Below are 115,343 nucleotides of genomic sequence, written 5' to 3' on the forward strand. Positions count from 1 at the left end.
TCGGCCAATTGACCGCCCTCCGCCTCTCGCCATCGCTGCCGAGCCGGCCGATCCGCCGGCGCGGAGAATAGGCGATGCGCCTCTGGCCGATCCTCCAGGGCCTTTGCCTTGTCTTGACGGCCAACGGCGCCCCGGTTCTGGCAAAAGCTTTCTTGCAGGAGTGGGGCGCGCAGCCGCTCGATCTGGGTTGCGCCTTCTTGGATGGAAAACCGCTCTTTGGAAAATCGAAGACCATTCGCGGCGTCCTCGCCGCGCTGCTGGCGGCGACTCTGACCGCGCCTCTGCTCGGCCTCAACTGGGATGTGGGGCTCCTCGCCGGCGCCGCGGCCATGGCTGGCGATCTTTTCTCGAGCTTTGTGAAGCGGCGGTTCGGCCTCCCCCCGCAGGCCATGGCGCCAGGCCTTGACCAAGCGCCGGAATCCCTGTTGCCGCTCCTCGCCTGCAAGGGGGCGCTGGGGATAAGCACGGCCGAGGCGGCGATCGGGGCGAGCCTGTTCTGGATCGGCGAGCTCATTCTGTCCCGAGCCGCCTTCGCTATGGGGATTCGCGACCGCCCCTATTAGGCCGGAATGACGAAAAGTGCGCGACGGCTTTTGCGCCCGCGTCCCGCAATCGAATAAGTCGATCGACTTATTCGGAACATGCCTTAGGCCTCGCCACGCTCCAGCCGGTGCAGGGTGATCTCCGGCGGGCAGTTCAAGCGGACGGCGACGACGCTCGATCCAGCTCCGACCGAAGTGTAGCCGGCCATTTCCTTATATTGCCAGCTTCCCGCCCCGAACGCCCGCGGCAGGGTCGAATCGAGCGTGATCGGGATCGAACCCGGCAGGCAAATCTGCCCGCCATGCGTGTGCCCCGCGAGCAGCGCGTCAAATCCGGCATGGGCGGCCTGGCGATAGATTTCCGGCGTATGCGAAAGCAGGATCGCAAATTCGTCCGGGGGAATATCGGCGGCTGCCTTCTCAATATTGTCGACGCGGAAGAAATGCGCATCGTCTATGCCAGCGAGGTAAATCCGCTGATCGCCTCGAAAAAGCGACTCCGATTCGTTCAGCAACATCCGAATTCCCATGTCCTCGAGTTCGGGGAGCATGAGGATCGTGTCGTGATTTCCGAGGACGCCGTAAACAGGACCCTTCAGATGGGCGCGCACACGCGCCACGCCTTCCAACGAAGGCTCGAATGGGCCGTAGGTGAGGCCGCGGTAGTCGCCGGTCAGAACGCAAATGTCATAGTCGAGGTCCGCGAGAAGCTCGACGACGCGCGCCATCGCGCGCCCGCTCATATCCGCGTGTAGGTCGCTGAGATGAAGAATATTCAAGCCATGAAAGGCCGCAGGCAGGCGTCGCGAGACGATTCGATTATGCCTCAGCTCGACCTGATCCGCATTTCGGCTCGCCCGCTGATGGAGCCCGGCAAGCCATAAGGCGCCGCGAATGACCGAAGGGACCATGATCCAGTTTTCTATATGGAAGAAGTTCAAGCCCTGGCCGAAGGCCTGCGCCTCATGATCTTGCTCGATTCCGATTCGCTGGCGCGCATGAACTCGTCCCAAGCGACATTCGAGCCGGGCGACGATGTCCTGCTCCAGCCCGATCGCGTTCTTGCGCAATGCACGACCAACTCGCCCCCCGCTCTCCGAAGCCAGGTCGAGAGTGTTCGGAATCGGCTCGCCCCTCCGCTTCAGCATGTTCTTTCCTCGAACGGATGAGCTCCAAAGCGAAATCAACTTAAGGCGGATGCCGGCTTCTGCCCACTCTAAGCCAAAGGACATAATCGCCTAATGATTTTGGGCGCGATTCGATCCAAGACCGCCGTGATCTAGAGCATGTTTCGGCCGCCGCCGAAAGGCCGGCCGAAAGCCTTGCTTGTCCTTGCAGCGCGGGCGCGGCGTTGATCCGGATCATCGAACAAGGGTTGCGATTTCGTCCGCGACGACGCATTTTGGCGACGCTGAATTTCGCGCGCGTCGTGCGCTGCCGGGGAGAGCTGGAATATGGCGGGCACATTTGGCCTGGATGGCGGTCAAGCTAAACCGCAGGGCGCGGCAGAGGCGCAGACCACGCCGTTGATCAAAGATGCCACGACCGCGAGCTTCGGCGCCGATGTGATCGCCGAATCCGCGCGCCAGCCGGTTCTGGTGGATTTCTGGGCGCCTTGGTGCGAGCCCTGCAAGCAACTCGGGCCAATTCTCGAAAAAGTCGTGAAAGCCGCCGGCGGCAAGGTGAAGCTCGTCAAGATGAATATCGACGAGCATCCCCAAATCCCCGGCCGGCTCGGCGTCCGCTCTATCCCGGCCGTGATCGCCTTCCAGCGCGCGCAGCCCGTTGACGGGTTCATGGGCGCCCTGCCCGAGTCGCAGGTCCGGACCTTTATCGAACGGCTCGTCGGGCCCCTCGGCTCCGGCGAGGATCAGATCGCCGAAGCCGAAGCCTTGCTCGCCGAAGGCGACGCCGGCGCGGCCGCGGAAATCTATGCGGCGATTCTCGCGGAGGATCCGGCCGATCTCGCCGCAATCGCCGGTCTCGCCAAGCTCTTCATTGCGGCCGGCGAGCTCGAGAGCGCGCGGACGCTTCTCGCTTCGGCGCCTCCCGCCGGCGATCGCGATCCAGGCGTCATCGCGGCCAAAGCGGCGCTCGAGATCGCCGCGCAGGCCTCGTCTGTCGGCGACGCCTTCGATCTCACGCGTCGAATCGAAACCGACCCGGCCGACCATCAGGCGCGGTTCGATCTCGCGATCCTTTTTAACGCCCAAAACGAGCGCGAAGCCGCCGCCGGCGCCCTCCTCGAAATCATCCGTCGCGACCGGACCTGGAATGATGACGGAGCCCGTAAGCAATTGCTTCAATTTTTCGACGCCTGGGGACCGATCGATCCGGCGACCGTCGCCGCGCGGCGCAAACTCTCGGCGCTATTGTTCGCCTGACCGCCGCACGGCCAATCGAGTCAGGACCGCTCTCAGATCCAGCCCCAGTCTAACGCCGAAAGGCCGATCGCTTGGAAGCGATCGGCCTTTCTTTTATTCGGCGATTGAGGCTGTAGTTCCAAGATGCGGGCGGAAGCGGCCTTCGCTTATTCGGCTTGCGGCTCGGCCGGCGTCTCGATCGGATCGACCGGCTTCATCTTGATGTGATGCAGCTTCGTTTTGTGACGCACGCTCACGCTGCGTCCCATGACGATCGGAAAATCCCGCCGGACGCTTGCAACCGCGGAGGGAGCAGATGCGCCATCGTCCCGGGCGGCGGCAATGTCGTTCGAAATAAGGCTCGCCGAAGCGGCGTCGGCGGCGAAAAGGCTGAAGAAAACAATAGTAACAAGGACCTTACGAAGACTCATCGAACGACTCCAAGAACGCCGCGATCCGCACCCACGGGGCGACGAGACTGATGACCCCACAACGTGGCTAAACCCAAAACGTTGCTTCAAATCCTTCACTTGCGCCTCCTGATCCCGTATTTTTTTTCGGCGCGGCGAAGACGGCTAGATCACGATGGTTTTGAATAAGGACATCCAAAAGCACGAAGCGTGATCCAGCTCCGAAAGCGAGAGAAGGATTTGATGCGAAAAGCCGGTTTCCACTTTTTCGTATCCCGTTCTTGTCGGCATTCGGCCAGTGCGTTTACCCGCGAGACCGCAACTCCGTCGAAGACGCAGACAACATCGGATCGAGCCGAGAAAAAGTGCGTCGAATCACACGCGGCTAACTTTGCGCATCCGGCCGCGAGAAATGGTCCGCCTCCAAGGGCAATCGAACCTTTCTATCTCGCTGCGACGCCCACTCCGATCGGGCAAGACACGCCCGTGCCGCCGAGGCCGCAATAACCGTCGGGATTCTTGGCGAGATATTGCTGGTGATAGGTTTCCGCAAAGTAAAAATTCGGGCGATCGACAATTTCTGTCGTAATTGGATCAAAACCGCGTTCGGCGAGGGCCTCGCCAAAGGCCGCTTTGCTCGCTTCCGCAGCAGCACGTTGAGCGCCGTCTGCGACATAGACGCCCGATCGATATTGCGTCCCAACGTCATTGCCCTGGCGCATCCCCTGCGTCGGATCATGACTTTCCCAAAAGACCTTCAAAAGCGCCTCGAACGAAATTTTCGAGGGGTCAAAGGCGACCAAGACGACCTCGGCGTGGCCTGTCCGGCCGGAACACACTTCTTCATAAGTCGGATTCGGGGTGAAACCGCCGGCATAGCCGACCGCGGTGACGTAAATGGCGTCTCCAAGCTGCCAGAACTTACGCTCGGCGCCCCAGAAGCAGCCCATTCCGAAAACTGCTGTCTCGACTCCGGCCGGATAGGGAGGCTTCAGCCTATGTCCATTGACAAAATGGGTCTCAGCCGTGACGAGGGGCTCCGGGCGCCCGGCCAGGGCCTCGGTCGCGGTCGGCAGGGAAAGTTGTTTGCGGAGGGAAAACATGAGCCGCTCCAAGAGCGCGAGTTCGAAACGGCGTTCCGGCGACAGCCGGCGCGTCTTTGCGCATTTAGTGCGGCGCGAAGCAAAGTGAAAGCCATCTCGCCATTCACATAGCCCGGAAGCCCGCCCGGAGCGAAGCGAGCCCGCGACGCCAGGGCGAGAAAACTCAGCGGCTCGAATATCCGATCGTCGGTCGCGGCTCGCGGGCGAGACGGAAAAACAGGAGGCCGAGCGCCGCCAGCCCAAGAAAAGTCGGCAACCTGAGCAAATCGACCAGGACAGGATCATAGAGGTAGGGATGGGCGCGCGCCTGCACGACCTCCTTGAGCAAAGCGAGCTTCACGGGGGCCAAGGCGGCGGCGGTTTGCTCGAGATCCATCACGATCAGGCTCTTGCTGGCGATCGAGCGCGTGGCGTCGATCATTAATGCGGCGAAGGCCGTCGCGAGCAGCAAGAGGCCGAAAAAGCGCAATGTCGAGCGAACCATGAGATCTTGAGCGGCTTGCGGGAAGTGTGCGGCCCTCCACTCCCATATCGGCGCCGCGAACGCCAGCATATTCGCAAGCGCGTGAGGCCACCCGTTCGTTCGCGGGAGGCCGGAGCCGCCAATCGCCGAGCTTCGCAAGTCGCGAGATCCGCGGCTCAGGCGATCGGCTTGCCGCTCGCCGGCTCGCGGCGCAAACCGTCCGCAAGAAAATGGAGTTCAATGAATTCGTCCGCCTGGCGACGCAATTCGTCCGCGACCATGGGAGGTTGGGTCAGAGCCGTCGAGACGACAGAGACCCGCACCGACTTGCGCTGCAGCGCCGCGACGAGCGGAGAAAAGTCGCCGTCGCCAGAAAATAGCATGACGTGATCGACGTGAGCAGCAATTTCCAGCGCATCGACAGCCAGTTCCACAGCCATGCTTCGCTTGACCTTCCGCCGACCCGCCGTGTCGGTGAATTCCTTGGATGGTTTCGTCACCACCGCGAAGCCATTGTAATCGAGCCAATCGATGAGCGCGTGGATCGGCGCTGCCTCATCGGCCACAGCCGTATAGTAAAAGGCGCGAAGCAAGCGCCCCCGGCCTTGGCAATCGAGCAGCAAACGCCGGAAATCGATTTCGAACCCTAGGGATTTCGCCGCCGAATGCAGGTTAGCCCCATCGATGAAAGCCGCGAGCTGATTTCTATTTTTTGTCATGCCGGCTCACTTTGACCCTGTTTTGACGTTCTCGCTAGCCTGCCGCGACAGGCGTAGTCGAAATAAATTTGATTGATGACCGGGCCCGCCCGGGATGGAAGCTGCGTTGCGCCGGAAAGCAGAGCGAGCCGGCAGGCGCGTATTCTCACGCACGGCGCAGTCCCTCGGATTCACCCGCCCGAAATGCAGGAGCCGTATTCGACGCGTCGCAGGTAGGACGCCCCTCGACAATCTTCGCGTTGAGGTCCCGCGCGACGTCTTCCCACTTTCGCAATGGCGTCGCGCGAATTTTCGCCTGGAAGGATCGCCGGGTCTCCGCGTTGAGAAGAGCGCGAACAGCCGCTTTCATCTCCTCGGCGTCGTAGGGCGAAAAATATTGGCAGAGATCGCGCCCGACAAAGGGGATCGAGCCGGCGTTCGAAGCCGCGCAGGCCTTGCCGAACCAAAAGCTCTCGCCGACCGGCAAGCCCCAACCTTCGAAATAGCTTGGAAAAACCGTGAAGCGACAGGAGGCGTAAAGCCAACGCAGTTCGTCGTCGCTCGGCGCCTCGACGAATTGGACGAGGTCGCCGGCGGCGTCCAGCTCATCCAGCCTCGCCAGGGCCGCGTCGGCCTTCCATCCGCGCCGTCCGGCGACCACGAGCTTCGGCAATGACTCGCCGAATTCGACCGCAAGCTCTTCCCAAGCGAGGAGGAGCGCGAGGTGATTTTTCCGGATCTCGACAGTGCCGACGCAAAGCGCGAAATCTTCGCCGCGCAGGCGCGCGAGCCGGGACGAGGCCTCGCATAAGCACTCGTTTCGCTGCGCGCCCGGAAATTCATCCGCCAAATGAACGATAGAGATTCGCGCTACAGGCCCCGCATCGCCGCGCCCTTGCCAGACGCTCTCCAGATCGCGGCGGTTGCGCGGCGTCGTCACGATGAAATGTGCCGGAAGGCGTAGCATCGCCAGATATTCGTCTCGGAAGTCATGGCCGGTGAAATAGGGCGTGACGAGCGGAATCAGATCATGGAGCAGGACAATCAGATTGGCCCCGCGATCGGCCGCGCGGCGGCAAAATTCGATGATGTCGCGATCAATCCAAAAGGCGCCGCCGATAAAGACAGTGTCGCGAGCCCCAGGCTCGGGCGGCTCGGCCCGGCGCAACAGAGAGCGATATTTAAGGCGACTGACGACATAGGCGACGACGCCGGCCGGCGACCAATGAAAGTCGACGAAGACAGCCCGCATCAGCCGAAACATCGTGTCGACGTCGCCATCCGCAGCTTCGAGCAAAGGCCGCAGATCGCGCCATTTCCGATTCCTTAAAGCGATTACGCGGAGGCTTTGGCGCGTGCGCCCGAGACTCGCGGCGATCTCGAGCTGAACGCGCGGAATGCCGGCCCAGCTGTCATGCCAGATGGCGTGGCACAAGACATCGCTGAGATCGAGATAGACCAAGCCCTGCTCGGGTGGTTCGTCCTCTCGCGCGGCGTTCCGCGCCAAGGCGTTAGCAAGGCTCCGGGGCCGGCCACCGGCGTCGAAGCTTTCGCGCGGCCTGTCGAAAGGCGGCGCAGCGCCGACGCGCTTCGCCAGCGCATGAAAAACTCTCAGCGCCAACCGAAGTGCGCAGCCGGTGAAGGCGCTGGGCAGGCCCCCGAGCTTCGCGGTCGGCGACGCAGACGCGGCCATCGCCAGCCGCCAAAGGTCGTGGGACAAAAAATTGGCGGCGTCGTCGGGGCCGACGAGCCCGTGGAAAAAGAAAACCATTTGAGCGTCCTCGAAGCGCTGGCGTCGGGAAACGACGCGCGATCGCGTTTGGCGTCGAGCGCGGCGAAATCTCAGCGCACGGCGGCGATGGCGAATGACGGGCTGATCGCAAAGTCCGAAAGGCGCATCGCGGATCGCGCCAGGTCTCTGCTCGGCTCCGACGACGGTTGAGAGCATTTCCCCGCGACCGCCATTGGAACGGTCAGGGCGATAGCGACAGCCAGGAAGAGCCCGGCGCGGCGCAGGGCGGCGAGATGTTGCGAAGCCTGCGCCCGCGGTGACCCGCACGAACAACGGCATTGGCTGGACGGGCGAGCTTTCATCGTAGCCCTTGAGATCGTTTCGGGCATTGGCCCTCCGATGTGTGGGATAAGTTCACACACACCTTATATGTGGGTATTTCTCCCACGTCAAGCGGCTTGTGGGATTGTATCCCACTTCAATTTCCGGCATATGCTGAAGGCATGTCGCAAAATTCGGAATGCGCGCCGCCCGATCCAACGCAGCTTCAGGCGCCTGTCGCCCGACTGCTCCGGCCGCTCGTGCGGCTTTTGGTCCGGAGCGGGATCACATTTCCGGCCCTTTGCGATCTTCTCCGTGAGCTTTACGTGAATGTCGCCGAGCACGACTTCGCCCTGCCCGGAAAGGAGCAGACGGACAGCCGAGTGAGCCTGCTCACCGGCATTCATCGCAAGGAGGTGCGACGGCTCCGAGGGGCCGGCGCCCCAATCAGCGCGGCCCCGGCGAGCCTGTCGCGGACGAGCCGCATTATCGCCCGCTGGCTTGCCGCGCCCGAATATACGGATTCCGAGAACAGGCCCCTCCCGCTCCCCCGCATCGCCCTGCGGGACGGCCAGCCGTCTTTCGAATCGCTCGTCGCCTCGGTCACCCGGGACTTGCGCGCCCGCGCTGTGCTCGACGAGTGGCTAGACAGCAAGATCGCGACGATCGACGCCGAGGGCCGCGTGGTTCTCGCGGAGGCCGCCTTCGTTCCCCGCGGCGGAAGCAAGCAGCAGCTTTACTATTTCGGCCGCAATCTCCACGACCATGCTGCGGCGGCCGTCGCCAATGTGCTCGGCGAGGAGCCCCGCTTCATCGAGCGCGCCGTGCATTATGACGGCCTATCTAGCGCTCTCGCGCAGCGGCTCGAGCAACGCTCGCGCGAGCTCGCCGCCGAAGTCCTTCAACAGATCAATCGGGAGGCCCACGCCGCTTGCGAAACCGACGCCGGCGGCGAGTCCCGGTGGACTTTCGGCGTCTATGTCTATCGCGAAGAAGAACCTTCGCCACCGGCGCCCGTAGAAAAACCGCAGCAAGACGAGCGCGGCCCATGATTGATCCCTCGCGAAGAAAGATCCTGAAAGGGCTCTTCGCCGCCGTTTCGGCGGCGTTTGCGCATCCCGACCGCGCAGAGGCCGGAACCTATCTCGATCGCGGGATCGGCGGCACGGGTGCGACCGCCGAGCCGAAGGAATCGGAGCGCGATCGGGGAATCGGCGGAACCGGCGTCATTGGCACCATTCGGCGCTTCGGCAGCATCTTCGTGAATGGATTGCGGATCTCCTATCCCGAGGACGTGAGCGTGAGCCTCGACGGAACGCCCGGGCGACTCAGCGACCTCGAGCTCGGCCAAATGGTCAGGGTCGTCGCCCTGCCGCGCGACGGCGGCTTGTCCACCCGCAAGATCGAGGTCTCGAGCGAAGTCGTCGGACGCATCGAGAGCGTCTCCCTCGACGGCTTCGGCCTGCTCGGCCAGACGGTCTCCACCGTGGAACTGCCAAAGGCGGGATCGAAATGGCGAATCGGCGACCATGTCGCGGTGAGCGGCCTCCGGCGTCTCGACGGAACGATCGTGGCGACCCTAGTCGAAAAACGCCCCGGCGACGCCGAGCGCGTGGCGGGTCCGCTCGTCGCCGGGCCTGATGGTTCGGCCATGGTCGGCCGGTTGAAGCTCGCGGGATTGGACCCCGCCCTGATCGGCCAACGCGCCATCCTGACCGGGCGCATGTCCGGAAGCGTCTTCGCGGTGTCCAGCGCGCAGAGCGAACTCGCCTTCCTGACTCGCGGCGTGAAGGACCTTTCCGTCGAGGCCTATGTCGAGCGCGTCGGCTCGGGACTACGCCTGGGCTCCGGGCTCGTCGTTTCGGGTGAGGCCGGCGATCTGCCGCGCGGAAAAGCGGTCGTCGCCGTGATCAACGCGGGGCTCGAGCGCAATGGCCGGCTGAAAGCCCGATCGATCCGTATTGATCGAAGCGGCGGCGTTCCCCGGCCCGGGGCATCAGATCGCAGAGGCGACGTCAATCAGCAGGGCGGCTCGGGCGCGCCCGGCGCCGCTGGCGGAGCTGGAGACGGCGGCGAAGCCCCCGGCTTCACCCTGCCCGGCGGCTCCGGAACGCCAGGCGGTTTCGACGCATCGGGTGGAATAGGCTCTCCCACTGGCTTAGGCGCGCCCGGAGGCCTCCCCGGCGCAGGAGCGGGAGGGTTTGGAAATCCCGGTGGGCTGAGCGGAACGGGAGGCGGATTAGGACCCGGCGGCTTCGGCCCGCCGGGGGGTGCTGGCCGGCGTTAGAGCCGGGCGAGGAAACCTGGGAGCCGACGCGCTCATACGGCTCTCGCTCATGTTCGGCATGGGCGCCTTTACGTCAGGCGGGCTTACAAAGAAGCTTGGTGAAGCGCCCATCGGCGTGGATGAGAAAGAGATCGCCGCTGAAATAGAAATATTCGCCGGTGAGGCCCTGCGCGGCAAATTTCAGCTGAATGTCATTGTTCGAAACAGTCTTCGCTTTAGTCGGCTGCTGCGCGCCAGAAAAGCCGATCATAACCGGCTGCTTCTGCGCGATCTTGAGGGAGACCGTTTCTTCGGTCGGAAACGGACCGCCCTTCGCGTAGCTATTGCCCGCGCAAACGAGGTTGAGTTCGCCCTCCGCCGAGGCGCTCCCCGAAGCGCCTCCAATGCAGACGCACGCCGCGAACAGTCCGGCGAATATGCGCGCCGCTCTTTTATTGCGTTCGAGTTCCATTCCGACCACCCCTCGAAAAACCGCCGCCGCCCCGCGCGATTGCGCCCCAGCGAATTCGCAGCAGCGCGCTACTCCTGTCAATGGCCGGCCGCGGTCTCAAGGAAGGCTGAAGGAGAATCGCGGACTTCCTTAGGAGCCTGAACAATGAGAAACTCAAGGTCAAGCTCGACACCGGGCGCAGCCTATTGAACGGTCGATAACGGGGAAAGATTCAATGGCCGACGCGGCTATATCGGAGAAAGTCCAAGGACGAACTCGGCCGATGACAGGGGCCGAGCGGAAGGTCATCTTCGCCTCTTCGCTCGGAACGGTTTTCGAATGGTACGACTTCTATCTCTATGGATCTCTCGCGACCATCATCGGCGCGCAATTCTTCAGCCAGTTTCCCAAGCAGACCGCCGATATTTTCGCGCTTCTCGCGTTCGCCGCCGGCTTTCTCGTGCGGCCTTTCGGCGCGCTCGTCTTCGGCCGCCTCGGCGATCTCGTCGGGCGGAAATACACTTTCCTCATCACCATTCTGATCATGGGCTCGGCGACCTTCATCGTCGGCCTTTTGCCGAACTATGACCGGATCGGGATCGCCGCCCCCATCATTCTGATCGCCGCCCGTTTGCTGCAAGGACTGGCGCTCGGCGGCGAATATGGCGGCGCGGCGACCTATGTCGCCGAACATGCGCCGAACGGACGGCGCGGATTTTACACATCCTGGATCCAGACTACGGCCACGCTCGGACTATTCCTCTCGCTTCTCGTGATTCTTTTCACGCGCACGATCTATGGCGAGACGAATTTCGCCGCTTTCGGCTGGCGCGTTCCTTTCCTCGTTTCCGTCATCCTGCTCGCGATCTCCCTATGGATTCGCCTGCAGCTCAACGAATCGCCCGCCTTCGTCCGGATGAAGCAGGAAGGCTCCGGCTCGAGGCGGCCGCTGTCCGACGCATTCGGCAATTGGACGAACGCCAAACTCGTGCTGCTCGCGCTCTTCGGCCTGACCATGGGCCAAGGCGTCGTTTGGTATGCGGGACAGTTCTACGCCCTGTTCTTCATGCAATCGATCTTGAAGGTCGACGGCTATACGGCGAACCTGCTCATCGCCTGGGCCCTGCTTCTCGGGACGGGCTTCTTCATCGTCTTTGGCTGGCTGTCGGACAAGATCGGGCGCAAGCCTATCATCATGGCGGGCTGCCTGCTTGCGGCCGTCACCTATTTTCCGATCTTCAAGCAGATCACATTGAACGGCAACCCGGCCCTTTACAGCGCGCTGCAAAACGTCAAGGTCGCCGTCGTCGCCGATCCGGCCGGTTGCGGCAACCTGTTCAATCCCATCGGCACGCGGGTGTTCTCCACGCCATGCGACATCGCGCGGGACTTTCTCGCCAAGAACGCCGTCAAATACGCGAGGGTCAAGGCTCCCGCCGGCTCGATCGCGAAAATCAAGATCGGCGACAGTGAGATCGCGGCCTATGACGCCGCCAAGGTCGCCGACGCGAAGGCCGCCTCCGCCGAATTCGGCAAGGCGGTGTCCGCGGCTCTGCAAGCGGCAGGCTATCCGAAGGCCAATGATCCAGGCATTGTGAAAATGGCCAATCCGATCGACGTCTTCCAGCCGCAGGTCGCCAAGATCATCGGCCTGCTCTTCCTTCTCGTGATCTATGTCACCATGGTCTATGGGCCGATCGCGGCGGCGCTCGTCGAGTTCTTCCCCACGCGCATCCGCTACACCTCCATGTCGCTGCCCTATCACATCGGCAACGGCTGGTTCGGCGGCCTCCTGCCCGCGACGGCCTTCGCCCTCGTGGCGCAGACCGGCGATATTTATTATGGACTCTGGTATCCTATCATCTTCGCCTTCGCGACTTTCGTCATCGGCTCGTTTCTCGTACCCGAAACCAAAAATCGCGACATTTATGCGAACGACTGATGCTGCGCCGGTTCGGCGGAGCGATCGGCCTCAGGCGCCGTCCCTCAACTCCCAGGTCGGCGCCATTTCCTCCAAGACCCGGCGGATCGCCGGATGCCGGCTGCTGCCCGCGAGATAACGGGCGACCGGCGGATAGGCCGAAAGCAAGGCCGCCTTGCCATAGGCGGCCGCGGTCTTGCGAAGCATGAACAAAGCGGGCGCGAGCTCGCAATCGGCCAAAGTCAGTTGCGCGCCGAGCGCAAAGGGCTCCTCGCCAACATAGGTTTGCAGCGACGAGAGGCCGCGCACCAAGCGCGTCAACCAGACCCCCGGGTCCGGATCGGGCGCTGCGGGATCGGCGCGCCGGGCGAGCTCGACCAAGGGCGTCATGATGTGCAGCTCGCCGATTCGCTGCAGCAGGCGCCCGCGCGCCCGCGCCTCCGCCCCTTCTGGCCGCAAGGAGGGCGTCGGAAACTTATCCTCGAGATATTCCATGATCGCGGCGGATTCCGGCAGCGGCGTCCCGTCTTCGAGAATGAGGCAGGGAATCGTTCCGACCGCGTTGATGGCGTGGAACTCCGCCGAGAGCAGTCCGCCCGGCGGCGGCTCGATCTCGACGTCGAGCGCCTTCGCATAGACCGCAGCGCGCACCGGCGCGGAAAACGGCGAGCTATCTTCCGAATAGAGCTTCATCTTGCCATGCTCTTTTAAAATTGCGGCGCTCAAGCCCCGACTGACAGCAGCAGTCGCTCGACCATCGGCCTATAGCCCGCGCCGAAAAGCCGCAAGTGAACGAGCGCCGGCCAGAGGCGATAAATCGCCGCCGCTCGCCATGGCCATGGTCCAGAGGCCCGTAGGCCGCGAAGAAAGCCGGTGCCGGGGCGTCGAACAGGCCGAGCATGGCGAGATCGACCTCGGCATGGCCATAATAGCAGGCCGGATCGATCAAGCCTTCGACCCGGCCGCCCGCCGCCAGAATATTGCCGCTCCAGAGATCGCCATGAAGAAGGGCCGGCGCCGGCCGCGCCGGCAAGCGGTTTGCCAGATCCGCCGCCAGCGCCTCGACGCGCCGCCCCAGAAACGCGGCCAGTCCTCGCTCCAGCCGTTTTCGATCGCGACTTGCCCGAAGGCGTAATCGGCCGGCCAGCCATAGCGGGGCCCAAGGCTCGCATGAAGCGTCGCCAGAGCTTCGCCAAGGCTCGCCCAAGCGCCGTTCACGCCGCCGTCGGAGGGCAGAGGCGCCATGACCAATGCCTCGTCGCTCGCGGCCAGAACGGCGGGCGCCGGCGCTCCGGCGGCGGCGATCGCGCGGAGCATCTGGGCCTCCGTCCTCGGCGCAGGCCCGTTCTTGACGATGGCTTCGCGTCCGTCGTCGAGAATGATTCTGAGAACCTCTGAGAGGTCGCCGCCATGAATCGGCCAGGCGCGGCGCAAGACGCCGCCGAGCAGCGCGGCGCCGATCTCGGCGAGGCCGCTCACGCCGATGCGGCGAGCCGGCGCGCCAGCCCTCGCGCGCCCAGCGTCGCTTCGGCCCATGCGATCTCGAAGGCGGCCGCGTCGCCATAATAGGGATCAGCCACCGCCTGGCCCCCGCGCGGCCTTCGACATGGTCGAGCAGCAGGCTGAGCTCGGCGCCGGCGTCAGCGGGGCGGATCGCCTCCAGCGCGGTCAGGTTTTGGAAGTCCAGCGCGACAATATGGCTGAACCGGCGAAAATCATGGGCGCTCACCTGCCGCGCGCGATAGGCGCTGATGTCGACGCCATGACGAAACGCGACTGCCTGAGCCCGCCGATCCGGCGGCTCGCCGACATGCCAGTCTCCGGTTCCGGCGGAATCCGCTTCCGCCTCGAGCCCGATCCGGGCGATCTCGACCCGGAAGGCGGCTTCGGCCAGCGGCGAGCGGCAAATATTGCCGAGGCAGACGAACAGGACGGCGGGCTTGGCGGACACGGCTTGCGATCCTCCGTCTTCGGCGAAAGATGTGATAGATCCCGTGCCCGCGCTTGGACCATGCTGGTTTCGGACAATCAATCCAAAATCCGCGTGATCGGCGCCGGCTGCTTTAGGGTATGTTCCAAAAAAGTTGACTGACTTTTTCGATCGGAACGCGCTCTGGCCATGGGCGAAAGCGCGGCTTACAGGGACGAACCTGAGCGTCGCTGCGCCGAGGCCCGACATGAACCGCGTCGCAAAAGCGTGCAGACGAACCGCGGCCTTGCTTCGAGAGCGGAGGGCGCAATTGCGCCTTTCCTTGCGGGTGACCGTCTCGGTCGCGCTCGCCTTCATCATCGCCCAGGCGCTGAGGCTTCCGCTCGGCGGCCTCTGGGCCATCTTGACCGCCGTCGTCGTGACCCAGATGAGCGTCGGCGGCTCCCTGAAAGCGGCGCTCGAATATTCAATCGGCACGGTCGGCGGCGCGATTTACGCGGGCGCGATCGCCGCGCTCGTCCCCCATCAATCGGAGCTGGCGTTGCTCGGCGTGCTCGGTCTCGCCGTCGCGCCGCTCGCCTTGCTCGCCGCGCTCAATCCCAATTTTCGGATCGGGCCCTTCACGGCGGTTCTCGTCGTCCTGGGATCGGAGGCGACCCATGCAGGCCCGATCGCATCGGCGTCGACCCGGGTGCTCGAGGTCGCGCTCGGCGGCGGCGTCGGGCTTCTGGTCTCCTTGCTGATCCTGCCGGCCCGCGCCCATGTCATGGCGAATGAAGCCGCCGCCGACCTGATCGATCTGATGGCGAGCGCTTTGCCGAGCCTCTTTTCCGCCTTCACCCGCAAGACCGATCGCGCCGCGATCCTGAGAATTCAAAGAAGCCTGGGCGACGCCTTGGCGCGCTTCAACGCCGTCGAAAGCGAGGCGACGCATGAGCGGCGCGTCACGCGCTACTCGAATCCGGCCGAGCCGCGCTCGCTCCCGCGCTCGCTATTGCGGCTGCGCCATGATCTCATCATGATCGGCCGCGCCGGCGCGGCCCCGCTCGCGGAGCCCCTTCGAGACCGGCTCGGCCCTCTGCTCACGCGCGTCGGCGCGACGGCGGACGCCTGGCTCCGCGCGACCAGCGACGCTCTCCTCGCCGGCCGCAACCAGCCGCCTCTCACAGCCGTCAATGGCTCGATCGAGGATTTCATGGAGGAAATCAACGCGCTGCGCCGTGACGGCGCGACTCGAGCGCTCCCGAGCGACGCGCTCGAGCACTTGTTCGCGCTCGGCTTCGCCCTGGAGCAGCTGCGCGAAAATTTGAAGGATCTCGCCGCGAGCGTGACCGATTGCGCCTATTCCTCCATGTGAATGTCCCGACGCCACAACGAGAATTTAACTTTGTGAGACTCATCCTGGACGGATCGCTCGGGCTCGGCGCGGGTCGCGAACTCCGCCGTGTCCCGACCGTGGCGTTTGTTGACGAAAGCGACGAAGATGCGTGCAAAATTGCGGCATATTGCGCGACTGCTGCTGGACGCCTTGCGCGGTCCGCGCGTGGCCCGTCCCGAAACCAGCGATCCTTTTGAGCTCGACGCATTCTACAACCGGCGTTACGCGCCGCGCAGGATCGTCCGGGCGTCGAGCCCGCCGCCTTATCCGCGCGATCCGGCCTGACCGGGCTCCCGAGCATCGGACCCATTCATCGCCGAATGCGCGGATCTTTGCTAGGTTCGCTGCGAAGCCAATTTCGTAGCGGAGCCCCTTGCGTGCAGATCGCGACTTGGAACGTCAACTCGGTGCGCCAGAGGACCGAGCATCTCCTGCGCTATTTGCGCGACAAGGCTCCCGACGTCCTGTGCCTCCAGGAACTGAAATGCGTCGACGAAGCCTTCCCGCATGCGGAAGTCGAGGCGCTCGGCTATAATGTCGCCGTGCAAGGCCAGAAAGGCTTCAACGGCGTCGCCATTCTCGCCAAGGCCCCGATCGAAGTGACGCGCGGCCTGCCCGGCGATCCAAGCGACGAGCACGCGCGCTATATCGAGGCGCTCGTTCCCGACGGCGCCGGAATCGTCCGCGTCGCCTCGATCTATTTGCCCAACGGCAATCCGCCGCAGACTGACAAATACGCCTATAAGCTCGCCTGGATGGATCGGCTCATCGCCCATGCGAGATCGCTTCTGCCGCTCGAGGAGCCGCTTGTTCTCGCCGGCGACTATAATGTGATCGAGTCCGCGCGCGATTGCTATGATCCGGCGGATTGGATCGGCGACGCGCTCTATCTGCCCGACACCAAGGCGCGCTTCCACGCGCTCCTGAACCTCGGACTGACCGACGCCTTGCGCGCGACGACAGACGCCGCCGGCCTCTACACGTTTTGGGATTATCAGGCGGGCGCGTGGCAGAAGAATAAAGGCATTTGCATCGATCACGTCTTGCTGTCGCCCCAGGCGGCCGACCGGCTGGTCAAGGTCTCGATCGACAAGGAGCTGCGCGGCGAGGATAAGCCCTCCGACCATGTGCCGGTCAGGATCGAGCTCGCCAGCGCGGCGTAGCGCCTTACGATGAGGCGAGCGCTGGGATGACGCCGGCCAGCGCGCCGAGGACGACGACCAGAAGCGGCGGCGCCCGCCAGGCCGTCAAGAGAAGGAACCCGCTCAGCGCGAGCGCGAAATCGGCGCGCGTCGAGACCGCGCCGACCCAAAGCGGGTTGTAGAGCGCCGCGCCGAGCAGGCCGACGACGGCGGCGTTGACCCCACGCATCGCCGCATGCGCGCCGGGTCGACGCCGGAAAGCCTCCCAAAAAGGCAGCAGGCCGAGAAGCGCCAGCAGGCCGGGAATGAAGATCGCGAGGAGGCCGATCGCCGCGCCCTCGATCCCATTCGGCGGCGGGCCAGCCACGGCGCCGAGATAGGCGGCGAAGGTGAAAAGCGGTCCGGGCACGGCTTGAGCCGCCCCATAGCCCGCGAAAAAAGCCGTGTCGCTGATCCAGCCCGGCGCGACGACCGCCTCGCGCAGCAGCGGCAAGACGACATGGCCGCCGCCGAAGACCAAGGCGCCCGAGCGATAGAAGGCGTCGAAATAGGCGATCCCCTGGGATTGGGTGAGTCTTTCCAGGATAGGCAAGCCGGCGAGAAGCGCAAAGAAGACGCAGAGCGCCGCGACGCCCGCGCCGCGCGAGACTGGGGTCAATAGCCCGTAGATTGCGTCGGCGCGCATCGGCTCCGCCCGGCAAAGCCAGAGGCCGGCGACGCCGCCCATGACGATGGTCGCGATCTGCGCGGCGGAGGACGCGCTGATGGAGAGGATCGCGACCGCGGCGACGGCGATGGACGCCCGCTCGCGATCCGGGCAGAGGGTTCTGGCCATGCCCCAGACCGCCTGGGCGACGATCGCGACGGCCACGAGCTTCAGCCCATGCAAGAGCCCTTCTTCGGCGGCGCCATGAAACAGGCTCGCGCCATAGGCGAACATGACGAGGATAAGGGCCGACGGCAAAGTGAAGCCGGCCCAAGCCGCGAGCCCGCCGACATAGCCGCCACGCACGAGGCCGATGGAAAATCCGACCTGGCTGCTCGCCGGTCCCGGCAGGAACTGGCAAAGGGCGACAAGATCGGCATAAGCGGACTCGTCCAGCCATTTTCGGCGCGCCACGAATTCATCCCGGAAATAGCCGAGATGGGCGATGGGACCGCCGAAACAGGTGAGGCCGAGCCTGAGAAAAACAAGGAGAATTTCGAGCGGGGATCCGACAGCCTTTTGCATTGCCGTCATTGCGACGCTCGTCCAGCAGGAGGCTGGGGCCGCAACGCCCGCACCGCGTCCTCGACGCTGCGAAACAGCCGATGCGGTCCGAGCGCCTTGTCGATCCCGAAGCGCTTCAAGGCGTTTTGCGCGCGCACTGATTCGAGGCGCGCGATGGCGAAAATAATCTGCTCCTCCTTGCACTGACGAATGAGGCTGCGCAATGTTTGAGCGGCGGTGAAGTCGATTTCCACAATGGCGCTCGCTTCGAGAATGGCGAGCCGGGTCGGCTGCGGCGCGGCGCGCAAAGCGGCCAATACGTCGGCGCGAAAGCGAGAGGCGGTGAGGAACGATAAGGGCGCCTGGAACGCCAGCACGCGCACCTCCGGCAAAGTCTCGCCGTGATGATCGGGGACCGACGGCCACCAGACCGTCGTTCCCGGCACGCGCTCGAACGAGATGACATGGGCGCGCGTCACGCTCCAGACGCCATGCAGCAGCGAAAGCGCGACGCCGATCGCCACGCCCTGCTCGATGGGCATCGCCACGATGGCGGCGAAAGTTGCGACGACGAGCAGAAATTCGCCGAAGGACTGGCGAAAAATCGTTCCCATCTGTTCGACCCGGATGATTCGCAGGGCCACGAACAGCAGAACTCCCGCCAGGGCGGCGGCGGGAATCCTGGTCAGGAGCTGCGCCCCAAAAACCGCCACGGCGAGCAAAATCGCGCAGGCCGCGAGGCCGGCGAGTTGCGAGCGCCCGCCGGTCTCCGAGACGATTGCCGTCCGCGGCGGGCTCGCATCGACGGGAAAGGCCCCGACGATCGCGGCCATGACTCCGCCTACGCCGACGCCGAGAAAGTCGCGATCGACGTCGGGCGCAGCATCGAGATTGGAGGGAAAGGCGCGTGTCGTGGCCGCTGTCTGCACCATGACGACCAAAGCGATCAGCAGGCTCAACGGCAGAAGTTGCGCCAGCTCCGCGATCGAGGCTGTCGGCGCCTTCACGGAAGGCCAACCCGCAGGAACCGTCCCGATGACGGCGACGCCCTTGCCCTCCAGCCCAAAAGCGGCCAGCGCGACAGTGGCGAGAACAAGCCCGATCAGCGCTCCGGGAATGCGGGCGCTGACCAGTTCCGACAGGACGACGATCGCGAAGACCCCGAGGCCGATCGCCAGGGTGAAGCGGTTCGCCTCATGAAGATGCGCGGCCAAATAAGCGCCCCGCTGAAGAAGGGAACCGGCTTCATCCGCGATCCCGAGGACGCTCGGCAGCTGCGAGACAAGGATATGGATCGAAATGCCGGCCAGAAAGCCCGTCGTGACCGGAATCGACAGGAGATCGGCGATCCAGCCCAGCCGGAAGAGCCAGCCGGCGACAAGGGCTAGTCCGACCATCAACGCCAAGGCTGCGGCGAGCGCCCCATAATGCGGCGACCCAGCCGCCGCTAGAAGCGCGACCCCGCCGGCGAAAATCGGCGCTATGGTCGAATCGGCGCCGCATGACAAGGAGCGGCTCGCGCCAAAAAGGGCGAAGCCGAGCGAGCCGGCGATGAAGGCGAAAAAACCGATTTCCGGCGAGAAGCCGCCGAGACGCGCCGTGGCCATTTGCTCGGGAATGGCGATCGCCGCCAGAGTGAGCCCGGCGACGAGATCGCGCGGCAAGTCGCTAGGGCGGTAGCCGGCCAGCGAGCGAAAGACGGGCCATCGGCTGCCGGGCTGGGGCGCTGAATTGGTGGAGCCATGCGCCGCCGCCATGCAGTCTACACCCCGCCCTCGATGTGACGACTTGTCGTGAAGGGCTCGCTGACCCAGCTATAGACTGCGGCCGGGCCGACGCCAAGAGCCCCTCCCGCGCCGACTAGCTTGCGGTGGCGTTTCGATGAATGCTACATGGCGCAATCGAGGCGCAATTGCGGCGCGCCACCTCGATCCGAGAGCGATCCCGCGCGTCGGTCACTTTAAAACGGAACCCGCCGCCGGAAAACGAGGCTAAGATTATGGGGCTGAAACTCGCGATCGCTGCGTCTCTTGCATGCATCCTCGTGTCCGCGGCCGCCTCGGCGCGATCCACATCGCTGGAGCGGGAGACCGCCGCTTGCCAGGACGACGCGGTTCGCCTTTGCGGCCCCTTCATTCCCGACCACGGCAAGATCCACTCCTGCCTCGTCACTTACAAAGCCTATATCAGCCCGGCCTGCCGCGCGCTCGTGGCGCCGGCCCATCATGGCCATCACCACAAGAAGCATTAGATCTTGGAGCGCGCTCCAAGATCAATAGGCTGGGACGCGCCCTAGGTCGATGAGCCGGCGCGGCGAGACTCGCCGCCGGCAAAAAATTCAAAGCTCGACGCTGCGCTTCGCGCAGCGCGCTTACGTTTAGAATCCCCCTGGGCAGCGGATTAGAATTCCGCGCGGCGACGCTTTGCGGCCGGCGCAGATCGATTCCACACAGAAAATTAAGCGCGAAGCCTTGCTTTCGCCCGACCGCTCGCGCGCTAATCATCGCTACGAATCGGGCGAGACGCGCGTTGCGCCGCAAATCCATTAACTAAAGGTTAACGAGCCTCGCCCGGACTTGCAGTAAGGCCGGAGGCTTATCGCGGCATGAGGGCTGCGCCATGAAATTCACCAAGCTCCGCTTGTCGGGGTTCAAGACCTTTGTCGAGTCGACGGACTTTCTCATTGAGCCAGGTCTGACGGGCGTCGTCGGGCCCAACGGCTGCGGCAAGTCCAATCTCGTCGAGGCCATGCGCTGGGTGATGGGCGAGAGCTCATCGCGCAATATGCGCGCCTCCGGCATGGACGACGTCATCTTCTCCGGCGGCGGCAATAGGCCGGCGCGCAATATGGCGGAAGTCGGCCTCGTCATCGACAATGCGGACCGCGCCGCGCCCGCCGCCTTCAACGACAGCGACATCATCGAGGTCAGCCGCCGCATCGAGCGCGAATCCGGCTCGACCTATCGCATCAACGGGCGGGAAGCGCGGGCGCGCGACGTGCAACTCCTATTCGCCGACGCGTCGAGCGGCGCGCGCTCGCCGGCCATGGTGCGCCAAGGCCAGATCGGCGAGATGATCTCGGCGAAGCCGCAGGAGCGCCGCCGCATCCTCGAGGAGGCCGCGGGCGTCGCCGGCCTCCATTCCCGCCGGCACGAAGCGGAGCTGCGCCTCAAGGCGGCGGAGGACAATCTCTCGCGCCTCGACGACATCATGCAGCAAATCGACTCCCAGACGAAGGGGCTCGAGCGCCAGGCCCGTCAGGCGGCGCGCTACCGCAATCTCGCCGCCGAGATCAGGCGCGCCGAGGCCCTGCTCGCGTTGATCAATCACGCCGAAGCGACGAGCGAACTCGCATCGGCCGAACGCAAGCTCGATTCCGATGCGCGCGACGTCGCGGAGCGGACCCGACTTCAAGCCGAATCCGCGCGCCTGCAAGGAATCGCCGCGCATGAGCTTCCTGGCTTGCGTGAGGCCGAGGCGGAGTCCGCCGCCATACTGCAAAAGCTCGTCCTAGCGCGCGAGACCCTGGACGGCGAGGAGCGGCGCGCCAAGGCCCGCATCGCCGAGCTGGAGCGCAGAATCGCGCAAATGACCAGCGATCTTGCCCGCGAGACCGGTCTGATCGAGGACGCGACCGACGTGCTCGCGCGCCTTGACGCCGAGGCGCAGGAACTATCCGAGGCCGCTGAAGCCGAAGCCGAGCTCGAGACGGCGGCGCGAAACCGCTGCGCCGAAGCCGAGATCCGTCTCGCCGGCGCCGAAAAAGAACTCGCGGAGACACAAGAGGCCCGGGCCGCGATCGAGGCGCGCCGCGCCGCGTCGCAAGCAGCGCTCAGGGACGCCTCGGCGCAATTGGCGCGGCTCGAAGCCGAGCTCGCCGAAGTGACGCGGGAGCGCGCCGCGCGCGAAGCCGAGCTCGGCGACGGCGCCGATCGCCTCCTTCTGCAGGCGGCGCTCGAGCAGGCCGTCGAGACCGCCGCTGTCCTAGAAGATGAAGTCGCGGAGGCCGAAACCCGCCACGCCGAGGCGCGCGCGGCCGAGCTCGCCGCACGCGCGCCGCTCGCTGAGGCCGAGCGCAAAGCGCAAAATCTCGCGACACAGGTCCAGACCTTGTCGAAACTGCTGAACGCGGGAAGCGGCGGCTTTTGGCCCGCGGTCACCGAGGAGATCAGCGTCGCCAAAGGCTATGAGGCGGCGCTCGGCGCCGCGCTCGGCGACGATCTCGACGCCTCGACCAATCCGGCGTCCCCGGCGCATTGGGCGCATACGGACGCTGCCCACGATCCGGCGTTGCCGCCCGGCGTGCAGCCCTTGTCGGCTCTCGTCACCGCGCCGATCGCGCTCAACCGGCGGCTCGACCAGATCGGTGTGGTCTTGCGCGGCGAGGGACAGGCGCTGCGCAAGCTGTTGAAGCCGGGCCAAAGGCTGGTTTCCAAGGAAGGCGACCTGTGGCGGTGGGACGGCTTCACCCAGGCCGCCGAGGCGCCGACGCCGGCGGCGCGGCGGCTCGCCGAGAAAAACCGTCTCGGAGATTTGACCGCCGAAGCCGAAACGGCGCGCGTTTTCGCGGACGATTTAAAAGTCGCGGCCGACGCCGCCCAAGCCGATCTCGTCGCGGCGGCGGCGGCCGAGAGCGAGGCGCGGCGCCGGCACAAGGACGCCCTTCGCGAGGTTGAATCCGCGCGCGAGAAGGACGCTTCGGCGGAGCGGCGCGTTTCGGCGGCGGCGGCGCGGCTCTCGGCGCTCGACGAGGCCCTATCGCGTCTTTCCGCCAATCGCGACGAAGCGCTGGAAAAACGGGCGCGCGCCGAGGCCGCGGCCGATGGTTTGGACGCCTCGGCGGAGGCCTCGGCCCGTCTCGAGACGGCGAGGGAGCGGGCGGCGCAGGGCCGCGCCGCCGCCGCCGAAGCCCGCGCCGAATTACAGGCTCATTCGCGCGAGGCCCAGGCGCGGGCGAAGCGGCTGCAGGCGATCGCGGACGAGCGCAAATCCTGGCAGGTCCGCAGCGAAGGCGCGGGCGGCCAGCTCGACGCTTTCGAATCGCGGCTCGCCGAGGCCGCCGAAGAGCGCGAGCGCCTTCTCGAGACGCCCGACGCCTTTCTCTCGACGCGCCGAACTTTGCTGGATCAGATCGCCGCCGCCGAAGAAGCCCATCGGCTCGCGACGGACCAGCGCATCGCGGCCGAGGCGCGCCTCGCCGAAGCCGATCGCCAGGCGCGCGCCGCGCTCGACTCCATGAGCGCCGCGCGCGAGGAGAAAGCGCGCAGCGAGACGCGGGTCGACTCCGCGCGTCGGCGTTGCGACGAAGTCCTGCACGCCATTTCGACGGAGCTCGATTGCGCAGCCGCCGATCTCCCCGCGCTCGCCAATGTCGCCCCCAATGCGGATCTCCCGCAGGCGGGCGAGGTGGAAAAACGGCTTGACCTCCTGAAGCAGGATCGCGAGCGCCTCGGCGCGGTCAATTTGCGCGCCGAGGACGAATTGAACGAGGCCATGACGTCAAAGGCCAGTCTCGCAACCGAGCACGCGGACCTAACCGAGGCGATCCGGCGCCTGCGCCAAGCAATCCAAAGCCTGAATAAGGAAGGACGCGAGCGGCTGGTCGGCGCCTTCGAGACGGTCAATGCGCATTTCAAGGAGCTTTTCACCAGCCTGTTCGGCGGCGGATCGGCCGAGCTGCAGCTGATCGAATCGGATGATCCGCTCGAGGCGGGACTCGAAATTCTCGCCCGCCCGCCGGGAAAAAAGCCGCAGGTGATGACGCTCCTGTCCGGCGGCGAGCAGGCGCTGACGGCGATGTCGCTCATCTTCGCGATTTTTCTGACAAATCCGGCGCCGATCTGCGTGCTCGACGAGGTCGACGCGCCGCTCGACGACGCCAATGTGGAGCGCTTTTGCGATCTGCTCGACCAGATGCGCCAGAAGACGGAGACCCGTTTCATCACTATCACGCACAATCCGATCACCATGGCGCGGATGAACCGGCTCTTCGGCGTGACCATGGCCGAGCGGGGGGTGAGCCAACTCGTCAGCGTCGATCTCGAACAGGCCGAGCGCTTTCTCGAAGCGAGCTGACCAAGCCCCTCGGTCCCCGAGGCGATTTTCCTCAATAGCATTTATATTTATAAAACCAATGACTTAGACGCCCGCGCCTAAGTCTTGACAGGCTCGTGCGCCGACCCTATGGTGCGCCCGGCCGAGAGGAGCCCTACCTCGAAGCTTTTTCTTTTGCTGCAATCGCCCTAAAAGTCCCCCGCTTTCTCGCTTTTCGCCGCCGCGCGTCCTATAGAACCCCAGGATGTTCCAGGCGCAGCGGGAGAGACGCGTGGCTGAACGTGAAACACGGCGCGGCGCAAGCCTTAAGCCGGGCGAAGACCAAAAACGAGGCGAGCAAGAGCGCGAAGAGCAGGACCGTCGGGAAGAAGAAAGCCTAAAAGCCCGGCTCGACAAGCTCACGCACGCGCTCGATGCGCAAAAGGACGCGAGCGGGCATGCTCCCGCCGATCAAGACTTAGGCGCGCCAACAGCCGGGTCTCTCGGAAGCGCGATGAGTCTCGGCTTTCGCGTGCTCAGCGAATTCGTTGCGGCTGTCGTCGTCGGCTTTCTCATCGGTTGGCAAATCGATGTATGGATCGGCACGACGCCATGGTTCCTGCTGATTTTTCTGGCCCTCGGGACAGCGGCGGGATTTTGGAATGTATATCGCATCGCCGTTACTCCCCAGGGTTCGAGAGACGGCGACAAGTGAGTTAACGCGCGAGTTCGTCGCGCGAAGCAGGGCCGGACGGCGCGCCGGACGGATCGAGAGCGCCGGCGGGACTTAAGGCAAGGGATATCAAGCAGTGGCGGAAGAACACACCATGGATCCGATCCACCAGTTCAACATTGAACGGATCGTCAGCCTTCATCCTTTTGGCGTCGACGCCTCCTTCACCAACGCCGCTCTGTTCATGCTGATCGTCGTCCTGGCTTCCGCGGCGTTGATGATCGTCGGAACATGGCCGCGGGCGATCGTGCCGGGCCGGCTCCAATCGGCCGCGGAGATGACCTATGAATTCGTCGCCTCCACCGTGCGCCTTTCCGCCGGGCAGGAGGGAATGCGCTTCTTCCCCTTCGTCTTCACGCTTTTCCTGTTCGTGCTCTTCTCGAACCTGATCGGCCTTATTCCCTACACGTTCACGGTCACCAGCCAGATCATCGTGACCTTCGCGCTCGCCGCCCTCGTCATCGGCATGGTGATCGTTTACGGGCTCATCCGCCATGGGACGCATTTCCTGCATCTCTTCGTGCCGTCGGGCGTCTCGCCTTTCCTGCTTCCCTTCCTTGTGCTGATCGAGATCATCTCCTTCGCCTCGCGCCCGATCAGCCTTTCGGTTCGTCTTTTCGCGAATATGCTCGCCGGCCACATCACTTTGAAGGTGATGGGCGGCTTCGTCGCGACCCTGCTCGGCGCCGGCGCCTATGCGGTGATCGCCCCGCTGCCGCTCGCGGCGACCGTCGCTTTGACGGCCTTCGAGCTGCTCGTGGCGGTGCTGCAGGCCTATGTCTTCGCCATTCTCACTTGCGTCTATCTCAATGACGCAATTCATCCGGGCCACTGAATAAATATTTGAACAACAGATCGGTCGCCCAATCTTCGCAAAGCTCAGGAGTTAGTCATGGATCCCGTTGCAGCTAAATTCATCGGCGCCGGCCTCGCCGCCATCGGCATGGGCGCCGCCGCCATCGGCGTCGGCTTGATTTTCGGCAATTTCTTGTCGGGCGCCCTGCGCAACCCGACCGCCTCCGACGCGCAATTCGGACGCGCCTTCATCGGCGCGGCTTTGGCTGAAGGCCTTGGCATTTTCGCCTTTCTCGTGGCGATCCTCCTGCTCTTCGTCAAGTAACTCTTAAAATCTTGGCGCGCCCGGGATTCTCCCGGACGCGCCGGCTTCGTCCTGGAGAGCCTGTCCGTGAACGATGTGAAAGCCCGATTGGAAACCGTCGCGCAAGCGCTCGCCGAAGCCCTCTCGAAAGGCCTGCGCCTCTCCGGGGAGATTGCCGCGAAAGCCGCGACCGCCAGCGTCGCGGCGGCGTCCCAAGGGCGCCGCTTTATCGAGTCTGAATACGCCAAGATCCAATCAAAGAACCTTTCTCCCTTCGCCTGGTCGCTGATCGCAGCCGGCGGCGCGGGAGCAGCCGCTGCGCTCGTCATCAATTTGGGATCGGCGGTTTTCGACGGCTCGAGCGCCCGGATTTCCCAGCTCGACGGAAGCGTCGCCGCCTTGAGCAGACGGCTCGATTCGATCGAACAAGCGGACAAATCGGCCTTGGCCGCGTCTCGCGAAGCCTTGACTGCGCTCGGCGCTCGCGTCGCTGCGGCGGAGGGCGCAATAAGCAAGAGCACCGAAGTGACAAAATCCACACTCAGCGAGATCCAGAAGACGGTCAGTTCTCAGATCGTCGCCCGCGCCGCGACGTCAGGCGAGGCCGCCGTCCCATCCCCCGACCTCGGCGGCATCGAGCAGCGTCTCGCTGCGCTCGAAGCGAAGGTGACGACGCATGAAGCGCCCGTCGGGGAAGCGTCCCATGCGGTCGAAGGCGGCCATGAAGCCGGGGCCTTCCCGCCTTTCGAATCGGCCAATTTCGCGCCTGTGCTCATCTGGCTCGCGTTGAGCTTCGGCCTGCTCTATCTCCTGATGGCCAAGCTCGCTCTGCCGCGCGTCGAGAACATCCTGCATGCGCGCGCCGCAAAGCTCACCAAGGACATCAGCGAGGCAAACGCCTTTCGCAAGCGCTCGGAAGAAGCGGCTGCGGCGCATGAAAAGACGATCGCCGACGCGCGCGCCAAGGCGCAGGCGCTGGCGCAGGAAACCCATGTCAAGCTCAACGCCGAGGCCGACGCCAAGCGCCATGCGCTGGAGACAGATCTGAACGCCAAACTCGCCGCGGCGGAAGGCAAGATCGCAGAGACCAAATCCAAGGCGATGGCCAATGTCGAAGGCATAGCCGGCGAGGCCGCCTCGGCGATCGTCGAGCGCCTGACCGGACAGCCCGCCGATCGCAAAGCGATCGACGCTGCGCTCACCACATTGAAAGCCTGAGGCTGGAGAATTTCGATGTTCAACGAGGAATTTTTCGTCGCTCTCGGCTTCGCTATTTTTGTTGTTTTGCTCGGCTATCTCGGCGTCCATAAGAAGCTCGGCGCGGCGCTCGATCAGCGCGGCGACCGGATCAAGGGCGAGCTCGCGGAAGCCGAACGGCTGCGCGCCGAGGCCGAGGCGCTTCTCGCCTCTTACGAGAAGCGCCGGGCCGAAGCCGAAGTCGAGGCGCAAGCGGTGGTCGCGCAGGCGCGCGCCGAGGCCGAGCTTCTCGCCAAGGAAGCACATGAGCGCACCGCCGATTTCATCCAGCGACGCACCAAGCAGGCCGAGGAAAAGATCGCATCGGCTGAAGCCCAGGCCATGGCCGAAGTTCGGGCCGCGGCGGCGGACGCCGCGTCCAAGGTCGCCGAAACCGTGCTGAAGGCCGAAGCCAAGGGCGCTTTGGGCGAGGAGCTGATCTCCAAAGGCATCAGCGATTTGAAGACGCTTTTCCATTAGTTCACGATCTTTTTGGATCCTTTCGATCCAAAGTCCTGAACCTGATCGCGTCCTGACATTGAGAGCGGCATGCGGATTAAATCCCGCGCGCCGCTTTTTTTATTGGCGCTAAACGGCGTTTGAAATTGCGGATGCGCCGCAGAACAACACGCGGCGCCCTACTCCGCGACCGGCTTCGTCCATTTCAAGATCGGACGCCGCGCCGCGCCGGTCTCATCGAGGCGGCGCCGCGGAGCGTGGAAAGGCGCGGCGAGAAAGCGCTCGGTCTCACCGCGCAACGCCGCGAAAGCGAGATCGCGCATCGTCGCGATGAAGAGATCGAGCGACGCCTTGGACTCGGATTCGGTCGGCTCGATCAGCATCGCGCCATGGACGACCAGCGGAAAATAGATCGTCATCGGATGATAGCCTTCGTCGATGAGGGCTTTAGCGAAATCGAGGGTCGTCAAGCCGGTCGGCTTCAGCCAGGCGTCGTCGAAGAGCGCCTCGTGCATGCAGAGCTTGTCGCCGAAAGGCTGCGACAGGAGATCCGCGAGGCTCGCGCGAATGTAATTCGCGCTGAGCACGGCGTCTTCCGAAGCCTGGCGCAATCCATCGGCGCCATGCGACAGCATATAGGCGAGGGCGCGCACGAACATGCCCATCTGGCCGTGAAAGGCGCTCATTCTCCCAATCGACTGAGGCGCCTCGCTCGCCTGCTCGATCAGGCGCAGGCCGTTGTCGTCGCGGCGAAGGAAAGGCAAAGGCGCGAAGGGCGCGAGCTGCGCCGAGAGGGCGACAGGACCTGCGCCCGGACCGCCGCCGCCATGCGGGGTCGAGAACGTCTTGTGCAGATTGATGTGCATGGCGTCCACGCCGAGATCTCCCGGCCGCGCCTTGCCCATGATCGCGTTGAAATTCGCCCCGTCGCAATAGAAATAGGCACCGGCCTCATGCACGACTTCGGCGATCGCGACAATATCCTTCTCGAACAGGCCGCAAGTATTGGGATTGGTCAGCATGATCGCGGCGACGTCCGGCCCGAGCCGGCGGCGGACCTCGGCGGCGTCGACGGTCCCGTCGGCGCGGGCCGGGACGGAGCGAATCTCGAAGCCGATCCGCGTCGCACTCGCCGGATTGGTGCCATGAGCCGAATCCGGCACGAGAACGATTTTGCGCGTCGCCCCCTCGCCCTTGGCGGCGATCGCCGCCTTGATCGCCATCATGCCGCAAGCCTCGCCATGCGCGCCGGCTTTCGGCGACATGGCGATGGCCTCCATGCCGGTCAGCGCCAAGAGCCAGCGCGCGAGCTCTTCCATAAGCTCGAGCGCGCCTTGGACGGTCGATTGCGGCTGGAGCGGATGAATATCGGCGAAGCCCGGCAGCCGCGCCAGAGCTTCGTTGAGGCGGGGATTATGTTTCATCGTGCAGGAGCCGAGCGGGTAGAGGCCGGCGTCGATCGAATAATTCTTCTGCGACAGGCGCACATAATGGCGCATCGCCTCGGGCTCGCTTAGTCCCGGCAAGCCGAGCGCAGCCTTGCGCGCGAGCCCGCCGAGCCGATCCGTGAAAGGCGCGGGCTCGTCCAGATCGACGCCCGTAACCTCGGCGCGGCCGATCTCGAAGATCAATCCCTCTTCCAGCGCAAGCGCGCGATTGCCGGTAAACGTGTCGATTTCCGATCGCGCCGCCTCGCCGGTTTGCGTCGGGCGGCCTTGGGTTGGGCGACCTTCGGTCAGACGTTCGGGCCTGTTCATCATCAAAACGCTCCCTGCAGGGCGTCGGCAAGCGCGCCGCGATCTGCCTCCGTATTGATCTCTGTCGAGGCGACGAGGATCAGATCATCGAGCCCCTGCCCCGGTAAAAGCCGCGAGATCGGAACGCCGCCGAGCACGCCTCTTTGCGCCATGCGCTCCACGACCCCCGCGGCGTCGGCCGGGATGCGGATCGTGAATTCGTTGAAGAATGTCTTGGTCAGCACCTCGACGCCGTTCACCGCGGCGAGACGATCAGCGAGATCGACCGCGTTAGCGTGATTGATCCGCGCGAGCCGGCGCAGCCCGGTCTCGCCGAGCAGAGAGAGGTGAATCGTAAAGGCGAGCGCGCAGAGCCCCGAATTGGTGCAAATGTTGGAGGTCGCCCGGTCGCGCCTGATGTGCTGCTCGCGCGTCGACAGCGTCAGGACGAAGCTGCGGCGTCCCTCCGCGTCCACCGTTTGGCCGCAGAGTCTGCCGGGCATTTGGCGGAGATATTTCTCCTTGGCGGCGAAAAGCCCGACATAGGGCCCGCCGAAATTCAGCGCATTGCCGATCGACTGGCCCTCGCCGACGACAATGTCCGCGCCCATGGCGCCCGGCGGCTCGACAAGGCCGAGCGAAACCGCCTCGGTGAAAACCGCGACGAGCAGCGCGCCTTTTTCCTTGCAGATGGCGGCGAGCTGCGAGAGATCCCGCAGGTTGCCGAACACATCTGGATTTTGCACGAGGACGCAGGAGGTCTCGGAGTCGATCGTCGCGGCGAGATCCTCGCGCGCGAAAACATCGGGCGGAAGCGAGACGACGGCCTCGCCGCCAGCCAAGGAAGCGGCGCGGACGACCTCGGCGTAATGCGGGTGGAGGCCGCCAGACAGGACCGCCTTGCTCCGGCCCGTGACGCGATGGGCCATCAGCGCAGCCTCCGCCGCCGCGGTGGAGCCGTCATACATGGAGGCGTTGGCTGCATCCATCGCGGTCAGGGCGGCGACCTGGGTCTGGAACTCGAAAATATATTGCAGAGTGCCTTGCGCGATCTCGGCTTGATAGGGCGTGTAGCTCGTCAGGAATTCGGAGCGCTGGATCAAATGATCGACGCTCGCCGGAACATGATGCTTGTAGGCTCCCGCGCCCACGAAAAAAGGAACCGACCCGGCCGCGACATTTTTCGCCGCGAGATTGGAAAGCAAGCGCCCGACTTCCATCTCGCTCTTGCGCCGCGGCAGATCGAGATCGCCGGCGAGGCGCTTGTCTGCGGGAATGTCGGCAAAGAGCGCCTCGACGTCAGCGACGCCGACCCGCGCCAGCATGTCGACGCGATCCTCGCGGGTCAAAGGAAGATAGCGCATAGCGGCTCACTCCTATTCGAGAGATTTCACGTAGTCCTGGTAGGCATCTTCATCCATCAAGCTGTCGAGCTCGGTCGCATCGCGGAGCCTGATCTTGAAGAACCAGCCCTTGTCGAGAGGGTCTTCATTGACTATGGCCGGCGTCTCCTCGAGGGCGTTGTTGACTTCGATCACCTCGCCCGAAGCCGGGGCGTTGATCCCGCTCGCCGCCTTGACGCTTTCGACCACCGCCGCCTCGGCGCCTTGAGTCACGACTCTGCCGATGAGAGGCAGCTCAACGAAGACCACGTCGCCCAATTGGCCCTGGGCGTAGTCCGTGATCCCGACCATGCCGGACCCGTCCTCGACGCGGATAAATTCATGCTCTTTGGTGTAGAACGTGGTCGGCATCAATTCCCCCTGTAATAGGCGTGCGGCGTGAAAGGCATTGAGACGATCCGCGCCGCAAGCGGCTTGCCCCGCGTCATAAGACTGACCGGCGCGCCGATCGTCGCGTGGATCGCGTCGACGTAGCCCATGCCGATGGGACGCCCGAGGCTCGGCGCAAACCCGCCCGAGGTCAGGCGACCGATAGCCCGGCCGCTGGATTCAAGGACCTCGGAGCCCTCCCGCGCCGGCGCCTTGCCCTCGAGGAGAAAGCCGACGCGGCGGCGCGCGGGACCCTTCGCGAGGGCGCGCGCGATCGCCTCCGCGCCCGGAAATCCGCCTTGCTCGCGGCGGCGGCGTGGGATCGACCAGGAGAGCCCGGCCTCGACCGGATCGGTCGTCCGATCGATGTCATGGCCATAGAGGCAGAGCCCGGCTTCGAGACGCAGCGAATCCCTCGCGCCGAGGCCGATGGGAAGAACCTCCGGCTCGGCCAAAAGCTCTCGCGCGAAATCGGCCGCGGCGGCGGCCGGAAGCGAGATCTCAAAGCCATCCTCGCCGGTGTAGCCCGAACGCGAGATCCAAAGAGGAAGGCCGCGAAACGCGATCTCCTGGGCCGACATGAAGGGCGTCGCCATCACTGCGCGAACCAAAGGCTCGGGCACCGAGGCGTCCAGCAAGCGACGGCGTAAGATCTCGGCCGCCTTTGGACCCTGCAAGGCGAGCAAGGCCCGCTCGTCGAGAATGACGAGGTCGAGATCCGGCAGCGCGGCCGCGATATGAGCGAAATCGGCGGCCTTGGTCCCCGCATTGACGACGAGAAACAGGCGCTCCTGTCCCTTTTCGTCCGCAAGGCGCGTCGCCATCAGATCGTCGAGAATATGGCCGTCTGGATCGAGGAGTTGGGTATAGCGAATCTGGCCAGCAAGCAGGCCGGCGATGTCTCCGGGGACAAGGGTTTCGAGGCGCCGCGCTGCGTCAGGTCCGGAGAGAATGGCTTGCCCCATATGCGCGACGTCGAAAAGACCGGCCTTGGCGCGGGTATGAAGATGCTCCGCGATGATGCCCGCCCGATAGTGCACCGGCATGATATAGCCGGCGAAAGGGCGCATTTGCGCACCGAGCGCGCGATGCAGATCATATAGTGGGGTCTGCGCGAGGATAGGCTCGACGACTGAACTGTCAGACATGCGACCTCCTCGGCAGGACATAGAGCAAAGCCCACCCGTCCTCGCAAACAAGCGACGACCGGCGCTTTGCCCCCTCTGTCCTGTGACCTGAGAGATTTCCCTCACCCGAAGCCAATAGGCTCGGCGCGAAGTTACCTCCGTCGGTGGATTTTTCGCGACGATATGCGAAAAATCGCTTTCCAGAGCGTCATCCCTCGAGCGGTCCCTGAGCCTGAGCGTTTCCGGGGCGGTTGCGTCTTCGGCGCCGATTCCTAGCCTTTCAGCTCGAATCGGTCTCTTCCGCAGAGGGTTTTTAGTCTGACTTCTCGAATCTCGGCGCGCCTGCCCAAATTGTCAATGGCGGCGGCCATCGTTTCGACAATTCGACGGATGTTATCTTTTGTCGCGCTTGCCGGCCGGCTTTTCGCCGCCGCCGCCCTCATCGATGCCGACTTTGATGCTGTAGTCGTCTTCCGCATGGTCCTGAACGAAAGGCACGAACAGCGGCTCCGTGACGATGGTGAAAGCCGCGTAAGTCTCGCCGGCGGGCACGCTCGCTGAGGCGCGATAAAGCTTGCTCACGAGCGGTTGATTGTCCTTCTCGCGGACGACGGCCACGCGGACCGGCACATTGAAGGCGCCCGGCGCGCCGGCCGGGCCGAGCAGAACCTTGCCGGCCACGCCGATTTTGAGCGAAATCCGATCGCCATCGAGCGCGCATTCCCGCGCGACGTCATCGACCGAGGACTGATAGCGAAGATTGTCGTTGGAGGGCGGAGCGCCGGCGTAAACCCGCGACGCGGCTGTTCCTTCCAGGACGAAAATTTCGGGGCAAAAAATGCGTCTCGTTTCGGTTCCCGCCGCCGGGGCGTTGGAACTCGCTCCGCCTAAGCCGAGGAGATTGCTGAGCTTCGATCCCGCCGGCTCGGGCTGATCGAAATTGCCGAGCCGCCCGCCGCAGGCGCTCAGCCCCAAAGAGACCGCTGCGACAAGACCAAGTCGCCCGATGCGCGCCAAAATGCGCCGCTGCATTCTCAAAAACCTCTCCAGAGCAAACCGCCGAGCCTGTAGGATCGGTCGCGATCCCGATTGTGGATCGGCTCCGCTAAAATTCATCGCGATCGAGTGGGGATGCTCTACAATAAACGGGGCGAAATCTCCAGTTCGCGCTTGCGTTGAAAAACGCCTTCGGCGGCAAACTTCTCCCTCGGCGTTAGGAGCGGCCGATCTGATCCCTGGGAGCGACGGGAAGCGGGCGGGTCTTCGGGGTGCGCTTCCAGGTTTCGGTCGCGCCGAACACGGTCTTCAGGATCGAAGGCGCATTGGACAGGCTGACGAAAATCATCAAGGGCGTCAGAGACGCGAGCGTGGCGAGATAAGTCAGGACCGATCCGCGACGCAGGAGGACATAGGGAGCGAGCGTCATGCCGACGCCCACGATCGCGATCAAGGCGGCGATGACGCTGATGACCGGGCGATAGGCTGTCAGGTCGCCGCCGCGCAAAAGGGCGCAGCCGAGAAGGGCGGCGCTGGCGATCGCGACGCAAGGATAAAAGGTTTGAACCAGGATCAAAAGGGTCGCCGACAATTTCCGCTGGAGCGCCCAATCGGTCAGCCAGACCTGCTTCAAAAGCTTGCGAGCGACTTGGACGAAGCCGTTCGACCAGCGTCTCTGCTGGACCCGCCAATGCGCGACCTTGTCCGGGACAAGGCCCGGCACCGGCGGCTCCATCGCGAAAAGACCCCGCCATCCGGCGATTTCCGCACGCACTGTGAGATCGAGATCCTCGCAAAGCGAATCCGCCGACCAGCCTCCGGCCGCGTCGATCGCGGCGCGACGCCAAACAGCGCCCGTGCCATTGAACTGAAACAGCCAGCCGGCGCGGAACCGCGTCGCCTGCTCCATCACGAAATGCGCGTCGAGCATCAAGCCCTGCGCGCGGGTCAAAAGATTCGTCCGGTAATTTGAAAATTCGCAACGCGATTGCACGAAGCTCGCTTCTGGATCGGCGATCAGCGCCGGAACCACGCTGCGCAGCCAATTCGCCGGCGGCCGGAAATCGACGTCGAGAATGGCGATGTAAGGCGCATTGGAATGAAGCATGCCGGCGGCGAGCGCCCCCGCCTTATAGCCGGTGCGGTCGCCGCGACGCAGGTGTAGGACGTCATAGCCCTGCGCGCGCAGGCCCCCAATGATCCCCGATGCGATGGCGCTGGTCTCGTCGCAGCTGTCGTCGAGAAGCTGGATGTGCAGACGGTCGCGCGGCCAATCGAGCTCAGCTACTGAGCGCAGGGCGTCGGCCACCATTTCGGCTTCATTAAAGACGGGAATTTGAACGAGGACATGCGGTAAATCGGCCTCGGCGATCGCCAAGGCGCGCAACGGCCGCCCCAAGGTCTTGCCGGTGGCGCGCTCAAAGAGGTTGACGCCGAGAAGGCTCAGAAATCCGCCGCCGACGAAAAGAAGGCCGAGCACGGAAACTGTGAGGCTCGTCTCGCAAGCCAATTGGAGGAAATCAAAATAAAACAATTACGGAGTCCCCCGATTGCCGCCCTCTTCCACTGGCCCACCGATCGGCCTTCGCGCCGGCCCTCCGCCAAGGACAAATCGGCTCGTGACGCCGGCTTGCGCCAAACCGCGGCTATCGCTGCAGGCAGAATGGCTTAGGTTCTTGAAAGCATGAAAGGTGCGACATCCACAATAAACAAATTGCAACAGATTGTTTCAGCCATTGAGAAACTTTCGACCCCTTATCTCCTAGTTTGGCGAAAGTCTTAATGAAGTCTTACCGAGCTTGCCTGGACGCATTGCGCTTGTTGCAACTTGCGCCGCCGCCGCCTGTGGATAAATCGGGCTTGATCAAAAGAGATTACGGGACGCGCTCTTGCGTTTCAGGCACGTTTACTTCGATGCGCGCCATAATTTTGTCTATAAGTCGCGCTGGCAAAGCTCTGGCGAGTCGGGTCGCCAGATAGAGCTGCCACGGAAAGGCGACGACAGCCTGGCCGCGATCGAGGCCGCGGCGAATGATGCGAGCGGCCTCGGCGTCGCTCAATTCGAAGGGCTTCATCGCCTCTATGCGCGCGTTCAGCGGCGTCTTCACGAAGCCGGCTATGATCAGGCTCACCCGAACCCCACGGGGCTCGAGCCGTCCCCGCAAGGATTCGGCATAGGTGTGAACGGCGGCTTTCGCCGCGCTATAGGCTGGCGCATAAGGCAATCCGCGCAAGCCCGCCATCGAGCCGACGAAGGCGAGCTGACCCCGCCCACGCGCGCACATGGGGCCGATCAGAGGCTCGACCGTATTCAGGACGCCGATCAAATTGGCACCGAGCACGGCGCGCACCGCCTGCGGATCCTCGCGAATCTCGCTCGGCGCGAGCCCGGTCGTGATGCCGGCGTTGGCGACGGCGAGATCGAGTGGCCGGCGCTGGTCCAATTCGGCGATCCATTGCGCGACGGCCGCCTGATCCCTCACGTCCAAGACCCCGGTCTCGACTTCGGCGCCCTGGCCGCGCGCCGCCGCCGCGACCGCCGCCAGCCGATCGTCGTCGCGGCCAGTCAAGGCCAAGGCGACGCCCGGGCGAGCATAGGCGAGCGCGAGGGCGCGGCCGATTCCGCTCGAGGCGCCGGTGATGAGGATCGATCGCGCCGGTTTCACGTCAGGGCAAGGCCTCGGTCGCTATATGCAGGGCCGTCGCCTCGGCGATCACCGCAATGTCCTGGTTCGGACCGCGCGCAAGAAGCCGCAGGACGAGCTCGGGGCGTGGGACCCGCCGCGCGCGCACGACCCGGCCCGAAATAACGACTTCCTCGCCGACCAGGATGGGCGCAAGAAACTTCGCCGAAAGACCCATGAGGGCGATGTCGCGCCGCCAGGCCAAAAGCGCCGGCTCGAAACAGCCAAGAATGAGCATGCCATGGACCGGAGGGGCCGCAAGGCCCACGGCCTTTGCGACGCTCGCATCGAGATGGAGCGGATTATCGTCGCCGGAGACCGCCGCATAGTGCGCGAGGCGGCCGCTGTCGAACGGCCCGAATGCGCGCAGGCCGATGTCCGCGCCCACCTCGGGCCAGTCTTGTGGAGTCGAGGTTTCTGGCGGCGCATTCATGACGAGCTTCGCATCGCGATCGGCGCGAGGCGCAAGACGGCTTCGAGGCGCCCGCAGGCCTCGCCTTCCGGCGTCAAAACGACCGCATGCAGATGGACGCCGGGAGGATCGTCCTTGCGCAGAAGCTCGGCCTCGATCACATAATCGGCGTCGATCTCGAGGCGCCGCTCGAACGCGAAACTCTGAGCCTCGTGGACTGGCAAGACTCCTTCGCCAATCGCGCGGCTTAAAGCCAACCGAATTTCGGGCGACGCCAGCCAGCAGACGGGAAAGGCGAGCGGGACGAGTCCCTCGATCGCCGCAGCGTCCGTCTCCTGGCGGAACCGCGCGACGCGCTCGGCCTCCGTTCTGACCGCGATTGGCGGCAAGCGCAGGCGCAGATCCGGGCCGGCGGCGCGCTCCGATTGGGCTTGGTCCGCCGCGCGCGCCATCACGCCGACCCGGCGCGCCGGACGACGAGGCTGGCGTTGATGCCGCCGAAGGCGAAGGAATTGGTCAGCACGGTGCGGATCGGCATGGGCCGCGCGACATTCGGCACGGCGTCGAGGGGGCATTTCTCATCCGGCTCGCGCCAGTTGATGGTGGGCGGCGCGATATTCTCGCGAATCGCGCCGATTGTCACGACAAGCTCCAGTGCGCCTCCGGCGCCGAGGCCGTGGCCGTGAACGGGCTTAGTCGAGGAAATAGGAAGGTTCGCGAGCCGATCGCCGAAGACCATCGCGAGGGCCAGCGATTCCGTTGCGTCATTAACCGTCGTGCCTGTGCCGTGCGCATTGACGTAATCGATCTCGTCGATCTCGACGCCGGCGTCGGCCAAGGCGTTGCGCATGCAGGCGGCGGCGCCTGCAGCGTCCGGCCGAACCGGGTCCTTGGCGTCGCTCGAGGTTCCATAGCCGATGATTTCGGCGAGCGCTTCCGCTCCTCGCGCGCGCGCCGCCTCAGCCTCCTCAAGGATAAAAGCGCCGGCGCCCGCGCCGAGCACCATCCCGTTGCGGCCCTTGGAAAAGGGCCTGCAGGCGTCGGGCGTGAGAACGCGCAGGGATTCCCAGGCAAGCGACGAGCTATTGGTGATGCAATCCTCCGTCCCGCCGACGATGGCGCGATCGACGAGGCCGGCGCGAATGAAATGCGCGCCCATCCCGATCGCCTGCGTCGCCGAGGCGCAGGCGCTCGCAACCGCGAAGCAAGGGCCCGACGCGCCGAAGCGGATGCTGACATGGGATGGGCTGGAGCTCGGAATGAGGCGCGGCACAGTGAGCGGGTCCGGCCGTCCCAGCTGAACCAGGGTAAGATGGAGGCCGTCCTCCAAGCTGTGCATGCCGCCGACGCCAGTGCCGATGATCACGGCAGCGCGCCGCCCCATCGGCTCCGCGCGCGAAAGGCCGGCCTGAGCCGCCGCCTCGTCCGCCGCGACAAGAACATATTGTGTGACCGGATCGCAATAGGGCAAAAGGCTCGCGCCGAGAAGCTCCACGGCGTTGAAGCCCTGCACTTGCGCGGAAAATTTGATGCGTCCGCGATAGGGTCTCGGAAATCGCGTTTCCGCCACACAGGAGAGCCCGTCGCGCGCAGCGCGCCACAGGGCCGGCGCGCCGATCCCCGCGGCGGAGACAGCCCCCATGCCGGTGACGACCACGCGCCTCGACGAAGCCATCTCAGCTTTTTTCTTTGACGATATAGGCCCAGATGGCTTCGCTCAGGCCCTTCACGTCCTGCGCCTCGTGGAAAGGTCCGTCCATTGGGATATAGACGTCGAGCTTTTCCTCGAGCGCCGTCAAGATCATGACGATGTCGATCGACTTCAGGTCGAGGCTTTCAATCGTCGCGTCCAATGTCACCTTCTCGCGTGGGACCATGCCGACATCCACGATGACGTCGATAATCTGGTTGGCCAGCGCGGCTTGGTCTGCAATTTTTGTTTCCAACAATGACTCCGTGCCGCCGAACATCGTCGCCGGCTCCTGCGATCCCTCGACTCTCGCCGGGCGCCGCCCAACTGCGAATGCGCACTTTAGGCCATCGCCGCCGGGCTGGCCAGCGGCGCGACAGGAAGCAAAAGCACGAAAAGGAAAATAGGCGCGGCGGAAAGAGCCGCGCCGCTTGCCGGCGCAAGCCGACGACCGCCTCCCTAGCCGAAAGGACGCATGATGGAAAGCCCCGGTCGTCCGGCAGGGCGCGCGCCCGAGCCGTCCCGCAACGGGATGGGAAAAGCGACCGGCTTTATCCGCATCCTGCGCCGAATGAGGAGCCTCAAGTCCCATTTGGGACTTGATCGGTTCTACCCGAAGCCGCTTCGGTCCGGGGCCTGTTCCGAAAGCCGGTCGAGTTTTTCGACATTGAGGCATCGGATCCGACGCCTCATCAGAACAGGCTCCAGCTCATTAATCTGGAGCGAGTCTAGGGCACAGCCAACACACGCGTGCCAACCTGGACGCGGTGGTAGAGATCGACGACATCCTCATTATACATGCGGATGCAACCGTAGGACGCCGCCGTGCCGACGGATCTCCGCATGCTCTGAGTCGTGCCATGGATCGCGACCTCGGACACGCTCAAGGTCAGCGCCGCGGCCCCCATAGGGTTGCGCGGCGAGCCTCCGGGAATGACCGCCGGGAAGTTCGGGTGATCCTGGCGGACGACAGCCGGAGCGGACCACGCGGGCTCGACGAACTTGCCCCGGATATAGGCCTCGCCCTGCCACGCCATGCCGGTTTTGCCGATGGCGATAGGATAGCGAATCGCCGTCCCTCCGCCGGTTGTAAAATAAAGCCTCCGCTCGCTCTGCTTGATGATGATCATGCCGGGCGGATAGGACTGCGCCAAAGTAACCGTCTCGCGCGCCGCGGCGCCTGTAGGCGCCACAGCAAAGCCTGCCCCGACGCCAGCCAAAAAAATCACGCCAAAACGAAACGCTTGATGAAAAAGAAAACCGCCCGCGCGCAACTTGCTCATGGTCGCCCCCGAAAACGATCTGACGAATCAACACGATTCGTAGAGTACCAAGGGTCGTGATCGCCTGCGGCAGAAACCTCGCGCTTCGGTTAAATTAGGGTGAAAGTGTGGCGTTCCTACCTCATTTGGAAACGCGGATCACAGCGTTCGGTTGCGTATGATTTCTTCGACGACGGCAGGATCGGCGAGCGTCGAAATATCGCCCAATGTGGAAAACTCCTGCTCGGCGATCTTGCGAAGGATGCGCCGCATGATCTTGCCCGACCGTGTCTTCGGTAGGCCTGGCGCGAAATGTATGACGTCCGGCGAGGCGATCGCGCCAATATCCCGGCGCACCCAGGCGATCAGTTCGCTGCGTAGAGATTCGCTCGGCTCGACCCCGATCATGAGCGTGACATAAGCGTAGATGCCTTGCCCTTTGATGTCATGCGGGTAACCGACCACGGCGGCCTCCGAAACTTTCTCGTGCGCGACGAGCGAGCTCTCGACTTCCGCCGTGCCAAGGCGATGGCCCGACACGTTGATCACGTCGTCGACGCGGCCAGTGATCCAGTAAAATCCGTCGGCGTCGCGGCGGCAGCCGTCGCCGGTGAAATATTTGCCGGGATAGGCGGAAAAATAAGTTTGCTCGAACCGCGCGTGATCGCCATAGACCGTGCGCATCTGCCCGGGCCAGGAATCGGCGAGGACGAGATTGCCCGAACAGGCGCCTTCGAGAACGGCGCCATTCGGATCGACGATTTCCGGCTTGACCCCGAAGAACGGCAGCGTCGCAGATCCGGGCTTGAGCTCGATCGCGCCCGGAAGCGGCGTGATGAGAATGCCGCCGGTCTCTGTTTGCCACCAGGTGTCGACGATGGGGCAGCGATCGTCGCCGACGACGCGATGATACCACTCCCAAGCTTCCGGATTGATCGGCTCGCCGACCGAACCGAGAAGCCGTAGGGACGCTCGGCTCGTCGCCTTGACCGGAGCGTCGCCCGCACCCATGAGCGCGCGGAGCGCGGTTGGCGCGGTGTAGAAAATATTGACCTTATGCTTGTCCACGACTTCCCAGAAACGTGAATTCGTCGGGTAGGTCGGGACGCCTTCGAACATCAACGTGGTCGCGCCATTGGCGAGCGGGCCGTAGACGATGTAGCTGTGGCCGGTCACCCAGCCGACGTCGGCGGTGCACCAATAAATGTCGCCTTCGTGGTAGTCGAACACATATTGATGCGTCATCGACGCGTAGACGAGATAGCCTCCGGTGGTGTGCAGGACGCCTTTGGGCGCGCCGGTGGAGCCCGAGGTGAACAGGATGAAGAGGGGATCTTCCGCGTTCATCTCCGCGCAGGGGCAATCCGGCGCGGCTTTTGCGACGGTTTCATCATACCAGACGTCGCGCCCTTCGACCCAGTCCACGGCGCCGCCGGTTCGCCGCACGACCAGGACGGTTTTGACGAGATCGCCGCATTTCTTGGCCGCCGCGTCGGCGTTCGCCTTGAGCGGAATTTTGCGTCCGCCGCGCAGGCCTTCGTCGGCGGTGATGAGAAACTTCGATTTGCAGCCTTCGATCCGTCCGGCGAGCGAATCGGGCGAAAACCCTCCAAACACCACCGAATGAACCGCCCCGATCCGCGCGCAGGCGAGCATGGCGTAAGCCGCCTCGGGAATCATCGGCAAATAGATCGTGACCGTGTCACCCTTGGCCACGCCCTGCTCTTTCAGGACATTGGCGAGGCGGCAGACCTGCTCATGCAGCTCCTTGTAGGAAATATGTTTCGATTGGGCCGGGTCGTCGCCCTCCCATATGATCGCGGTGCGATCCCCCGCCGCGGCCAGATGCCGGTCGATGCAGTTCAGCGCCGCATTGATCGTCCCGTCCTCGAACCATTTGATCGAGACGTGTCCAGGCGCGAAAGACGTGTTCTTCACTTTTGTGAAAGGCTTGATCCAGTCGATGCGGCGGCCGTGCTCCGCCCAGAACCCGTCGGGGTCTGATATTGATCGCGCATACATGTCCTTGTATTTCGCCGCGTCGACGTAAGCCCGCTTCGCCCAATCCGCGGCCACAGGATAGATCTTGTCGGACATGCTCGAAATCCCTCCCATGGGGTCGCGCGTTCGCCGCGTCTTCCCGATCTGAAAGAAACATTATGCGCCGAGCCGCGCCAGCGGAACAAGCCGAAGTTGATCGCTGCGTCGCCCGGCGCCCGGCTTGCGCAGGCGGCGCGATCCCGAACGATCGGCGCGCGATTGGGTTTCGCCGCCCCCCTTATGGACATTCCTTCTGAACGCGGTCGAGCGCTTGTTTCAGGCCAGAGAGCGAATAAGCATCGGTTGTGACATTGCCCTTCGCCGACGGCGCCTTGACGACGAGCTTCGAGCCGCCCTTCAGGGCTTCGACGAATTGCGCCTGCTTCGCGAGATTCTTGACCCAGGCGCTATTGCCCTTGGCCACGAGCTCCACGCTCGAGCCGCCGACCTCGGCCCGCGCGTCGCCGTCCTCCTTGACCGCGAAGCCCATGATGATCGAGACCTCGCCGCGCACATCGGCGCCGGGTCCGTTCGAGATGAACACATAAGCGTCGTCGCGCTTCAGCGACTTGGGCGTGCGCTCCTTGGGAGAGGCCAGAGCATAGCAGGTCTTTTCCTTGCCGCTTTGGGCGACGAACACGCCCCAATCGTCGAATTTCGCGACCTGTTGAGGCTTGCCGGGCTTTTTTGCGTCTTTCGCGTCGCTGCTCTTCGCGTCGGTCTTCGATTCGTCCTTGTGGTGTCTCGCCCTGGCCTCCAGCCAACGGCCAGCCGCGTCGTCTTTCGACGGGCTCGGCAATGAGGGAGCAAGCGCCTCGCTCGGAGAAGCGAGCGTCGTCCCACACGCCCAAAAGGATGTGAAGGCGACCGAGGATGATGCGAGGGCGAACACGAGGCCGCCGGTCCGGCAAATGGAAAAACGGAAATTCATGATGGTCGACCTGCTCCTTCCCTGCCGCCCTGTCGTCACGGCGACTCGACCGAAAAAACAAATCGACCGTTCCCACGGATTTGGTCGATGCGGTCGGGAGGCGCGCGCGAGGCAGATTCGTCACGCCCTGTATAGGCCGTGAGCGGAGCCTGCGCAAAGGGCGGAAGCGGCGAAGCCGGCTTCAACGGCGCCGAGCAAACCTCGGAGCGCAAGGAAGTTCAAAGTCCGGCGGTCTTCGCGGCGGCGAGAATGGCACCCGGCTGCTCCAGAGTGCCCCGCTGCACCAGGACGACATAGCCTTCATCGTCGCTGCGGGCGTCTGGCATATCGAATGTCGCGTTCGAGCCGGTCCATTCGCCGAGCTTGTCGATGGCCCGCACGACATTGACATATGTGACGTTGCGCCCGGCGTTTTCGCCACGTCCGATCCGCACGGTTCGCGCGCGTAGGACGCGCAGCGCGAAGACCCCGGCGGGACCGCCGCCGCCTTCCGACACCTCGACCTGGACGCGCCCATCCGCGTGAGAGAGGCGCATGGGCAAGGACATCGCGCCATCGCGGTCCCGCGCCGCCTCGATCGCCCGCTCGATCTCGTCACGGTCGCTTCCGACCGCGCCGACAAGCCCGTCCACCACGACCTGCGGCGTATAGACATGGCCGTCGCCATGCGCCGCGGCATAGGCCTTTTGGCGGATCGAGGACGCGGGCAGCGCCAATGTGTCCTTCCAACCGATGTAGTCCCAATAATCCACAGGAAAGGACACTGCGACCACTTGCGGCTGGCGTGCGATCGCGGCGAGGAGGCGATCGGCCGGCGGGCAGGACGAGCAGCCCTGGCTCGTGAACAGCTCGATGACATAGCTCGGCGTCGGCGAGCCCGGCGGATCGGCGGCGAGGCTGCAACAGGCCATGACAACCGACGCCGCTTGCGCGCAAAGCACGAGATAGGTGCGATTGAAAAACGCCATGACCGCCGCCGATAAGAGTGAGCCGATTGAGAGGATAGCGCCGACCTGTTTTCTTGACGCGGCCGGATGTTAGACAAACGTCGTGGCCGCGCCAGTCAATTCCAGTTTACCCTTTTGCGCCGCGGCATAGCCGCGGCGGATCCGTCGATCAACGAGAAAGCTATCGCGCCGACAGGCCCATATCGCTATGCTTCTGGCGTCGAAGCGCCGAGAGCCGGAGGCCCGTCCCGATGACCTTTTCGATTCATCCATCCCAGCCCAAGATCATGGCGAACCCGTGGCCGCGCCTGCGCGCCTTCATCCTTGTCGCCCTGCTCGGGGTCGGGCTCGGCGGCTGCGGCTACAATACGATTCCGACCTTGGAGGAAGAGGCCAAGGCCAAATGGTCCGACGTACAGAATCAATATCAACGACGCGCGGACCTCATCCCCAACTTGGTCGCGACCGTTCAGGGCTACGCCAAGCAGGAGAAGGACGTGCTGACGTCTGTGGTCGAGGCGCGCGCCAAGGCGACGTCGGTCAGGATCGACGCGTCGCAGCTGACCGATCCGGAAAAGATCAAGCAATTCCAGGACGCCCAAGCGCAATTGTCGGGGGCTCTCGGCCGGCTCCTCGCGGTCAGCGAGAATTATCCGGATCTGAAGTCGAATCAGAACTTCCTCGCCCTGCAATCGCAGCTCGAAGGCACTGAAAATCGGATCGCCGTCGCGCGGCGCGACTATATCGAGGCAGTTCGCGTCTTCAACACGACGCTCAGGACGTTCCCGACGCTCCTTTGGGCCAAGACCGTCTTCGCCGGAACCAAACCGCTCGCCGAATTCGCGGCCAGCGACGCCGCGCAGACGCCGCCGCAAGTGAAATTTTGACGCCGACGCCCCGAATTCAGCCGGCCGCGCGAGCCGGCTTGCGGCCGGTCCGGCGCGCACTCGCCTTATGCGCCGCCGCAGTCGCGTTCCTCGCCGCCGTCGGCCTGGCTTTCGCCTATGATTTCCCGCCCCTCAGCGGCCGCGTCGTCGATCAGGCCGGGGTCATTCCGGCGGCGACGCGGAGCGCCCTCGACGGCAAGCTCGCCGAGCTGGAGGCGAAGTCCGGCATTCAGCTCGTCGTCGCAACGGTGAATTCCCTCGAGGGCGACGAGATCGAGCCTTACGCCAACGCATTGTTTCGCGCCTGGAAGCTCGGCGAGGCCAAGAAAAACAACGGCGCGCTGATCCTCGTCGCGCCGAAAGAGCATCGCGTCCGCATCGAGGTCGGCTACGGTCTCGAAGGAACTTTGACCGACGCCTTGTCGAAGATCATTATCTCCAACGCGATGGCGCCGCGCTTCAAAGCCGGCAATTATGGCGGCGGGATCGCGCGCGGCGTCGACGACGTCATCACCGTCCTCACGACCGATTCGTCCGAATGGCAAAAGCGGCCCGAGCTTCGCGTGGATCGGCAAGACGCCCAATTGGACAGAATAGCTCCCTGGATCGCGCTCGCTCTCTTCGCGTTGATCGTCTTTCTCTTGTTTCGCTCTCCTAATCTCGGCGCCTATCGAGCGCGCGGCCCACGCTGGGACGGGCGCCAAGGGGATTTTGGCGCGCCCAGCCGATCGCGCTGGGGAACGCCGCCTAGAGATGCGAGGAGCGATGCTTGGAGCGAGCCGCCTCCGCAGCAGCAGCGCTCCACGATCGGCGACTTTCTCTCCTTCCTGCTTTGGATTCTCATGAATTCGGGCGGACGCGGCGGCGGCGATTGGGGCGGCGGCTCCTCGGGCGGCGGCTTTTCCGGCGGCGGCGGTTCGTCCGGCGGCGGCGGCGCATCAGGGAGCTGGTGATGATTTTATCAATCGAAGACCAACGCCGCGTGGGCGGCGCGATCCAGACGGCGGAGGAAAAGACCTCCGGCGAAATCGTCTGCGTTTTGGCGCGCTCTTCGTCGGATTATCTTGCTTACGCCACCGCATGGTCCGCGCTCGCGGCGCTGATCGCGCCCTGGGCCCTCGTCGCCTTCACCCAATTTTCCGTCGAGCGAATCCTGGTGGCGCAGGCGCTCCTATTCACCGCGCTTTTTGTCGTCGCCTCGGCGTCGCGGCTCCGCCATTTCCTCGTCCCTCGCCGCGTGCGCCGCGCCCAGGCGCATCGCGCCGCGATGGAGCAATTCATGATCCGCGGCATGGCCCGTAAGGCGAATCGCGCCGGAGTCCTGATCTTCGTCTCGCTCGCCGAACGTTATGTGCGCATCGTCGCCGACGATGGAATCGCGGACAAGGTCGATCCCTCGGTTTGGCAGGAGGCGGTGGACGCTTTGCTCGATCGCGCGAGCGAAGGTCGGATCGGCGACGGTTTCATGATCGCCGTCGAGAAATGCGGCGCCGTCCTCGCCGCCCATTTTCCGCCCGGCGAAAGAAGGGACGATTTGCCGGACCGGCTCTTTGTGATCTGAGCCGCAGCCGAATCATGCTTCAACGGCCCCGCAAGGCGGCGAGGACCGAGGCGCTGGCGCGGCCGTTCGGCGTCAGGCCGGATTTGGCTTGAAAATCAGAGATCGCCTGCTTCGTTTTGGTTCCGATCACGCCGTCGGCCTTGCCGTCGAGGTCATAGCCGCGCCGCATGAGAAGCGTCTGCACCTCCCGCCGCTCGGCGCGGGACAAGCCGGGATCATTGGTCGGCCAGGCGGCCACGAGACCCCGCCCGCCGCGCAGCCGATCCGACAGAAGCGCGATCGCAAGCGCGTAGGATTCGGCCGCATTATAGGAATAGATGGCGTCGAAGTTCCGCGTCACCAGAAAGGCTGGGCCGCCGACGCCGGCCGGGATGAGCAAACCGGCATTGGGGCCCGAGCCGATCGGCGATCCGTCAATTCTGGTCAGGCCCCGCGCGGCCCAGGCCGCCATCGGCTCCTTGCGGGTGCGCCCCGAGGGACCCGCATAATTGCTCGGCAGCTTGACCTCGAAGCCCCAGCCGACGCCCGGGGTCCAGCCGCCTTTGCGCAAATAAGCGGCGGTCGAGCCGAGCGCGTCGGGCACCGAGTTGATCAAATCCTTGCGGCCGTCGCCGTCGAGATCGACGGCCGTGCGCAAAAACGTCGAGGGCATGAACTGGGTATGCCCGAAGGCCCCGGCCCAGGAGCCGTTGAACTGCGCCGGATCGATGTCGCCGTGCTGAATGATCTTCAAGGCCGCGATCAGCTCGGAGCGGAAATAGGCCTGCCGCGTTCCGTCGCAGGAGAGCGTTGCGAGAGATTGCACGACCGGCCGCGTTCCAAAGCTGCGCCCAAAATCGGATTCGACGCCCCAAACTGCCGTTATCGTGGCTTTGTCGACGCCGAATCTGCTTTCCGCGGCGGCGAGCGCCTGATCCCAGCGCCGCATCATGGCGCGGCCGTCATTCACCCGCTCCTCGTCGACAAGACCTGCGAGATAATCCCAGATCGGCGTCTTGAACTCGGGCTGCGCCTTGGCGAAGTCGAGAATTTCCGGATTGGGCTCGATTCCGCGCGTCGCTTTGTCGAAAGTGGCCTCGTCGACGCCAGCCGCTCGCGCCGTCGCATGGATGCTGGCGAGGCAAGCCTGGAAATCACCTGCCGAGGCGGCCGCCGACGGCGCCAGGAAAGCGACCGCCAGAAGCGCGCGCAGGCGCATTGCGCAAGATTGTGTCATGAGGCAAGGGCCAGACGGCTTGAGCAAGAGCCGAGGACCGGCTCTTTCCGATCGTGCGTTTTTAATGGCTTTGGAATAAATGTCGAATTAACGAATATCAGTGCGCGCCGATGCGAATGGAGGCGATCGCCATGCGGCCTGCCGAAATCGACCCAGCTCTCGCCTCGAAAGGCGATTTCGACAGAGTCACCAATGGCGCCGCCCGACAAATCGATCAGATGCGGGAAGCGGCGATATTTTCCGACGGCGCCCTGCCAGCGCGGCAAAAGGCCTTGGCCGCGACTCTTTGGGCGATTTCGGCCCGCTGCGAGCCTTGCGTTAAATATTACGTGGATCGGTCGGTGCGCTTGGGCGCGACCGAGGCGGAAATCGGCGAAATTCTCGCCGTCGCCTGCGTTATGGGCGGATGCGTCGGCGAGATGTGGGCGATGAAGGCCTATCACGCCTATAAGGGGCGGGCGGAAGGCCCGCCACAAGACGCGGACGCGCCAAGCTGCTGCTCGGCGCATTGACGCGCCGCCGCGAAACGCAAGCCCCGCCGAACGCCTACAACTCTAGGCGTTGAGCAGCCGCTGCACCTCATTGACGAGATCTTTGAGGTGGAAAGGCTTCGACAGGATCTTGGCCTGAGGCGGAGCATTATTGTCAGGGTTGAGGGCGACCGCCGCGAAACCGGTGATGAACATCACCTTGATGTCCGGGTCGAGCTCGGTGGCGCGCCGCGCCAGCTCGATTCCGTCCATTTCCGGCATGACGATGTCGGTCAGCAGCAGTTCGAAGGGCTCCTCGCGCAGCCGGTGATAGGCGGAGAGTCCGTTATCGAAGGACGCGACGTCGAACCCCGCGTTCTGCAGCGCCTTGCCGAGAAAGCGGCGCATGTCGTTATCATCCTCGGCAAGAAGGATCTTGCCGAACTGAGCCTTGGAATGAGTAGGGATGTTTATGTTGGTCATGGGCGCCTCGCGATCGCGTTCATGAAAGAGTGACGCCGGTAAAAATCCAGTGAAAATCCGACGCCGCCGCGCGGGCGCGACATGTTTGACCCCAAGCGTTGCATTTTTGCCGCGCTGAACGATCCGAGCCCCAAGGAAAAGACGCGATAGGGATGGACAGCGCGCCTCGTCCTTGCCACATTAAAAACTTGTGACAGCGTTCGCGATTTCAAGCTGGCGTCTGGGAGAGGACATGGTCGATCGCGCGCCGGCAAATCGGTTGGAGGCAAGCTGGCCCCGGAACCCGGGCGAACCGCACGAGCCGGAACTCGATCCGCCGTTCGACGTGCTCGAGCCCGCCGCGCTCACGAGCCCGCTGGTTTTTTCGTCCCCACATTCCGGCGACGTCTATCCGCGCCGCTTCCTCGACTGCGCTCGGCTCGCACACGAGACGCTTCGGCGCACTGAAGACGCTTTCGTCGACGCCTTATTCTCCGGCGCGCTCGCGCTCGGAGCTCCGCTGATCCGAGCGCGCTTTCCGCGCGCCTATCTCGACCTCAACCGCGAGCCTTACGAACTCGATCCGCGCATGTTCGACGGACGGCTTCCCTTCGCCGCGAACACACGGTCCCTTCGCGTCGCCGGCGGCCTCGGCACAATCCCCCGCGTCGCCAGCCAAGCGCAGGAAATTTACGCGGCCCGATTGCCCGTCGCTGAGGCGATCGGGCGGATCGAGAAGCTCTACAAGCCCTATCATGCCCGCCTGGGCGAGCTTCTCGCTCGGGCGCAACGCCATTTCGGCGTCGCCCTGCTCGTCGATTGCCATTCCATGCCCTCCGGCGCGAGCCATGCCGGCGCCGCCACGGCCTCCGGGGCGCCGTCGGCTCCAGGCTTCGCTACGGCCGACGGCAGGCGGAGGGTTGATTTCGTTGTCGGAGACCGGCACGGAACGAGCTGCGCTTCGGCCCTCGTCGAGGCGGTCGAAGCCGAACTCACCGGCCTCGGCTTCTGCGTCCAGCGCAACAAGCCCTATGCCGGGGGCTTCATCACCGAACATTACGGCGCGCCCTTCTCGCATTGCCACGCCTTGCAGATCGAGGTCAGCCGCGCCCTTTACATGGACGAGCAAACCGTGACGAAAGCGGCGCGCTTTGACGAGATTAGCGCCGCGCTGACCGAGGTTGCGGCGAAACTCAAGGCGATCACCTTGGCTCTCCCGACTCTGCACCGGGCGGCGGCGGAATAGAAATTTATTTATCTTGGTCGTCTGTGCCCTGACGCCACAACGGCGCGCGCCAAAACGCGTGGCCGGGCGCGGCCGCGGCCCCAAAAGCGCATCTTGCGATCTGATGGATTGGATCTGACCCGGATCGGTTTATGCCATGCGCGTTAAGCGAGTCCGGCGCGGACCAGTCCATCCGGCAAGATCATGCTCCAGGCCGATCAAGGCAAAGTCTCGAATCCTTCCTTGAACCCGGCGAGGGCGAGAGGTATGCCGATTCCTTCCTCGGGCGTCTGGAAGATAATGAAAGTGGCGTTCTGGCCCTTTTTCATCTGCTCGATCAGCTTTTCTTCCATCACGACCTCCGCAACGCAACCGGTCGGCAAGCAGCGCACGAAGCCGGCGCGGCCGACGTCGGCGTTGTCGATCTTGAGGCCGAGACCGGATGGCAAGAGCACCCCGAGCGGCGCGATAACGCGCAGCAGCCGGCTCTTGCCGTCCGCGGTCTTGAGAACGATCACGACGAGATTGATGTTCGGCTTGTCCTCGGCGGCGACGCTTTGCAGCAGAGCGCATTGCTCACGAGCCGCGCCGGGCGGCGTTTCGCAACGCACCTCCCAGTCGCCGTGCTTTTCCTTCACCACGCCCTGCGCGGAGGCCCCAGCGCCCGCCGCCAAAAGCAAACTCGCCCCCGCGATGAGGCCCAGCGCCGGCCGCCGGCTCCTCTCGCAACTAGAACCGACTGCCTGCGTCACGCGCCCTCCGTACGTCAAATCTGCGAGTTCGACCGAACCGTTCCGAATTTGCTCGGGATTTTTGATCCTGAGCGATTTTTCTTCGGCGAACCGCTAAGGCGGCGCCCAACGCCCGGCATATAGCAGCGAATCGTCCCCGAGCTTACCGCAAGTTTCAACCTCGAGCGCGGCTCAAGGAAATTCGACGCCGAACGCATAGCAAACGGCTCCCTCACTCGGCAAGCGAGGCCGAGCGGCCTGTTTTCTCAAAACCTGCCGTCGTCGGCGAAGCGAACCGCAAGCGTCTGTCGATTCCGTTCTGGGCCGGCTAGAAACCGATCGAAATCCTCCGCTCATCCGGTCCGAGGCGCCATTGGCTTATGCGATGGCGTCTCAAAAGAGGCGCGGAGCACATAGGCTATCGCCTTCCTGGTCCGAGACGGCTCTGCGAATCTCCTTGCCATAAGGGCTTTTGAAAGCTCGAACATTCTCAAACAGTTTCTTGGGCCTCGGCCGATCTCCAGCTATTCGGCTCGAAAGATCAAGCAATTCCAAGTCTTCCGTCGGGCCGAAAGTGCTGGCGGCGCGTAAAGTCGCATTGTCTGCGTTGAAATAAGGCGCCATGACTGCGCTTTAATCGCGCCTTTATGCCGCAAGGTTTTGCCGGCCCTCCCGCATTGCACTTCAACCGGGTTTGTGATTTGGAACGGGCGGCTCGGCCTCTAGACGAGGGTCGAGGGAAATGGTAGGCGCGGCGCGTCAGCCGTGCAGGCGGAGCACCGAGTTTCATGAAATTTTTAAGCTTAACCGCGCGACGCGCCCGAGATCTTCGCGCGGGCATCCTCCCGACTTGTTTTTGGCTCGCGGCGCTCGGCGCCGGCGCGGCCTTGGCCGACGGCATTCCCCAGCCCGGCCAGATCGGCCTTCAGGAAGCGGTGACGCCGATCGCCGAAGAGATGCATTTTTTCCATAATTGGGTCCTGCTGCCTATCATCATCGGGATTAGCGTCTTCGTCCTGGGCCTGCTCGCCTATGTCATCGTCAGGTTCAACGAACGAGCCAATCCGACGCCGTCACGGACGACGCATAATTCCACTCTCGAGGTCATCTGGACAGTGGTTCCGGTCATGATCCTCGTGGTCATCGCCATTCCGTCGTTCCGCCTTCTCACCCATCAGGTCGTCATGCCGCAGGCGGACGTGACCGTGAAGGTCACGGCCAAGCAATGGTACTGGACCTATAATTATCCGGCGGATCAAGGCGGCGGCTTCGAGTTCGATTCCTACATGGTGCCCGAGGACTCCCTGAAGCCCGGCGATATTCGCCTCCTGTCCGTCGACAACGAAGCCGTCGTGCCGGTCGGCAAGGTCGTGCGCATTCAGGTGACCGCCGCAGACGTCATTCATTCCTTCACGGTTCCCGCCTTCGGCATCCGCATCGACGCGATTCCGGGCCGGCTGAACGAGACCTGGTTCAAGGCCGAGCGCGAGGGCATTTATTACGGCCAATGCTCCAAGCTGTGCGGCCAGGATCACGCCTATATGCCGATCGCCGTGAGGGTCGTGAGCGAGGAAAATTACGCGACATGGCTCGCCGAGGCGGCCAAGAAATTCGCATCGTCGGGCGCGGCTCCGGTCAATCTCGCGGCGAACGCCAGTCAAGATCTCGAGCGCCGATAAGCGCGGCGGCCAAATCAGAATTCGAGGAGAGTCCCGTTGGCGACGACCACAGCAGAACATCATGAAGAGCACGGCCACCCCACCGGATGGCGGCGCTATCTCTTTTCGACGAACCACAAGGACATCGGGACGCTTTATATCGTCTTCGCGCTGATCGCGGGCCTTGTCGGCACCATCATGTCGGTCTTCATGCGAATGGAGTTGCAGGAGCCCGGCATCCAGGTCTTCAATCATCTCGCCCAGATTATCGACGGCGTGTCGCCCGAGGTCGCCGTTCTCGCCGCGAAAAATCTCTATAACGTGTTCATCACGGCGCATGGCCTCATCATGATCTTCTTCATGGTCATGCCGGCGCTCATCGGCGGATTCGGCAATTGGTTCGTCCCGATCATGATCGGCGCGCCCGACATGGCCTTCCCGCGGATGAACAATATTTCCTTCTGGCTGCTGCCGGCCGCCTTCACCCTCGCGGTCATCTCCTTGTTCGTCGAAGGCGCGCCCGGACTGAAGGGCTTCGGCGGCGGCTGGGTTCTCTATCCGCCCTATTCATCGAACACCGGCTCCCCCGGCCCCGCGATGGATTTCCTCATCCTCGCCATCCATCTGGCCGGCGCCTCCTCGATCCTGGGCGCGATCAATTTCATCACCACGATCTTCAACATGCGCGCGCCCGGCATGACCTTGCACAAGATGCCGCTGTTCGTCTGGTCGATCCTCGTGACCGCCTTCCTTTTGGTGCTGACCCTGCCCGTGCTCGCCGGCGCCATCACCATGCTGCTGACCGACCGCAATTTCGGGACGACCTTCTTCGATCCGTCGGGCGGCGGCGACCCGCTCCTGTTCCAGCATTTGTTCTGGTTCTTCGGTCATCCGGAAGTCTATATTCTAATCCTCCCGGCCTTCGGCATCATCAGCCAGATCGTCTCGACCTTCTCGCATAAGCCTGTGTTCGGCTATCTCGGCATGGCCTATGCCATGGTCGCGATCGGAATCGTCGGCCTGGTGGTTTGGGCGCACCACATGTACACGGTGGGCATGTCGCTCGATACGCAGCGCTATTTCGTCTTCGCGACCATGGTGATCGCGGTGCCGACCGGCGTGAAGATCTTCTCCTGGATCGCCACAATGTGGGGCGGCTCCATCACCTTCCGCGCTCCGATGGTTTGGGCCACGGGATTCATCTTCGTGTTCACCGTCGGCGGCGTGACCGGTGTCGTGCTCGCCAACGCCGGCATCGACCGCGCCCTGCATGAGACCTATTACGTCGTGGCGCATTTCCATTACGTGCTGTCGATCGGTGCGGTCTTCGCCATCTTCGCCGGATTCTATTACTGGTATCCCAAGATGACGGGCTATCTGTATAGCGAGCCCCTGGCCAAGGCCCAGTTCTGGATGACCTTTATCGGCGTCAACCTGACCTTCTTCCCGCAGCATTTCCTCGGCCTCGCCGGCATGCCGCGCCGCTATATCGATTATCCCGACGCCTTCGCTCAGTGGAACCGGATCTCGTCCTTCGGCGCCTATATCTCGGCCTTGGGCATCGTTTTGTTCTTCTATGTGATCTACGACGGCTTCGCCAAGAAGCGGCTCGCCGGCAATAATCCCTGGGGTCCGGGCGCGACGACGCTCGAATGGACCCTGTCCTCGCCGCCCCCGTTCCACCAGTTCGAGACATTGCCTCGGATCAAGGACGTGGAGCACTGAGCGACGCCGCGTTCGGAAGGGGCTGTCTTCGGCGAAGACGGCCCGCCTCTTTTTTTAGCGCTGGTCGTTTGGCGCGCTCAATTCCGATCGATGCGCGCCGTCCCGGTCCGCATCGATCGCCTCAAGTCGGCGCTTCGCTCGACGCATATCCCGATCGGCCAAACGGTTCGATTCGGATAGTCGCCGCCACGGCTCCCGATCTCTCGGCCCCGCGATCCAGGACCGACGGAGGCTGCGGAGCGGGCACATTCGCATGGGCGCGACTGAAATGACCCGAAAGCGGGATGAGGAAAATCGGCGGCGCGCCTCGACGCGCCCCCTTAACACCAAAGCAGCGCGAACATGAGCCTAGTCAGCAATCACGGCGAAGAGATCGGAACCGGCCTTTCGGTCTCGAGCGCGAGTCCCTCCGACTACCTCGCCCTGCTCAAGCCGCGCGTGATGTCGCTTGTCGTTTTCACGGCCCTGGCCGGCGTGCTGATCGCGCCTCGGCACGTCCATCCCGTCATCGGATTCGCTTCGCTTCTTGCGATCGCCGTCGGCGCGGGAGCCTCCGGCGCCCTGAACATGTGGTATGACGCTGATATCGACGCGCTGATGCGGCGCACCCGCAACCGGCCCATTCCAGCCGGCAAGATCAGCAAGGGGGACGCGCTCGGCTTCGGCTTGACCCTCGCCCTTTTTTCAGTGCTCACCTTGGGCATCGCCGCCAATTGGCTTGCCGCCGGCCTCCTCGCCTTCACCATTTTCTTTTACGCCGTCGTCTATACCATCTGGCTCAAGCGCTCGACGCCGCAGAATATCGTGATCGGCGGCGCGGCGGGGGCTCTGCCGCCCATCGTCGGCTATGCAGCCGCGACTGGCGAGATCAGCCTCGCCAGCCTCGCCCTCTTCGCCATTATTTTCGTTTGGACGCCGCCGCATTTCTGGGCGCTCGCCCTGATCAAGGCGGATGAATATGGCCGCGCCGGCATCCCCATGATGCCGAATGTGAAAGGCGCTGACCGCACCCGCCTCGAAATCCTTCTCTATTCGATCCTTCTTGCGCCGCTCGGCCTGTCGCCCTGGCTGCTCGGCTTCGCATCTCTGACCTATGGCGTCTTGGCGATCAGCCTCGGCGCGCTGATGCTTTTTCTCGCGGCCCGGGTTTTTCTCGTCCGCACCGGCGCCGAGGCGGACCGCAGCGCCAAACAGCTTTTCCTGTTCTCGATCCTCTATCTTTTTCTTCTCTTCGCCGAAATCGTCGGCGAGCGCCTTGTCGCGGTCGCGCAGGCCGCGTTGTTGAACCTCCCATGGTGACGGTGCGATGACGACAAACCAAGATTCGGACGGCGTCGTTTTGACCCCGGCTCAGCTCAAGAGCCGGCGGCAGCGCAATGTGGCGATCGGCCTCGCGGTCGGATTTTTCGTTCTCCTGTTCTATGTCGTGACGATCGCCAAGCTGGGTCCCGGCGTTCTGAAGCCCCCGGTCTGAGGCGCGTTGCATGAACGAGAGCCGGAACCGCGACAGCGCGTCGAGCCTGCGAGGAAAGCGCCTGATCGCTCTTAGCGTGGGCGCGGCGAGCCTCGCTATGCTCGCGCTGTCCTTCGCGGCGGTCCCGATCTATCGCGCCTTTTGCGCCGCGACCGGCTATGGCGGAACGCCGCAAGTCGCCAAGGCCGCGCCGGCAATCCATGGCCAACGCGCGCTCACAGTCCGTTTCGACGCCAATGTCGCGCCGGGCCTCGCCTGGAAATTCATGGCCGAGACCCAGGAAATCAGGCTCTTGACCGGGCAGACCGCGACCATTTTCTACAAGGCGGTGAATCTGTCGGATCAGGCCGTCTCGGCCCGCGCCGCCTATAATGTGAGCCCGGAATCGGCCGGCGCCTATTTCGACAAGATCTCCTGCTTCTGTTTCGACGAACAAAAGCTTGGCCCGCACGAGGCGGCCGAATTGCCCGTCGTCTTCTTCCTCGATCCCGCGCTCGAGCAGGATCCGAACATGGCGGGAGTCGAATCGATCACCCTATCCTACACGTTCTTTGGCGTTAAACCCGCCGCTCTCCTCGGCGCGAGGGACGGCGCGGCCGCTCCCGCGACCGGCAAGCGGGACGATCGGTCGCCTTGACCGCCGATTTTAACCGAGGCAAAGGCTTCGGGTGGATTTGCGGCGCGGTCCGCCGCCATATTTTGTCGCGCCGTTTTCGGCGGCTATGATGGGACGGGCTCGACGAGCCATTTAGTGAAGAAGGTCAAATTTTATGGCGGACGCCCACGTGAAACCGAACCATGATTATCACCTTGTCGATCCGAGCCCCTGGCCGATCGCCGGCGCCGCCGCCGCTCTGGTGCTGGCGATCGGAGCCATCCTTTGGATGAAGCACATCACCATCGGGGGCGCGGCTCCCGGAAGCTTGGTTTTCGGGCTTGGCGTCACCGCCCTCCTCGCCGTCGCCGCCTCCTGGTGGCGCGACGTGATCAAGGAATCGACCACCGGCGGCTATCATACCCCGGTGGTCCAGATCGGCCTTCGCTACGGCATGATCCTTTTCATCATGTCGGAAGTCATGTTCTTCGTCGCCTGGTTCTGGGCCTTTTTCGACGCAAGCCTTTTTCCGGGCGAAGCGATCGAATATTCACGCGCCGAATTCACTGGCGGGATGTGGCCGCCGAAGGGCACCGAGGTTCTCGACCCGTGGCATTTCCCGCTCATCAACACGATTATTCTGTTGACCTCGGGCGTCACCGTCACTTGGGCTCATCATGCGCTGCTCAAGGGCGATCGCTTCGGCCTCAAGGCGGGCCTGGCCCTGACCATCCTTCTCGGCGGTATTTTCACCTGCGTCCAGGCCTATGAATACGCCCATGCGCCTTTCGCGTTCAAAGGCTCCATCTTCGGCGCGACCTTCTTCATGGCCACCGGCTTTCACGGCTTCCATGTGATCGTCGGGACGATTTTCCTTGCCGTGAACTTGGGCCGCGCCTTGGTCGGCCAATTGACGAAGGCGCATCATCTCGGCTTCGAATTCGCCGCCTGGTACTGGCATTTCGTCGACGTCGTCTGGCTGTTCCTCTTCACCTGCATTTACGTGTGGGGCTCCTGGGGGGCCGCGATCGAGCATTGATCCGCTGAATCAGTCGGAGCATGTTCCGAGCTTTTGGGGCGGCGCTATGCGCCGCCTTTTTTGCTGCGTCGACTTGCCGGCTCCGCCTCAACCTTCTTCGGCGCTCCCTGCCCGTCCGTCCAGAAACGCCGCCACCGAAGCGTTCGATCGCAGCGCCGCAATATCCTCTTCGTTCGGCAATTGCGGTCGGTCCCGCATGGCGTTGACCAGGCAAAGAAAGCCGAGGGGCGCCTCGCCCGCGCGAAACTGATGCCAGGTCCAGGGCTCGATCGTCACCAGATCATGTGGCTGCAACGCATGGATCTCGGAGCCGACGAGACAATGTCCTCGTCCGCTCAGCACCATGACCGCGTGCATATGTTCATGCCGCTCCAGGGTTGAGAATCCGCCGGGCGCAATCTCGAAATAGCGCAATTCGCCGAGAAGGCGAGGATCGGAAAACAAGGTCTGACGCGAGATCGCCTTGAATGGCGCGCTGTCGGCGTCCTTATAGGGACGATGCTCAACTCCCTGCCAACGGAAAGCTTCGCCCGCCTTGCGCAAACTCGTCATCTCAGCGTCGGACTCTGTCATGATGTCGCCTGTCTTGCGCGAGAGGCCGCCTCGCTTGCTCTAAACGGCGCCCGGTCGCGGGCGCGTCAGTATCTATGCTCGACGACGGCCTGGACGAAAGCTTCGGTTTCCCGCGCAATGTCTCCGTGCGCCGCCGCCAGGATCGCGCCGCCGATCAGCAGCATCGACTCTCTGCCGAAAAAATCGAGCATTTCCGGCGTGCGTTGGACCGTCATACCGCCGGCCGGCGTCGGCAGGCTCGGCGCCAAACCGGCGACGGGGTCGAGAAGCGCTCGTGAGATCGCCGTGCAGGTCGCCGGCGAATAGCCGAAACGGCCGCCATAATTGGGAAAAATCGAAGCGTCGGCCCCAATGAGCCGAAACAGCTTCGCGAAAACCGCGGGGGAAATCGCCGCGCCGCTCAGGGTCGGATGAGCGATAAAAGCGAAATCCGGATTTTCACGGCGCAACGCCTGGAAATTGGAAAATCCGGCGACGACGGGCGCGATGAGGACGGCGGCGAGCCCTTCGTCTCGAGCAATGCCGATCTCTCGCTCCATATCGGCGAGGCTGCCGGAAAGGCTCGGCGCGTAAATCGTATGCTTGCCGGTGACGGCCGCCGCCGCGCGGATTGCCGCAGCGCAGGCCTTCACCCGATCCGCGAAGGGGCAATAGGCCTGGTCAGCGAGCCCGTGATCGTCCTTGACGAGATCAAGCCCCCCGAGCGCGAGCTCATGAGCGAGCTTTGCGAGTTCGGCGGCCGACAGCCCCTGCGGCTTGAGCGCCGAGGCCGTAAGCGCGCGGCCTTCCGCCTTCGCCCGCAGGCGAAGCCCGTCGACGCCGAGGCTCGGACCCTTGAAGGCCGCAAGCAATTCGTCGGGGAGGACGACATCGTGAACCCGGACGTCCTCATGAAGCGAGCTATTGCCGAAAAGCATATTGACGAGCTGGCCTGCGTCGCCCCCAACCGTCGCCGCAGCGAGTTCAATAAGGACGTCGAACCATCCATCGCCGAGATCCGAGATTGCGAGGACCCTTCCGACGATCTCCGACAGGATTTTCGGGTCGCGAATGACGGTGAGAGGCGTCTCCACGCTCTGTTCCAAGGCAATCGCCTCGGCGCGCGCTTCGATCGAACTCGCGTCGCCGCGAACGCGATAGGAGACTTTCAATCTCGCGCCCATTGGCCCAGCCCCGTTCGCGCTGTCTCCGAAATTCGAAGGCGTTTCCGATGCCTAGACGCCGAATATTTAGCGCCAATTTCTTGGGGGGCAGAAGATCGAGCCTTGTCGGACAAAATTCAAACCCCGCCCGCAGCCCAGGTTCACACGCTTGCGATGACCGAACGCATCGCGTCGTCCTTGGCCGAAAAGGTCCTGGCGATCGCCGGCGAGGCTTCGCGCGGGGCGCTCGGATCCGAAGGTTGGATCGGGCCAGCCGGCTTTGCGCGCGCGACGCTGCCGGACGGACCACGCCCCGCATCGACTCCTTCGAGCAAGGGTCGCAGAACCGCTGCAATCTGTGCGATGCCCTGCTCGTTTTGGAAGATTTCTTCATGCCATCCGGAGATCCGGTAAGAGCAAAGCCGCCCCTTCGCCAAATCCTTCCAGCCTAGATCAATGTCGAGAAGGTCATCGAGAATTTCATCGCTCCGCAAGAGGACGATATCGTCGGACGACGGCACCGGCCGAAATCCGCTTTGCGCCGCGTCGAGCAGAGTTAACAAACGCCAGGTCTCCCAATCGTCGTTCCCTATTTGGGACGGATGGATCACGCCGAACTTCGCCAAAAGATCAAGAATTCGGCTCTTGCGCACGAGCGTATAGAAAGAGAGGACTTTGGCGAGGCTCGCCCTCCCGCTCGCGACGAGCCCGACGCGATGCCGAAAAACGTGAAGATGCTCGGCGACGCCAAGCAAAAGTTTCCGACCTAGTGGAAGGTTGCGCTCATAGTCGGGCCGCACCGTGTCGGCCATGACGACCAGGGGAACCAATTCGCCTTGCTCTCTCAACTGGCGCGCCGCCTCATAGGCGATGACGCCGGCGACGCAGAGCCCGATGAGGATATAAGGGCCCCGCGGTTGCGCGGCGCGAATGACACGGACATATTCTGCCGCGACTTCCGTCATGCCTCCAGAGGGCAAACGCGCCTCGCCTTCGTCGAACAATTTGATGCCGAAAAACGGCCGATCCCCGAGCATTTTCGCGAGCTTGTAATACATTAGCGTATTGTGAATCGCGATGATCGGGGTTTTCGATCCCTCGGGCTGAATGGAAACGACGCTAGACGGCGCGACTCGCTTTTCGAAGCGCGAAACGAGCTTAGCGAATTCAGCCAGCGTCGGCGCTTCGAAAAGCGCGCCGATACGCAGCTTGACTCCAAATGCGGCGGCGACCCGCGCGACCATGCGGACGGCGAGAAGCGAATGGCCGCCGAGTTCGAAAAAATTCGAATTTCGATCGATCTCGTCGACCTCCAGCGCGTCGCGCCAGATCTCGGCTAGCTTCAGCTCGATCTCCGAGGCGGCCGGAGACGTCGCCAGCCCGAGCGAAATGGCGCGCCCGTCGGGCCGCGGCAGCCGATCTCGGTCGACCTTGCCATTCGGCGTCAAAGGCAAAGCGTCCAGCGTCACCGCCAGCGAAGGGACCATGTGTTCGGGCAGCTTCACCCGTAAAGCGGCGAGCGCCGACTTGGCGATGGCGTCGGCATCGATCTTCAAGCCCTGGTCGGCTAATTTCAGATAGGCGACCATTCGTCTCGTCCCGCCATCCTCGCGAACGACGACGGCGTCGGCGAGACGGGAATCTGCGCGCAGGACGTTTTCGATCTCCTCGAGTTCGACCCGCTTTCCGTTGATCTTGACCTGGCGGTCCTTGCGGCCGAAAAACTCAAGCGCGCCATCGCGCCTTCGCCGCGCCATGTCGCCCGTGAGATAAAGCCGCTCCCCGCCGCCGAGCGGGCTCGGAATGAATTTCTCTCGCGTGAGTTCGTCTCGGTTCAAATAGCCGAGCGCAAGTCCATCTCCTCCGGCGCAGATTTGCCCAACAGACCCCGGCGGGGCGAGCTCCAACTCCGGCCCGAGAATATAGACGTCCGTATGCGCGATCGGCGTTCCGATCGGAACCGCGCCGCCGCCCAACCCTTCGCCAGGTATGCGATAGCAGCAGGTGAAAGTGGTGTTCTCGGTCGGCCCATAGCCATTGATCAATTGAACGCCCGGCAAGCCCGCCAGGGCCTTCTCGATATGCGCGGGCGACAACACGTCGCCGCCCGCCAGAATTTGGCGAAGCGGCCTAAGCGCCCCTAAATTATGGTCGACGAGTTCATGAAAAAGGCCGGCGGTGAACCAAGCCGTCGTCGCGCCATGCCGCGCGATCGCTTCGCCAATCTCGTCGAGCGAGGGGCGCGGCTCGGGCACGATCGCCAGGCGCGCGCCATTGAGCAAGGCGCCCCAAATCTCGAAGGTGGTTGCGTCGAAAGCCAACGGCGCGAGGTGCAGAAAGGTTTCGTCCGCCCCGAAGCTCGCGTAATTTTGCCCACGCGTCAGCCGCACGACGCCCCGGTGCGGAACCATCACGCCTTTGGGCCGACCGGTCGAGCCCGAGGTGTACATGATATAAGCAAGATCGTCGCTGCTGCGTGCGACGTCGAGCGGGGCGTCCGTTTCGTCGGCGGACTCTTGCAGGGCCGTTTCAAGATCGACAAAGGCGAGTTCGCCGCCATCGAGCGCATGGGCCAAATCGCCTTGCGCCAGAGTGAGCGCCGGCGCGCAATCCTTCAGCATGAAGGCGAGAAGATCCGTAGGATAGCTCGGATCCAGCGGAACATAGGCGCCGCCTGCCTTCAAAATGGCGAGCAGCGCCGTGATCGCCTCGATCGAACGCTGAGACAAAAGACCGACCCGATCGCCGGGCCGCACGCCCAGCGCCTGAAGCCTGCGGGCAAGTCGGTTCGCCCGCCGATCAAGCTCGCCGTAAGTCACGCGCGCATCGTCGCAAAGCGCGGCGACGGCCTCAGGCGCGCGCGCCGCCTCGGCCGCAAAAATCTCATGAATCGGCCTTGCGTCGAGAGGCCCGACGGACGGTCCGCGCGAGGCGGCGATGAGTTCCGCGCGCTCGGACTCTGTCATGAGCTGCAGCTTCGACAGCGTCAAAGCGCCTTGCGTTTCATGAATGTCGCGGGTGATGGAGTCGAGGAGAACGCCGTAATAGCCGATCCAGCGCTCGATCGTCTCGGCGTCGAACAGATCCGTGTTGTAATCGCAATCGAGCCGGATCCCGTTTTCCTGCTCCGTCAAATTGAAAAAAATATCGAAATTGACGAAATGCTTCGGGTTCGGGTCGACCTCGACCTTCAAGCCCTCCATGCGAATCCCGTCGCCGAGACGTTCAAGATTGAAGGCGGCCTCGACAAGAGGACGATGGCCAGCCCCGCGCGGCAGCGCCAACTTGCGCACCAGCGTCCCTAAGGTGAAGCTCTGATTTTCAAAGGCCTCCAGCATGAGCCGGCGAGTCGCCGAGAAATGATCCGCCAGGGTCGTCGCGCCGCTCCACTGGCCGCGCAAAGGCAGAAAACTCACGCAATGGCCGATGAGATTGCCGTCTTCCACCAGCGCCTGTCCAGCGGCCGGGATGCCGACGACAACTTCCTCCTGCCCCGCAAGACGGCCGAGAAGCAATTCATATCCGGCGAGCAGCGCCGCAAACAGGGTGCAGCCTTGACGCGCCGCCGCCTTGCGAAAGGCCAGAGTCCGCTCGCCGTCGAGCCTCCGGCTGAGCGTGGCGCCGCGAAAAGTCTGCAACGCCCGCCGCGGCCGGTCTGTCGGCAGATCAAGGGGCGGCGGCGGGGCGGAGAATTGCCTGAGCCAGAAGGATTCGACCGCCGTTCCGCCTGCTTCCGACTGCTGCGCCCGTTCCTCCGCCCCATAACGAACGAAGCCAACCGGCGCAGGCAGGTCTGCGGCCGCTCCACTGCGCGCGGCATTGTAAAGCGCCGCCAGCTCGCTGATGATGACATTTGTCGACCAGCCGTCGCAGACGATGTGATGCGCCGTGACGACAAGGGCATGCTCCTGCGGTCCCCACCGCACGAGCGCGGCCCGGATCAGCGGCCCGTTGACGAGATCGAAAGGCGTTTCCGCCTCCGCCGCGAGCAACTCCCGCCAGGCGCGCTCGCGCGCCTCGACCGGCTTCAGCTCGAAATCGCATTCCCGGACAGCGATCTCGAGCGAAGGCGCGATGCGAATCGCCTCGCCGGTCGGCGCGAATGTGGCGCGCAAGGCCTGGTGGCGGGCGACGACTTGATTGAGGGCCCGCGCCAGGGCGACGCGGTCAAGCGCGCCGCGCAGGCGCAAGGTCACCGATTCGTTAAAGGCGCAGGACGCCTCATCGGAAAGCTGAGCTGCGAGCCAGACCTCGGATTGGGCCTCGGTCAAAGGCGCTTCGAGAGCCGACTCATCCAGAACGGGCGCAGGAAGGACGCCGCCGCCTGGCCCCCCGCTCGGAGAACCGCCCGGCAAGAAGCCCGCATTCTGCATCGCGATAAGGCTGCTTTCGAAGGCCTCCGCGATCGCCTCGATGTCGGCGTCGCTATGCGCGGTCGTGAGGAAGCAGGGATAATGATCCTGAATATAGACCCCGCGCTCGAGCATGTGCGGATAGAACAGGCCTGAGAACCGGCTGACCGTCGCCAGGTTGAAGAAGAACAAGCTGCCGCAAGTCTCGATATGAACGTCGACGCCGCGCCGCTGAAACAGATCGTTGAGCCGCCGCACAAGGGCCGCCGTTCTGGCGTTCAGACCCTCCTGCAGCGCCGGACCTTTTTCCTTGAGATGGTTCAGCACCGCCCACATCGCCGCCAGAACAAGCGGATGGCGCACGAATGTTCCCGCAAAGAAGGTCACGCCGGCTTCGGGATAGGATTCGTCGCCATAGCGCCACATGCCGCCGTCGAGCGCGTCCATGAACTGCGCCTTGCCGGCGAGGACCCCGATCGGCAGCCCGCCGCCGATGATCTTGCCGTAGGTCGCAAGATCGGCGCGCACGCCGAAAAGGGCCTGCATGCCGCCCGGGTGCATCCGAAAGCCGGTGATGACCTCGTCGATGATGAGCGCCGCGCCCGCCGCTTCGGTGATCGCGCGGATTTCCCTGACGAAAGCGGCCGGCTGCAAGTCGGGATGACGGCTCTGCACGGGCTCGACCAAGACCGCCGCCAGCTCGTCCGCATGCGACCTAATCCAGTCGAGCGATTCCGGCGCGCCATAAGGCAGCACGACCATGTTCTCGACGGATTCTTGCGGAATGCCGGCGGCGGCGGCGAGCGGCCGCGCGACTCCGTCCCGCAAGCTCCCCTTCACCAGAACTTCGTCGAATTGGCCGTGATAATCCCCAATGAACGTCACGATGCGGGAGCGCCCGGTGACCGTGCGCGCCACCCGCATCGCCGCCATCACGGCTTCCGACCCGGTGTTGCAGAACGTGACCCGCTCGTCGCCGGTGAATTCGCTGAAAAGCTCCGCGACGCGGCCGGCCAACTCGGCCTGCGGCCCGATCGGGAAGCCCTTTTGCATTTGCGCCTCGACCGCCTCGATCACAAAAGGCGGGCTATGGCCGAACATGGTTTGTCCGTAGCCGTTCACAAGGTCGATGTAGACATTCCCGTCAACGTCCCAAAGGCGGGAGCCGGACGCGCGCTCGCCCACGATCGGATAGACGAGATCTTTCCATTCCTGCCGAAAGCCGGCGGCGGCGCGCGGATCGGCGAGAGTCGGCCGATGCCGGGCCGCCATCACCTTGGATTTCGGCGTGCGCGCGTTGAAGCGCTCGGTCAGCGCCTCAAGAGTCCGGTTTTGAGCCTCGGTCATCGCGGCGGCGGGGGCGTTGCGGGCCTCCGCGACCATTTCGAAACGGGATTTGCCCTGTCCCGAGACCGTAGCTGCGCTCGACGGCTCTAGGCGCGCCGGCCCAGGCGCTGCGGGAACAGGCGCTGCGCGAGGCGTCCCGGAAACTGGCGCGTGAGGAACCGGCGCGGCGAGCGCGGCGGCGTCCGATCCGCGCAGCGCTTCGAGCTGTTGCGCCATCAACCGGCTCATGACGTCGAGCTGCTCGCGGATCACCTGCTCGACGGTTCCGACGGCGGCGCTCGCGCGCTCCGCCCGAGGCGCGGGAGCGAATGCAGAGAGCGAGGACGCCGGGACAGAAACCGTGGAAGCAGGGACGGAAGAAACCGCCGGAAGCTGCGCGACGGCGGGCGCAGGCGTGGGCGGGAGCGTCTCCGCCAAAAAAGCAGCCAGAGCTGGAATCGTCGTCAATTCGCCGAGAAGTTGGCGAAATGTCAGCTTGACCTTGAATTCGCGCGCCAATTGCTGCGCGGCTTGGCTCAGAAATAGCGAATCGAAGCCCATCTCAAGAAAATTGGCGTCCGGGGCGATCCCCGCGAGCGAGTCTCCGGAGAGTTTCTCGAGGAGCGCGACGACGCGGCTTTGCGCCTCGGCAATGCGGAGGTCTTCAGCCGGTGCGGCGTCGGATCGAACCGGGGCGACGGGCGCTGCTTGCATTACGGACACAATCTCGACAGAGGTTGATTCGAAGTTCGGCTCGGGCTCGACCGGATCCGGCTGCGCCGGCGCGCTGGCGTCTTTGCGCGAGGCGGGCGGCGCATCGATCCAATGCCGCGAACGTTCAAACGGATAGGTCGGCAGCGAAACCCTTCGCCGCCGCTCGCCCGCATGCGCATTCGCCCAATCAATCGCGACGCCGGCGCACCAAAGCCGCGACGCCGAGCGCGCCATCACGTCGCAATCGTCGGCCGGCTGTGAAGCGTCCGGAAGCGAGGCGAGTACGGCGCCGGCCTCCCCACCCGCGCCAGCTTGGCGCGCGAAAGTGGAAAGAACGATCCCTGGGCCGGCCTCGACGAGGACCGGCGCCTGGCCCTCGGTCGCGCCGTCCCGCAAAAGGGTCGCAAGCCCATCGCCGAACCGCACCGGCTCGCGGCAATGCCCGGCCCAATAGGCGGGAGAAACGGCCTGCGCCTCGGTCAGCCAGTCGCCGGTCACGCTCGAAACGCACCTGATCCGCGGCGCGCCGAGCCGGACGCCGGCGACGCGCTCCTCCAGGGCTTTGGCCGCCGTTTCCATCATCGGCGTGTGGAAGGCGTGCGACGTGTGCAGGCGGCGGGACATCACGTCCCGCCCGGCGAGAACGGCCTCGAGCTCGGCGACCGCCTCGTGCGGACCGGCGGCGACGCAAAGCGAGGGGCCGTTGACGGCGGCGAGCGCGAGCGACTCGCCGAGCAGGGGCGCGAGTTCGGCTTCAGGCAAGCGCACGGCGAGCATGGAGCCCGGCGGCGTGTCCTGCATCAGCCGGCCGCGCGCCGCGATCAGCGCGAGCGCGTCCTCCTGCGAGAAGACGCCGGCCAAACAGGCCGCGACGAATTCTCCGACGCTATGCCCAATCATCATTCGGGGTTCGACGCCCCAGCTGCGCCAAAGCGCAGCAAGCGCATGCCCCACGGCGAAAAGCGCCGGCTGGGCGAATTGCGTCTCTAGCAGGGTCTCCGCGTCGAGACGCTCCTCAGGCCCACCGTAAAGCAGAGCGCAAAGGTCGCGCCCGAGCAAAGGCCGCAGGATCTCGGCGCTTCGCCGCATGTCGGCGCGAAACGCCGGCTCGGTTTCAAAGAGACCCGACCCCATGCCGGGATATTGCGCGCCTTGGCCGGGAAACATGAAGGCGACGGCCGGCGCTCGCTCGCCCGCGCGACCCGAAATCAGGCCCTGCCCGGAAGCAAGTGAAGCGATCAATTCGGATCGATCCCGCCCGACGCAGGCGGCGCGATGCGCGAAAGCTCGTCGCCCAACCTGCAGCGTGTAGGCCACATCCGCCAGCGGCTGCTCCGGATGGGTCTCGAGATGTTGCGCCAGGCCCTTGCGCGCCGCCTCGAGCGCCGCTTCGCTGCGGGCCGAGACGACGAGTGTCTGGCTCGGGCGCAGCGAAGGCTCCGGCGCGGCGACCGGCGCCTCCTCGAGCACGACATGCGCATTGGTCCCGCCGAGCCCAAAGGAGCTGACCCCGGCCCGGCGCGGCCAAGCCTCGCGCGGCCAGTCGCGCCATTCCTTGTTCACGTAGAAAGGGCCGCCCTCGAAGGCGATATGCGGATTCGGGGTCTCGAAAAAGAGAGTCGGCGGCAGTTTCGCCTCGCGAAGGGCGAGCGCCGTCTTGATCAGGCCGGCGACGCCCGAGGCCGCGTCGAGATGGCCGATATTCGGCTTGATCGAGCCGAGGGCGCAAAATCCGATATCGTCCGTGCCGGAGCGAAAAGCTTTCGTGAGCCCGGCGACTTCGATCGGATCGCCGAGCGGCGTCGCGGTGCCATGACATTCGACATAGCCGATGGTGCGCGGATCGACGTCGGCGTCGGCCAAGGCCGCAGCGACCGCCTGGGCCTGGCCGTTCGCGCTCGGCGCCGTGAAGCCCGCCTTCGCGGCGCCGTCATTATTGACGGCCGAGCCGCGAATGACCGCGTAAATATGGTCGCCGTCGGCGAGAGCGTCCTCCAGTCGCTTCAGAAGCACGGCTCCCGCGCCGCCGCCGAACACCGTCCCGTCCGCCTTCGCGTCGAAGGTGCGGCATCGTCCTTGGGGCGAACCCATGGCGCCGTCTTGGGCGAGATAGCCGCGTCGCTGCGGCAAGGACACGGACACGCCGCCGGCGAGCGCCATGTCCGATTGATACATGAGAAGGCTTTGGCAGGCTTGGGACACCGCGACCAAGGCCGTGGAGCAAGCCGATTGGACCGTGACGCTCGGCCCGCGCAGATCGAGCTTGTAGGAGACCCGCGTGGCGAGGAAGTCCTGCAGGCTTCCGATCAGCTCCTGATAGCCGCCGATCTGGTATTCGCTGGCGAAGAGCTCGGCCGCGGCGTGATCCTGGCACACATGGCGCAGAAAATAGGTGCTGATGCTCGCGCCGGCGAAGACGCCGATGGCGCCGGAATAGGCGGCTGGGTCATAGCCCGCATCCTCGAGAGCCTGCCAGGCGCATTCCAGGAACAGACGATGTTGGGGATCGGTGAGCGCCGCCTCACGAGGGCGCATGCCGAAGAAGCCGGCGTCGAAAAGCTCCACGCCGTCGAGGATCGCGCGGGCGCGGACGAAATTCGGGTCATCGCGGATCGAGCGGTCGAACGAGTCCTCGAGTTCGGCGTCGGTGAAACGAGAGATGGATTCCACGCCGTCGCGCAGATTTCGCCACAGCGCCTCGACGTCGGCGGCGCCGGGAAACCTGCCGGCCATGCCAACGATCGCGACGCCCGTGGACGCAAGGGACGATTGGGCGAAAGCATCCTGCTTCATGACGCGGACTGCGCCCGCTTGCGCCAGATGCGCCGCAGCGCTTCATTCTGCCGCTGCTTGCGATCTTGAAAGTCTGCGATCGGCAAATTATCCGAGTCGCGCGTCCGAAGCAGAGCCGCCTGGCTCCGAACCGTGGTCTGCTCGAAGAGGGCGGTCATGGGGACCTCGTCGAATTGCGCACGAATTTCTTCATGCAAGGCGATCAAATCTAGCGACGCGCCGCCGAGGTCGAAGAAATTGGCGTCGAGCCCGACATAGGGCAGCTTCAGGATCTTGCGCCAGATCGCGGCGAGCTTCTCTTCGAGTTCGCTGGCGGCGAGCTCCAGCCGCGGCTTGTCGGCGAGAGCCGCCGCTTCCGGCGTCGGCAGCGCGTTGCGGTCGATCTTGCCGCTCAGCGTCATCGGCATGCGTTCGATGACGATGAGCCGAGCCGGCGTCATGTAATCCGGCAGCGCGGCGCGAAGATGCTGCTTCAGCCGTTCGACCAAGGGCGCCTCCGGGGCTCGGCTATCCAGCGCCTCAACCCGTCCGGGCGAAGCCGCCACAATATAGCCGATCAGTTGCTTGCCCGAAACTCCCTCCCTCGTGACGACCGCCGCCTCGCTCACTTCGGCATGGGAGAGAAGCTGCGCCTCGATCTCGCCGAGCTCGATTCGATAGCCGCGGATCTTCACCTGATTGTCCGCCCGCCCGACATATTCGATCTGACCGTCGCCGCGCCAGCGCGCCATGTCGCCGGTGCGGTAGAGACGCTCGCCGGCGCCGCGCGCGAACGCGCTCGCGACGAACCGTTCCGCCGTCAGCTCTGGCCGCCCGACATAGCCCCGCGCCAAGCCGGCGCCGCCAATATACAGCTCGCCGACGACGCCGGCCGGAACCGGATTGAGCGCGGGGTCGAGAATATAGAGCTGCGTGTTCCAGATCGGCCGGCCGATCGGCGGAAGCGAGACGTCGGCGCTTTCCCTCGCGACGAAATTGCTGACCACATGCGCCTCGGTGGGCCCATATTGATTGATCAAGGCGCATTGCGGCTCCGCGCGCAACCAGGCCGACAGATCCGGCGTCAGTCGAAGCTGCTCCCCCGCGGTGATGATCTGACGCAACTCCGGCAGTCGCGCGCCGCTGGCCGCCTTCACCGTCGCCAGCGGCTGCAAGACCGCCGCCGGCATGTAGATCCGCTCGACAGCCTCCCGGCGCAGCAGCGCCAGAAGCCGGCGAAAATCCCGGCGCTCGTCCTCGCTCGGCACGATCACCCCGCCGCCCTCGTTCCAGGCGCTGAACATCTCCTGGAAGCTGACGTCGAAAGAGAAGGAGGCGAATTGCAGGGTCCGCGCGCAGCCGGGCAGCGCCGATTTCTGCCATTGCAGAAGATTGACCAAGCCCGCATGCTCGAGCGCAGCGCCCTTCGGCCGGCCAGTCGATCCCGAAGTGTATATGCAATAAGCGAGATTTTGCGGCGTCGAGACGGGTTCGAGATCGTCGTCGGGTAACGCCTCGGCTTCGGCCCAATCGGCGTCGATGCGCCATAGGCGCGCCGTGGTCGCCGGAAGCCCGGCGACGAGCCGGTCCTGCGTCAGCACGATGCTGAGTCCGGCATTTTCGATCATATAGGCGAGCCGCTCCTTCGGATAGCTCGGATCGAGCGGAACATAGGCCCCGCCGGCCTTGAATACGCCGAGCACGCCGACCGCCATGTCGAATGAGCGCTCGACGGCGAGGCCGACAAACGCATCGGGGCCGACGCCGAGGCGGCGCAGGCGCCTTGCAAGCTTATTGGCTTTGGCGTTCAGGGCGCCGTACGTCAGCGTGGAGCCGCCGAAGACAACCGCCGGCGCGTCGGGCCGGCGCGCGGCCTGCGCCTCGAAAAGCTGATGCAGGCTGCACGGCTCGACCGACGCGCTTTCGCCCCGGCTCCATTTTTCGAGAATTTCGATTCGCTCATCCTCCGACAAGAAATCCACCGCCGTGAGCCTCCGCGTCGGATCAGCTGTGATTTGGCCGAGGAGACGAATGTAGCGTCCATGAATGGCCGCCGCCTGGCCCGCATCGAATTGACCAAGCGAATAAGCATGGTCAAGTTCCAGCTCATCTGTCGCCCGCAGCGTCAGAGTCCAGGAAGGCTCGACCGATCGGCCGCTTGTCGCGCGCGCCGCCGCCGAACCAGACTGCCCGAGCCCGGCTTGATCCGCGGCCCCCTGATCAAACGCCCCCCGGTCGATCAAACCTTCGCCGAGGATGACGATCGAATCGAACAAATCTCCCTCGACGCTCGCCCAACGGCGGATCTCGTCGGCGCGCGCGCCCGAAAAATCCTGCGCGATCAGCAACTCGTCCCGCACGGACCGAAGCCAGGCCCCGACCGACTGGTCGGGCCTCGGGCTCAGAATCGTCGGCGGGATCTCGTCGAGCGGGCGCGATCCGTCCGACGATCGCGTAGCGGGAGCCGTCTGGACCCCGAAGGCGATCGTCCGACGCCCGCAAGAGCGCTGCAGCAGCAATGCCCAAGCGCTCAAGAGGACAGTTTCCAACGAAACTCTTTCGCAACGGGCGAAACGCCGCAATCGATCCGTCTCCGCCGCGTCGAGCAGCATACGGAGCCGGCCCCGCTCGGAGAGGCCCGGCTCATTCGCGCGAATATCGCGAAGCGCGCCCTCCGAGGCGGCGGCGAGCAGACTCGGCTCGCGTAAGGCTCCAAGCTTTTCCTTCCAAAACCGCTCCATCCGCTCGCGCGCGAACTCAGCCGCGCGCTCGGCGCGACCGACGAATTCGAGCTGGCCGTCGGTCCGCTCTCGAACGAGATCTCCAGTGCGATAAAGCCAGCCGCGCGATGGCCCGCCGAAGCTATCCGGAACAAATCGGGCGGCCGTCAATTCAGGCCGGTTCAAATAGCCAAGCGCGACGCCCTGGCCTCCGACGCAGAACTCGCCGGCCTCGCCTAGAGCGAGTCGCTGAAGCTTGGCGTCGACGATCCGGGCCGCGTCATGCGCGGCAGGCCGACCAATCGGAAGCTCGGCCTTGTCGTCGAAATCGGGCGGGATGTTATAAAGGCAGGCGAAGCCGCCGAGTTCCGTCGCGCCATAGCTGGTCGCGAGACGGCAGCCAGGAAGTAAATCGAGAGCTCGGCGCAGATGCGTCGGCGAGGGAGCGCCATGGATGACGAGCTGGCGCAGCGACCGGAGCCCGCCTCGAACCCGATCCGTCATCGCTTCGAACGCCGAGGCGCTCATCACCGCCGCGCTTGCGCCCGCGCGTTCGATCGCATCCTCGACCGAGCCGCCGTCGGACGCGACGGCCAGCGCGGCGCCATTGAGCAAAGCCGCCCAGATTTCGAACGACGCCTCGACCGAGCCGAAGGCGGCCTTATGGAGCACGATGTCGCTCGGGCCAAAAGGTGAGAATTCAGGGGCGGCGAAACGGGCGACCGCGCGATGCGGAACCAGGACCCCGACCGGACGCCGGTAGGACTCGTCGCCATAATCGACAAAGGCAAGATCGTCGGCCGAAGCGCCGCAACCGAGCGCCGCCGCGCTCTCCCGGCCGATGGATTCAATTTCGGCGTCGAGCAGAATCGTCGGCGCCGTCCACGCGCGGTCTTGGGGCTGCGTGGGGACAAGGCGCGAATCGGCGATCACCGCTGCAAGTTCCGCCTCCTCGGCGACAAACGCCAATCGATCTAGCGACCAAGCGCGCAGGAGGGGGACGAAAGCGCCTCCGCTCTTCAGCACGGCGAGCATCGCCAGCACGAACTCTGCGGTTCGATCGAGATAGACTCCGACGCGGCGCCCCCGGCCGACGCCTTTCGCCGTCAAATAGCGGGCCAGGCGATTGGATTGGAGATCGAGTTCGGCATAGGAAACGAGCCTGGGGCCGCAAATGATGGCGGGACGCCGCGCTCGATCGTGATCCGCCCCGACGGCGTCAAAAAAAGCGCCGACGATCGTCCCGCGGTCGGACGCCGCGATTTTCCAATCGAGCCCGTCTTGCATTAAACGGTGCGACATGCCGATGGCGCCTTATCGCTTAGCGGAGGTCCAACCCTCGCCAAGCTATTTAGAATGTCAGGGCTGACCGAATGATATAGGTTCGCGCGCGCGCTTGGTCGACTAATTCCAAGCCGAATTTGCAGCGCAGCCGAGAAATGACGATGCGATACATGCCAAAGTCGCGCAACTCACATTGCGTATCAATTTGCGAACTCCGCCAAAAAATAGAGGCCATGAAATACAGCTGATATCTCGCAAATTATTTGCCGTACAACCGAACATTCTCCACAATATTTATATATCCGGCGCTTAAATATGAATGACATCAAAATCTAATTATAGCTGCGATATAGCCATCGAAGCAAGAGACAAAAATGCGCAGCTGCCCGTCCGCCGCCGCGCGGAAACAGTAAACGGACCGAGCAAGGGATTCAGTGGCGGAGCGCGAACTTACGCGAAGCTCTGGGCCGTCGAATTTCACGTTAGTTTCCTCGACCGAACAGAGCCGTTCCGGCTGAAAATTGAGACAGGCGCCCATAGACGATAGACGATATAGCTCACCTGCGTAAGTCTCGTCGGCGACATTTCGCACATCGCTGCAAACACCCTCGATGCAAATTTCCAGGCCGCTCTCGGCCCCGCCGCCGTAGATTTATATCGCATAGTTTATATCATCGCAGTATATTTTAGATCGACATGCGAATTATGCCGCTCCTGATCGAATAACTAGCGGGACGCCATTTATTAAATTGGTCTTACTATTTATAAGCAACCGTAAATTGCAAATTTATAAAAAGCATATTTTTGTAAATCAGTGGCCACTATATGATTAATTTTTATATATAATACGACGAATATCTTATTTATATAAGTATTTCAAAATAAGCTTATTTTGACCGCGCCACTTAAGCTATTCAGGACGGCGATTTTCCACGCATCCTCCGCATCTTGAAGGAGAGGAAATAACGCCGCGCTGGATGGCCGCCGGGTCAAGCACCCCGCTTCGGAGCGGCGTTCGCCGACGTGATCTCGCCGTGCAAAATCTCGCTCAAGATAAAGCTGTTCATATGCTATAATGTGAAAAGCCTCAGCAAAGGGTCCCTCGCATGCGAGACGAACTTTTTTTTAGAGACGAAGAACCCGCGGAGCAGTGCCGCGGGGCGTTGAACAGGCGGCCGTTTCGGATCGGCCATGCGCTCGCCGGCCATCCATTGCTTTCGCTGGACGCCCTCGCCGCTCAAGCCGAGGCGGGGAGCAAGCGCAAGGACGGGTTTTATTTCGACGCTGGCGATCTTGCCTTCACCGATAAATGGGGCGCAAAGCCGACGCCCAATTTGACCGTCGCGCAAATCTTCGACCAGATCGAAACCGTCGGCGCGTGGATCGTCCTGCACCACCTCGAAGCCGATCCTCGTTACAAGGCTCTCCAAGACGAGTTCGGCGAGTTTTTTCGGAAATCCATCGCCGATCCGGACGACGCCAAACTGTTGAGCAATCCCGATTTCCAGGTCTTCATCTCCTCCCCGCGGCGCAAGACCCCCTACCATTTCGACGAGGAAACGAACTTCCTCATGCAGATCCAGGGCTCCAAGACGATCTGGATTTGCGATCCGCTCGACCGCGACGCGACGACGGAAGACGAGATTGAGCGCTTCTACGCGGGGCAGGTCCTGACCGCCGGCAATTTCAAGCCTCATGCCGAAGCGACGGCGCGGCGATTCGATCTTTCGCCCGGCGAGGGCGTCCACATTCCCATGCACGCTGGGCATTGGGTGCAAAACCATGACGCCGTCTCGGTGTCGATCGCGCTCGACTTCGAATATCCGCGCTGGAAATACGCCAACGTCTATCAAGCGAATTACTATCTGCGGAAGGCTGGTCTTTCGCCTCGGCCCCCGGGCCGCTCGCGCCTCTTCGACCGGCCAAAATCGGCGGCGATCAGCGGCCTGCGGGCGGTCAAAAATCTAGTGCGCTGCTGAGCCGCACGCGGCATTTTGCCAGCGTGGAAGGGATGAACCGCGGCGCCTGAGACGTCAGCCCGGGCTTGGCGCGAATGTCACGACTACGCTATGATCGGGCCGGACCAGCCGGGGTCCGTCCCCCAAGTCTTGAATTCAGCCATGGTCGTTTCGGCGCTTCAGCGCGCCGCCGACCAATTCGGGCGCAAATCTATTGCCAGCGAGGAGAATTTTATGGAGACGACTGAAACCTTGGCGATAGCGCGGCGGCGCAACCTCCCCTACGCCGAATTCGAGCGCGACTATCTAATACCCAACAGGCCGGTCATCCTGACCGGCTGCATGGAGAATTGGCCGGCGCTCTCCAAATGGTCGCCGGAATTTTTCAAACGGGAATATGGCGCGGCGTCGGTGACGGTCGAAGGCGAAGAGAGCACGCTCGGCGCGTTCATCGACCGCGTGCTCGACTCGAGCCCGGCGCATCCATCGCCTTATCTCAAGGATGTCGTCGTCAAAGATCTCGGCGGCCGCAAACTGATGAACGACATCGAGCCCTTCTGCGAATATTCCTTTCCGAATTGGCTGCCGGGCGACTATTTGGTCTCGAAGGTCAAGAATCTGTTCAATTCCGCGCAGATTGAGCTTTTCATCGGCGGCGAGGGGACGAAGCTCGGCGAGATCCATTACGACTATATCCACGCCCACACCGTGCTCTGCCAAATTTACGGGCGCAAGGCGTTCACGGTCTTTCCGCCCGAAGACGCGCCTTGGCTTTACGCGAAAGGCCCGATGGCCGCGATCAAGGATCTCGATTCGGTCGATCGCGAGCGCTTCCCTCTGTTCGACCGCGCGACGCCGATTTCCTTTGTGCAGGAGCCCGGCGAGATCGTTTTCCTGCCGAGCGGCTGGTGGCACACGACTCGGCTGCTGTCGGCCTCGATCGCCGTCGGCGTCAATTTCGCCAACGCCTCGAATTGGGCGGCCGTGATCCAGGATCTTCGCGAGTCCTCGTCGCTGGCGCGCCTGCCGCTTGTGGGGACGGCGCTCGCCACCTATCTTTCCGCGCTCGGCCGCGCCAAGGAGGCCCGTGGTCCCTTCGCCGGCGCCGACGAGCTCGGCATTGTCCCCGCGCAAACCCGGCTGGAGGCGTAGGCCAACGCCTGAGGCGCGCGAGAGCAGCGGGTGAAGCCTTATCGAGCGAATGGCCTCATCCGCTCGAGCCGAACGGGCTTTTGGACGCCGTTGACAGCCCATAAGCCCGTTCGCTGGCGACGGGATTTCCGATCCGGCTCGGAACAGCCGCCGGCGGCGCCCGCGACAGGAGGCCGCTGCACGCATCAGGAATGCCGGTTGCCGCGCCGTCTCGTTCCGCTCTAAAAGCCGGAAGCAATGGATTTCCTCCGCGGGCCGCCTCCCGCGCCCTTCAACGGAATGCGAGCCCCCATGGCCAACGACGAAGCTTCCTCCCTTTGGTCCGCCACGATCAAGGGCATGACCGGCTCCTGCCCGCGATGCGGCCGCGGCAAGCTGTTCAAAGGGTTGCTCGACGTTGCACCGGCTTGCAACAAATGCGGGCTTGATTTCAAATTTATCGACACCGGCGACGGTCCGGCGGTCTTCGTCACGCTCATCGCCGGCTTGGCCGTGCTCGGCCTCGCGCTTTGGGCCGAGTTGCGCTATGAGCCGCCGATCTGGGTTCATCTCGTCATCTTCCTGCCTATGACGCTTATCGTTTGCATCGGCCTCCTGCGCCCGACAAAAGGGCTGCTCATCGCCATGCAATATCGCAATGAGGCGGAAGAAGGCCGGCTCGAAAACTGAAAATGCGTCGTCCTCGCGCAGGCCTGTTCTGGCTCTTGGCGCTCGTCGTCGCGGCCGAGGCCATCCTTGCCGGCTTAGGCGTCTGGCAGCTTCAGAGGCTCGCCTGGAAAACCGGCGTGATCGCCCAGATCGAGGCGCGCGCCGAAGCGGCGCCAGAGCCGCTCCCGCCGCAAGCCGAATGGGGAGATCTTCGGCCCGACGATTATGAATATCGCCATGTCTGGCTCAGCGGCCGCTACGAAAATGACAAGGAGGCGCTGGTCTTCCGGGCCTCCGGCGGGCCGCGGCGGGAGCCTGGCTATCTCGTCCTCGCGCCGCTGCGGCTGCGGTCCGGGGCCTATGTTCTCGTCAATCGCGGCTTTGTCCCTCTCGACCGAAAGAATGCGGAGACGCGAAGCGCTGGAAACATCGAGGGCGAGACGCGCGTCACAGGCTTGATGCGCCGGCCCGAGCCGCGCAATTTCTTCACGCCCCGCGACGATCCGGCCAGCGGGAGTTATTTCACCCGCGATCCAGGCTTGATCGCCGCCCATTTCGCGCTCGCGCCAGCCGCGCCGTTCAGCATCGACGCCGACGACGCGCCGGTCCCCGGCGGCTGGCCGAAGGGCGGCGCGACCGAACTCGCCATCCCAAACAATCATCTGTCCTACGCCTTGACCTGGTTCGGCCTCGGATTAAGCCTTGCCGGGGTCTTCGGGGCCTATGCCTGGAGCGAATTCCGCTCCCGGGCATGAGATCGGGCGGGCTTCGCGCGCGAGCGGCGGGGCGGTCCGGCGCGCGTGGCGCTGTCAGACGACGCGCTTCGTGCTAAAGGGGACGAGGCTCTTGCTGACACCAGGTTCAAGATTCATCACGTGAGATATATTTCGACGCGCGGCGAAGCGCCGCCCCTCTCCTTCACCGAAACGCTTCTGGCTGGCCTCGCGCAGGACGGCGGGCTCTATTTGCCCGAGACCTATCCGAGCCTCGGCGCGGATGAGATCGCCGGTTTCGCGGGCAAACCCTATGCGGACGTCGCCTTGGCGGTGATCTCGCCATTCGTCGCCGGCGAGATCGAGACCGGCGCGCTACGGAGAATGATCGAAGAGGCCTATGCGGGCTTTCGCCATCCCGCGGTCGCGCCGCTCGCCCAGATCGATAGCAATCTTTTCGCGCTCGAGCTGTTCCACGGTCCGACGCTCGCCTTCAAGGACGTCGCGATGCAGCTCCTCGCGCGCCTGATCGATCATGCGCTGAAGGCGCGCGGGCAGCGGGCGACGATCGTCGGCGCCACCTCCGGCGATACGGGCGCCGCCGCCATCGAGGCCTTTCGCGGACTCGATCAGGTGGATGTGTTCATTCTCTATCCGCACGGACGGGTGTCCGACGTTCAGCGCCGGCAAATGACGACCGTCGCGGCCGACAATGTCCATGCGATCGCGCTCGAAGGCAATTTCGACGACGCGCAAGCCCGCGTGAAGGCGATGTTCAATCACAGAGCTTTTCGCGACGAGTTCGGCCTCTGCGGCGTCAATTCGATCAATTGGGCGCGCATCGTCGCCCAGACGGTCTATTATTTCACGAGCGCCGCCGTGCTCGGCGGCCCCTTGCGCCCAGTGTCCTTCGCCACGCCGACCGGAAATTTCGGCGATATTTTCGCCGGCTGGATCGCCAAGCGGATGGGTCTTCCGATCGACCGGCTGATCATCGCGGCCAACGCCAACGATATTCTGCCCCGCGCCCTGGCGAGCGCGAGCTATGCGCTGGGCGAAGTCCAAGCGACGCAATCGCCGTCGATGGACATCCAGGTGTCGTCGAATTTCGAGCGGCTTCTCTTCGAGGCCTATGGACGCGACCCGCGCGCGGTTCGCGGCAAGATGGCCTCTCTGCTTCAGTCGGGCGCCTTTTCGATCGACCGAGGCCCGCTCGCGGCCATCCGAAGCGAATTCGACGCCTTCAGCACGGGCGAAGCCGAGACGACTCAAGAGATCGGGAATACGTGGCGCGGGTCCGGCTATCTTGTCGATCCGCATACGGCCGTCGGCCTTCGCGCCGCGCGCCTTGCGCAGCCGCGCGACCCGTTGATCCCGCATATCGTTCTCGCTACGGCGCATCCGGCCAAATTCCCCGACGCGATCGAGCGGGCGACCGGCGCAAGGCCCGGCCTGCCCGCCCATCTTTCCGATCTTCTCGAAAGGGACGAGCGCTTTTCGGTCGTTGCAAACGATCAGAGCGAGGTCGAGCGCTTCATTCGCGCCCGCGCCAGACGCGAATCGAGCCGGGCTGCGTCATGAGCGTCGAGATCACCACCCTGCCCTCAGGCCTCAGAATCGTCACCGATCGCATGGCCCATCTCGAGACAGCCTCCTTGGGCGCCTGGGTCGGCGCCGGCTCGCGGCATGAAGGGCCGCACGAGCACGGCCTCTCCCATCTTCTCGAACATATGGCTTTCAAAGGCACGAAGCGACGCTCGGCGCGGGCGATCGCCGAGGAGATCGAGGCCGCAGGCGGCGACCTGAACGCGGCGACGAGCACGGAGCACACGGCCTATTACGCCCATGTCCTCGCCGAGGACGCGCCGCTCGCGCTCGACATTCTGGCCGATATCCTCACCGAGAGCACCTTCGATGCAGCCGAGCTCGAACGCGAGAAAAGCGTCATCCTGCAAGAGATCGGCGCGGTAGAGGACACGCCGGACGATCTCGTCTTCGATATTTTCAGCGCCTCGGCCTTTCCCGATCAGCCGATCGGCCGACCAATTCTCGGCACGCCGACGCAAGTGACTGGGTTCGGCCGAGAGGCGATCGGCGCCTATCTCGGCTCCCACTATTTCAGCAGCGCGATCGTCGTCGGCGCGGCCGGCGCCGTCGAGCACAACCGCATCGTTGATGAAGCGGAAAAGCGCTTCGCGGGGCTTCCCGCCGAACCTCCTGCCTCGGAAAGCCCGCCGGCGCGTTATCGAGGCGGCGACATTCGGCTCAAGCGGCGGCTTGAGCAGGCCCATATCGTCGTTGGATTCGAGGGCCTTCCCTATCATCACGAGGATTTCTACGCCCTGCAGATCTTCTCCAACGCGGTCGGCGGCGGCATGTCCTCGCGCCTGTTTCAGGAGGTGCGCGAAGCCCGCGGCCTCGCCTATTCGATCCATGCCTTTCATTGGGGCTATTCGGACGTAGGCCTATTCGGCTTTTACGCCGCGACCGGCCGAAAGGACGTCGGCGAACTCATGCCGGTCGCGCTCGATTGCCTTGGAGAGGCGGCGCAAAGCCTCGGCGAAGGCGAGATCCGGCGCGCCAAGGCGCAGATGAAGCTCTCCCTTCTCGCCGCGCTCGAATCGCCGGCAGCCCGGGCGGAGCAGATCGCGCGGCAGCTGATGGCCTTCGATCGCATCCTCACCCGCGAGGAAATCATCTCCCGGATCGACGCGCTCGAACTGGCCCAGATCCGCGCCGCCGGCGCGCGCACCCTCAGTTCCGCGCCGACCGTCGCCGCGGTCGGGCCCGTCGCCAAGGTCTTCGGTCCCGACCGCATCGCCGAGCGGCTGCGAGGTCTGTGAAGGAGCGGCTCAATGGCACTTTTCCGACTGAGCCCCCCGAGCGAAAGCGCGACCTTCGTCCGCGGCGAGGGCGTTTTTCTGCGCCCGCCGGAGATGCGGGACTTCGACGCCTGGGCCGGCTTGCGCGAGCGAAGCCGCGCTTTTCTGACGCCTTGGGAGCCGACCTGGCCGGGCGACGACCTGACGCGCGCCTCGTTTCGGCGCAGGCTGCGCCGCCACCAGCAGGAAATCGAAAACGACGAAGCCTATCCCTTCCTAGTCTTTCGGGACGATGAAAGCCTGTTGGGCGGCCTGACGCTCGGCCAGGTCAAGCGCGGCGTGGTTCAAGCGGCGACGCTCGGCTATTGGATCGGCGCGCCCCATGCCGGCAAGGGTTACATGTCTCGCGCGGTTCGGGCGGTGATCGGCTTCGCCTTCGGCGCGCTCCGGCTACACCGGATCGAAGCGTCATGCCTGCCGCATAATGTAGCGTCCACCCGGCTCCTGGAGCGAGCCGGTTTCCAGCGGGAGGGTTATGCGCGCGCCTATTTGCGGATCAACGGCGCCTGGCAGGACCATCTGCTCTACGCCCTGCTCGAAACCGATCCGCCGCCGCCACCCCTGGTCCGGCGCGAGTAGGCCCCTTCGCGGCGCGGTTCGGCTGCGCAGGGCGACGCCGAACCGACAGGCGGCGCATGAATTGATCGGACCCGCCCCCCGTTCTATTTATTAGGCTGCGATCTTTCTTGCATGGACGACCGGCGCTCGTCGCGCCGCAGGAAGGGCCGGCGAAAACTGCGAAGTGGAGACGGCAATGTCCGACCTGAAACCGGTTGAAGAAAAGATCGACGAACTGATTGCGGTTTGCGCGGCGATCAGCGCTTTTGTCTGTGAAATTCCTGAAGCGAAGCTCGTCGAGATGCCGAAGCTCAAGGCTCTGCTCTCAGCGCATTCAGGCTTGACCGAGCATCAAAAGAAACTCGCGATCGACGCCGCACGAGAGATGAAGCATGCGGTCCAGGCCAAATTCGGGCACTAAGCGGCGCACGGCTCCGTTCCAGGCGCCTCGCAAATGACAAGAATACCTTGTTTTCAGGGGTATTGCCGGTCAGCATCTGGCGCGACGCCGGCGTGCGGGCGTTCCGCCCCTGAGACAGACAGGTCGTTATTGTCGGGCATACTGCATCACATCCGCATTCTGACCGCGCTCGCGGTTCTAGTCGCCGGTCTCATCCCGGCGCAGGCGGTCGAATCGGTGCGGGTGCCCCTCGACGCGCAAGCGATCGACCTAACCAAGATGATCGACGGCTATCACTCTGAAGGCGACCGGCTTCTGGTCTCGACTGCGCCCGGCTCGGACGGCATCGTCCGGCGCATCGAGGTCCGCGCGCGCGAAGAGGGAACACGGCCGAGCTGGATCGTTTTCGCGCTCACCAACGACACCAGCGAGCAGATCGAGAGATTGATCGTCGCGCCGCATTTCCGGCTCGTCGGCTCGGGCGTCATCTGGCCCGACCTCGGCGCCTCGCGCATTTCGGCGATCACCGCGAGCCAGGGCTTTCCTCCCGAGCGCGAGGAAAGCGCGGACGCCGACGTCTTCCGCCTTACGCTCGATCCCGGCACGACCGTCACCTATGTCGGCGAATTGCGAACGCCGAACCTGCCGCAGCTCTATCTCTGGGAGCCCGACGCCTACAAGGACAAGATCACGAGCCTCGCCCTCTACAAGGGCATCGTCATCGGCGTCGCCGGACTTCTCGCCCTCTTTCTCACCATCGTCTTCGTGGTCAGGGGCGCGGTGATCTTCCCCGCCGCCGCGGCGCTCGCCTGGACCGTGCTCGCCTATGTCTGCATCGACTTCGGCTTTTGGGGAAAGCTCTTCGGCATCGAGGGGCAATCGGATCGGATCTGGCGCGCTGGCGCCGAGGCCATTCTCGCCGCCACGCTCGTCGTCTTCCTGTTCGCTTACCTGAATCTCAGCCGCTGGCATGTGCGGGCCTCGCATGTCGCGGCGGCATGGCTGATCTTCCTCGCCGCGCTCGTCGGCCTCGCCGTCTATGACGCTCCGGTCGCCGCCGGCGTCGCGCGCATCTCATTGGCGACCATCGCCGCGGTCGGTTTCGTCCTGATCCTCTATCTCGCCATTCACGGCTATGACCGCGCGGTCATGCTGATCCCGGCTTGGTTCCTGCTCCTCGTCTGGATCATCGGCGCGGCTTTCGCCGTCACCGGCGCGCTCACAAATGACCTCGTCTCGCCGGCGCTGATCGGCGGCCTCGTGTTGATCGTCATGCTCATCGGCTTCACGATCATGCAGAACGCCTTCGTGGGCGGCGGACTCGGTCAGGCCGTCGTCTCCGACACGGACCGCAAGGCGCTCGCCTTGACCGGAAGCGGCGACATCATCTTCGATTGGGACGTCGCGGCCGACCGCGTCTTCGTCAGCCCGGAAGTCGAGACCCAGCTTGGCCTCCCGGCGGGCGCGCTGGAAGGTCCGGCCGCCGCCTGGCTCGACGTGCTGCACCCGCTCGAGCGCGAGCGCTTCCGCGCCTGCCTCGACACGATGCTCGAGCAGAGGCGCGGACGCATCAATCAGGATTTTCGCCTCCGCGCGGCGGACGGACAACATGTCTGGTTTCGATTGAAGGCGCGGCCCGTCGTGAGCACGGACAATGAGGTGATCCGCATCGTCGGCTCCCTGAGCGACGTGACCGAAGCCAAGACGTCGGAGGAGCGACTTCTACACGACGCCGTCCACGACAATCTGACCGGACTGCCGAACCGCGAGCTGTTCCTCGACAGGCTCGAGGCGGCTTTGACCTTGGCGCAGACCGACGCCGGCATTCGCCCGACAGTGGTCAGCATCGACGTCGACCGTTTCAAGCAGGTCAATGAAGCCGTCGGGCTTTCCGCCGGCGACTCGATCCTTCTGACCCTCGCCCGCCGCCTCAGCCGCATCCTGAAGCCGCAGGACACGCTGGCGCGACTCTCCGCTGATGAATTCGCGGCCGTGATCATCTCGGAATCCGAGACCGAACAGATTACTGCGCTCGCGAATGTCGTGCGGCGGGTCGCCTCGACCCCGGTGACCTTTGGCGACCGCGAAATTCCCATGACGGCCTCGATCGGCCTCTCGCTCTACGATCCGCAACTGCACGCCAAAAACGAGGACATGCTCAAGGACGCCGAGATCGCGATGCGTCACGGCAAGCGCTTGGGCGGAAACCGCATCGAAGTCTTTCGGGCGTCGATGCGGACGCTGCGCACCGATCGCTTCGGCCTCGCGGCCGACCTGCGCCGGGCGCTCGACCGCAACGAGATCAAGATGTTCTTCCAGCCGATCGTGCGGCTCGAAGATCGCACCGTCGCCGGTTTCGAGGCGCTGCCGCGCTGGGACCATCCGCGCCTCGGGCGGCTCGCATCGAACGAATTCCGCCAGATCGCCGAGGAATCGGGTGCGATCGTCGATCTCGGCGTCTTCGCGCTGGAGCGCGCCGCGCGTGAGCTTTCTGCTTGGCAACGGGCGCTCGACGTCGATCCGCCGATTTTCGCCAGCGTCAATATTTCTTCGCGGCATTTGCTGCGCCACGATCTCTTGCATGACGTCAAGGCGGCGCTATCGCGCGCCGGCGTCGCCCATGCGAGCCTCAAGCTCGAGTTCACCGAAAGCCTGGTGATGGAAAACCCGGAATTCGCGGCGCAGATTCTGACTCGCCTGCGCGAGCTCGGCGCCGGACTCTGGCTCGATGATTTTGGGGCGGGATATTCGTCCCTGGCCTATCTACAGCGATTTCCGTTCGATGCGATCAAGATCGACCGGTCCTTCGTGCGCCATAGCCGAACCGGCGCCCGGCCTGTGATTTTGCGCTCGCTGGTCGCCTTGGCGCATGATCTCGGCATGGAGGTCGTCGCGAAGGGCGCCGAGTCCGAGTCCGACGCAATCGAACTCTATCAGCTCGGCTGCGAATACGCGGAGGGCTTCGCCTTCGGTCAGCCGCTCAGCGCGATCGACGCGCGAAAGCTGGTCGGCGCAGCGACGATCGCCGCCTGACGACGAACCACCGCAAACGCGCGTTCAGGCGCGTCCGAAATCAGACGCAAGCCGGCCGAGGTCGATCCCGACTTTTTGCAGCGCCCGTTCATATTTCGAACCGACCGCCTGATCGAAGATCAACGCCGGATCAGCGGGGCAATTGAGCCAGCCGTTATCCTGCAATTCCGCCTCGAGCTGGCCCGCCGACCAGCCAGCGTAGCCCAAGGCGAGGATGGCTTGGTCGGGGCCGGCGCCGCGGGCGATCGCGCGCAAAATATCGATGGTCGCGGTCAGGGAGACCCCGCTGTCGATCGACAAGGTCGAATTATCGATGAAAAAATCATTGGAATGAAGGACGAAGCCGCGGCCGGTTTCGACCGGCCCGCCATTCAAAACCTGGACGGTGCCGGCTTGCGCCGGCAAGCGAATGGCCTCCTCCGGGCGGATCACCTCGAGTTGAACCAAAAGCTCGGGAAAATTCACCTTTCGGGCCGGGCGATTGACGATAATGCCCATCGCCCCTTCCTCGGAATGCGCGCAGAGATAAATCACCGAGCGGGCGAAGCGATTGTCTTGCATGCCGGGCATGGCGACGAGCAATTGCCCGTCGAGAAAGCCGCCGCCGTCACGCCTTGCGCCTTCAGGAGGCTTGAATGATCCCATTTCTTCGTCTCACTCTTTGGAAACCCGATCGCCCGGACTATGTTCTCGCAATGCCCTGTCGCCGCGCAAGATGAGGATGCCCTGGCCCATGCACAATAATTTGACTTGGCGGCCTCGAAGGCTTCAGCGGTATCGGCCTTTTTTCATGCAAATAATCTTCCATTTCAGCCCTAGACCGAAAATGAGAGGCGGGAGCCTCAGCCTCGCGGTTTTGGCCTTGGCGAGCCTGCCGCTCGGGGCGCATGCCGCGCCCTATGCAACCAATTGGGTATCGTCTCAGAAATCCGCCGTGCGGCTGATCGCCGCCGTCAATGGCCCGGCCGAAGCCTATTACGAAACCGGCGTCGAGATCCGGCTCGATCCCGGGGCGCTCACCTATTGGCGCTTCCCCGGCGGCGCCGGCGTTCCCCCGGTTTTTTCCTTCGAGGGCTCGGAGAATGTCGACGAGGTCAAGGTTCTCTATCCCGCGCCGACGCGCATCGACGAATCTGGAACGGACGTTTTCGGCTATCGCGGCGAGGTCGCCTTTCCCATTCATGTCACGCCGAAGGACTCCTCCCGCCCCACGGTCTTGGCCTTGAGCTTGCGCTACGCCGTCTGCGACCGGCTTTGCTTGCCCGCGAAAGCCGAGACCAACCTCGCTTTGCCGCCGCTCCTAGCCGCGGCGCCGCCGCCGATCCGCGCAACGCTCGACACCGGGAAAGCGATGGGAGAGCCCGCGATCGAATCCATTCTCGCTGCGGCCGAGGCCCGTGCGCCGATCTCCCTCGCCGCCGGCGATCAAGACAAGAAGGTTTCGATTGAAAAAATCGCCGGCGCGACCCCGCCGAGCTGGCGCGTCACTGCGTCGGACGCGGACCCGCAAGATCTCTTCGTCGAAGCGCCCGAGGGATGGTATTTCGAGTCCAAAAAAGGCGATAGGCCGGGCGAATTCACGATCGTCGAAATCGAGCGGCCGAAGATCGACGGCGCCGCTGCGGCCCCGGTGGTGCTCACCTTGACCGAGCCGCGACAAAGCTACGAATTTCAGATCGAGCTCGCCGCCGACGCAGCCATGCCTTGAGGCCTTTATCAAGGTGACGACGGCGACGAGCCGCGTCCGTCCCAGATTTCGGCGCGCCGACGGCCGGCGCGAAAAGGAGCTTGACCAATGTCGATTAAACCCGGCGAAGCCCTGCCCAAGGCCGCCTTTACAGTCATGACGCCCCAAGGCCCAGGTCTCCGCACGAGCGACGAGATTTTCAAGGGGCGCAAAGTCGCGCTCTTCGGCGTGCCCGGCGCGTTCACGCCGACATGCAGTGCGGCGCATCTGCCAGGATTTGTCGAGCGAGCCGAGGCCTTTAAGGCCCGCGGGATCGACGAGATCGCCGTCGTCAGCGTCAACGACGTCTTCGTCATGGACGCATGGTCGAAAAACGCGCAAGCGGGCGACAAGATCAGCTTCCTGGCCGACGGCAATGGCGATTTCGCGAGCGCGCTCGGTCTTGCGCTCGACCTTACGGAGCACGGCCTGGGGGTGCGGTCCCAGCGCTACGCCATGCTCGTGGAGGATGGGATCGTCACGAAGCTCAATGTCGAGCCAAAGGCCTCGGAGGCGAAGGTCTCGAGCGCCGAGGCTTTGCTCGCCCAGTTATGAGACTTCGGCGGCGCCGTCGGCCCTGACGGCCGCCATCATCCTGTAGCTTAGCCGAGCCGAGCCGAGCCGCGCTTGGCCGCAAGAAAGGGCGCCATCCCTTTGCGCGCGAGCGCGTCGGCGCGCTCGTTCATCACGTCCCCCGCGTGCCCCTTGACCCAACGCCAATCGATTTTGTGCAGCGTCGCCGCAGCGTCGAGCCTTTGCCATAGCTCCACATTCTTGACCGGCTTTCGATCCGCCGTGCGCCAGCCATTGCGCTTCCAGGATTGGATCCAGCCGCCGATGCCGCTCTTGAGATAGTTCGAATCCGTATAAAGATGCACGGCGCAGGGACGGGTCAACGCCTGGAGCGCCTCGATGGCGGCGGTCAGCTCCATGCGATTATTCGTCGTCGCGGCCTCGCCGCCGAAAAGCTCTTTCTCATGCGCGCCGAAGGCGAGGATCGCGCCCCACCCTCCCGGACCGGGATTGCCCGAGCAGGCGCCGTCGGTCCAAATCGTCACTTCCGCGCTCATTGCGCGAGCCCGAGCTCGCGACCGCAGCGGATCGTCTGATGAAACTCCAATTTTCGAATATATTCACCGGGATCCTTGGGATGGACCAAGGCGCCCGCCGGGACGTTCAGCCAATCCACGAGACGCGTGAGCGCGAAGCGCAAAGCCGCCCCGCGCGCGAGAATGGGCAGAGCCTCGGCTTCATCCGACCGCAGCGCGCGAATGCGCTCATAGGCGCCGATGAGGCTCCGCGCCTTGACGATCTCGAAGGCGCCATCTGGCTCAAAACACCAAGCATTGAGGCAAATGGCGATGTCATAGGCGAAAGCGTCGACGCAAGCGAAATAGAAGTCGATCAGGCCAGAGATCTTATCTCCAATGAACAGGACATTGTCGGGAAAAAGATCGGCGTGGATGAGTCCAGAAGGCAGGTCTCTCGGCCAATTGCGTTCGAGAAAAGCAAGCTCCCCATCAATAAGCGAAACGAGGCCCGGCCGCCCCTCGTCCGCGCGCGCGCGGACCGGCTCAAAGAGCGCCGGCCAGGCGCTCAAGCCCAGCGCGTTCGCCCGAAAACCGGAGAAATCGGCGCCGGCCAGATGCAGCCTGGCGAGCGACTCTCCGAGTGCGGCGCAGTCTTTCGCATCGGGCCGGCTCCGCGAGAGCCCCTCGAGAAAGGTCACGATCGCGGCTGGGCGCCCGGCGAGCCGCCCAAGCGCAACGCCCGATCTGCTGCGAACCGGTTGCGGACAGGTCAGCCCCCGCGCCGCGAGATGCTCCATCAATCCGAGAAAGAAAGGCAAATTGCGTTCATCGACCCGCTTTTCATAAAGCGTGAGAATGAAATAGCCGGCCTCGACGTGAAGAAGGAAATTGGAGTTTTCGACGCCCTCGGCGATTCCCTTGAGGGCGAGGACGCGGCCGAGCTCATAATCCGCGAGGAAAGCCGCCAGATCCGCGTCGACGACTTCAGTGTAGACGGCCATGGCGCTCCGACGGTCAAAGACGAGACCGACGAGGTCTCCGCTGCTGATTCGGCCTCTTGCTATCGCATTTTTTGGCGAGAGGGAAACGTCTGAGAATGCGCCTCGACGATCCACCCGGCGACGGGTCCCCGACCGAGTCCGCGGAACGATCACCCCCTTCCCGATCCCGATGATCTTCGGTCTTATCGACCCAAGTCTGGAATGGGAGTCGGCGCGATCGGAAATTGGCCTCAACCGGTGCGTCTTCCGACGTTAGTCGCGCCGAAGCACACCCGACGAAATTCGTACTAAAACTCCCGATCTATGAGGAGAACTTGACCAATAACGCGTGACAACGCGCTAGCCTTGAGCTAAAGCTAGTCGTGCGAAGCACAGATGCAAGGCGTCGGCTTAGATCCGACGCCGCCGGCCAAGTCTTGGGAGGGACGCCTATTTCGAGCTTGAGCGCCTGACGTAAGGCGTCGCCTCCAAACCGGATGGCCGTGGCGAAAAATAGGTCAAGGGCGAAAGCTGAGCGAAAGCGAGGATGCGGAAGCGTCCTCGCTTTTTCGTTTATTGGGCCAATTGCGCAGAGCGGAGTTGTGCGAACCGCCGCCCGATCTCGAATCGATGCGAACCCTTCCGCTCCGCCCTGAGGCTTGCGCTATTCAAGCACGACGGCGGCGAGACGAATTGATCCAAGACAAATCGATGATTTATAGCTTCGCCCCCCCGGCGTCAGGCAATGGCGCAGGGTCGGGCCCGGGGGGCGCTGAAGCCGGCGGCGAGCCGGAAGATGGAGAGGCGGAAGGTGGCGCAACGGGCTGAGGCGGCCTGTTGAACGTGCTCGCGCTGTCATACATTTCCAGGCAGGTCAAAATCTCCACATAGCTCGGCAAGGGCGCAGCGCCCTGCTCGATGCAATTCCGTCGATCCTCCGGCTTGAAATGCGACCACTTTTGCGCGAGCTGATCCTGCGCGTCCTTCTCGTCCTGCATGCAGCCCTTATAGGCGAGATTCTTATCGTCGCCGCCGATCGCCTGGGCTTCCCGGCAGGATTGGGCGACGTTGAATTTCGGCATGCCGCCGCCACGGTCGGAACGCGCCGCGCCGGACCCGCTCAGGCCGATCAGCGCCATTGAAACCAGAGACGCCGTTAGGGCTCGCATATCAAACTCCCATGACTGCAATTCTGGCCGAGGACAGAAGGTTCCGAAGGCTTTTCGGCCGGGGCGAGGCCGCGATGCCGTTTGAAAATGCTCCGAGCCTCGAATCAGGAGGACCTCAGCTTGAGCGCTCTCCTCGTCCTTCGAGACGCCATTTCATGCGAGATGGTTCCTCAAAATAAGGCGCGCAGGACCTTCAGATGATCTCCGAGGCCATCCTTTATGGGCGCGCATCGCCGAGATCAACGTCTTGTCGCGCCCGAGCCGCAGATTCTAAAGCGCGCGTCCCTCCGCGCGGCCAAACAAAGCGCGCCAGTGACGGCGCCCGACATCGGCCGTTGCGGCAATATCCTCGATTGAGAGCGGGGTCAGGCCCTGCCTCCTCGCCTCGGCAAAAATCGACGGCGGCAAAGGCCAGGGCGGACCTTCGCTCGCGGCATCTTCGTCTCGCGCGCGGGCGATGAGAAGCAGCTTGCCATTCGGAGTCAGCAGAGACGCCAGGGCGGCGAGCGCCTGCGGCAGGAGCGGAGCGGAGAGCGCCTGCAAAGTGTAGCATTCGTGAACGAGGTCGAACGCGCCGCGCCACGCATTGGGGAGCGCGAATAGATCGGCTCCCTGGTATTCGACCTCGGTGCGCGGAAACCGCGTCCTCGCCCACTCGACAGCCGCCGGCACGAGATCGAAGGCCGTCACCTTGGCCCCGGCCGCCGCGAGACATTCGGCATTGTCGCCGAGCCCACAGCCAACGTCGAGCGCGCGGAGGCCGGAAACGCCTTTCGCCTGGGCGCCAACCCATGCCTTGGTCAAAGGATGCGGCGCGAGATTGGCCCAGGGGACGCGCGCCGGATCGTTTTGCGCCAAGCGGTATACAGCCTCGAACCAATCCCGGCGCAGAGGATCCGCCGGCGCAGCGTTGAGCAATTCTGGATTTTTGGCGGGATCGATTGCGTCGAGCTCCTCGCGCGCCTTCGCGCGGCGCGCCGCAAATTGGGGAGACGCAGGATCAGAGGAGATTTCATCCACGATTGCGCGGTCCTTTCGGCCGTCGAGCAAGAGGAAGGCGAGGGCGCGAGGGCGGGATCAGGCTTTCTTCTCCCAGCGGCCGGCCTCGTCCTCCCGCCAATAAGTCACCGAGCATTCTTGGTCCTTCAGCGCCTTCCACTGCGCGCGGGCAGATTTGAGCTCGTCCTCGTCATTGCCGTCGAACAGAAGGATGACGCGGGCGTAGGGCGCGCCCAAGGACTCGGCCAAAGCCGGCGCGACGTCCGCGCTCTCGATGAAGAGCCTGACCTCGGCGCCGTTCGGATTTTCGAGCCCAGTCGATAGATAGATCGGCTGGAGCTCAGCGTCGCCGTCGCGGGCGCGGCCATGAGCAAGAAAGCTCGCGTCCGCATAGGTCCAAAGCCACTGGTCCAGCGCGTCGAGCCTCTCCTCGCTCCGGGCCTGAACGACCACCCGCCAACCTTTCTCGAGGGACTTCTCGATAAGGCTCGGGAGGACGCTTTCTAGCGGCCGCCTTTGCAGATGATAGAACCAGATCTCGGTCATAGACGCCGTGGTCCCAGGATCGACGATGCGAGCCTAGCCCCTTCTCATCCTTCGTAATTGTCCGCGACGAGCCGGTCGAGAAGCCGGACGCCGAAGCCCGACGCCCAGCCTTGATTGATGTCGTTCGCAGGCGAATTCATCCCGGTTCCAGCAATGTCGAGATGGGCCCAGGGCGTCCCGTTGACGAATCTCTGGAGGAATTGCGCCGCCGTGATCGAGCCGGCGTGGCGGCCGCCGGTGTTTTTCATGTCGGCGAATTTGGAGTCGATCATCTTGTCATAGGCAGGACCGAGCGGCAGGCGCCAGAGCTTTTCCCCGGTCGCCTTGCCGGCGGCCAGCAGTTTTTCTGCAAGGGCGTCGTCATTGGTGAAAAGGCCCGCATGCTCCTGCCCAAGGGCGACGAGAATGGCGCCGGTGAGGGTCGCGAGATCGACGATGAATTTCGGCTTGAACTTGTCCTGCACATGCCAAAGCACGTCGGCGAGCACGAGCCGGCCTTCGGCGTCGGTGTTGATGACCTCGATCGTCTGGCCGGACATGGATTTCACGATGTCGCCGGGGCGCTGCGCCTCGGGGCCCGGCATATTTTCGACGAGGCCAATCGCGCCCACGACGTCGACCTTCGCCTTGCGCGCGGCGAGCGCATGGATGAGCCCGACCACACAGGCGGCGCCGGCCATATCGCCCTTCATATCCTCCATGCCGGCCGCCGGCTTGATCGAAATGCCGCCCGTGTCGAAGCAGACCCCTTTGCCGACAAAAGCGATCGGTTGCGACTTTGCCTTGGCGCTTTCCCGCGCCGGCTTTCCGCCGCGCCAGCGCATGATCACGACCCGGCTTTCCCGCGCCGAGCCTTGGCCGACGCCGAGCAAGGCCCCCATGCCGAGCTCGCGCAACTTGGCTTCGTCGAAAATCTCGACCTCGACTCCGAGCTTCTCGAGAGTTTTCGCACGATTGGCGAATTCCACCGGATAGAGCACATTGGCGGGCTCGTTGACGAGCCCGCGCGCGATCAACGCCCCTTCCGCCACGGCCTCCCGCGCCTTGGCCTCGCGCCGCGCGGCTGCCGGCTCCTCCACGGCGACAAAAATCTCGCCGGGCCCATAGTCCTCGGATTCGTCCTTCTTCTTGGTTTTATATGTATCGAACCGATAGTCGCGGAGCTGCATGCCAAGGAGAAACTCGGCCGCGGCCGCGGCAGGATCCGCGGGCCGACGGGGCGGATCGAAGGCGATGACGGCGTTCGCACCGCGGCCGAGCCGGCCGAGGACGAAGCCGCCGAGGCCCGCATAATCAGGACCGTTTGAAGCCGCTGGTTCCTCGTCGCCTTTGTTCTGACCAATGTCCTCTTTCGCTTCCTTCGAGTTCGCCGCCCCGCTCTTCTCGGCCGGGCCAGCGCTGATTCCAATCACGAGCAGCCGGTCGGCCGCGAATCCGGAGGGCGCGAGGATGTCGAGCGCCGTAGAAGCCTTGCCCTTGAACTTCACGGCAGCCGCCGCCTTTTTGATCAACGCTGCGCCTTCGGGGCCGATCAGGCGAAGGGTCTCCGGGCCGAAGGTGAAATCAGGTCCCATGAAGACGACGAGCGTTTGCGCCCCCTTGGCTTTTCCCGCCGCTCGCTTGTTGGTGGGCTGAAGGGGCGTTTGGGCGTTCAATGGCGCAAGCGCGACGAATTCGATCTTGATGGAGTCCGGCATTTCTTCCTCTACGCCCAATTCTCGAAGCGCGCGCTCGGCTCAGCCGCGCAAGCGCCCCGCATTTCCAGTCCTAAATTCTTGCGTCGGCCGCGCTAAAAAAAGCCGCTTTTCCGCGCCCAACGACTTGTTCATATCATGTTCCCCCGACGGACGCTCGGCAAGGGAGAGCCGCCTTGTGCTCCATGATGAAACGTTTATTTGCCGAAAATTCGCCGTGAGTTTCAAGTTTAAGTCACCATACCGACGCAGCCCAAGACTTATTGCGCCGGCGCCGCTTCTGCGCGGAGGATAAGCGAGGCAAGAAAGAAGCCGCCAGCGCGCCCGAGGGACGACGGCCGGCATTAGGAAAGGTCGAAAGGGCCGAGATGAGGAATTGGGCGAAAAATCCGATCCAGGCGAAGCCGCGAGGACGACGCCGGCCCGCTAGCGGACGCCGTCGATGATCGGTCCCATTCTCTGCCGCTATTTTTCCTTCCGTTTCCTGCGGATGATCATCGCCGTCTTCTTGATGATTTTCGGCATGATCTATGTCGTTGATTTCGTCGAATTGCTGCGCCGGTCCGACGGCGCGCCAGGGACCTCGCCCGCTTATATCGCTTTTCTCGCCTTGCTTCGCGTCCCCTCCGCGTCGGAGCAACTCATGCCGCTTTGCGTTCTCGGCGGCGCGATGGCGGCCTTTCTCGACTTGACCCGCAAGCTCGAGCTGCTCGTCGCACGGGCGATCGGGGTTTCGGTCTGGGGATTTCTCGTTCCTCCGGTCCTGATCGCCGCCGTGATCGGGACCGCATCAACGGCCCTGTTCAATCCGATCTCGGCGACGATGAAGCATCGCGCCGATGGAATCGAGGCGCAGCTTTTCGGCCGTCCCGGCGCCAAGACCAAGGACGATGAATTTTGGATCCGGCAAAACAGCGTCGACGGCCAGACTGTCATCAGGGCCGCCGCGGTCAAGCCCGACGGATCGGCCCTGAGCGGGGTCACGGCCTATGTCTATGATCAGGCAGGCCGGTTCCAGGAGGAAGTGTTGGCGCCCTCCGCCGTCCTTTCGCCGGGGGTCTGGCAGCTCGATCATGCGCGGATCCTCGCGCCGGGGCAGGAGGCCGTCGATGTCGGCGTTTACCTTCTTGCGACAAAACTGTCGCCTGAACAGGTCGCGCAAGGTGTCATAGCGCCGGAATCCGTTCCCTTTTGGGATCTGCCCTTCATGCGCGAGCAGGCGGACGCCGTCGGGTTCGACGCGACTGGCTATCGCCTCCAATTCCAAACACTTTTGGCGCGTCCTCTCCTTTTTATCGCCATGGTTTTGATCGCTGCGACATTTTCCTTAAGGTTTTTTCGATTTGGTGGCGTAGCGAAAATGGTTGGCGGTGGCGTCATTGCCGGGTTCGTGCTTTATGTTGCGACGAAACTAACTGGCGATCTCGGTGGGGCCGGGCTGCTTAGCCCCGTCGCAGCGGCATGGTCTCCGGCCGTCGTCGCCAGCATGCTCGGCGCGTTTGCACTGCTGCAGCAGGAGGATGGTTGATGGGGCGGCGTATTTGCCCCGCGCAAAGGATCGTTGCGGCCCGTGGAGACGAGGCTCCGGGCCGCGCGAACGATTCTCCCATCTCCCCATCGGGGCCGTCGCGCATCGCCCGCTTGATGCTCCTCGCGCTTTCTATCTTGCTCGCCGCAACGCTCGCCCTTGGCTTCGCCATCGAGGGCTCCGCCGCGGAAACGCTCGGCGACAAACTCTCGAAAAAGAAGGCTGGCCAAAGCGACAAGATGTTCGTCGAGGCGACAGAGCTTCGTTACGATTCCGACAAGAATACCGTTTCGGCGGAGGGCAACGCCAGGGTCTATTATCAAGGCCGCGTGCTCGAAGCCGACCGGGTGATCTACGATCGCAAATCTGGCCGCGTCTATGCGGAGGGCAACGCCAAGCTGACCGAGGCGAACGGCACGATCCTGCGGGCGGATCGCTTCGACCTCACAGACGATTTTCGCGACGGCTTTATCGAAAGCCTACAGGCGGACACGACCCAGAAAACCCAATTTAGCGCAGCGCGCGCCGAACGAATCGAAGGCGACACCACCGTCTACGAAAAAGGCTCCTATACCGCCTGCGCCGCCTGCTCCGCCTGCGAGGACAACCCAGATAAGCCGCCGCTCTGGCGGGTGCGGGCCAAACGGATCATCCATAAGAACGACGAGCAGATGATCTATTACGAGGACGCCTCGCTCGAGTTCCTCGGCGTTCCAATCGCCTATGTGCCCTTTTTCTCGACGCCAGATCCGACCGTCACGCGCAAATCCGGCATTCTCTCGCCGCATCTCCTCATGAACTCCAATCTCGGCTATGGCGTCGGGATTCCGATCTTCTGGGCTCTCGCACCCGATTACGACCTGACCTTCACGCCGACGGCCCTGAGCAAGCAGGGCTTTCTCGCCAGCGCTGAATGGCGCCAAAGGCTGGAAAACGGCGAATATTACATCCGCGCCAACGGCATCTCCCAGCTCAACCGGACGGTGTTCTCGCAACCGCCTTACGGCGCCGGCGACCTGACTTATCGCGGCTCGTTCGAGAGCAAGGGAAAGATTTATATCTCCGACCAATGGAAATTCGGCTGGGAGTTCACCCTGCTCTCGGACAAGTTTTTCCTCAACGACTACCACATCCCAAATCAGACCGTTTCGACCAATTATCTCAGCGAGACGACCTCGACCATCTATCTCACCGGCCAAGGGGATCGCGGCTATTTCGATCTCCGCGGCTATTATTTCGAGGGGCTTTCGACCCACGACTTTCAGCCGCAGCAGCCTACAGCCCATCCGGTCTGGGACTATAACAAGACCTTCGACATCGACCCTGAGAAGACGTTCGGCATTGGCGGCCAGGCCGAGCTCGATTTCAACCTGACGAGCCTGTCGGCGGCGTCCGCCAGCTATCAGTCCGTCGGCACGCAAGTCCTGGACAACGCCTATAGCCTTTACAATGTCTGCACGAACTATGTGCCGGGGACGACCACCGGCTCCTGTCTCTTGCGCGGCGTCGGCGGCGACTACACGCGCGCCACGGTGGAAGGGTCCTGGAAACGCAAGTTCATCGATCCGCTCGGCGAGGTCTGGACGCCTTTCGCCTTCGCCCATGTGAACGGCGAATGGCTCGACATCAACACAACCAACAGCTACACATTCGCCAACGGGAACGGCGTCTCAACCTATACGAACGCCTCGCAGCTGAATTTTCTCAGCAACAAGGACGCGAGCTTCTATGGCGCATTCGTTCCCGGCGTCGGGATGGATTATCGCTTTCCCTTCCTCGCCAAAACCAGCTTCGGCTCGATGATCTTCGAGCCGATCGGGCAGATCGTCGTGCGCCCGAACAAGATCTGGTCGTCCTCGAACGTCAATCTCGACGCGCAAAGCCTCGTCTTCGACGATTCAACATTGTTCGACTGGAGCAAATATTCCGGCTACGACCGTTTCGAAACGGGAACAAGAACGAATTACGGCGCCCAGTTCACGCTCAATTTCAATGGCGGCGGCCACGCCGACTTCATCGCCGGGCAATCCTATCAGGTCGCCGGCGTCAATTCCTATGCGACGCCAGACGCCGCGAATGTCGGCTTGAGCTCCGGTCTCGACACACGCCGCTCAGACTATGTCACCGCATTTTCCTTCGCGCCGAGCTCGATGTTCTCCTTGACCGCGAAGAGCCGGCTCGACGTCGACACTTTCGAGCCGAGACGCATCGATGTCGTCGGCACTTATAACTTCGGCGCCTGGACCGGCAATATTCAATACGCCAATTATCAGGCCCAGCCCGTGATCGGCTATTACGTCCGCCGCGAAGGACTTTCCCTCGCATCGCGCTATAAGATCAGCGATAATTACTTCGCTCAGGGCAATATCACATTCGACATGAGCCGGCAGTTCTATCCAGCGAGCTTGATCGGCACCGTCAATCCGGGACCTTTCGCGGTTGCGGCATTCGGCGTCGGAGGGGGCTATCAGGACTGCTGCACGACGTTCTCGGTGAATTATTCCTCGATCTACCAGGATAACGGAAATGGAGCCTTGGTCCGTAATCAGACGGTGCTTTTGCAGCTTCAATTACGGACCTTGGGCGACGCCAAATTTTCCCAAAGCTTCGCTTCGACCACTTCGATCGACGGCGTGAAATACTGACGCCGGCGGGTCTTGCGCGCGACCGCGACTTGACCGAATGTCCGGCGCAAATCCGCCATGGTCGTGATTTTGGATCGATTTGCTCCAAATCGTCCTAATCTCGGCCCTCCCAGGGCCGGGTGGAGAAAAAGAGAACCTTCAAGACGGAGAGCGGAAATCATGCGTGAAGACTTGGTTGCGCGTGCACTTGGCTTTCTCGCCAGAGCGCGCGTCGAAGCGTGCGTCGTAATCATCGTCCTCATGGGCGCAGGCACTTTCGGCGCGGAGCCGAGCGCGGCGCAGACGATAATATCCAGCATCAACGGCGATCCGGTCACCAATATCGACATCGACGAGCGCATGAAAATGCTGCGCGTGATGCGCAAGCCTGCGACGCGCGACGCCGCGATCGAAAGCCTGTACACGGATCGACTTGAAATCCACGAAGCCTCGAAATATGGCGTCAACCTGAAAGACTCCGACATTAGCGAGGAGATCGTTCGCGTCGCAAAGGAGATGAAGATCCAGCCCGAGGCGCTTGTCGCCGAACTCCAGCGCGCCGGCGTCTCTGCGGATCATTTCAAGGCGCATTTTCGCGCCGATTATTCGTTCAATCTCGTCGTTCAAGCCATGAACAAGGGCGTCGAGGCCAGCGAGGAGCAGGTTCGCGCCGAACTCGCCAAGCAGGGCGGAAAGTCCGCCTCCGGCACGGAATATAAAATCCGCCAAGTCATTTTCGCCGTGCCGAGCACGGCGACGGTTGCGGCCCTGAACGAGCGCGGCCACGAAGCCGAGCAATTGCGCGGGCGATTCGTCGATTGCGAAACCGGCGTGCCGCTCGCGCGGGCGATCAACGACGTGACGGTGCGCGATCCCTTCACCAAGACCGGGATCGAGCTGAATGAACCGCTTCGAAAATTGCTCGACTCGACCCCGACCGGCCATCTGACGCCGCCGCAGCGCTCGTCCTCGGGAATTGAGATGATCGCGCTTTGCGAGAAAGGCGCACCGAAGGACGACACGGCCGCGCGCAACGCGATTTCGCAAAAGATCCTCGCAGCGCATATCGCCGCCGACGCCGAGCGCCGCCTGAAAGAGATGCGCGCCAGGGCCGTGATCGTGAAAAATTAGACGGCGACCGTCAGCGACCCCATGTCGGTATCCGCCCCCGCCCAGAAGCGTCTCCTGGCCCTGACCCGCGGCGATCCCTCCGGGATCGGTCCCGAGCTCGCCTTGAAGGCATGGCTCGCGACGCATGCCGACGCGGAGGCCCCGCCGTTTGTGATCGCGGCGGAGCCGGATCATCTCGCCGCGCTCGCGCGGCGATTGCGGCTCGCGGTTCCCATAGAGGTCGTCGAGACGGCGAGTCAGGCCCCCGACGCCTTTCGCCGCGCCCTCCCCGTTCTCGCCTCCCCCGCTTCCGTCGTCGGGCAAGCCGGAGCGCCGGACGAGGCGGACGCCGCCGCGACCATCGCCTCGATCGAGACCTGCGTTCGCCTCGTCCACAAAAGCGAAGCCGCAGCCGTCGTCACCAATCCAATCGCCAAGGAGGTTCTCTACCGCGCCGGCTTTTCCCATCCGGGACACACGGAGTTCCTGGCCGAACTCGCCTTGCGTTTCTTCGACGTCACGATGCGGCCGGTCATGTTGCTCTGGTCGCCCGAACTCGCGGTCGTCCCTGCGACGATCCATGTTCCCCTAGCCCGCGTCCCTACCCTGTTGACGCGATCCCTGCTGGTGGAAACGGGCCTCGTCGTCGCGCATGACCTTAGGCTCCGCTTCGGGATCGAGACTCCGAGGCTCGCATTCACAGGGCTCAATCCGCATGCCGGCGAAGGCGGCGCGATGGGCGGCGAGGAAAGTGAAATCATCATTCCGGCCCTCGCTGAACTCGCTCAGTCCGGCGTCACGGTCAGCGGGCCGCACCCGGCCGACACTTTGTTTCATGCGGCGGCGCGGCGGAGCTATGACGTCGTGATCGCCATGTATCACGACCAGGCCCTGATCCCGATCAAGACGCTCGCCTTCGAGACCGCCGTAAACGTCACTTTGGGCCTGCCCTTCATCCGCACGTCGCCGGACCATGGCACCGCATTCGACATTGCCGGCAAGGGACTTGCGGACCCGCGGAGCCTCATCGCAGCGCTCCAGCTCGCCGGGCGCCTCGCGAGCCGATCTTGCCCGGCGCCCTAGACCAGCTTCCGCCCCTGCGCGAGGTCGTCGCCGCACATGGCCTCGACGCCAAGAAATCGCTTGGGCAAAATTTCCTTTTCGACCTCAATCTCACGCGACGCATCGCCCGCGCCGCGGCGCCGCTCGAAAATGCTGTGATCATCGAGATCGGGCCGGGTCCTGGCGGGCTCACCCGGGCGCTTCTCGCCGAGGGGGCCCGCAAGGTCGTCGCGATCGAGCGCGACGAGCGCTGCCTCTCCGCTCTCGCGGAGATCGCCGCCTGCTGCAACGGCCGCCTTGAGGTCGTCGCTGGCGACGCGCTCTCAATCGACCTCGCGGCCATCGTCGGCGACGCGAGGCCGGCCCGCATCTGCGCCAACCTTCCTTACAACATCGCGACGGCCTTGCTCACGCGCTGGCTCGAGACGGAGCCCTGGCCGCCATGGTTCGATCGGCTCGTCCTCATGTTCCAGCGCGAAGTCGCGGAGCGCATCGTCGCGACCCCGAGCCAGCGCGCGGCCTATGGAAGACTGGCCGTCCTCAGCAACTGGCGCTGCGAAACCCGCATTCTCTTCGACGTTTCTCCCTCGGCCTTTACGCCGCCGCCCAAAGTCACGTCGAGCCTGGTCGAGCTGATCCCCCGCCCGCGGCCGCTTTCCTGCGCGGCGGCTGTCTTGTCGCGGGTCACGCAAGCAGCCTTCGGGCAACGTCGCAAGATGCTGCGCCAATCCTTGCGGTCCCTCGCCGGAGGCGACGCGGCAGAAGTGCTCGCGCGCGCGGGCATCGCCCCCACCGCGCGGGCGGAAGAGATCGATGTCGCAGGCTTCGTCGAGCTTGCGCGCGCTTTCGAGGATGGCCGACGCGGCGAGCCGGATGAAGGCTCTGGAAGGACGGATAGACCTTGAATGCGCCGGAAGAGCAACCCGGCGTTTTCGCCCGCGCATGGCCAGACGCCGCGTTCAGGCCACAAGCAATATGCGCCGCGCTGAGCGAATTGCTCTAAAGCAAGCAGCCCGCCGAGCGGGCGGGCTATGCGCAAGTCGAGATGGTTGCGGGGACAGGATTTGAACCTGTGACCTTCAGGTTATGAGCCTGACGAGCTACCGGGCTGCTCCACCCCGCGCCAAGACGAGTTGAGGTTTCTATCAGCGCGGCGCCGCGATGTGAAGGGCGCTCGGGCGGAACGGGCGAGGCCGCGACGGCCATCCCACTGGCGCTACACCGAAACGCGTGCAAATCGAATGCAAGGGTTCGACTGCTTCGCCGATAAATGAATTGGCGCTGGCGGCTTTCCCTACGCCGATCACCAGACGCTCGGATGAAGCCGACGCTTCCAGCGTTCTCCACGCGGAAGGGAGGCGGCGTCCTCGCGGCCACGCCTCACGTTTCGCCGCTTAGCCTGATGGAAAGCGCCCTCGCGCTGCGGCGGCTCCGTCGCGCTCGCTGGGCTGCGCGCATTCGAAGCGCCCCGCGCGAATCTGGCGTCGGGCTGGGCCTTTTCTTTTGTGGGCGTTGCGCGTTTCTGCGCCGTCGCGCTCGAAAGCCCTGTGGCGGACTCGAGTTTTGGCGCAGGTTTCAGACGTGCGGCGGCGCGGGTCGAGGATGCCGGGCCTCGCGCGGCGGCGGCCGTCGGCTTGATCTTCGGAGTCGTAGAGGGCGCGCCTTTGGGCCTTCCGACCGCGCTCCTGCCTCGGCTTTTTACCGGCTGCTCGGTAGTTTCATGGATCTGCTCGACCTCGTAACCCGAGGTCAAGCTTGGCAAGATCCGGGGCAGCGCGCGCTTATCGGAGACATGTTCCCCCGCCCCTAGCTCGGCGCTCCGCGCCGTCGATTTGACCGCGAAAACCTCCTCCAACTCTTTCGCGATCGATTTCGGCGAAGAGCGGAAGGAGATAGAGTCTGTTTGGAGAAAGGTCGGAATGACGAGTTCGTCGTCCATCGCCGGTTTCATGACCCGCTTGCGCGCCGAGCTCGCTTTAATCGCAACAGCGTCGTTTCGCCCTGCCGCCTCTGCGCCTTGCGCGGATGGCTGTGAAGGAACAGGAGAACGGCGCGAACGCTTGATCTCGATCGAAAAGGGCTTAGGCTGCCGTTTCATTGATTTTCCATAAGATGACAGGGAGAGTTCGCCATTTTTAGGCGAAGAAAAACAGGTTGAAATACCTGAGACCGAAAGGCGCGCGGCGCGGATCCGGAAAGAGTCGCGAATATTCCCATACCCTGGATTCAGACCTTATGATCGGTCTTGAGGGCAAAGGCAAGTTTTGTTTGGGCCGGCGCAGTGGCGGGATCTTGCTGTTGCAGGTTTAATTCCAATTCTTCGACTTAGGACACGCGCCGGCGGAAAAGCATAGGCGTCGCCCCGGCAGTCGCAAGGCGTTCCGATCCGATGAATTTGCTGCATTTTAGTCGCAGCGCGGCCCGTGATGGTTTATTAATCGCTATTACGCCTTGGCAAGTCTTGGTTTGACGGCTCTGCGCTCGTTAAGGCGCTCGGGCGGCGACCGACCACGAGCGGAAAGCTTTGTGCGATCCCTTCGGCCGAAGTCGATTCGATCAAGCTTATTGTATATCGGCTTTTCCGCCCCTGGCGTCAATAAACCGCTGAGACGCGACAAGATCACGAAACAAGATCAAATTTGATGCGGAAGCGCATCTGGACGCGCCCCGCCAAGCTCACACCGCATAGAGCAAAAAAGCGGCGCTCGCCATTCGGGCGATTTTCGTGGACAAAGCGGCGAACCTGTGCGCCGGACCATGCTAATTTGTCGCGGATATGCGACGCATGATCGAGAATCGAGCGGCGAGATCCAGAGCACGGTTTATCGCCCGCGTTCCGCGCCGAATCAGTTGGAATCGCGCATGATGATTTCAATTGCCACGAACAGACGTCATCATGATGTAAGATCGGTTTCGTCAACGCCCGCCGGGCAGGAGGAAAGAGTTCATGTCGGGGAGCGTCAATAAAGTTATTCTCGTCGGCAATCTCGGCCGCGATCCGGAAACGCGCCGCACCGGCGCCGGCGATCCCGTCGTAAGCTTCAGCTTGGCTACGACCGAATCCTGGCGCGACAAAGCGTCGGGCGAGCGCAAAGATCGCACCGAATGGCACAATATCGTGATCTTCAACGAAAATCTCGGACGGATCGCGGAGCAATATTGCAAGAAAGGCTCGAAGGTCTATCTCGAGGGCCAATTGCAGACGCGCGAATATACTGACAGGGACGGCAACCAACGCAAGGCGACGGAAGTGGTGCTGCAACGCTTTCGCGGCGAACTGACCCTGTTGGACAGTCGCGGCCGCGGCGATTCCTTCGACTCCGACCGCGCCGGCGGCGGCGAAACTTCGCCGAGCCCGAGTTTTGGTCGGTCCTCGCCCATGGAGCGGCGCCCGGCGGCGGCGCCCGGCGGCCGCATCGCCGATGTGATCGACGACGACATTCCCTTCTGACCTTCCTGCGATTTGCGCGGGACACGGGCGAAATCCATCGCCCTAGTCAGGCTGGAGCCTTTGAAGCCTCCGATCGAAAATATGCTCGAGCTTGGCGCTCGAGGCGTTTGAACGGTTTTGCTCTTCAGGGGGGTTTTATCTCCCGGCGCCCTGGAACTGGCTTTCCGGGGCGACGGAAGATAAAACAAGATTTCCCTTGTGGATGATTTTCCCTAGCATTGGATATTCTGGTTTTGGCCGATACTGACGACAACGGTCCGCGCGCTCCCGGCTCTGACATCAGACCCGTCTCCATCTCCGACGAAATGCGCCAAAGCTATCTCGCTTACGCGATGAGCGTGATCGTGAGCCGCGCGCTGCCGGACGTGCGCGATGGGCTGAAGCCTGTTCATCGCCGAATTCTCTTCTCGATGAACGAGAATAATTACACGCCGGACCGCCCTTACGTGAAATGCGCCCGCATCGTCGGCGACGTGATGGGCAAATATCATCCGCACGGCGACAGCGCGATCTATGACGCGCTCGTGCGCATGGCGCAGGATTTCTCGATGCGCCTGCCGCTTATCGACGGGCAAGGCAATTTCGGCTCGGTCGACGGCGATCCGCCCGCCGCCATGCGCTACACCGAAGCGCGGCTCGCCCGGCCGGCGCTGGCGCTGCTCGAGGACATCGATTCCGACACGGTCGATTTTCAAGCGAATTACGACGGCAAGGAGCTAGAGCCGGTCGTTTTGCCGGCGCGCTTTCCAAATCTTCTCGTCAATGGCGCGGGCGGCATCGCGGTCGGCATGGCGACCAATATTCCGCCGCATAATCTCGGCGAGGTCATCGACGCCGTCGTCGCCTTGATCGATCGGCCCGACATGACGATCGAAGATCTGATGGCGATCGTTCCCGGACCCGACTTTCCGACTGGCGGCGCGATCCTCGGCCGGTCCGGGATTCACGCCGCCTATGTCGCGGGGCGCGGCTCGGTCCTGACCCGCGCGAAGGTCGAGGTCGAGGAAATTCGCAAGGAGCGCGAGGCGCTCATCGTCACCGAGATCCCCTATCAGGTCAATAAGGCGACCCTGATCGAGAAGATCGCCGAGCTCGTCCGCGAAAAACGCGTCGAAGGGATCGCCGACCTCCGCGACGAATCCGATCGCGACGGCATGCGCATCGTGATCGAATTGAAACGCGACGCCGTCGCCGACGTCGTCTTGAACCAGCTTTGGCGCTTCACGGCGCTGCAGTCGAGCTTCGCCTGCAACATGATCGCCTTGAACGGCGGCAAGCCGGAAGTCCTAACTCTAAAGGATTTTCTCGAAGCCTTCGTCGATTTCCGCGAGCAAGTCGTCACCCGGCGGACGAAGCATCTTTTGGCCAAGGCGCGCGACGCCGCCCATGTCCAGGTCGGCCTCGCCATCGCGGTCGCCAATATCGACGAGGTCATTCGCCTGATCCGCACCTCGGCGGACGCCGCCGCCGCGCGCGAGGCCCTGATGGCCCGCTCATGGCCGGCGCACGACATGGCGCCCTTGATCACCTTGATCGCCGATCCCCGCCATGTGCTCGACGAGGAGGGCTCATGCCGCCTATCCGAAGCGCAGGCGCGGGCTATTCTCGAATTGCGCCTGCAGCGCCTCACCGCCCTCGGCCGCGAGGAAATCGCCGAGGCGCTGAACAAGCTCGCCGCCGAAATCGCCGACTATCTCGACATTCTGCGCTCGCGCGCGCGGCTCTTCGCCATCATCAAGGACGAGATGATCGCGGTGAAGACGGCTTACGCCACGCCACGCCGCACGATCATCATGGAGAATGTGGGCGACCTCGACGATGAGGACCTGATTCAGCGCGAGGAGATGGTCGTCACCGTCTCGCATCTCGGCTATGTCAAGCGAGTGCCGCTCGCAACGTATCGCGCGCAAAGGCGCGGCGGCAAGGGGCGCGCCGCGATGCAGACCCGCGACGAGGATTTCGTCGCGCGGCTGTTCGTGGCCTCGACCCATGCGCCGGTTCTCTTCTTCTCGTCGCTGGGGCACGCCTATAAGGAAAAGGTTTGGCGCCTGCCCTTGTCCGCGCCGCAAGCGCGCGGCAAGGCGCTCGTCAACATCCTGCCGCTCGAGGAGAGCGAGCGCATCACGACCATCATGCCTTTGCCGGAAGACGAGGAGGTGTGGGCGACGCAGGACGTGATGTTCGCGACGACGCGCGGCACGGTCCGCCGCAACAAGCTATCGGATTTCGCTCAGGTGAATCGAGCCGGCAAGATTGCGATGCGGCTCGACCCTGGCGAGGAGATCGTCGACGTCCAGATTTGCGGCGAGGCAGAGGACGTCCTTCTGACGACGATGAACGGGCAATGCATTCGCTTTCCGGTCTCGGACGTGCGCGTCTTCAAGGGCCGGGACTCGATGGGCGTTCGCGGCATCGCCCTAGGCGAGGGCGATCGCGTCATTTCCCTCGCCATTCTGCGTCACATCGAGGCCGATAGCGGAGAGCGCGCCGCCTATCTCAAAATGCGCCGCGCGGTCGCCGGAGAAACCGCGCCCGAGGCCAACGGGGAGGCGGCGAGCGAGGAGGCGAGCAGCGAGGAGGGCGCCGTCGCCTCCAATCTCAACTCCGATCGCTATGCCGAAATGTCGGCCGCCGAGCAGGTTATCCTGACGGTGTCGTCGAACGGCTACGGCAAGCGGACGTCCTCTTACGAATATCGAATCACTGGCCGCGGCGGCAAAGGCATTGTCGCAATGGTGGTCAATCAGAGGAACGGCAAGCTCGTCGCCTCGATGCCGGTCGAGGACGGCGACGGCATCATGCTCGTGACAAATGGCGGCCAATTGATACGCTGCCCCGTGGACGGAATTCGCGTCGCGGGCCGTGGAACCCAGGGCGTCATCGTGTTCAACACCGCCGCAGAGGAACAGGTCGTGGCGGTGGAGCGGATCACCGAGGAGGATGCGGCGCGAAGCGACGAGGATGAAACAGAGGCCGGCGGCGCCTGAGAGGCGAAAACTTCGCCCGGATCTACGCTTCGGGAATGAAATCACGAATGCAAGCCGGAGGGCTGAGTTGGATCACATCGACCCAGATAGCGGAGCCATGAAACGGCCGCGCTTCGGCCGAGCAAGCCGATTTCACGGCATGAACCGCGATGTGAAGCAGCGACTGGTTCGCGTCACGGACCGGTTGCACGATCCAATGCTGAGCGTTTTGACGGTTCTGCTCGCGATCCTGATCTTTGGAATCGTGCCTCTCCGCGCAGCCGGCATATTCATGGCGCAAGGCTATGGCTTCGCCATGACGCTCTTGCTCGCGAGCTGCGTCCTCATCCTGTCGAAACGGCTGCTGGCGATCTTCTTCATGATGGTTGCGGTGGCCCTCGCGGCCGCCGCCGTCGTCATTCGCGTGAAGCTCGACTCGACCCTCGACCTTTATGTCGAGGCCGGCGCGAGCCTCACGATCAATGTCTTGCTGATCGTCGTCGTCGCGCGCGCCGTCTTTGCGCCGGGCGTCGTGACCTATCACCGCGTCATCGGCGCCGTGCTGCTCTATTTGACGATCGGACTGACCTTCGTCTCGCTCTTCACTTTTGTCGGATTGCTGGCGCCCAACGCATTTTCCGGAATGCCCCTCGGCTATGGGGCGCCATTCACGAGCAGCGTGATCTATTTCAGCTTTGTGACCCTGACATCGACCGGTTATGGCGACATCACGCCCATTCATCCGTTGGCGCGCGCGCTCTGCAATCTCGAGGGCATCATCGGGCAGCTCTTTCCAGCGACATTGCTCGCGCGGCTCGTCACGCTCGAGCTTCAAAGCCGCCGCGGATAGCCGAACCTAGTTCAAAAACGCAGGCTTGATTTGATAGGCGCCGTCCGCCGCGCGTATGAACATTTCGGCGACCTGTGGATGGCGCAACGGCTCGCCGGACGTGTCGGGGAGGAGATTTTGCTCCGAGACATAAGCGACATATTCGCTTTCGGCGTTCTCCGCGAAGAGATGGTAGAAGGGCTGGTCCTTGCGCGGGCGCACGTCCTCCGGAATCGACCGCCACCATTCCTCCGTGTTCGAGAACACCGGATCGACGTCGAAAATGATCCCCCGAAACGGATATTTGCGGTGTTTGACCACCTGACCGATGCCGAATTTGACGAGAAGTGCTGGTTTCATGAGCCGCGTATCGCCGCCACGGAACTGCGCCGCCAAGTTGAGGCGACAGGCGCGAAGTCCAAAAGAGGCGGCGAAGCTTTCGGACCGGCTTGGGTAGCCGCGAGCATAGCCCAAGTCAACTTGACCGGAAGGGCGAGCGGGCGACGGAAATCGAGGAGCGGGGCTTCAGAAAGGCGAGCGGCGTCCAATCGTCTTCGCCGCCGCGACGATCCGCCGCATCGTCCTCCACTTTGCTGAAAGCAGCCGCCGCATGTCGATGGAGTCTTCTCGCTGCGAACTTCTGAGCACGGCGGAAATGGCGGAAGCCGACCGGCTAACGATCGCCGGAGGCGTTCCTGGATTTTTCCTCATGGAGCAGGCGGGGGCGGCCGTCGCAAGGGAAGCCGAGCGTCTTGCGCCGCGCGCCGCGCGGATCGCCGTCCTTTGTGGTCCAGGCAACAATGGCGGCGACGGGTTCGTCGCCGCCAGACGGCTCGCGGCCAAGGGGTTTCCCGTCGAAATCGGCTTGCTTGGGCGCGTCGAAGCTCTCAGCGGCGACGCTGCCGCCGCAGCGAAAGCATGGACCGGCGCGACGCTCCCGATCGAATCGCTCGATCTCGCCGAGGCGGATCTCGCCATTGACGCGCTCTTCGGGGCCGGACTGTCGCGCGACCTCGACGGCGGCGCGCGCGCAGCAGTCTTGCGGCTCAATGATTGGGCCAGAGCAAAAGGCAAAGCAATTCTCGCGGTCGACGTGCCGTCGGGCGTCGACGGCGCGACCGGCGCAATCCGCGGCGTTGCGATCGCGGCGACTTGCACAGTGACCTTCTTCCGCCGCAAGCCCGGCCATGTCTTGCTGCCGGGCCGGCTCCAATGCGGCGAGACGATCGTCGCGGATATCGGAATTTCAGAATCGGTTCTCGCCGAGATCCGACCCAAAACGCTGGTCAATGATCCGGCGATCTGGAAAAGCGCGTTCCCCTTTCCCCGAACGCAAGGCAATAAATATTCACGCGGTCACGCCCTCGTCCTTTCGGGCGGCCTCGCCCATACGGGCGCGGCGCGGCTCGCGGCCCGCGGCGCCTTGCGCGCAGGCGCGGGGCTCGTGACGGTTGCGACGCCGCGCGAGGCCCTGCCCGCCCATGCGGCGGCATTGACCGCGATCATGACCAGGCTTTGCGATGGACCGGCCGAGCTCGCAGCCCTTCTTGAGGATCGGCGGATGAACGCGCTGGTGATGGGCCCCGCGTTGGGGGTCGGCGAAGCGACGAGGGCCTTGGCCTTCACGGCGCTCCAGGCCGACGCCCCCGCCACGGAGCCGCGCCGCGCCATAGTCCTAGACGCCGACGCTCTTACGAGCTTTAAGAACGACGCGCTGAGCCTGGCGGCAGCAATCAGGAAGTCCGGCGCGCCCGTCGTCCTGACCCCGCATGACGGCGAATTCGCGCGGCTTTTCTCCGGGCTTGGAGAAAAGGACCTCGACGCCTGGCGGATGCTTGGGCTCGACGAAATTGTCCTAAAAAAGATGTTTGTCGCTTTGCGATCAGGATCCAAGCTGGACCGCGCGCGCGCGGCCTCTGCGTTGATCGGCGCCGTCCTGCTTTTGAAGGGTCCCGACACGGTCGTCGCGTCTCCTTCCGGCGACGCCTCGATCGCCGAGGATTTGCCGCCCTGGCTCGCGACGGCAGGCTCTGGCGACGTGCTCGCCGGCTTCATCGGCGGCTTGCTGGCGCAGGGAACGCCCCCGTTCGAGGCCGCTTCCGCCGCGGTCTGGCTTCACGGCGCGGCCGGCCGGCATTTTGGTCCGGGCTTGGTGGCGGAAGATTTGCCCGAGAATTTGCCTCCGGTCTTGCGCGCGCTCCTCGCGGTTCTTGGTCAGTGACCGATCTTTAGGCTAGGTCTCGCTCCCCGGCGGAGGCGACGGTTCGGATGAAGGCGAATGCGCGCTCCCAATGAAATTGATTTCTGGCGGGGCTTCGCGCTTCTCACGATTTTCATCAACCATGTCCCCGGGCTCTATTTCGAGCGGTTCACCTTCCGCAATGTGTCGCTGTCGGATTCCGCCGAGCTTTTCGTCCTGCTCGCCGGCTGGGCGATGCGCAAGCTGATCGATGGGCCCGCGCGAGCCCTCTCTGGGTCTGCGCTCGTCTTGAGGCTCGAAGGCCGAGCCATGACGGTCTATGTCGCGCAAACCGTCATCACCGAGATCGCTATCGCCCTTCTCGCCGCGGCTTCGCTGCTGCTCGACGCGCCCTTTCTCATCGATTGGCACAACGCCTCGGCGGTCTTCAACGACCCGGTCAGAGCCCATATCGGCCTCGTCTTGCTCACTCACCAGCTCGGCTATTTCAACATCCTTCCGCTCTATGTGGTCCTCGTCGTCGGCGCCCCGATCATTGTGCTCACGCATCGCAACGCTGCCCGAGCCTTGCTCCCCTTTTCCTTTGCGCTCTATGCCGGCGCGCTGGCGTTCGGCGTGAATTTTCGGACCTGGCCGGTGGAGGGAACATGGTTCTTCAATCCGCTCGCCTGGCAGTTGATTTATGTTCTCGGCTTCCTTCTCGGCGGCAAGGATGGCGTCGGCGGGTTCGCACGGCAATGGCGCAAAACTCTGCGCCTGCTCGCGATTCCGATCGTGCTGCTGGGCGCGCTGGTCGCAGTGAGCGGCTATTCGCCCGATCCGATCGACCTTCCGTCGCCGAAGCTATTGTTTATGTTCGATAAAACCTACCTGTCGCCGGCCCGGCTCATACATAGCCTCGCCTTGGCGGCCCTCTTTGGAGGGTCGTTCGCCGCGATTGCACGATGGACGCCTCGCCTTTCGCACTTTTTCTCGTTGCTCGGACGCAATTCGCTCAATGTCTTTTGCGCGGCGTCGATCCTGAGCCTCTCAGCGCAAATCCTGCGCTTCGCGACGGGCGGAGGCATTACAACCGACGCATTGATTGTTATGGTGGGCTTCTCGTCGATGGGTCTCGTGGCATGGCTATCGGAATGGCGCGAAAGATTGCCGGCGGCTCCCGGACGGGGACCGCCCTCGCCCTCTGGGGCGCCCTCGCCCTAATCTCGGCCGCCGGCGGCGCGGAGGGGCAGCAAGGGCAAGGAGCCGTGCCTCCGCTCAGCGCAGCTTGCGACGTTCCGACCGCGGATATTGCGGCGCCGGCGTCTCTCCCGAATTTGGCCGCGGCTCTACGCGAACGGAAGACCGCGCGCATTCTGGCGATCGGCTCGTCCTCGACCGCAGGCGTCGGCGCCTCGTCAAACGGGAAGAGCTATCCCTCGCAGCTCGAGACGATTCTCGAAGACGCGCTCAAGGGCGTCGATTTCGTGGTCCTCAATCGCGGCGTTCCGGGGGAGCTTGCACAGACAGCCGCGGAGCGCCTCAAGAGCGAAGTTGCGCTCGCGGCGCCCGATCTGGTCTTGTGGCAACTCGGCACCAATGACGCGCTCGCGCGAATCGCGCCGAGTGAATTCGAGGCCACCGTTCTTTCGACAATTCGCTGGTTGAAGGACAATCGGACGGACATTGTTCTCGTCGGTCCGCAATATTCGCCGCGCTTCGCCCGCGACCCCAATTATTTCGCCATTCGCGACAGCCTTCAGGACATCGCGGCGAAGGAGAAAATTCTCTACGTCCGCCGCTATGACGCCATGCAATTCATCGCTCAGGCGCACGCCAATCTTCAGTTGATGGCGCGCGACAATTTCCATTTGAACGACCTCGGCTATCAATGCATGGCCGAGCATGTCGCGCATGCCGTGATCGTCAGCCTTTTTATCAAGGCCCCTCGGCCGGTCGGCAATTGAGAAGGCATCCCTTAGATCGAACAGTTCTTGACGAAGCCGGTCCCGACCACGCGTTAGCGCGGCCGGGCGGCGATCGGCGTCGACTTGAGCTGGTTCGCGCTTACTCGGCAGGGCTCGCCGTTTCAGGCGAGACGGTTTTCAGCCACTGCGGGAGGAAGCTCTCGTCATCGGCCAAAAGTTCGCGGATTCGACCAAGAATCTGCAGCGACACTCCGAATAGCGCGAGGGCGAACCAGCCGAAGAACACAAAAGTCCAATGCAGCGGCGCGACGAACAGCTCCTCCATGTACCAAAAGGTGCAGCCCCATTCACTGAGGGCCGCGCCCGGCAGGCACATGAGCGGGCCTATGAAGAAAAGGGCGTAAGCGATCGAATAGCCCTTATTGGCGAAGGTCGGCAGGCGGGTGCGCGCGTACATGAACCCGCCGACGCCGGCGATGATGTAGATCGGGTAGCTGACGTAAAATTTGATGATGTTCAAAGGCGTGAACGCCGAGTCGCGGATCACCGACTGATGCCATGTCGCGTCCTGCTCGCTGAAGTAGCTAGCGCCCCAGTAAATGGCCAAGCCATAGATGAGGATCCAATTCAGCAGGTAGAAGATGCGGCGCAATTCTTCGCGGGGCGCGACGGTCGCGAGATCGTCAGGCCGAGTCTTCCAAAGGTAGCCGATGAGGCCGAGGAAGGCGACCAGCGCGGTCGGCGCCAGAATATACAGAACCCTTGTCCAATATTTCTGGAACTCAGGGGAAAACGAGTCGAGCCCAGCGTACCAGCCGAAAGCTTGCTCGTAGAGGCGGACGCCGACGTAGAAGGCGCATATCACGGCGCCGGCGATCCATAAGGGCCGCAGATCGGCGATCGGCCGATCGACGGAGACGATCGCCGTAGTCGGCCTTTGTGTTGTGTCGGAAATTAAAGTCATTTCTTTTGCCTTTTCATGCAGGCTGTCTTTCGGCGCCTGATCACGGCGCCAGCGTGGAATGAGATGCCCGCTCAAATCAAAAGCTTGCGCATGCGATGCCAAACCTCCGCGCCTGGCGTTAGGTCGCGTCGACGCGCGGACGCAATCCGCCCTGCGAGCCGAGAGGAGGAAGTCGGCGTCGAATGCACGGCGACGCCTAGCGAAGGACGAACGTCCCCGCACGGATCTCGGCGTCAGGCATCTCAATAAGTTGAGGAAAAATGCGCAAAAGCGCGATTAGGCGTTCCGCGGTGGGCCGCGCGCCGCGAAGTAGTATTTTAGCGGCGACCTCGCGCTCGTTTCTCGCGCTTTCGAAAAGACGAAAGTGGAAACATTCAGCGCGGAAAAGATTGCAGGCCCAAATGCCGTCGCGATGAAGGCGAAGCCCGACGCTGCGCAAGCCAGGATGCAGCATGCGCCATGATTGTGGTGAAAGCGATCAGCGGGCGTCGCCGGCGCCGACGCGTCTTGGCTACAGATAATTCGGCCCGAGGCGTCGAAAGCCGCAACCGGCACGATAGCCGCGACAAAAGCCTGCAGCAAAACCGCATAGACGGCGATCAGACCTATTGCTATGCGTTTCGCGCTCAAGCTTCGGTCCAATTTGCTTGTGCCTAAAGCGTCACGACCGTACCACAAGTTATTCGGTCTGTAACCGAAGTTTCTAAGCAAATTCCTGGATTGCCAACGGGCATGTTTTGCGATTCGCTGTCGTCCTTGATTCGGGCAAGGACAGCATGGATGATCGCCCGCCTTCGCGCTGACCTCGAAGCGCGCGAGGGCGCCAGCGTCAACCGGTCGCAATTATCCAAGGCGTTGGAAGAAAAAGGTTCAGTTGGCGACGATTTTCCTGTCTCGTTCTAGCTAGCTTTCGCCCAAAGACGGCACCACGCATTAGCGCTAATAACGCCGTCGACCTGCTTACAAGCGTTCGGCGCCGTGAACAGTCGGCAATTTGCGCAATTTTGATTGCCTTTCGGCGAATTCTGGTAACCCACAGCTGCTTGCGAGACTTTGGCCGCCTGCGCGCTGCGTCCGCTCAATCCGAGAAGAGATAAAGCGCCAGCGACTCCGGCCGCGGCTTGGAGCAAAGAGCGCCTTGTCGTTCGAGACGATTTTTCGATTGCATGGGTCACAGCCGATCCCCTCTTCAACAAAATCGCGTTTCAAACGCGCGTCGTATGGCAGGCCCACGAAAAACCGGTTTTCGCGCCTCCGCACTTTTAAATAAAATATGAGCCGAGCAAATACTGTAAAGTATTATTTTGAAATGATTCTGAAATGCCACAACTTAACCACATATCTCTAGAATTACTCTAAGCTACGTGACAAATTCGTGGCAGGAGAAACTGCGTTAAATCGAAGCTAGAATTTTATATATGCGGAATCATGCCAAATGTCTTACGATTGCAAGTGTTACAGTCCCGCAACATAGCCAATTAATACTTATCTAACGCCGGGATCGCCTTGATCTTGCCCATCTGACGCATGACCCTTGCCGTCAGCGCGAAGCTCGCGCGCCCGGAACCATCCTTGCGGCGAATTTGGAGAAAGCTTTCATGTCAGGCGTCGATGCGAAACGTGGCCGTCCGCCCGCGCAAGGGACGGCGGACTCCGTCGCTGAATCCCCCATCCGGAAAGGCGGCGCCAATTTGCCGGCAGCGACCGCATTCGGGGGAGTCGCCATTCTCGCTGCAGCCGTTGTCGGCGCCGCCCTTGTGATCAAACCGCCAGGCGCGTCGGCGCTTCCAAGCTTTGCTCGGCAGACAGGCCAGCCTTGCTCCACATGCCACACCGCCTTCCCCCAGCTGACGCCTTTCGGGCGTCGATTTAAGCTCGGCGGCTACACAATGGGCGGCGGCCTGACTTGGGAGCAGGGCGTTCCACCTATCGCCGCGATGGTTATCCCGACTTTCACGCACACGGACGTCAATCAAGACAAGCCGCCCGTCCCTTGGCTGCACACCAACAACAATGTGCTGCTTCAGCAAGGCAGCATGTTTTACGCAGGACAAATCTATGGAAATTTAGGCGCGTTCATCCAAGGAACTTATGACGGCGCCAGCCAGCATATATTCCTCGACGCCAGCGACATCCGCTACGCAGACACGACGAAGCTGTTCGATCTTGACGTCACCTATGGCATTTCCGTCAACAATGCTCCGAGCGTTCAGGATGTGTGGAACACAACGCCCGCATGGGGCTTTCCGTTCGTCGCTTCTACGCTCGCCCCTCAATTCTCGCTACCCGGAACTTTGATCGAGGGCGGACTCAGCAACATAGTCATAGGGACAGGAGCCTACACTTTCTGGAACGACATGTTGTATCTCGACGTAAGCGCCTATCAAAATCTTTCGGCTCAAGCGTTGAAGAGGCTTGGCGTTCCGCCGGACGTCATCGGGTCGATTTCGATTGACGGCGTCGCGCCCTATTGGCGCGCAGCCTTCGAATATAATGTGGGCGAGCATTCATTCGAGGTTGGAACATTTGGCCTGCACGCCAATACGCTCCCCGCGCGCGTCGCAGGCTTTGGATTCGATGAAATCACAGATGTCGCCTTCGACGCTCAATATCAGTTCATTGGAGATCCGCACAACATAACGATCCGAGCCGTTAACATACATGAAACTCAGAAGCTAAATTCCACCTTTTTGCAAGGCGGCTCGTCGAACCTTAACAACTCGCTTGATAGCTTCAAGACGTCGATCGAATATGTCTATGATCACACGTACAGCCTGTCGGCCGGCTACTTCAGCGTCTATGGCTCTGCCGACGCCATGCTTTACGGTGCGAATTCGCTCGTCAATCTTCCTAACGGCAAAGGGATCATCTTCGACGCTGCATTTTTGCCGTTCAGCAAAGGCGGACCATCGGTCTATCCCTGGCTCAATGCCAAAATCGGCGTATCCTACACAAGCTACCTGAAGATCTTCGGAGGGGTTACAAATTTCGACGGCGCAAGCCATAATGCATCGGGAAACAACACCGTCTTGCTCTATTCCTGGATCGCCTTTTGAGTGGCGCTTGAGTTTCGGCGCGTTGACTGTGAGAAAATGAAGAGGAGCTAACCGCGAAGACTTCTGCGATACATGTCCTCTGGCGCGCCATGGCCAGCGATCTCGATTTCTTCCGCGCGCGTCGCCGGCGCCGACGCGTCTTGGCTACAGACGATTCGGCCCGAGGCGGCAAAAGCCGCAACCGGCAAGACAGCCGCGACAAAAGCCTGCAGCAAAACCGCATAGACGGCGATCAGACCTATTGCTATGCGTTTCGCGCTCAAGCTTCGGTCCAATTTGCTTGTGCCTAGAGCGTCACGACCGAACCACAAGTTATTCGATCCGTAACCAAAGTTTCTAACGCTCCGCGTTCGCCGAGACCGCGTCCTCTCGGCGCCCCGATCTCAATCGGAATTGACTGTCTCGCGCCAAGCGGGATCGGCGATTCCGCCTGGCCTGCGTACAGACGTCGACCGGTGCGGGCGATGGCTCCGAAATTAACGGTCTGCCTGCTTATAGTGGTCGCCGCGCGGCGAATTCAAACGATGCGCGGCGCCGGGGGGAGCAAGACGAATCTTGCGCCAATGGCGCGCAGCTGCGCATGGGTCGCCATGATCTCCTCGGCGAGATTCCAAGGCAGGATCACGACATAATCCGGCTTGCGCTCGGAGAGGGCCTCCGCCGGAAGAACCGGGATCGCTGTTCCCGGCAAGACAAGCCCTTGTTTCGTCGGATTGCGATCAACGGCGAAATCGATGAAATCGGTCCTCTCGCCGAGGTGATTGAGCAGCGTGTCGCCTTTCGCCAGCACGCCATAAGCAGACTTGCCGAGCCGAATCCTTGCGCCCGCCTCGGCTGCGATCTGATCCGCTGGCCGGACCTCTGCGCGCGATTCAACGAAAACGCGCAATCGAGCCAATTCACACGGGGCACGAAAACGCTCATCGGACGAGACTGCGCGCGCCGCGCTCCAGCCCGGCGCAATATTGTTTGGACAGACTCAAGGCCAACCCGCCGGAGCCGGAAAGCGGCCTTCCGCGCAAGCTCCTGTTGAAAACATTCGCCGCAGGCTTGCGAGGCTTGCGTGCGATTCTACGGCTAGTGTAGGCTGAAAGCCATGAACACGACATCTCGTGCGGCATCCCCTTTAGGCGGCCTCATTTCTTGCAATGGGCATGGGTTTAAGTCTGTCAGCATCAGCGCGACTCGATGCGATTTTAGCATGGGCGCTCATTCCTTCGACCTAAAGTCGAGATCCGCGATATTCTTAGGAGGCGGCGATGTCCTGGACCGATGAACGTATCGATCTCCTGCAAAAGCTTTGGCTTCAGGGCATGAGCGCAAGTCGAATCGCGTCTGAACTTGCAAATGGGCTCACCCGCAACGCCGTCATCGGCAAAGTCTACAGGCTCGGTCTCTCTGGCCGCACCAAAGTGACCGCAGCCACGTCGCCCAGTCCCCGGCCGCAACAGCAAAAGTCGCAGCCGCGTCCACAAAATCCACGGCCCGCCGCGCCAATGGTCCAAGGCAATACCGCTTTGGCCCTTGCGCCGACGCCGCTCCCGGCGCAGGCCCCTTCTCCCGCCCCGAGCAGGGACGTTGTGGTGCAAATGAACGAACCTGTCACAATCATGGAATTGCGCGAATCCATGTGCCGTTGGCCGATGGGCGACCCGACTGGGCTCGAGTTTCGTTATTGCGGGGCCCGCAAACCCCCTGGCGAAGGCCCCTATTGCGCGCATCATGCGCGGATCGCCTATGTGCCTCAGCAGGACCGTCGGCGCGAACGCCGCGTCCAGAAGACAGCCTAGCCCAAGACTGCTCGCGACTTTCCGACCAAAACCGCGAGAGGCCTTGCGACCGCTTCCAGGCTGGGGCCGCAGTGGATTTGATCCCTATCTGAGAATGCGGCTTCGCGGCCGAGCAGTCGGCGGTCTTCGCCAACGGCAGGTTGGACGAGGAATTTTCGCATTTTCGAAAAGTCCTCACGGCGAGGAGGGGCCCAGCTGTCTCGAGCCAGATGGGCTTTGGCTTGAGCGTGCTCTTCCTCCTTCGCGAAGCGATCTCATGAGAAAGCGCTGCCCAGGATGAAGCAAGCCGCGTTTTCGGATGCTCCTTTAGAGCGGAGCGGAACGCGGGAGGGAAAGCCGGTATTCGCTTTTCCTGATCCCGCTCCAGACGTTCGATGAAATGAGCGCTTCAGCAGGGCTTCCCGAAAGTCTCGTCGAAAGAATAGCCAGCGCCGCGCACCGTGCGGATCGGATCCTTCTCATCGGTTTTCGACAGCGCTTTGCGCAACCGGCCGACATGAACGTCGACCGTCCGTTCGTCGATCTCCGCTGAAAGCCCCCACACGCTGTCGAGCAATTGCGCGCGAGAGAAGACCCGACCGGGCTTCTCCATCAAATGCTCGAGAAGCCGAAACTCCGTCGGCCCCAGATGAACGTCGCGGCCAGCGCGGTGGACCCGCCAATTCTGCCGGTCGAGCTCGAGATCGCCGGCCGAAAGAACCCCCGTCACGCGGTCGGGACGCGCCCGGCGCAGAAGGGCGCGAACCCGCGCCATGAGTTCCGGCACGGAGAAAGGCTTCACGACATAATCGTCCGCCCCGATCGACAGGCCGCGCACCCGCTCGCTCTCTTCGCCGCGCGCGGTCAGCATGATCACGGGCAGGCTCCGGGTCGTTTCCCGCGCGCGCAATCTCCTGCAGATTTCCAGCCCCGAGACGCCGGGCAACATCCAGTCGAGGATCACGAGATCGGGGATGGTCTCGCTGAGCCTCACCTCGGCTTCATCGCCGCGCTCGACGCGATCGACGATGAAGCCCTCGGCCTCGAGATTATAGGAAAGAAGCAGGCTCAGCGCCGCTTCATCCTCCACGACGAGAATGCGCGCGGCCGCGGGCGCCGCGGAGGCGCCCCGACCCGGATTGCCCCGTGCATCGTTTGAAGTCTGTACGTCGCTCATTGTTTTCACTCGGCTGTGGCAGTGGCGTCGGACAAGAGGGTTTGGCCTTTCGGCCGGTCGATCGGCGGGATCTCGCCGGTGACGAGATAGATCACCGTCTCAGCGATATTCGTGGCGTGATCGCCGATCCGCTCGATGTTTTTCGAGCAGAACAAAAGATGGGCGCAAAAGGTGATGTTGCGCGGATCTTCCATCATG

At 63.4% G+C, this 115,343-nt stretch carries 100 protein-coding genes, 1 tRNA gene, 1 pseudogene and 1 riboswitch (1 of these 103 running past the window's edge); of the genes and pseudogenes, 51 read left to right on the forward strand and 51 right to left on the reverse strand.

Annotated elements, in window-relative coordinates:
- Positions 1–74: 74 nt before the first annotated feature.
- A complete protein-coding gene (locus METAC_RS0112330; RefSeq protein ID WP_026607271.1) occupies positions 75–563 on the forward strand; it encodes a CDP-archaeol synthase in 489 nt (162 codons plus the stop codon).
- 83 nt (positions 564–646) lie between these two features.
- Here METAC_RS0112330 and METAC_RS0112335 read toward each other — a convergent pair whose 3' ends face one another.
- Positions 647–1,690, reverse strand: a complete 1,044-nt coding sequence (locus METAC_RS0112335) for a metallophosphoesterase (RefSeq protein ID WP_198017210.1) — start codon at positions 1,688–1,690, stop codon at positions 647–649.
- A 306-nt stretch (positions 1,691–1,996) separates the two neighbouring features.
- On the opposite strand from METAC_RS0112335, the gene METAC_RS0112345 reads away from it, so the two are divergent.
- Complete coding sequence (locus METAC_RS0112345; RefSeq protein WP_026607273.1) at positions 1,997–2,926, forward strand: thioredoxin family protein; 930 nt, start codon at positions 1,997–1,999, stop codon at positions 2,924–2,926.
- A gap of 146 nt (positions 2,927–3,072) precedes the next feature.
- Here METAC_RS0112345 and METAC_RS0112350 read toward each other — a convergent pair whose 3' ends face one another.
- The 5 genes from METAC_RS0112350 to METAC_RS25220 all read right to left on the reverse strand — a co-directional run bounded on the left by METAC_RS0112350 (position 3,073) and on the right by METAC_RS25220 (position 7,350).
- Positions 3,073–3,336 (reverse strand): hypothetical protein, encoded by a 264-nt coding sequence (locus METAC_RS0112350; protein WP_026607274.1) that lies wholly within the window; start codon positions 3,334–3,336, stop codon positions 3,073–3,075.
- Between the two features lie 422 nt (positions 3,337–3,758).
- Positions 3,759–4,418 carry a peptide-methionine (S)-S-oxide reductase MsrA gene (msrA, locus tag METAC_RS0112360; protein ID WP_026607275.1) on the reverse strand — a complete coding sequence of 220 codons (660 nt, stop codon included), beginning with the start codon at positions 4,416–4,418 and terminating at the stop codon, positions 3,759–3,761.
- A gap of 163 nt (positions 4,419–4,581) precedes the next feature.
- Complete coding sequence (locus METAC_RS0112365; RefSeq protein WP_156898205.1) at positions 4,582–4,971, reverse strand: hypothetical protein; 390 nt, start codon at positions 4,969–4,971, stop codon at positions 4,582–4,584.
- A gap of 86 nt (positions 4,972–5,057) precedes the next feature.
- Positions 5,058–5,600 (reverse strand): LabA-like NYN domain-containing protein, encoded by a 543-nt coding sequence (locus tag METAC_RS0112370; protein WP_026607277.1) that lies wholly within the window; start codon positions 5,598–5,600, stop codon positions 5,058–5,060.
- 145 nt (positions 5,601–5,745) lie between these two features.
- Entirely contained in the window at positions 5,746–7,350 is a 1,605-nt protein-coding gene (locus METAC_RS25220) for a glycosyltransferase (protein WP_198017211.1), read from the reverse strand.
- Between METAC_RS25220 and METAC_RS26915 the strand changes: the two genes are divergently transcribed.
- The 3 genes from METAC_RS26915 (at position 7,351) to METAC_RS0112385 (ending at position 9,919) form a co-directional block, all read left to right on the forward strand.
- Positions 7,351–7,521: a hypothetical protein gene (locus METAC_RS26915; RefSeq protein WP_210162541.1), complete on the forward strand. Its 171-nt coding sequence runs from the start codon at positions 7,351–7,353 to the stop codon at positions 7,519–7,521.
- A 293-nt stretch (positions 7,522–7,814) separates the two neighbouring features.
- Positions 7,815–8,684 carry a DUF6502 family protein gene (locus METAC_RS23445; protein ID WP_036255547.1) on the forward strand — a complete coding sequence of 290 codons (870 nt, stop codon included), beginning with the start codon at positions 7,815–7,817 and terminating at the stop codon, positions 8,682–8,684.
- Complete coding sequence (locus tag METAC_RS0112385; RefSeq protein WP_026607279.1) at positions 8,681–9,919, forward strand: DUF5666 domain-containing protein; 1,239 nt, start codon at positions 8,681–8,683, stop codon at positions 9,917–9,919. Before METAC_RS23445 ends, METAC_RS0112385 begins: the two co-directional genes overlap by 4 nt.
- A gap of 73 nt (positions 9,920–9,992) precedes the next feature.
- Here the strand turns inward: METAC_RS0112385 and METAC_RS0112390 are convergent, their stop codons facing one another.
- Entirely contained in the window at positions 9,993–10,370 is a 378-nt protein-coding gene (locus METAC_RS0112390) for a hypothetical protein (RefSeq protein ID WP_026607280.1), read from the reverse strand.
- A 262-nt stretch (positions 10,371–10,632) separates the two neighbouring features.
- Here METAC_RS0112390 and METAC_RS0112395 point away from each other — a divergent pair, with 262 nt between their 5' ends.
- Positions 10,633–12,291, forward strand: a complete 1,659-nt coding sequence (locus METAC_RS0112395; RefSeq protein WP_156898206.1) for an MFS transporter — start codon at positions 10,633–10,635, stop codon at positions 12,289–12,291.
- A gap of 30 nt (positions 12,292–12,321) precedes the next feature.
- Here METAC_RS0112395 and METAC_RS25225 read toward each other — a convergent pair whose 3' ends face one another.
- The 3 genes and pseudogenes from METAC_RS25225 to METAC_RS23460 all read right to left on the reverse strand — a co-directional run bounded on the left by METAC_RS25225 (position 12,322) and on the right by METAC_RS23460 (position 14,221).
- Positions 12,322–12,963 (reverse strand): glutathione S-transferase family protein, encoded by a 642-nt coding sequence (locus METAC_RS25225; RefSeq protein WP_026607282.1) that lies wholly within the window; start codon positions 12,961–12,963, stop codon positions 12,322–12,324.
- Complete coding sequence (locus METAC_RS23455) at positions 12,941–13,834, reverse strand: fructosamine kinase family protein (protein ID WP_425338910.1); 894 nt, start codon at positions 13,832–13,834, stop codon at positions 12,941–12,943. Before METAC_RS23455 ends, METAC_RS25225 begins: the two co-directional genes overlap by 23 nt.
- Positions 13,746–14,221: pseudogene (locus tag METAC_RS23460) on the reverse strand (low molecular weight protein-tyrosine-phosphatase). The gene METAC_RS23455 and the pseudogene METAC_RS23460 overlap by 89 nt, the downstream one beginning before the upstream one ends.
- Positions 14,222–14,447: 226 nt before the next feature.
- Between METAC_RS23460 and METAC_RS23465 the strand changes: the two are divergent.
- The 3 genes from METAC_RS23465 (at position 14,448) to xth (ending at position 16,741) form a co-directional block, all read left to right on the forward strand.
- Positions 14,448–15,557 (forward strand): FUSC family protein, encoded by a 1,110-nt coding sequence (locus tag METAC_RS23465; RefSeq protein WP_051335550.1) that lies wholly within the window; start codon positions 14,448–14,450, stop codon positions 15,555–15,557.
- A 126-nt stretch (positions 15,558–15,683) separates the two neighbouring features.
- A complete protein-coding gene (locus METAC_RS0112425) occupies positions 15,684–15,863 on the forward strand; it encodes a hypothetical protein (RefSeq protein ID WP_156898207.1) in 180 nt (59 codons plus the stop codon).
- A 92-nt stretch (positions 15,864–15,955) separates the two neighbouring features.
- Positions 15,956–16,741 (forward strand): exodeoxyribonuclease III, encoded by a 786-nt coding sequence (gene xth / locus METAC_RS0112430; RefSeq protein WP_026607284.1) that lies wholly within the window; start codon positions 15,956–15,958, stop codon positions 16,739–16,741.
- A gap of 4 nt (positions 16,742–16,745) precedes the next feature.
- Here the strand turns inward: xth and chrA are convergent, their stop codons facing one another.
- Both chrA and METAC_RS23470 read right to left on the reverse strand, forming a co-directional pair.
- Positions 16,746–17,960: a chromate efflux transporter gene (chrA, locus tag METAC_RS0112435; RefSeq protein WP_026607285.1), complete on the reverse strand. Its 1,215-nt coding sequence runs from the start codon at positions 17,958–17,960 to the stop codon at positions 16,746–16,748.
- Positions 17,957–19,687, reverse strand: coding sequence for a SulP family inorganic anion transporter (locus tag METAC_RS23470; RefSeq protein WP_036255551.1), 1,731 nt, complete (start codon positions 19,685–19,687; stop codon positions 17,957–17,959). Before METAC_RS23470 ends, chrA begins: the two co-directional genes overlap by 4 nt.
- 128 nt (positions 19,688–19,815) lie before the next feature.
- Here METAC_RS23470 and METAC_RS23475 point away from each other — a divergent pair, with 128 nt between their 5' ends.
- The 7 genes from METAC_RS23475 to METAC_RS0112485 all read left to right on the forward strand — a co-directional run bounded on the left by METAC_RS23475 (position 19,816) and on the right by METAC_RS0112485 (position 27,511).
- On the forward strand, positions 19,816–20,181 hold the full coding sequence (locus METAC_RS23475; protein WP_051335551.1) for a hypothetical protein: 366 nt from the start codon (positions 19,816–19,818) through the stop codon (positions 20,179–20,181).
- 368 nt (positions 20,182–20,549) lie between these two features.
- A complete protein-coding gene (gene smc / locus METAC_RS0112460; RefSeq protein ID WP_026607286.1) occupies positions 20,550–24,005 on the forward strand; it encodes a chromosome segregation protein SMC in 3,456 nt (1,151 codons plus the stop codon).
- A gap of 250 nt (positions 24,006–24,255) precedes the next feature.
- Entirely contained in the window at positions 24,256–24,678 is a 423-nt protein-coding gene (locus METAC_RS23480) for an AtpZ/AtpI family protein (RefSeq protein WP_051335838.1), read from the forward strand.
- 112 nt (positions 24,679–24,790) lie between these two features.
- A complete protein-coding gene (locus tag METAC_RS0112470; protein ID WP_036255553.1) occupies positions 24,791–25,531 on the forward strand; it encodes a F0F1 ATP synthase subunit A in 741 nt (246 codons plus the stop codon).
- A gap of 57 nt (positions 25,532–25,588) precedes the next feature.
- Positions 25,589–25,816, forward strand: a complete 228-nt coding sequence (locus METAC_RS0112475) for a F0F1 ATP synthase subunit C (RefSeq protein ID WP_026607288.1) — start codon at positions 25,589–25,591, stop codon at positions 25,814–25,816.
- 66 nt (positions 25,817–25,882) lie between these two features.
- Positions 25,883–27,013, forward strand: coding sequence for a F0F1 ATP synthase subunit B family protein (locus METAC_RS27125; RefSeq protein ID WP_245257475.1), 1,131 nt, complete (start codon positions 25,883–25,885; stop codon positions 27,011–27,013).
- 15 nt (positions 27,014–27,028) lie between these two features.
- Positions 27,029–27,511, forward strand: a complete 483-nt coding sequence (locus METAC_RS0112485; protein WP_026607290.1) for a F0F1 ATP synthase subunit B family protein — start codon at positions 27,029–27,031, stop codon at positions 27,509–27,511.
- A gap of 158 nt (positions 27,512–27,669) precedes the next feature.
- Here METAC_RS0112485 and gcvPB read toward each other — a convergent pair whose 3' ends face one another.
- From gcvPB to METAC_RS0112565, 15 genes are all read right to left on the reverse strand, one after another.
- Positions 27,670–29,247, reverse strand: a complete 1,578-nt coding sequence (gcvPB, locus tag METAC_RS0112490) for an aminomethyl-transferring glycine dehydrogenase subunit GcvPB (protein ID WP_156898320.1) — start codon at positions 29,245–29,247, stop codon at positions 27,670–27,672.
- Between the two features lie 2 nt (positions 29,248–29,249).
- Positions 29,250–30,590, reverse strand: a complete 1,341-nt coding sequence (gene gcvPA, locus METAC_RS0112495; RefSeq protein ID WP_026607292.1) for an aminomethyl-transferring glycine dehydrogenase subunit GcvPA — start codon at positions 30,588–30,590, stop codon at positions 29,250–29,252.
- A gap of 12 nt (positions 30,591–30,602) precedes the next feature.
- Positions 30,603–30,980: a glycine cleavage system protein GcvH gene (gene gcvH, locus METAC_RS0112500; protein WP_026607293.1), complete on the reverse strand. Its 378-nt coding sequence runs from the start codon at positions 30,978–30,980 to the stop codon at positions 30,603–30,605.
- The gene (gene gcvT / locus METAC_RS0112505; protein WP_026607294.1) at positions 30,980–32,146 is read right to left on the reverse strand and encodes a glycine cleavage system aminomethyltransferase GcvT; all 1,167 of its coding nucleotides are present in this window, start codon (positions 32,144–32,146) and stop codon (positions 30,980–30,982) included. The genes gcvH and gcvT overlap by 1 nt, the downstream gene beginning before the upstream one ends.
- Positions 32,147–32,211: 65 nt before the next feature.
- A riboswitch (glycine riboswitch) is annotated at positions 32,212–32,339 on the reverse strand.
- Between the two features lie 179 nt (positions 32,340–32,518).
- Positions 32,519–33,157, reverse strand: coding sequence for a hypothetical protein (locus METAC_RS23485; protein ID WP_051335552.1), 639 nt, complete (start codon positions 33,155–33,157; stop codon positions 32,519–32,521).
- Positions 33,158–33,338: 181 nt separating this feature from the next.
- Positions 33,339–34,655, reverse strand: a complete 1,317-nt coding sequence (locus METAC_RS0112515; protein WP_036255556.1) for a glycosyltransferase family 2 protein — start codon at positions 34,653–34,655, stop codon at positions 33,339–33,341.
- A gap of 340 nt (positions 34,656–34,995) precedes the next feature.
- On the reverse strand, positions 34,996–35,787 hold the full coding sequence (locus METAC_RS0112520) for an SDR family NAD(P)-dependent oxidoreductase (protein WP_026607296.1): 792 nt from the start codon (positions 35,785–35,787) through the stop codon (positions 34,996–34,998).
- 1 nt (position 35,788) lies between these two features.
- Positions 35,789–36,238 (reverse strand): MaoC family dehydratase, encoded by a 450-nt coding sequence (locus METAC_RS0112525; RefSeq protein ID WP_026607297.1) that lies wholly within the window; start codon positions 36,236–36,238, stop codon positions 35,789–35,791.
- The gene (locus METAC_RS0112530; RefSeq protein WP_036255558.1) at positions 36,235–36,669 is read right to left on the reverse strand and encodes a hypothetical protein; all 435 of its coding nucleotides are present in this window, start codon (positions 36,667–36,669) and stop codon (positions 36,235–36,237) included. The genes METAC_RS0112525 and METAC_RS0112530 overlap by 4 nt, the downstream gene beginning before the upstream one ends.
- A complete protein-coding gene (locus METAC_RS0112535; RefSeq protein ID WP_026607299.1) occupies positions 36,669–37,892 on the reverse strand; it encodes a beta-ketoacyl-[acyl-carrier-protein] synthase family protein in 1,224 nt (407 codons plus the stop codon). Before METAC_RS0112535 ends, METAC_RS0112530 begins: the two co-directional genes overlap by 1 nt.
- A gap of 1 nt (position 37,893) precedes the next feature.
- Complete coding sequence (locus METAC_RS0112540; RefSeq protein ID WP_026607300.1) at positions 37,894–38,163, reverse strand: acyl carrier protein; 270 nt, start codon at positions 38,161–38,163, stop codon at positions 37,894–37,896.
- A 472-nt stretch (positions 38,164–38,635) separates the two neighbouring features.
- Complete coding sequence (locus METAC_RS0112545; RefSeq protein ID WP_084143614.1) at positions 38,636–39,190, reverse strand: L,D-transpeptidase; 555 nt, start codon at positions 39,188–39,190, stop codon at positions 38,636–38,638.
- A gap of 138 nt (positions 39,191–39,328) precedes the next feature.
- Positions 39,329–41,266 (reverse strand): acetate--CoA ligase, encoded by a 1,938-nt coding sequence (gene acs / locus METAC_RS0112550; RefSeq protein ID WP_026607302.1) that lies wholly within the window; start codon positions 41,264–41,266, stop codon positions 39,329–39,331.
- Between the two features lie 181 nt (positions 41,267–41,447).
- Positions 41,448–42,140 carry an invasion associated locus B family protein gene (locus METAC_RS0112555; protein WP_051335842.1) on the reverse strand — a complete coding sequence of 231 codons (693 nt, stop codon included), beginning with the start codon at positions 42,138–42,140 and terminating at the stop codon, positions 41,448–41,450.
- A 218-nt stretch (positions 42,141–42,358) separates the two neighbouring features.
- Complete coding sequence (locus tag METAC_RS0112565; protein WP_026607304.1) at positions 42,359–43,108, reverse strand: DUF1223 domain-containing protein; 750 nt, start codon at positions 43,106–43,108, stop codon at positions 42,359–42,361.
- 266 nt (positions 43,109–43,374) lie between these two features.
- On the opposite strand from METAC_RS0112565, the gene METAC_RS0112570 reads away from it, so the two are divergent.
- Genes METAC_RS0112570 through METAC_RS0112580 form a run of 3 tightly spaced genes read left to right on the forward strand, consistent with a single transcriptional unit; the run spans position 43,375 to position 45,535 of the window.
- Positions 43,375–43,974, forward strand: coding sequence for a LemA family protein (locus tag METAC_RS0112570; RefSeq protein ID WP_026607305.1), 600 nt, complete (start codon positions 43,375–43,377; stop codon positions 43,972–43,974).
- Between the two features lie 38 nt (positions 43,975–44,012).
- The gene (locus tag METAC_RS0112575) at positions 44,013–44,927 is read left to right on the forward strand and encodes a TPM domain-containing protein (RefSeq protein ID WP_026607306.1); all 915 of its coding nucleotides are present in this window, start codon (positions 44,013–44,015) and stop codon (positions 44,925–44,927) included.
- Entirely contained in the window at positions 44,927–45,535 is a 609-nt protein-coding gene (locus METAC_RS0112580; RefSeq protein ID WP_026607307.1) for a TPM domain-containing protein, read from the forward strand. Before METAC_RS0112575 ends, METAC_RS0112580 begins: the two co-directional genes overlap by 1 nt.
- A gap of 19 nt (positions 45,536–45,554) precedes the next feature.
- Here METAC_RS0112580 and METAC_RS0112585 read toward each other — a convergent pair whose 3' ends face one another.
- Positions 45,555–46,751 carry a lytic murein transglycosylase gene (locus tag METAC_RS0112585; protein ID WP_026607308.1) on the reverse strand — a complete coding sequence of 399 codons (1,197 nt, stop codon included), beginning with the start codon at positions 46,749–46,751 and terminating at the stop codon, positions 45,555–45,557.
- Between the two features lie 131 nt (positions 46,752–46,882).
- On the opposite strand from METAC_RS0112585, the gene METAC_RS23490 reads away from it, so the two are divergent.
- Positions 46,883–47,263, forward strand: coding sequence for a carboxymuconolactone decarboxylase family protein (locus tag METAC_RS23490; protein WP_051335843.1), 381 nt, complete (start codon positions 46,883–46,885; stop codon positions 47,261–47,263).
- Positions 47,264–47,305: 42 nt separating this feature from the next.
- On the opposite strand, the gene cpdR is transcribed toward METAC_RS23490, so the two are convergent.
- On the reverse strand, positions 47,306–47,704 hold the full coding sequence (gene cpdR / locus METAC_RS0112595; RefSeq protein WP_051335553.1) for a cell cycle two-component system response regulator CpdR: 399 nt from the start codon (positions 47,702–47,704) through the stop codon (positions 47,306–47,308).
- A 232-nt stretch (positions 47,705–47,936) separates the two neighbouring features.
- Between cpdR and METAC_RS0112600 the strand changes: the two genes are divergently transcribed.
- Positions 47,937–48,929: an N-formylglutamate amidohydrolase gene (locus tag METAC_RS0112600; RefSeq protein ID WP_084143616.1), complete on the forward strand. Its 993-nt coding sequence runs from the start codon at positions 47,937–47,939 to the stop codon at positions 48,927–48,929.
- 197 nt (positions 48,930–49,126) lie between these two features.
- Here METAC_RS0112600 and METAC_RS0112605 read toward each other — a convergent pair whose 3' ends face one another.
- Positions 49,127–49,612, reverse strand: coding sequence for an invasion associated locus B family protein (locus METAC_RS0112605; protein WP_156898321.1), 486 nt, complete (start codon positions 49,610–49,612; stop codon positions 49,127–49,129).
- A gap of 815 nt (positions 49,613–50,427) precedes the next feature.
- Between METAC_RS0112605 and coxB the strand changes: the two genes are divergently transcribed.
- From coxB to METAC_RS0112645, 6 genes are all read left to right on the forward strand, one after another.
- A complete protein-coding gene (gene coxB, locus METAC_RS0112615; protein ID WP_026607313.1) occupies positions 50,428–51,318 on the forward strand; it encodes a cytochrome c oxidase subunit II in 891 nt (296 codons plus the stop codon).
- Between the two features lie 36 nt (positions 51,319–51,354).
- Positions 51,355–53,022, forward strand: a complete 1,668-nt coding sequence (gene ctaD / locus METAC_RS0112620; protein WP_026607314.1) for a cytochrome c oxidase subunit I — start codon at positions 51,355–51,357, stop codon at positions 53,020–53,022.
- Positions 53,023–53,364: 342 nt separating this feature from the next.
- Positions 53,365–54,321, forward strand: coding sequence for a heme o synthase (locus METAC_RS0112630; RefSeq protein ID WP_026607315.1), 957 nt, complete (start codon positions 53,365–53,367; stop codon positions 54,319–54,321).
- A gap of 7 nt (positions 54,322–54,328) precedes the next feature.
- Complete coding sequence (locus METAC_RS26820; protein ID WP_198017212.1) at positions 54,329–54,496, forward strand: hypothetical protein; 168 nt, start codon at positions 54,329–54,331, stop codon at positions 54,494–54,496.
- A gap of 10 nt (positions 54,497–54,506) precedes the next feature.
- A complete protein-coding gene (locus METAC_RS23495; protein WP_036255560.1) occupies positions 54,507–55,133 on the forward strand; it encodes a cytochrome c oxidase assembly protein in 627 nt (208 codons plus the stop codon).
- Between the two features lie 133 nt (positions 55,134–55,266).
- Positions 55,267–56,130 carry a cytochrome c oxidase subunit 3 gene (locus METAC_RS0112645; RefSeq protein WP_026607316.1) on the forward strand — a complete coding sequence of 288 codons (864 nt, stop codon included), beginning with the start codon at positions 55,267–55,269 and terminating at the stop codon, positions 56,128–56,130.
- Between the two features lie 87 nt (positions 56,131–56,217).
- On the opposite strand, the gene METAC_RS0112650 is transcribed toward METAC_RS0112645, so the two are convergent.
- The 4 genes from METAC_RS0112650 to METAC_RS25230 all read right to left on the reverse strand — a co-directional run bounded on the left by METAC_RS0112650 (position 56,218) and on the right by METAC_RS25230 (position 71,031).
- On the reverse strand, positions 56,218–56,703 hold the full coding sequence (locus METAC_RS0112650) for a cupin domain-containing protein (protein WP_026607317.1): 486 nt from the start codon (positions 56,701–56,703) through the stop codon (positions 56,218–56,220).
- A 65-nt stretch (positions 56,704–56,768) separates the two neighbouring features.
- Positions 56,769–57,866 carry a RuBisCO large subunit C-terminal-like domain-containing protein gene (locus tag METAC_RS0112655; RefSeq protein ID WP_026607318.1) on the reverse strand — a complete coding sequence of 366 codons (1,098 nt, stop codon included), beginning with the start codon at positions 57,864–57,866 and terminating at the stop codon, positions 56,769–56,771.
- A 140-nt stretch (positions 57,867–58,006) separates the two neighbouring features.
- The gene (locus METAC_RS23500; protein ID WP_084143620.1) at positions 58,007–67,030 is read right to left on the reverse strand and encodes a hybrid non-ribosomal peptide synthetase/type I polyketide synthase; all 9,024 of its coding nucleotides are present in this window, start codon (positions 67,028–67,030) and stop codon (positions 58,007–58,009) included.
- Complete coding sequence (locus tag METAC_RS25230) at positions 67,027–71,031, reverse strand: non-ribosomal peptide synthetase (protein ID WP_084143622.1); 4,005 nt, start codon at positions 71,029–71,031, stop codon at positions 67,027–67,029. Before METAC_RS25230 ends, METAC_RS23500 begins: the two co-directional genes overlap by 4 nt.
- A 1,088-nt stretch (positions 71,032–72,119) precedes the next feature.
- Here METAC_RS25230 and METAC_RS0112675 point away from each other — a divergent pair.
- From METAC_RS0112675 to METAC_RS0112715, 9 genes are all read left to right on the forward strand, one after another.
- On the forward strand, positions 72,120–72,992 hold the full coding sequence (locus METAC_RS0112675; protein WP_026607319.1) for a cupin-like domain-containing protein: 873 nt from the start codon (positions 72,120–72,122) through the stop codon (positions 72,990–72,992).
- Positions 72,993–73,205: 213 nt separating this feature from the next.
- Positions 73,206–74,123 (forward strand): cupin-like domain-containing protein, encoded by a 918-nt coding sequence (locus tag METAC_RS0112680; RefSeq protein ID WP_198017213.1) that lies wholly within the window; start codon positions 73,206–73,208, stop codon positions 74,121–74,123.
- Positions 74,124–74,414: 291 nt separating this feature from the next.
- Positions 74,415–74,792: a DUF983 domain-containing protein gene (locus tag METAC_RS0112685; RefSeq protein ID WP_026607321.1), complete on the forward strand. Its 378-nt coding sequence runs from the start codon at positions 74,415–74,417 to the stop codon at positions 74,790–74,792.
- Between the two features lie 2 nt (positions 74,793–74,794).
- On the forward strand, positions 74,795–75,526 hold the full coding sequence (locus tag METAC_RS0112690) for an SURF1 family protein (protein ID WP_026607322.1): 732 nt from the start codon (positions 74,795–74,797) through the stop codon (positions 75,524–75,526).
- 120 nt (positions 75,527–75,646) lie between these two features.
- A complete protein-coding gene (gene thrC, locus METAC_RS0112695; RefSeq protein ID WP_026607323.1) occupies positions 75,647–77,065 on the forward strand; it encodes a threonine synthase in 1,419 nt (472 codons plus the stop codon).
- Positions 77,062–78,327: a M16 family metallopeptidase gene (locus METAC_RS0112700; RefSeq protein WP_026607324.1), complete on the forward strand. Its 1,266-nt coding sequence runs from the start codon at positions 77,062–77,064 to the stop codon at positions 78,325–78,327. The genes thrC and METAC_RS0112700 overlap by 4 nt, the downstream gene beginning before the upstream one ends.
- Before the next feature lie 12 nt (positions 78,328–78,339).
- Entirely contained in the window at positions 78,340–78,945 is a 606-nt protein-coding gene (locus METAC_RS0112705; RefSeq protein WP_026607325.1) for a GNAT family N-acetyltransferase, read from the forward strand.
- 175 nt (positions 78,946–79,120) lie between these two features.
- Positions 79,121–79,345: a hypothetical protein gene (locus METAC_RS0112710; RefSeq protein WP_156898208.1), complete on the forward strand. Its 225-nt coding sequence runs from the start codon at positions 79,121–79,123 to the stop codon at positions 79,343–79,345.
- Positions 79,346–79,483: 138 nt separating this feature from the next.
- Entirely contained in the window at positions 79,484–82,357 is a 2,874-nt protein-coding gene (locus METAC_RS0112715; RefSeq protein ID WP_026607327.1) for an EAL domain-containing protein, read from the forward strand.
- 24 nt (positions 82,358–82,381) lie between these two features.
- Here METAC_RS0112715 and METAC_RS0112720 read toward each other — a convergent pair whose 3' ends face one another.
- Positions 82,382–83,002 carry a YqgE/AlgH family protein gene (locus METAC_RS0112720; RefSeq protein WP_026607328.1) on the reverse strand — a complete coding sequence of 207 codons (621 nt, stop codon included), beginning with the start codon at positions 83,000–83,002 and terminating at the stop codon, positions 82,382–82,384.
- A gap of 181 nt (positions 83,003–83,183) precedes the next feature.
- Between METAC_RS0112720 and METAC_RS25235 the strand changes: the two genes are divergently transcribed.
- Positions 83,184–84,065 (forward strand): protein-disulfide reductase DsbD domain-containing protein, encoded by an 882-nt coding sequence (locus tag METAC_RS25235; protein ID WP_051335555.1) that lies wholly within the window; start codon positions 83,184–83,186, stop codon positions 84,063–84,065.
- Between the two features lie 87 nt (positions 84,066–84,152).
- Complete coding sequence (locus tag METAC_RS0112730; RefSeq protein ID WP_026607329.1) at positions 84,153–84,638, forward strand: peroxiredoxin; 486 nt, start codon at positions 84,153–84,155, stop codon at positions 84,636–84,638.
- A 47-nt stretch (positions 84,639–84,685) separates the two neighbouring features.
- On the opposite strand, the gene rnhA is transcribed toward METAC_RS0112730, so the two are convergent.
- The 6 genes from rnhA to METAC_RS0112760 all read right to left on the reverse strand — a co-directional run bounded on the left by rnhA (position 84,686) and on the right by METAC_RS0112760 (position 90,505).
- On the reverse strand, positions 84,686–85,153 hold the full coding sequence (rnhA, locus tag METAC_RS0112735) for a ribonuclease HI (RefSeq protein ID WP_026607330.1): 468 nt from the start codon (positions 85,151–85,153) through the stop codon (positions 84,686–84,688).
- Positions 85,150–86,115 (reverse strand): homoserine kinase, encoded by a 966-nt coding sequence (gene thrB, locus METAC_RS0112740; protein ID WP_026607331.1) that lies wholly within the window; start codon positions 86,113–86,115, stop codon positions 85,150–85,152. Before thrB ends, rnhA begins: the two co-directional genes overlap by 4 nt.
- A gap of 695 nt (positions 86,116–86,810) precedes the next feature.
- Positions 86,811–87,263 (reverse strand): hypothetical protein, encoded by a 453-nt coding sequence (locus METAC_RS0112745; protein ID WP_156898209.1) that lies wholly within the window; start codon positions 87,261–87,263, stop codon positions 86,811–86,813.
- A 270-nt stretch (positions 87,264–87,533) separates the two neighbouring features.
- Entirely contained in the window at positions 87,534–88,283 is a 750-nt protein-coding gene (locus METAC_RS0112750; protein ID WP_245257476.1) for a class I SAM-dependent methyltransferase, read from the reverse strand.
- Between the two features lie 57 nt (positions 88,284–88,340).
- Positions 88,341–88,808 carry a DNA polymerase III subunit chi gene (locus METAC_RS0112755; RefSeq protein ID WP_026607334.1) on the reverse strand — a complete coding sequence of 156 codons (468 nt, stop codon included), beginning with the start codon at positions 88,806–88,808 and terminating at the stop codon, positions 88,341–88,343.
- Between the two features lie 44 nt (positions 88,809–88,852).
- Positions 88,853–90,505: a leucyl aminopeptidase gene (locus METAC_RS0112760; RefSeq protein ID WP_026607335.1), complete on the reverse strand. Its 1,653-nt coding sequence runs from the start codon at positions 90,503–90,505 to the stop codon at positions 88,853–88,855.
- A 439-nt stretch (positions 90,506–90,944) separates the two neighbouring features.
- Between METAC_RS0112760 and lptG the strand changes: the two genes are divergently transcribed.
- The 5 genes from lptG (at position 90,945) to rsmA (ending at position 97,731) form a co-directional block, all read left to right on the forward strand.
- Complete coding sequence (gene lptG / locus METAC_RS0112765) at positions 90,945–92,030, forward strand: LPS export ABC transporter permease LptG (RefSeq protein ID WP_026607336.1); 1,086 nt, start codon at positions 90,945–90,947, stop codon at positions 92,028–92,030.
- Entirely contained in the window at positions 92,030–94,675 is a 2,646-nt protein-coding gene (locus METAC_RS23515) for an LPS-assembly protein LptD (RefSeq protein ID WP_084143630.1), read from the forward strand. Before lptG ends, METAC_RS23515 begins: the two co-directional genes overlap by 1 nt.
- A gap of 159 nt (positions 94,676–94,834) precedes the next feature.
- Complete coding sequence (locus METAC_RS0112775) at positions 94,835–95,785, forward strand: SurA N-terminal domain-containing protein (RefSeq protein WP_026607337.1); 951 nt, start codon at positions 94,835–94,837, stop codon at positions 95,783–95,785.
- A 21-nt stretch (positions 95,786–95,806) separates the two neighbouring features.
- Positions 95,807–96,847: a 4-hydroxythreonine-4-phosphate dehydrogenase PdxA gene (gene pdxA, locus METAC_RS0112780; protein WP_026607338.1), complete on the forward strand. Its 1,041-nt coding sequence runs from the start codon at positions 95,807–95,809 to the stop codon at positions 96,845–96,847.
- Complete coding sequence (gene rsmA, locus METAC_RS23520; protein ID WP_036255562.1) at positions 96,832–97,731, forward strand: 16S rRNA (adenine(1518)-N(6)/adenine(1519)-N(6))-dimethyltransferase RsmA; 900 nt, start codon at positions 96,832–96,834, stop codon at positions 97,729–97,731. The genes pdxA and rsmA overlap by 16 nt, the downstream gene beginning before the upstream one ends.
- A 141-nt stretch (positions 97,732–97,872) precedes the next feature.
- Here rsmA and METAC_RS0112795 read toward each other — a convergent pair.
- From METAC_RS0112795 to METAC_RS0112805, 3 genes are all read right to left on the reverse strand, one after another.
- Positions 97,873–97,949, reverse strand: a tRNA-Met gene (locus METAC_RS0112795).
- A 180-nt stretch (positions 97,950–98,129) separates the two neighbouring features.
- Positions 98,130–98,924 (reverse strand): hypothetical protein, encoded by a 795-nt coding sequence (locus METAC_RS0112800; protein WP_026607339.1) that lies wholly within the window; start codon positions 98,922–98,924, stop codon positions 98,130–98,132.
- Between the two features lie 522 nt (positions 98,925–99,446).
- Positions 99,447–99,746, reverse strand: coding sequence for a hypothetical protein (locus METAC_RS0112805; RefSeq protein ID WP_156898210.1), 300 nt, complete (start codon positions 99,744–99,746; stop codon positions 99,447–99,449).
- A 27-nt stretch (positions 99,747–99,773) separates the two neighbouring features.
- On the opposite strand from METAC_RS0112805, the gene ssb reads away from it, so the two are divergent.
- The 3 genes from ssb to METAC_RS0112820 all read left to right on the forward strand — a co-directional run bounded on the left by ssb (position 99,774) and on the right by METAC_RS0112820 (position 104,093).
- Entirely contained in the window at positions 99,774–100,277 is a 504-nt protein-coding gene (gene ssb / locus METAC_RS0112810) for a single-stranded DNA-binding protein (protein WP_026607341.1), read from the forward strand.
- A gap of 233 nt (positions 100,278–100,510) precedes the next feature.
- A complete protein-coding gene (gene gyrA / locus METAC_RS0112815; RefSeq protein WP_026607342.1) occupies positions 100,511–103,264 on the forward strand; it encodes a DNA gyrase subunit A in 2,754 nt (917 codons plus the stop codon).
- 97 nt (positions 103,265–103,361) lie between these two features.
- Positions 103,362–104,093 (forward strand): potassium channel family protein, encoded by a 732-nt coding sequence (locus tag METAC_RS0112820; protein WP_245257477.1) that lies wholly within the window; start codon positions 103,362–103,364, stop codon positions 104,091–104,093.
- A 6-nt stretch (positions 104,094–104,099) separates the two neighbouring features.
- Here the strand turns inward: METAC_RS0112820 and hspQ are convergent, their stop codons facing one another.
- Positions 104,100–104,432, reverse strand: a complete 333-nt coding sequence (gene hspQ / locus METAC_RS0112825) for a heat shock protein HspQ (protein ID WP_026607344.1) — start codon at positions 104,430–104,432, stop codon at positions 104,100–104,102.
- A gap of 295 nt (positions 104,433–104,727) precedes the next feature.
- On the opposite strand from hspQ, the gene METAC_RS0112835 reads away from it, so the two are divergent.
- The 3 genes from METAC_RS0112835 to METAC_RS0112845 are packed head-to-tail and all read left to right on the forward strand — an operon-like array spanning position 104,728 to position 108,218.
- Positions 104,728–106,293 (forward strand): NAD(P)H-hydrate dehydratase, encoded by a 1,566-nt coding sequence (locus METAC_RS0112835; RefSeq protein ID WP_245257478.1) that lies wholly within the window; start codon positions 104,728–104,730, stop codon positions 106,291–106,293.
- A 57-nt stretch (positions 106,294–106,350) separates the two neighbouring features.
- Positions 106,351–107,475, forward strand: coding sequence for an OpgC family protein (locus METAC_RS0112840; RefSeq protein ID WP_026607346.1), 1,125 nt, complete (start codon positions 106,351–106,353; stop codon positions 107,473–107,475).
- On the forward strand, positions 107,406–108,218 hold the full coding sequence (locus METAC_RS0112845) for an SGNH/GDSL hydrolase family protein (protein WP_245257479.1): 813 nt from the start codon (positions 107,406–107,408) through the stop codon (positions 108,216–108,218). The genes METAC_RS0112840 and METAC_RS0112845 overlap by 70 nt, the downstream gene beginning before the upstream one ends.
- Positions 108,219–108,318: 100 nt before the next feature.
- Here METAC_RS0112845 and METAC_RS23525 read toward each other — a convergent pair whose 3' ends face one another.
- On the reverse strand, positions 108,319–109,134 hold the full coding sequence (locus METAC_RS23525; RefSeq protein ID WP_425338931.1) for a methane monooxygenase/ammonia monooxygenase subunit C: 816 nt from the start codon (positions 109,132–109,134) through the stop codon (positions 108,319–108,321).
- A gap of 908 nt (positions 109,135–110,042) precedes the next feature.
- Positions 110,043–110,318, reverse strand: coding sequence for a high-potential iron-sulfur protein (locus METAC_RS27455; RefSeq protein WP_425338911.1), 276 nt, complete (start codon positions 110,316–110,318; stop codon positions 110,043–110,045).
- A 423-nt stretch (positions 110,319–110,741) separates the two neighbouring features.
- On the opposite strand from METAC_RS27455, the gene METAC_RS0112875 reads away from it, so the two are divergent.
- Positions 110,742–112,199: a hypothetical protein gene (locus METAC_RS0112875; RefSeq protein WP_051335557.1), complete on the forward strand. Its 1,458-nt coding sequence runs from the start codon at positions 110,742–110,744 to the stop codon at positions 112,197–112,199.
- Positions 112,200–112,246: 47 nt separating this feature from the next.
- On the opposite strand, the gene METAC_RS23530 is transcribed toward METAC_RS0112875, so the two are convergent.
- Positions 112,247–112,462, reverse strand: coding sequence for a hypothetical protein (locus METAC_RS23530; RefSeq protein ID WP_156898211.1), 216 nt, complete (start codon positions 112,460–112,462; stop codon positions 112,247–112,249).
- Between the two features lie 254 nt (positions 112,463–112,716).
- On the reverse strand, positions 112,717–113,088 hold the full coding sequence (locus METAC_RS0112885; protein ID WP_026607352.1) for a methyltransferase C-terminal domain-containing protein: 372 nt from the start codon (positions 113,086–113,088) through the stop codon (positions 112,717–112,719).
- Between the two features lie 370 nt (positions 113,089–113,458).
- Here METAC_RS0112885 and METAC_RS0112890 point away from each other — a divergent pair, with 370 nt between their 5' ends.
- Entirely contained in the window at positions 113,459–113,989 is a 531-nt protein-coding gene (locus METAC_RS0112890) for a GcrA family cell cycle regulator (RefSeq protein WP_026607353.1), read from the forward strand.
- Between the two features lie 388 nt (positions 113,990–114,377).
- On the opposite strand, the gene phoB is transcribed toward METAC_RS0112890, so the two are convergent.
- Both phoB and phoU read right to left on the reverse strand, forming a co-directional pair.
- On the reverse strand, positions 114,378–115,145 hold the full coding sequence (gene phoB / locus METAC_RS0112895; protein ID WP_026607354.1) for a phosphate regulon transcriptional regulator PhoB: 768 nt from the start codon (positions 115,143–115,145) through the stop codon (positions 114,378–114,380).
- Positions 115,146–115,150: 5 nt separating this feature from the next.
- Positions 115,151–115,343 carry the end of a phosphate signaling complex protein PhoU gene (gene phoU / locus METAC_RS0112900; protein WP_026607355.1) on the reverse strand. 521 nt of this gene lie beyond the right edge of the window, so only the last 193 of its 714 coding nucleotides appear in the window; the start codon falls outside the window, past its right edge; its stop codon occupies positions 115,151–115,153.

Origin of the sequence: Methylocapsa acidiphila B2, assembly GCF_000427445.1 — a bacterium.
Classification (GTDB): domain Bacteria; phylum Pseudomonadota; class Alphaproteobacteria; order Rhizobiales; family Beijerinckiaceae; genus Methylocapsa; species Methylocapsa acidiphila.

Bases quoted from the DNA above. Each gene is read 5' to 3' on its own strand.
- METAC_RS0112330 (WP_026607271.1), top strand. From the start codon at position 75: ATGCGCCTCTGGCCGATCCTCCAGGGCCTTTGCCTTGTCTTGACGGCC.
- METAC_RS0112335 (WP_198017210.1), bottom strand. From the start codon at position 1,690: ATGCTGAAGCGGAGGGGCGAGCCGATTCCGAACACTCTCGACCTGGCT.
- METAC_RS0112345 (WP_026607273.1), top strand. From the start codon at position 1,997: ATGGCGGGCACATTTGGCCTGGATGGCGGTCAAGCTAAACCGCAGGGC.
- METAC_RS0112350 (WP_026607274.1), bottom strand. From the start codon at position 3,336: ATGAGTCTTCGTAAGGTCCTTGTTACTATTGTTTTCTTCAGCCTTTTC.
- msrA (WP_026607275.1), bottom strand. From the start codon at position 4,418: ATGTTTTCCCTCCGCAAACAACTTTCCCTGCCGACCGCGACCGAGGCC.
- METAC_RS0112365 (WP_156898205.1), bottom strand. From the start codon at position 4,971: ATGCTGGCGTTCGCGGCGCCGATATGGGAGTGGAGGGCCGCACACTTC.
- METAC_RS0112370 (WP_026607277.1), bottom strand. From the start codon at position 5,600: ATGACAAAAAATAGAAATCAGCTCGCGGCTTTCATCGATGGGGCTAAC.
- METAC_RS25220 (WP_198017211.1), bottom strand. From the start codon at position 7,350: ATGGTTTTCTTTTTCCACGGGCTCGTCGGCCCCGACGACGCCGCCAAT.
- METAC_RS23445 (WP_036255547.1), top strand. From the start codon at position 7,815: ATGTCGCAAAATTCGGAATGCGCGCCGCCCGATCCAACGCAGCTTCAG.
- METAC_RS0112385 (WP_026607279.1), top strand. From the start codon at position 8,681: ATGATTGATCCCTCGCGAAGAAAGATCCTGAAAGGGCTCTTCGCCGCC.
- METAC_RS0112390 (WP_026607280.1), bottom strand. From the start codon at position 10,370: ATGGAACTCGAACGCAATAAAAGAGCGGCGCGCATATTCGCCGGACTG.
- METAC_RS0112395 (WP_156898206.1), top strand. From the start codon at position 10,633: ATGACAGGGGCCGAGCGGAAGGTCATCTTCGCCTCTTCGCTCGGAACG.
- METAC_RS25225 (WP_026607282.1), bottom strand. From the start codon at position 12,963: ATGAAGCTCTATTCGGAAGATAGCTCGCCGTTTTCCGCGCCGGTGCGC.
- METAC_RS23455 (WP_425338910.1), bottom strand. From the start codon at position 13,834: ATGGCGACGCGGCCGCCTTCGAGATCGCATGGGCCGAAGCGACGCTGG.
- METAC_RS23465 (WP_051335550.1), top strand. From the start codon at position 14,448: ATGAACCGCGTCGCAAAAGCGTGCAGACGAACCGCGGCCTTGCTTCGA.
- METAC_RS0112425 (WP_156898207.1), top strand. From the start codon at position 15,684: ATGCGTGCAAAATTGCGGCATATTGCGCGACTGCTGCTGGACGCCTTG.
- chrA (WP_026607285.1), bottom strand. From the start codon at position 17,960: ATGACGGCAATGCAAAAGGCTGTCGGATCCCCGCTCGAAATTCTCCTT.
- METAC_RS23470 (WP_036255551.1), bottom strand. From the start codon at position 19,687: ATGGCGGCGGCGCATGGCTCCACCAATTCAGCGCCCCAGCCCGGCAGC.
- METAC_RS23475 (WP_051335551.1), top strand. From the start codon at position 19,816: ATGCTACATGGCGCAATCGAGGCGCAATTGCGGCGCGCCACCTCGATC.
- smc (WP_026607286.1), top strand. From the start codon at position 20,550: ATGAAATTCACCAAGCTCCGCTTGTCGGGGTTCAAGACCTTTGTCGAG.
- METAC_RS0112470 (WP_036255553.1), top strand. From the start codon at position 24,791: ATGGATCCGATCCACCAGTTCAACATTGAACGGATCGTCAGCCTTCAT.
- METAC_RS0112475 (WP_026607288.1), top strand. From the start codon at position 25,589: ATGGATCCCGTTGCAGCTAAATTCATCGGCGCCGGCCTCGCCGCCATC.
- METAC_RS0112485 (WP_026607290.1), top strand. From the start codon at position 27,029: ATGTTCAACGAGGAATTTTTCGTCGCTCTCGGCTTCGCTATTTTTGTT.
- gcvPB (WP_156898320.1), bottom strand. From the start codon at position 29,247: ATGAACAGGCCCGAACGTCTGACCGAAGGTCGCCCAACCCAAGGCCGC.
- gcvPA (WP_026607292.1), bottom strand. From the start codon at position 30,590: ATGCGCTATCTTCCTTTGACCCGCGAGGATCGCGTCGACATGCTGGCG.
- gcvH (WP_026607293.1), bottom strand. From the start codon at position 30,980: ATGCCGACCACGTTCTACACCAAAGAGCATGAATTTATCCGCGTCGAG.
- gcvT (WP_026607294.1), bottom strand. From the start codon at position 32,146: ATGTCTGACAGTTCAGTCGTCGAGCCTATCCTCGCGCAGACCCCACTA.
- METAC_RS23485 (WP_051335552.1), bottom strand. From the start codon at position 33,157: ATGCAGCGGCGCATTTTGGCGCGCATCGGGCGACTTGGTCTTGTCGCA.
- METAC_RS0112525 (WP_026607297.1), bottom strand. From the start codon at position 36,238: ATGAATGCGCCGCCAGAAACCTCGACTCCACAAGACTGGCCCGAGGTG.
- METAC_RS0112530 (WP_036255558.1), bottom strand. From the start codon at position 36,669: ATGGCGCGCGCGGCGGACCAAGCCCAATCGGAGCGCGCCGCCGGCCCG.
- METAC_RS0112535 (WP_026607299.1), bottom strand. From the start codon at position 37,892: ATGGCTTCGTCGAGGCGCGTGGTCGTCACCGGCATGGGGGCTGTCTCC.
- METAC_RS0112545 (WP_084143614.1), bottom strand. From the start codon at position 39,190: ATGAGCAAGTTGCGCGCGGGCGGTTTTCTTTTTCATCAAGCGTTTCGT.
- acs (WP_026607302.1), bottom strand. From the start codon at position 41,266: ATGTCCGACAAGATCTATCCTGTGGCCGCGGATTGGGCGAAGCGGGCT.
- METAC_RS0112555 (WP_051335842.1), bottom strand. From the start codon at position 42,140: ATGAATTTCCGTTTTTCCATTTGCCGGACCGGCGGCCTCGTGTTCGCC.
- METAC_RS0112565 (WP_026607304.1), bottom strand. From the start codon at position 43,108: ATGGCGTTTTTCAATCGCACCTATCTCGTGCTTTGCGCGCAAGCGGCG.
- METAC_RS0112570 (WP_026607305.1), top strand. From the start codon at position 43,375: ATGGCGAACCCGTGGCCGCGCCTGCGCGCCTTCATCCTTGTCGCCCTG.
- METAC_RS0112580 (WP_026607307.1), top strand. From the start codon at position 44,927: ATGATTTTATCAATCGAAGACCAACGCCGCGTGGGCGGCGCGATCCAG.
- METAC_RS0112585 (WP_026607308.1), bottom strand. From the start codon at position 46,751: ATGACACAATCTTGCGCAATGCGCCTGCGCGCGCTTCTGGCGGTCGCT.
- METAC_RS23490 (WP_051335843.1), top strand. From the start codon at position 46,883: ATGCGGCCTGCCGAAATCGACCCAGCTCTCGCCTCGAAAGGCGATTTC.
- cpdR (WP_051335553.1), bottom strand. From the start codon at position 47,704: ATGACCAACATAAACATCCCTACTCATTCCAAGGCTCAGTTCGGCAAG.
- METAC_RS0112600 (WP_084143616.1), top strand. From the start codon at position 47,937: ATGGTCGATCGCGCGCCGGCAAATCGGTTGGAGGCAAGCTGGCCCCGG.
- coxB (WP_026607313.1), top strand. From the start codon at position 50,428: ATGAAATTTTTAAGCTTAACCGCGCGACGCGCCCGAGATCTTCGCGCG.
- METAC_RS0112630 (WP_026607315.1), top strand. From the start codon at position 53,365: ATGAGCCTAGTCAGCAATCACGGCGAAGAGATCGGAACCGGCCTTTCG.
- METAC_RS26820 (WP_198017212.1), top strand. From the start codon at position 54,329: ATGACGACAAACCAAGATTCGGACGGCGTCGTTTTGACCCCGGCTCAG.
- METAC_RS23495 (WP_036255560.1), top strand. From the start codon at position 54,507: ATGAACGAGAGCCGGAACCGCGACAGCGCGTCGAGCCTGCGAGGAAAG.
- METAC_RS0112645 (WP_026607316.1), top strand. From the start codon at position 55,267: ATGGCGGACGCCCACGTGAAACCGAACCATGATTATCACCTTGTCGAT.
- METAC_RS0112650 (WP_026607317.1), bottom strand. From the start codon at position 56,703: ATGACAGAGTCCGACGCTGAGATGACGAGTTTGCGCAAGGCGGGCGAA.
- METAC_RS0112655 (WP_026607318.1), bottom strand. From the start codon at position 57,866: ATGGGCGCGAGATTGAAAGTCTCCTATCGCGTTCGCGGCGACGCGAGT.
- METAC_RS23500 (WP_084143620.1), bottom strand. From the start codon at position 67,030: ATGAAGCAGGATGCTTTCGCCCAATCGTCCCTTGCGTCCACGGGCGTC.
- METAC_RS25230 (WP_084143622.1), bottom strand. From the start codon at position 71,031: ATGTCGCACCGTTTAATGCAAGACGGGCTCGATTGGAAAATCGCGGCG.
- METAC_RS0112675 (WP_026607319.1), top strand. From the start codon at position 72,120: ATGCGAGACGAACTTTTTTTTAGAGACGAAGAACCCGCGGAGCAGTGC.
- METAC_RS0112680 (WP_198017213.1), top strand. From the start codon at position 73,206: ATGGAGACGACTGAAACCTTGGCGATAGCGCGGCGGCGCAACCTCCCC.
- METAC_RS0112685 (WP_026607321.1), top strand. From the start codon at position 74,415: ATGGCCAACGACGAAGCTTCCTCCCTTTGGTCCGCCACGATCAAGGGC.
- METAC_RS0112690 (WP_026607322.1), top strand. From the start codon at position 74,795: ATGCGTCGTCCTCGCGCAGGCCTGTTCTGGCTCTTGGCGCTCGTCGTC.
- METAC_RS0112700 (WP_026607324.1), top strand. From the start codon at position 77,062: ATGAGCGTCGAGATCACCACCCTGCCCTCAGGCCTCAGAATCGTCACC.
- METAC_RS0112705 (WP_026607325.1), top strand. From the start codon at position 78,340: ATGGCACTTTTCCGACTGAGCCCCCCGAGCGAAAGCGCGACCTTCGTC.
- METAC_RS0112710 (WP_156898208.1), top strand. From the start codon at position 79,121: ATGTCCGACCTGAAACCGGTTGAAGAAAAGATCGACGAACTGATTGCG.
- METAC_RS0112720 (WP_026607328.1), bottom strand. From the start codon at position 83,002: ATGGGATCATTCAAGCCTCCTGAAGGCGCAAGGCGTGACGGCGGCGGC.
- METAC_RS25235 (WP_051335555.1), top strand. From the start codon at position 83,184: ATGAGAGGCGGGAGCCTCAGCCTCGCGGTTTTGGCCTTGGCGAGCCTG.
- METAC_RS0112730 (WP_026607329.1), top strand. From the start codon at position 84,153: ATGTCGATTAAACCCGGCGAAGCCCTGCCCAAGGCCGCCTTTACAGTC.
- rnhA (WP_026607330.1), bottom strand. From the start codon at position 85,153: ATGAGCGCGGAAGTGACGATTTGGACCGACGGCGCCTGCTCGGGCAAT.
- thrB (WP_026607331.1), bottom strand. From the start codon at position 86,115: ATGGCCGTCTACACTGAAGTCGTCGACGCGGATCTGGCGGCTTTCCTC.
- METAC_RS0112745 (WP_156898209.1), bottom strand. From the start codon at position 87,263: ATGCGAGCCCTAACGGCGTCTCTGGTTTCAATGGCGCTGATCGGCCTG.
- METAC_RS0112755 (WP_026607334.1), bottom strand. From the start codon at position 88,808: ATGACCGAGATCTGGTTCTATCATCTGCAAAGGCGGCCGCTAGAAAGC.
- METAC_RS0112760 (WP_026607335.1), bottom strand. From the start codon at position 90,505: ATGCCGGACTCCATCAAGATCGAATTCGTCGCGCTTGCGCCATTGAAC.
- lptG (WP_026607336.1), top strand. From the start codon at position 90,945: ATGATCGGTCCCATTCTCTGCCGCTATTTTTCCTTCCGTTTCCTGCGG.
- METAC_RS23515 (WP_084143630.1), top strand. From the start codon at position 92,030: ATGGGGCGGCGTATTTGCCCCGCGCAAAGGATCGTTGCGGCCCGTGGA.
- METAC_RS0112775 (WP_026607337.1), top strand. From the start codon at position 94,835: ATGCGTGAAGACTTGGTTGCGCGTGCACTTGGCTTTCTCGCCAGAGCG.
- pdxA (WP_026607338.1), top strand. From the start codon at position 95,807: ATGTCGGTATCCGCCCCCGCCCAGAAGCGTCTCCTGGCCCTGACCCGC.
- METAC_RS0112800 (WP_026607339.1), bottom strand. From the start codon at position 98,924: ATGAAACGGCAGCCTAAGCCCTTTTCGATCGAGATCAAGCGTTCGCGC.
- ssb (WP_026607341.1), top strand. From the start codon at position 99,774: ATGTCGGGGAGCGTCAATAAAGTTATTCTCGTCGGCAATCTCGGCCGC.
- METAC_RS0112820 (WP_245257477.1), top strand. From the start codon at position 103,362: ATGAAACGGCCGCGCTTCGGCCGAGCAAGCCGATTTCACGGCATGAAC.
- hspQ (WP_026607344.1), bottom strand. From the start codon at position 104,432: ATGAAACCAGCACTTCTCGTCAAATTCGGCATCGGTCAGGTGGTCAAA.
- METAC_RS0112835 (WP_245257478.1), top strand. From the start codon at position 104,728: ATGGCGGAAGCCGACCGGCTAACGATCGCCGGAGGCGTTCCTGGATTT.
- METAC_RS0112840 (WP_026607346.1), top strand. From the start codon at position 106,351: ATGCGCGCTCCCAATGAAATTGATTTCTGGCGGGGCTTCGCGCTTCTC.
- METAC_RS0112845 (WP_245257479.1), top strand. From the start codon at position 107,406: ATGGCGCGAAAGATTGCCGGCGGCTCCCGGACGGGGACCGCCCTCGCC.
- METAC_RS0112875 (WP_051335557.1), top strand. From the start codon at position 110,742: ATGTCAGGCGTCGATGCGAAACGTGGCCGTCCGCCCGCGCAAGGGACG.
- METAC_RS0112890 (WP_026607353.1), top strand. From the start codon at position 113,459: ATGTCCTGGACCGATGAACGTATCGATCTCCTGCAAAAGCTTTGGCTT.
- phoB (WP_026607354.1), bottom strand. From the start codon at position 115,145: ATGAGCGACGTACAGACTTCAAACGATGCACGGGGCAATCCGGGTCGG.